This window comes from Paracoccus haeundaensis (genome assembly GCF_006239215.1).
GTDB lineage: Bacteria > Pseudomonadota > Alphaproteobacteria > Rhodobacterales > Rhodobacteraceae > Paracoccus > Paracoccus marcusii.
Window position 1 is genome coordinate 54,629 of the sequence record NZ_VDDC01000001.1, and the last position, 110,582, is coordinate 165,210.

The 110,582-nt window shown below is 67.2% G+C and carries 120 protein-coding genes, 1 tRNA gene and 1 other RNA gene (1 of these 122 cut by a window edge); 67 read left to right on the forward strand and 55 right to left on the reverse strand.

Going from position 1 to position 110,582, the window contains the following annotated elements:
- The 7 genes from odhB to mdh form a co-directional block, all read right to left on the reverse strand.
- Positions 1-731, reverse strand: the beginning of a protein-coding gene (gene odhB, locus FHD67_RS00275) for a 2-oxoglutarate dehydrogenase complex dihydrolipoyllysine-residue succinyltransferase (protein ID WP_045999440.1). Its footprint begins 787 nt before the window's first position; 731 of the gene's 1,518 nt are visible here — the first part of the coding sequence; the start codon lies at positions 729-731; the stop codon falls past the left edge of the window.
- Between the two features lie 4 nt (positions 732-735).
- Positions 736-3,702 (reverse strand): 2-oxoglutarate dehydrogenase E1 component, encoded by a 2,967-nt coding sequence (locus tag FHD67_RS00280; RefSeq protein WP_045999439.1) that lies wholly within the window; start codon positions 3,700-3,702, stop codon positions 736-738.
- 34 nt (positions 3,703-3,736) lie between these two features.
- The gene (locus FHD67_RS00285) at positions 3,737-4,117 is read right to left on the reverse strand and encodes a hypothetical protein (protein WP_045999438.1); all 381 of its coding nucleotides are present in this window, start codon (positions 4,115-4,117) and stop codon (positions 3,737-3,739) included.
- A 65-nt stretch (positions 4,118-4,182) separates the two neighbouring features.
- The gene (sucD, locus tag FHD67_RS00290) at positions 4,183-5,067 is read right to left on the reverse strand and encodes a succinate--CoA ligase subunit alpha (protein WP_045999684.1); all 885 of its coding nucleotides are present in this window, start codon (positions 5,065-5,067) and stop codon (positions 4,183-4,185) included.
- An 81-nt stretch (positions 5,068-5,148) separates the two neighbouring features.
- Positions 5,149-6,342 (reverse strand): ADP-forming succinate--CoA ligase subunit beta, encoded by a 1,194-nt coding sequence (sucC, locus tag FHD67_RS00295; RefSeq protein ID WP_127898268.1) that lies wholly within the window; start codon positions 6,340-6,342, stop codon positions 5,149-5,151.
- Between the two features lie 185 nt (positions 6,343-6,527).
- Positions 6,528-7,697, reverse strand: a complete 1,170-nt coding sequence (locus FHD67_RS00300) for a hypothetical protein (RefSeq protein WP_139597443.1) — start codon at positions 7,695-7,697, stop codon at positions 6,528-6,530.
- 67 nt (positions 7,698-7,764) lie between these two features.
- Complete coding sequence (gene mdh / locus FHD67_RS00305; RefSeq protein ID WP_045999436.1) at positions 7,765-8,727, reverse strand: malate dehydrogenase; 963 nt, start codon at positions 8,725-8,727, stop codon at positions 7,765-7,767.
- Positions 8,728-8,893: 166 nt separating this feature from the next.
- Between mdh and FHD67_RS00310 the strand changes: the two genes are divergently transcribed.
- From FHD67_RS00310 to FHD67_RS00365, 12 genes are all read left to right on the forward strand, one after another.
- The gene (locus tag FHD67_RS00310; protein WP_139597546.1) at positions 8,894-9,634 is read left to right on the forward strand and encodes a sulfite exporter TauE/SafE family protein; all 741 of its coding nucleotides are present in this window, start codon (positions 8,894-8,896) and stop codon (positions 9,632-9,634) included.
- 82 nt (positions 9,635-9,716) lie between these two features.
- Positions 9,717-10,559, forward strand: a complete 843-nt coding sequence (locus tag FHD67_RS00315) for an HpcH/HpaI aldolase/citrate lyase family protein (protein ID WP_139597444.1) — start codon at positions 9,717-9,719, stop codon at positions 10,557-10,559.
- A 42-nt stretch (positions 10,560-10,601) separates the two neighbouring features.
- Positions 10,602-11,153, forward strand: coding sequence for an NnrU family protein (locus tag FHD67_RS00320; RefSeq protein WP_045999433.1), 552 nt, complete (start codon positions 10,602-10,604; stop codon positions 11,151-11,153).
- A 1-nt stretch (position 11,154) separates the two neighbouring features.
- Positions 11,155-11,361, forward strand: a complete 207-nt coding sequence (locus tag FHD67_RS00325) for a DUF1737 domain-containing protein (RefSeq protein ID WP_045999432.1) — start codon at positions 11,155-11,157, stop codon at positions 11,359-11,361.
- The gene (locus FHD67_RS00330) at positions 11,358-12,392 is read left to right on the forward strand and encodes a MaoC family dehydratase (RefSeq protein ID WP_139597445.1); all 1,035 of its coding nucleotides are present in this window, start codon (positions 11,358-11,360) and stop codon (positions 12,390-12,392) included. Before FHD67_RS00325 ends, FHD67_RS00330 begins: the two co-directional genes overlap by 4 nt.
- A gap of 245 nt (positions 12,393-12,637) precedes the next feature.
- Positions 12,638-13,030: a succinate dehydrogenase, cytochrome b556 subunit gene (gene sdhC, locus FHD67_RS00335; protein ID WP_045999430.1), complete on the forward strand. Its 393-nt coding sequence runs from the start codon at positions 12,638-12,640 to the stop codon at positions 13,028-13,030.
- Positions 13,031-13,037: 7 nt separating this feature from the next.
- A complete protein-coding gene (locus FHD67_RS00340; protein WP_045999429.1) occupies positions 13,038-13,427 on the forward strand; it encodes a succinate dehydrogenase, hydrophobic membrane anchor protein in 390 nt (129 codons plus the stop codon).
- Between the two features lie 7 nt (positions 13,428-13,434).
- On the forward strand, positions 13,435-15,237 hold the full coding sequence (gene sdhA / locus FHD67_RS00345) for a succinate dehydrogenase flavoprotein subunit (RefSeq protein ID WP_139597446.1): 1,803 nt from the start codon (positions 13,435-13,437) through the stop codon (positions 15,235-15,237).
- A complete protein-coding gene (locus FHD67_RS00350; protein ID WP_052715122.1) occupies positions 15,237-15,605 on the forward strand; it encodes a hypothetical protein in 369 nt (122 codons plus the stop codon). Before sdhA ends, FHD67_RS00350 begins: the two co-directional genes overlap by 1 nt.
- A 4-nt stretch (positions 15,606-15,609) precedes the next feature.
- Complete coding sequence (locus tag FHD67_RS00355; protein WP_139597447.1) at positions 15,610-15,924, forward strand: hypothetical protein; 315 nt, start codon at positions 15,610-15,612, stop codon at positions 15,922-15,924.
- Entirely contained in the window at positions 15,921-16,745 is an 825-nt protein-coding gene (locus FHD67_RS00360; protein ID WP_139597448.1) for a hypothetical protein, read from the forward strand. The genes FHD67_RS00355 and FHD67_RS00360 overlap by 4 nt, the downstream gene beginning before the upstream one ends.
- A 12-nt stretch (positions 16,746-16,757) precedes the next feature.
- A complete protein-coding gene (locus tag FHD67_RS00365; RefSeq protein WP_045999425.1) occupies positions 16,758-17,537 on the forward strand; it encodes a succinate dehydrogenase iron-sulfur subunit in 780 nt (259 codons plus the stop codon).
- Positions 17,538-17,685: 148 nt separating this feature from the next.
- On the opposite strand, the gene glyS is transcribed toward FHD67_RS00365, so the two are convergent.
- The 3 genes from glyS to FHD67_RS00380 are packed head-to-tail and all read right to left on the reverse strand — an operon-like array spanning position 17,686 to position 21,394.
- Positions 17,686-19,998: a glycine--tRNA ligase subunit beta gene (gene glyS / locus FHD67_RS00370; protein WP_139597449.1), complete on the reverse strand. Its 2,313-nt coding sequence runs from the start codon at positions 19,996-19,998 to the stop codon at positions 17,686-17,688.
- The gene (locus tag FHD67_RS00375) at positions 19,998-20,474 is read right to left on the reverse strand and encodes a DUF6446 family protein (RefSeq protein ID WP_139597450.1); all 477 of its coding nucleotides are present in this window, start codon (positions 20,472-20,474) and stop codon (positions 19,998-20,000) included. The genes glyS and FHD67_RS00375 overlap by 1 nt, the downstream gene beginning before the upstream one ends.
- Complete coding sequence (locus FHD67_RS00380) at positions 20,471-21,394, reverse strand: glycine--tRNA ligase subunit alpha (protein WP_045999422.1); 924 nt, start codon at positions 21,392-21,394, stop codon at positions 20,471-20,473. The genes FHD67_RS00375 and FHD67_RS00380 overlap by 4 nt, the downstream gene beginning before the upstream one ends.
- Positions 21,395-21,501: 107 nt before the next feature.
- Between FHD67_RS00380 and FHD67_RS00385 the strand changes: the two genes are divergently transcribed.
- Complete coding sequence (locus FHD67_RS00385; protein ID WP_246071165.1) at positions 21,502-22,785, forward strand: peptidoglycan-binding domain-containing protein; 1,284 nt, start codon at positions 21,502-21,504, stop codon at positions 22,783-22,785.
- On the opposite strand, the gene FHD67_RS00390 is transcribed toward FHD67_RS00385, so the two are convergent.
- On the reverse strand, positions 22,782-24,233 hold the full coding sequence (locus tag FHD67_RS00390; RefSeq protein WP_139597451.1) for a TrkH family potassium uptake protein: 1,452 nt from the start codon (positions 24,231-24,233) through the stop codon (positions 22,782-22,784). The genes FHD67_RS00385 and FHD67_RS00390 overlap by 4 nt on opposite strands.
- 118 nt (positions 24,234-24,351) lie before the next feature.
- Here FHD67_RS00390 and FHD67_RS00395 point away from each other — a divergent pair, with 118 nt between their 5' ends.
- Entirely contained in the window at positions 24,352-25,473 is a 1,122-nt protein-coding gene (locus FHD67_RS00395; RefSeq protein ID WP_042245371.1) for a Ppx/GppA phosphatase family protein, read from the forward strand.
- A gap of 1 nt (position 25,474) precedes the next feature.
- Positions 25,475-26,218: an RlmE family RNA methyltransferase gene (locus tag FHD67_RS00400; protein ID WP_139597452.1), complete on the forward strand. Its 744-nt coding sequence runs from the start codon at positions 25,475-25,477 to the stop codon at positions 26,216-26,218.
- A 66-nt stretch (positions 26,219-26,284) separates the two neighbouring features.
- Here FHD67_RS00400 and FHD67_RS00405 read toward each other — a convergent pair whose 3' ends face one another.
- Positions 26,285-27,331, reverse strand: coding sequence for a helix-turn-helix transcriptional regulator (locus FHD67_RS00405; protein WP_176695004.1), 1,047 nt, complete (start codon positions 27,329-27,331; stop codon positions 26,285-26,287).
- An 86-nt stretch (positions 27,332-27,417) separates the two neighbouring features.
- Positions 27,418-28,311 (reverse strand): tRNA (adenosine(37)-N6)-dimethylallyltransferase MiaA, encoded by an 894-nt coding sequence (gene miaA, locus FHD67_RS00410; RefSeq protein WP_045999419.1) that lies wholly within the window; start codon positions 28,309-28,311, stop codon positions 27,418-27,420.
- Positions 28,312-28,392: 81 nt separating this feature from the next.
- Between miaA and pyrH the strand changes: the two genes are divergently transcribed.
- From pyrH to FHD67_RS00455, 9 genes are all read left to right on the forward strand, one after another.
- Complete coding sequence (gene pyrH, locus FHD67_RS00415) at positions 28,393-29,118, forward strand: UMP kinase (protein ID WP_045999418.1); 726 nt, start codon at positions 28,393-28,395, stop codon at positions 29,116-29,118.
- A 1-nt stretch (position 29,119) separates the two neighbouring features.
- The gene (locus FHD67_RS00420) at positions 29,120-29,917 is read left to right on the forward strand and encodes an ion transporter (RefSeq protein WP_045999417.1); all 798 of its coding nucleotides are present in this window, start codon (positions 29,120-29,122) and stop codon (positions 29,915-29,917) included.
- Between the two features lie 86 nt (positions 29,918-30,003).
- The gene (gene frr, locus FHD67_RS00425) at positions 30,004-30,567 is read left to right on the forward strand and encodes a ribosome recycling factor (RefSeq protein ID WP_045999416.1); all 564 of its coding nucleotides are present in this window, start codon (positions 30,004-30,006) and stop codon (positions 30,565-30,567) included.
- 7 nt (positions 30,568-30,574) lie between these two features.
- Complete coding sequence (gene uppS, locus FHD67_RS00430; protein WP_045999415.1) at positions 30,575-31,306, forward strand: polyprenyl diphosphate synthase; 732 nt, start codon at positions 30,575-30,577, stop codon at positions 31,304-31,306.
- Entirely contained in the window at positions 31,303-32,169 is an 867-nt protein-coding gene (locus FHD67_RS00435; RefSeq protein ID WP_045999414.1) for a phosphatidate cytidylyltransferase, read from the forward strand. Before uppS ends, FHD67_RS00435 begins: the two co-directional genes overlap by 4 nt.
- A 3-nt stretch (positions 32,170-32,172) precedes the next feature.
- On the forward strand, positions 32,173-33,324 hold the full coding sequence (gene dxr / locus FHD67_RS00440; RefSeq protein WP_139597454.1) for a 1-deoxy-D-xylulose-5-phosphate reductoisomerase: 1,152 nt from the start codon (positions 32,173-32,175) through the stop codon (positions 33,322-33,324).
- The gene (rseP, locus tag FHD67_RS00445; protein ID WP_139597455.1) at positions 33,321-34,643 is read left to right on the forward strand and encodes an RIP metalloprotease RseP; all 1,323 of its coding nucleotides are present in this window, start codon (positions 33,321-33,323) and stop codon (positions 34,641-34,643) included. Before dxr ends, rseP begins: the two co-directional genes overlap by 4 nt.
- Before the next feature lie 102 nt (positions 34,644-34,745).
- On the forward strand, positions 34,746-37,046 hold the full coding sequence (gene bamA, locus FHD67_RS00450; RefSeq protein ID WP_052715117.1) for an outer membrane protein assembly factor BamA: 2,301 nt from the start codon (positions 34,746-34,748) through the stop codon (positions 37,044-37,046).
- Positions 37,046-37,714, forward strand: a complete 669-nt coding sequence (locus FHD67_RS00455; protein ID WP_139597456.1) for an OmpH/Skp family outer membrane protein — start codon at positions 37,046-37,048, stop codon at positions 37,712-37,714. Before bamA ends, FHD67_RS00455 begins: the two co-directional genes overlap by 1 nt.
- On the opposite strand, the gene FHD67_RS00460 is transcribed toward FHD67_RS00455, so the two are convergent.
- The gene (locus FHD67_RS00460; RefSeq protein ID WP_139597457.1) at positions 37,711-38,649 is read right to left on the reverse strand and encodes a nucleoside hydrolase; all 939 of its coding nucleotides are present in this window, start codon (positions 38,647-38,649) and stop codon (positions 37,711-37,713) included. The genes FHD67_RS00455 and FHD67_RS00460 overlap by 4 nt on opposite strands.
- A 133-nt stretch (positions 38,650-38,782) precedes the next feature.
- Positions 38,783-39,781 (reverse strand): Fe(3+) ABC transporter substrate-binding protein, encoded by a 999-nt coding sequence (locus FHD67_RS00465; RefSeq protein ID WP_045999409.1) that lies wholly within the window; start codon positions 39,779-39,781, stop codon positions 38,783-38,785.
- A gap of 106 nt (positions 39,782-39,887) precedes the next feature.
- Between FHD67_RS00465 and FHD67_RS00470 the strand changes: the two genes are divergently transcribed.
- Entirely contained in the window at positions 39,888-41,693 is a 1,806-nt protein-coding gene (locus tag FHD67_RS00470) for an ABC-F family ATP-binding cassette domain-containing protein (RefSeq protein ID WP_139597458.1), read from the forward strand.
- On the opposite strand, the gene FHD67_RS00475 is transcribed toward FHD67_RS00470, so the two are convergent.
- Positions 41,690-42,673 (reverse strand): zinc-binding metallopeptidase family protein, encoded by a 984-nt coding sequence (locus tag FHD67_RS00475; RefSeq protein ID WP_139597459.1) that lies wholly within the window; start codon positions 42,671-42,673, stop codon positions 41,690-41,692. The genes FHD67_RS00470 and FHD67_RS00475 overlap by 4 nt on opposite strands.
- Before the next feature lie 249 nt (positions 42,674-42,922).
- On the opposite strand from FHD67_RS00475, the gene rplU reads away from it, so the two are divergent.
- The 4 genes from rplU to FHD67_RS00495 all read left to right on the forward strand — a co-directional run bounded on the left by rplU (position 42,923) and on the right by FHD67_RS00495 (position 45,389).
- Positions 42,923-43,336 carry a 50S ribosomal protein L21 gene (rplU, locus tag FHD67_RS00480; RefSeq protein ID WP_139597460.1) on the forward strand — a complete coding sequence of 138 codons (414 nt, stop codon included), beginning with the start codon at positions 42,923-42,925 and terminating at the stop codon, positions 43,334-43,336.
- A gap of 12 nt (positions 43,337-43,348) precedes the next feature.
- A complete protein-coding gene (rpmA, locus tag FHD67_RS00485) occupies positions 43,349-43,621 on the forward strand; it encodes a 50S ribosomal protein L27 (protein ID WP_045999405.1) in 273 nt (90 codons plus the stop codon).
- 106 nt (positions 43,622-43,727) lie between these two features.
- On the forward strand, positions 43,728-44,312 hold the full coding sequence (locus FHD67_RS00490; RefSeq protein ID WP_246071167.1) for a GNAT family N-acetyltransferase: 585 nt from the start codon (positions 43,728-43,730) through the stop codon (positions 44,310-44,312).
- Between the two features lie 63 nt (positions 44,313-44,375).
- Complete coding sequence (locus FHD67_RS00495) at positions 44,376-45,389, forward strand: LLM class flavin-dependent oxidoreductase (protein WP_139597461.1); 1,014 nt, start codon at positions 44,376-44,378, stop codon at positions 45,387-45,389.
- Between the two features lie 67 nt (positions 45,390-45,456).
- Here the strand turns inward: FHD67_RS00495 and FHD67_RS00500 are convergent, their stop codons facing one another.
- Both FHD67_RS00500 and FHD67_RS00505 read right to left on the reverse strand, forming a co-directional pair.
- On the reverse strand, positions 45,457-46,191 hold the full coding sequence (locus FHD67_RS00500; protein ID WP_045999403.1) for a Bax inhibitor-1/YccA family protein: 735 nt from the start codon (positions 46,189-46,191) through the stop codon (positions 45,457-45,459).
- A gap of 104 nt (positions 46,192-46,295) precedes the next feature.
- On the reverse strand, positions 46,296-47,264 hold the full coding sequence (locus tag FHD67_RS00505; RefSeq protein WP_084693673.1) for an NADPH:quinone oxidoreductase family protein: 969 nt from the start codon (positions 47,262-47,264) through the stop codon (positions 46,296-46,298).
- Positions 47,265-47,454: 190 nt separating this feature from the next.
- Between FHD67_RS00505 and FHD67_RS00510 the strand changes: the two genes are divergently transcribed.
- The 6 genes from FHD67_RS00510 to FHD67_RS00535 all read left to right on the forward strand — a co-directional run bounded on the left by FHD67_RS00510 (position 47,455) and on the right by FHD67_RS00535 (position 56,331).
- Positions 47,455-47,814, forward strand: coding sequence for a helix-turn-helix domain-containing protein (locus FHD67_RS00510; RefSeq protein ID WP_042244532.1), 360 nt, complete (start codon positions 47,455-47,457; stop codon positions 47,812-47,814).
- A gap of 136 nt (positions 47,815-47,950) precedes the next feature.
- Positions 47,951-48,736 carry an inositol monophosphatase family protein gene (locus tag FHD67_RS00515; protein WP_127898293.1) on the forward strand — a complete coding sequence of 262 codons (786 nt, stop codon included), beginning with the start codon at positions 47,951-47,953 and terminating at the stop codon, positions 48,734-48,736.
- A 24-nt stretch (positions 48,737-48,760) separates the two neighbouring features.
- Positions 48,761-50,119 (forward strand): magnesium transporter, encoded by a 1,359-nt coding sequence (gene mgtE / locus FHD67_RS00520; RefSeq protein ID WP_045999401.1) that lies wholly within the window; start codon positions 48,761-48,763, stop codon positions 50,117-50,119.
- Positions 50,116-50,658: a 5-formyltetrahydrofolate cyclo-ligase gene (locus tag FHD67_RS00525; protein ID WP_139597462.1), complete on the forward strand. Its 543-nt coding sequence runs from the start codon at positions 50,116-50,118 to the stop codon at positions 50,656-50,658. Before mgtE ends, FHD67_RS00525 begins: the two co-directional genes overlap by 4 nt.
- A gap of 419 nt (positions 50,659-51,077) precedes the next feature.
- Positions 51,078-54,650 (forward strand): vitamin B12-dependent ribonucleotide reductase, encoded by a 3,573-nt coding sequence (locus tag FHD67_RS00530; protein ID WP_139597463.1) that lies wholly within the window; start codon positions 51,078-51,080, stop codon positions 54,648-54,650.
- A 247-nt stretch (positions 54,651-54,897) separates the two neighbouring features.
- Positions 54,898-56,331: a mannose-1-phosphate guanylyltransferase/mannose-6-phosphate isomerase gene (locus FHD67_RS00535; RefSeq protein WP_139597464.1), complete on the forward strand. Its 1,434-nt coding sequence runs from the start codon at positions 54,898-54,900 to the stop codon at positions 56,329-56,331.
- Here FHD67_RS00535 and FHD67_RS00540 read toward each other — a convergent pair whose 3' ends face one another.
- Positions 56,332-57,084 carry a DsbA family protein gene (locus FHD67_RS00540; RefSeq protein WP_045999398.1) on the reverse strand — a complete coding sequence of 251 codons (753 nt, stop codon included), beginning with the start codon at positions 57,082-57,084 and terminating at the stop codon, positions 56,332-56,334.
- A 157-nt stretch (positions 57,085-57,241) separates the two neighbouring features.
- Here FHD67_RS00540 and FHD67_RS00545 point away from each other — a divergent pair, with 157 nt between their 5' ends.
- The 6 genes from FHD67_RS00545 (at position 57,242) to FHD67_RS00570 (ending at position 65,677) form a co-directional block, all read left to right on the forward strand.
- On the forward strand, positions 57,242-58,378 hold the full coding sequence (locus FHD67_RS00545) for a pyridoxal phosphate-dependent aminotransferase (protein ID WP_045999397.1): 1,137 nt from the start codon (positions 57,242-57,244) through the stop codon (positions 58,376-58,378).
- Complete coding sequence (locus FHD67_RS00550) at positions 58,375-59,583, forward strand: N-acetylmuramoyl-L-alanine amidase (RefSeq protein WP_139597465.1); 1,209 nt, start codon at positions 58,375-58,377, stop codon at positions 59,581-59,583. The genes FHD67_RS00545 and FHD67_RS00550 overlap by 4 nt, the downstream gene beginning before the upstream one ends.
- Before the next feature lie 75 nt (positions 59,584-59,658).
- On the forward strand, positions 59,659-62,202 hold the full coding sequence (locus FHD67_RS00555) for a penicillin-binding protein 1A (protein WP_139597466.1): 2,544 nt from the start codon (positions 59,659-59,661) through the stop codon (positions 62,200-62,202).
- A gap of 215 nt (positions 62,203-62,417) precedes the next feature.
- Complete coding sequence (gene prfB / locus FHD67_RS00560; protein WP_045999394.1) at positions 62,418-63,542, forward strand: peptide chain release factor 2; 1,125 nt, start codon at positions 62,418-62,420, stop codon at positions 63,540-63,542.
- On the forward strand, positions 63,539-64,525 hold the full coding sequence (locus FHD67_RS00565) for an aldo/keto reductase (protein WP_246071168.1): 987 nt from the start codon (positions 63,539-63,541) through the stop codon (positions 64,523-64,525). Before prfB ends, FHD67_RS00565 begins: the two co-directional genes overlap by 4 nt.
- 87 nt (positions 64,526-64,612) lie before the next feature.
- On the forward strand, positions 64,613-65,677 hold the full coding sequence (locus FHD67_RS00570; protein ID WP_139597467.1) for a patatin-like phospholipase family protein: 1,065 nt from the start codon (positions 64,613-64,615) through the stop codon (positions 65,675-65,677).
- On the opposite strand, the gene FHD67_RS00575 is transcribed toward FHD67_RS00570, so the two are convergent.
- From FHD67_RS00575 to FHD67_RS00585, 3 genes are read right to left on the reverse strand one after another with little or no spacing between them, the layout of a single operon-like run.
- A complete protein-coding gene (locus FHD67_RS00575) occupies positions 65,674-66,591 on the reverse strand; it encodes a pseudouridine-5'-phosphate glycosidase (RefSeq protein ID WP_139597468.1) in 918 nt (305 codons plus the stop codon). The genes FHD67_RS00570 and FHD67_RS00575 overlap by 4 nt on opposite strands.
- Entirely contained in the window at positions 66,588-67,466 is an 879-nt protein-coding gene (locus tag FHD67_RS00580) for a PfkB family carbohydrate kinase (RefSeq protein WP_139597469.1), read from the reverse strand. Before FHD67_RS00580 ends, FHD67_RS00575 begins: the two co-directional genes overlap by 4 nt.
- Entirely contained in the window at positions 67,450-67,806 is a 357-nt protein-coding gene (locus FHD67_RS00585; protein ID WP_045999391.1) for an ArsR/SmtB family transcription factor, read from the reverse strand. Before FHD67_RS00585 ends, FHD67_RS00580 begins: the two co-directional genes overlap by 17 nt.
- Before the next feature lie 189 nt (positions 67,807-67,995).
- Between FHD67_RS00585 and FHD67_RS00590 the strand changes: the two genes are divergently transcribed.
- The 5 genes from FHD67_RS00590 to FHD67_RS00610 all read left to right on the forward strand — a co-directional run bounded on the left by FHD67_RS00590 (position 67,996) and on the right by FHD67_RS00610 (position 70,718).
- Positions 67,996-68,370 carry an AtpZ/AtpI family protein gene (locus FHD67_RS00590; protein ID WP_045999390.1) on the forward strand — a complete coding sequence of 125 codons (375 nt, stop codon included), beginning with the start codon at positions 67,996-67,998 and terminating at the stop codon, positions 68,368-68,370.
- Positions 68,371-68,372: 2 nt separating this feature from the next.
- Positions 68,373-69,122, forward strand: a complete 750-nt coding sequence (locus tag FHD67_RS00595; RefSeq protein WP_045999389.1) for a F0F1 ATP synthase subunit A — start codon at positions 68,373-68,375, stop codon at positions 69,120-69,122.
- Between the two features lie 88 nt (positions 69,123-69,210).
- On the forward strand, positions 69,211-69,447 hold the full coding sequence (locus tag FHD67_RS00600) for a F0F1 ATP synthase subunit C (RefSeq protein WP_022707390.1): 237 nt from the start codon (positions 69,211-69,213) through the stop codon (positions 69,445-69,447).
- A 75-nt stretch (positions 69,448-69,522) separates the two neighbouring features.
- On the forward strand, positions 69,523-70,158 hold the full coding sequence (locus tag FHD67_RS00605; RefSeq protein WP_084693672.1) for a F0F1 ATP synthase subunit B': 636 nt from the start codon (positions 69,523-69,525) through the stop codon (positions 70,156-70,158).
- The gene (locus FHD67_RS00610) at positions 70,155-70,718 is read left to right on the forward strand and encodes a F0F1 ATP synthase subunit B (protein WP_045999388.1); all 564 of its coding nucleotides are present in this window, start codon (positions 70,155-70,157) and stop codon (positions 70,716-70,718) included. The genes FHD67_RS00605 and FHD67_RS00610 overlap by 4 nt, the downstream gene beginning before the upstream one ends.
- A 61-nt stretch (positions 70,719-70,779) precedes the next feature.
- Here the strand turns inward: FHD67_RS00610 and FHD67_RS00615 are convergent, their stop codons facing one another.
- Together FHD67_RS00615 and FHD67_RS00620 are read right to left on the reverse strand one after the other, a co-directional pair.
- Positions 70,780-71,562 carry a FadR/GntR family transcriptional regulator gene (locus FHD67_RS00615; RefSeq protein ID WP_045999387.1) on the reverse strand — a complete coding sequence of 261 codons (783 nt, stop codon included), beginning with the start codon at positions 71,560-71,562 and terminating at the stop codon, positions 70,780-70,782.
- Between the two features lie 100 nt (positions 71,563-71,662).
- A complete protein-coding gene (locus tag FHD67_RS00620) occupies positions 71,663-72,334 on the reverse strand; it encodes a YiaD family glycine zipper/OmpA-like lipoprotein (protein WP_045999386.1) in 672 nt (223 codons plus the stop codon).
- Between the two features lie 245 nt (positions 72,335-72,579).
- Between FHD67_RS00620 and nth the strand changes: the two genes are divergently transcribed.
- The 5 genes from nth (at position 72,580) to FHD67_RS00645 (ending at position 77,398) form a co-directional block, all read left to right on the forward strand.
- Complete coding sequence (nth, locus tag FHD67_RS00625; RefSeq protein WP_139597470.1) at positions 72,580-73,242, forward strand: endonuclease III; 663 nt, start codon at positions 72,580-72,582, stop codon at positions 73,240-73,242.
- The gene (locus FHD67_RS00630; RefSeq protein WP_139597471.1) at positions 73,239-74,267 is read left to right on the forward strand and encodes an adenosine kinase; all 1,029 of its coding nucleotides are present in this window, start codon (positions 73,239-73,241) and stop codon (positions 74,265-74,267) included. The genes nth and FHD67_RS00630 overlap by 4 nt, the downstream gene beginning before the upstream one ends.
- Positions 74,268-74,416: 149 nt before the next feature.
- Positions 74,417-75,679: a beta-ketoacyl-ACP synthase II gene (gene fabF / locus FHD67_RS00635; RefSeq protein ID WP_045999383.1), complete on the forward strand. Its 1,263-nt coding sequence runs from the start codon at positions 74,417-74,419 to the stop codon at positions 75,677-75,679.
- Entirely contained in the window at positions 75,679-76,860 is a 1,182-nt protein-coding gene (gene mltG / locus FHD67_RS00640) for an endolytic transglycosylase MltG (RefSeq protein WP_176695014.1), read from the forward strand. The genes fabF and mltG overlap by 1 nt, the downstream gene beginning before the upstream one ends.
- 88 nt (positions 76,861-76,948) lie before the next feature.
- Positions 76,949-77,398, forward strand: a complete 450-nt coding sequence (locus FHD67_RS00645) for a hypothetical protein (protein ID WP_127898308.1) — start codon at positions 76,949-76,951, stop codon at positions 77,396-77,398.
- Position 77,399: 1 nt separating this feature from the next.
- Here the strand turns inward: FHD67_RS00645 and rnpB are convergent.
- The 5 genes from rnpB to gatC form a co-directional block, all read right to left on the reverse strand.
- An RNA gene (rnpB, locus tag FHD67_RS00650) (RNase P RNA component class A) lies at positions 77,400-77,774 on the reverse strand.
- 33 nt (positions 77,775-77,807) lie between these two features.
- A complete protein-coding gene (locus FHD67_RS00655; RefSeq protein ID WP_246071169.1) occupies positions 77,808-78,509 on the reverse strand; it encodes an N-acetylmuramoyl-L-alanine amidase in 702 nt (233 codons plus the stop codon).
- Between the two features lie 7 nt (positions 78,510-78,516).
- Positions 78,517-78,783, reverse strand: a complete 267-nt coding sequence (locus tag FHD67_RS20810; protein ID WP_246071170.1) for a hypothetical protein — start codon at positions 78,781-78,783, stop codon at positions 78,517-78,519.
- 29 nt (positions 78,784-78,812) lie between these two features.
- Positions 78,813-80,297, reverse strand: a complete 1,485-nt coding sequence (gene gatA / locus FHD67_RS00660; protein WP_139597473.1) for an Asp-tRNA(Asn)/Glu-tRNA(Gln) amidotransferase subunit GatA — start codon at positions 80,295-80,297, stop codon at positions 78,813-78,815.
- Entirely contained in the window at positions 80,294-80,581 is a 288-nt protein-coding gene (gatC, locus tag FHD67_RS00665; RefSeq protein WP_139597474.1) for an Asp-tRNA(Asn)/Glu-tRNA(Gln) amidotransferase subunit GatC, read from the reverse strand. Before gatC ends, gatA begins: the two co-directional genes overlap by 4 nt.
- Before the next feature lie 74 nt (positions 80,582-80,655).
- On the opposite strand from gatC, the gene FHD67_RS00670 reads away from it, so the two are divergent.
- Both FHD67_RS00670 and FHD67_RS00675 read left to right on the forward strand, forming a co-directional pair.
- Positions 80,656-81,585 (forward strand): AEC family transporter, encoded by a 930-nt coding sequence (locus FHD67_RS00670; RefSeq protein WP_139597475.1) that lies wholly within the window; start codon positions 80,656-80,658, stop codon positions 81,583-81,585.
- A gap of 113 nt (positions 81,586-81,698) precedes the next feature.
- A tRNA-Glu gene (locus tag FHD67_RS00675) sits at positions 81,699-81,773 on the forward strand.
- A 23-nt stretch (positions 81,774-81,796) separates the two neighbouring features.
- Here FHD67_RS00675 and FHD67_RS00680 read toward each other — a convergent pair.
- The 4 genes from FHD67_RS00680 to FHD67_RS00695 form a co-directional block, all read right to left on the reverse strand.
- Positions 81,797-82,867, reverse strand: coding sequence for a tyrosine-type recombinase/integrase (locus FHD67_RS00680; protein ID WP_139597476.1), 1,071 nt, complete (start codon positions 82,865-82,867; stop codon positions 81,797-81,799).
- Between the two features lie 212 nt (positions 82,868-83,079).
- Complete coding sequence (locus tag FHD67_RS00685) at positions 83,080-83,316, reverse strand: hypothetical protein (protein ID WP_139597477.1); 237 nt, start codon at positions 83,314-83,316, stop codon at positions 83,080-83,082.
- Positions 83,313-83,618 (reverse strand): hypothetical protein, encoded by a 306-nt coding sequence (locus FHD67_RS00690; RefSeq protein ID WP_139597478.1) that lies wholly within the window; start codon positions 83,616-83,618, stop codon positions 83,313-83,315. Before FHD67_RS00690 ends, FHD67_RS00685 begins: the two co-directional genes overlap by 4 nt.
- Before the next feature lie 34 nt (positions 83,619-83,652).
- Complete coding sequence (locus FHD67_RS00695; RefSeq protein WP_139597479.1) at positions 83,653-83,808, reverse strand: DNA-binding protein; 156 nt, start codon at positions 83,806-83,808, stop codon at positions 83,653-83,655.
- A 111-nt stretch (positions 83,809-83,919) separates the two neighbouring features.
- Here FHD67_RS00695 and FHD67_RS00700 point away from each other — a divergent pair, with 111 nt between their 5' ends.
- The 5 genes from FHD67_RS00700 to FHD67_RS00720 all read left to right on the forward strand — a co-directional run bounded on the left by FHD67_RS00700 (position 83,920) and on the right by FHD67_RS00720 (position 85,415).
- The gene (locus FHD67_RS00700) at positions 83,920-84,267 is read left to right on the forward strand and encodes an Arc family DNA-binding protein (protein ID WP_139597480.1); all 348 of its coding nucleotides are present in this window, start codon (positions 83,920-83,922) and stop codon (positions 84,265-84,267) included.
- Positions 84,248-84,430, forward strand: coding sequence for a hypothetical protein (locus FHD67_RS00705; protein WP_139597481.1), 183 nt, complete (start codon positions 84,248-84,250; stop codon positions 84,428-84,430). Before FHD67_RS00700 ends, FHD67_RS00705 begins: the two co-directional genes overlap by 20 nt.
- Positions 84,431-84,480: 50 nt before the next feature.
- Complete coding sequence (locus FHD67_RS00710) at positions 84,481-84,828, forward strand: hypothetical protein (RefSeq protein ID WP_139597482.1); 348 nt, start codon at positions 84,481-84,483, stop codon at positions 84,826-84,828.
- Between the two features lie 123 nt (positions 84,829-84,951).
- Entirely contained in the window at positions 84,952-85,188 is a 237-nt protein-coding gene (locus FHD67_RS00715; RefSeq protein WP_176695005.1) for a hypothetical protein, read from the forward strand.
- Entirely contained in the window at positions 85,188-85,415 is a 228-nt protein-coding gene (locus FHD67_RS00720; protein WP_139597484.1) for a hypothetical protein, read from the forward strand. The genes FHD67_RS00715 and FHD67_RS00720 overlap by 1 nt, the downstream gene beginning before the upstream one ends.
- 965 nt (positions 85,416-86,380) lie before the next feature.
- On the opposite strand, the gene FHD67_RS00730 is transcribed toward FHD67_RS00720, so the two are convergent.
- The 17 genes from FHD67_RS00730 to FHD67_RS20820 all read right to left on the reverse strand — a co-directional run bounded on the left by FHD67_RS00730 (position 86,381) and on the right by FHD67_RS20820 (position 97,904).
- Positions 86,381-86,737: a phage tail assembly chaperone gene (locus FHD67_RS00730; RefSeq protein WP_139597486.1), complete on the reverse strand. Its 357-nt coding sequence runs from the start codon at positions 86,735-86,737 to the stop codon at positions 86,381-86,383.
- The gene (locus FHD67_RS00735; protein ID WP_139597487.1) at positions 86,734-89,265 is read right to left on the reverse strand and encodes a phage tail tape measure protein; all 2,532 of its coding nucleotides are present in this window, start codon (positions 89,263-89,265) and stop codon (positions 86,734-86,736) included. Before FHD67_RS00735 ends, FHD67_RS00730 begins: the two co-directional genes overlap by 4 nt.
- Before the next feature lie 10 nt (positions 89,266-89,275).
- Positions 89,276-90,937 carry a terminase large subunit gene (locus FHD67_RS00740; protein ID WP_139597488.1) on the reverse strand — a complete coding sequence of 554 codons (1,662 nt, stop codon included), beginning with the start codon at positions 90,935-90,937 and terminating at the stop codon, positions 89,276-89,278.
- A gap of 4 nt (positions 90,938-90,941) precedes the next feature.
- On the reverse strand, positions 90,942-91,328 hold the full coding sequence (locus FHD67_RS00745; protein WP_139597489.1) for a phage terminase small subunit P27 family: 387 nt from the start codon (positions 91,326-91,328) through the stop codon (positions 90,942-90,944).
- Positions 91,315-91,641 (reverse strand): phage head closure protein, encoded by a 327-nt coding sequence (locus FHD67_RS00750; protein ID WP_139597490.1) that lies wholly within the window; start codon positions 91,639-91,641, stop codon positions 91,315-91,317. Before FHD67_RS00750 ends, FHD67_RS00745 begins: the two co-directional genes overlap by 14 nt.
- A complete protein-coding gene (locus FHD67_RS00755) occupies positions 91,638-92,048 on the reverse strand; it encodes a DUF3168 domain-containing protein (RefSeq protein WP_139597491.1) in 411 nt (136 codons plus the stop codon). Before FHD67_RS00755 ends, FHD67_RS00750 begins: the two co-directional genes overlap by 4 nt.
- Complete coding sequence (locus FHD67_RS00760; protein ID WP_139597492.1) at positions 92,048-92,458, reverse strand: HK97-gp10 family putative phage morphogenesis protein; 411 nt, start codon at positions 92,456-92,458, stop codon at positions 92,048-92,050. The genes FHD67_RS00755 and FHD67_RS00760 overlap by 1 nt, the downstream gene beginning before the upstream one ends.
- Entirely contained in the window at positions 92,458-92,751 is a 294-nt protein-coding gene (locus FHD67_RS00765) for a head-tail connector protein (RefSeq protein ID WP_246071171.1), read from the reverse strand. Before FHD67_RS00765 ends, FHD67_RS00760 begins: the two co-directional genes overlap by 1 nt.
- Positions 92,752-92,772: 21 nt before the next feature.
- On the reverse strand, positions 92,773-93,219 hold the full coding sequence (locus FHD67_RS00770) for a hypothetical protein (protein ID WP_139597494.1): 447 nt from the start codon (positions 93,217-93,219) through the stop codon (positions 92,773-92,775).
- Positions 93,219-93,695, reverse strand: a complete 477-nt coding sequence (locus FHD67_RS00775; protein WP_139597495.1) for a hypothetical protein — start codon at positions 93,693-93,695, stop codon at positions 93,219-93,221. The genes FHD67_RS00770 and FHD67_RS00775 overlap by 1 nt, the downstream gene beginning before the upstream one ends.
- Positions 93,692-94,057 (reverse strand): HNH endonuclease signature motif containing protein, encoded by a 366-nt coding sequence (locus FHD67_RS21115; RefSeq protein ID WP_139597496.1) that lies wholly within the window; start codon positions 94,055-94,057, stop codon positions 93,692-93,694. Before FHD67_RS21115 ends, FHD67_RS00775 begins: the two co-directional genes overlap by 4 nt.
- The gene (locus FHD67_RS00785; RefSeq protein WP_139597497.1) at positions 94,057-94,437 is read right to left on the reverse strand and encodes a hypothetical protein; all 381 of its coding nucleotides are present in this window, start codon (positions 94,435-94,437) and stop codon (positions 94,057-94,059) included. The genes FHD67_RS21115 and FHD67_RS00785 overlap by 1 nt, the downstream gene beginning before the upstream one ends.
- A gap of 12 nt (positions 94,438-94,449) precedes the next feature.
- Positions 94,450-95,604, reverse strand: coding sequence for a phage major capsid protein (locus FHD67_RS00790; protein WP_139597498.1), 1,155 nt, complete (start codon positions 95,602-95,604; stop codon positions 94,450-94,452).
- Positions 95,601-96,110: an HK97 family phage prohead protease gene (locus FHD67_RS00795; RefSeq protein ID WP_139597499.1), complete on the reverse strand. Its 510-nt coding sequence runs from the start codon at positions 96,108-96,110 to the stop codon at positions 95,601-95,603. Before FHD67_RS00795 ends, FHD67_RS00790 begins: the two co-directional genes overlap by 4 nt.
- A complete protein-coding gene (locus tag FHD67_RS00800) occupies positions 96,110-96,499 on the reverse strand; it encodes a hypothetical protein (RefSeq protein WP_139597500.1) in 390 nt (129 codons plus the stop codon). Before FHD67_RS00800 ends, FHD67_RS00795 begins: the two co-directional genes overlap by 1 nt.
- Positions 96,486-97,562 carry a phage portal protein gene (locus FHD67_RS00805; RefSeq protein ID WP_342775248.1) on the reverse strand — a complete coding sequence of 359 codons (1,077 nt, stop codon included), beginning with the start codon at positions 97,560-97,562 and terminating at the stop codon, positions 96,486-96,488. The genes FHD67_RS00800 and FHD67_RS00805 overlap by 14 nt, the downstream gene beginning before the upstream one ends.
- A 180-nt stretch (positions 97,563-97,742) precedes the next feature.
- A complete protein-coding gene (locus tag FHD67_RS20820; RefSeq protein WP_246071174.1) occupies positions 97,743-97,904 on the reverse strand; it encodes a hypothetical protein in 162 nt (53 codons plus the stop codon).
- A 251-nt stretch (positions 97,905-98,155) separates the two neighbouring features.
- Here FHD67_RS20820 and FHD67_RS00815 point away from each other — a divergent pair, with 251 nt between their 5' ends.
- A complete protein-coding gene (locus tag FHD67_RS00815) occupies positions 98,156-98,359 on the forward strand; it encodes a hypothetical protein (RefSeq protein ID WP_139597503.1) in 204 nt (67 codons plus the stop codon).
- An 8-nt stretch (positions 98,360-98,367) separates the two neighbouring features.
- Here the strand turns inward: FHD67_RS00815 and FHD67_RS00820 are convergent, their stop codons facing one another.
- The 3 genes from FHD67_RS00820 to FHD67_RS00830 all read right to left on the reverse strand — a co-directional run bounded on the left by FHD67_RS00820 (position 98,368) and on the right by FHD67_RS00830 (position 100,618).
- Entirely contained in the window at positions 98,368-98,580 is a 213-nt protein-coding gene (locus FHD67_RS00820) for a hypothetical protein (protein ID WP_139597504.1), read from the reverse strand.
- A 176-nt stretch (positions 98,581-98,756) separates the two neighbouring features.
- A complete protein-coding gene (locus tag FHD67_RS00825; protein WP_139597505.1) occupies positions 98,757-100,142 on the reverse strand; it encodes an AAA family ATPase in 1,386 nt (461 codons plus the stop codon).
- The gene (locus FHD67_RS00830; protein WP_218062258.1) at positions 100,139-100,618 is read right to left on the reverse strand and encodes a hypothetical protein; all 480 of its coding nucleotides are present in this window, start codon (positions 100,616-100,618) and stop codon (positions 100,139-100,141) included. The genes FHD67_RS00825 and FHD67_RS00830 overlap by 4 nt, the downstream gene beginning before the upstream one ends.
- Before the next feature lie 232 nt (positions 100,619-100,850).
- Between FHD67_RS00830 and rpmG the strand changes: the two genes are divergently transcribed.
- From rpmG to FHD67_RS00860, 6 genes are all read left to right on the forward strand, one after another.
- Complete coding sequence (gene rpmG, locus FHD67_RS00835; RefSeq protein ID WP_042244479.1) at positions 100,851-101,018, forward strand: 50S ribosomal protein L33; 168 nt, start codon at positions 100,851-100,853, stop codon at positions 101,016-101,018.
- A 107-nt stretch (positions 101,019-101,125) separates the two neighbouring features.
- Positions 101,126-101,584 carry a (2Fe-2S)-binding protein gene (locus FHD67_RS00840; protein ID WP_139597507.1) on the forward strand — a complete coding sequence of 153 codons (459 nt, stop codon included), beginning with the start codon at positions 101,126-101,128 and terminating at the stop codon, positions 101,582-101,584.
- Positions 101,512-103,809, forward strand: a complete 2,298-nt coding sequence (locus FHD67_RS00845; RefSeq protein ID WP_342775249.1) for a xanthine dehydrogenase family protein molybdopterin-binding subunit — start codon at positions 101,512-101,514, stop codon at positions 103,807-103,809. The genes FHD67_RS00840 and FHD67_RS00845 overlap by 73 nt, the downstream gene beginning before the upstream one ends.
- Positions 103,806-104,420 carry a hypothetical protein gene (locus tag FHD67_RS00850; protein WP_139597508.1) on the forward strand — a complete coding sequence of 205 codons (615 nt, stop codon included), beginning with the start codon at positions 103,806-103,808 and terminating at the stop codon, positions 104,418-104,420. Before FHD67_RS00845 ends, FHD67_RS00850 begins: the two co-directional genes overlap by 4 nt.
- Before the next feature lie 79 nt (positions 104,421-104,499).
- A complete protein-coding gene (locus tag FHD67_RS00855) occupies positions 104,500-105,333 on the forward strand; it encodes an XdhC family protein (protein ID WP_045999376.1) in 834 nt (277 codons plus the stop codon).
- Positions 105,330-105,917, forward strand: coding sequence for a nucleotidyltransferase family protein (locus tag FHD67_RS00860; RefSeq protein ID WP_139597509.1), 588 nt, complete (start codon positions 105,330-105,332; stop codon positions 105,915-105,917). Before FHD67_RS00855 ends, FHD67_RS00860 begins: the two co-directional genes overlap by 4 nt.
- Before the next feature lie 27 nt (positions 105,918-105,944).
- On the opposite strand, the gene FHD67_RS00865 is transcribed toward FHD67_RS00860, so the two are convergent.
- Positions 105,945-107,315, reverse strand: coding sequence for an aspartate aminotransferase family protein (locus FHD67_RS00865; RefSeq protein ID WP_139597551.1), 1,371 nt, complete (start codon positions 107,313-107,315; stop codon positions 105,945-105,947).
- A gap of 93 nt (positions 107,316-107,408) precedes the next feature.
- Positions 107,409-107,912, reverse strand: a complete 504-nt coding sequence (locus tag FHD67_RS00870; protein ID WP_139597510.1) for an Lrp/AsnC family transcriptional regulator — start codon at positions 107,910-107,912, stop codon at positions 107,409-107,411.
- Between FHD67_RS00870 and ehuR the strand changes: the two genes are divergently transcribed.
- Complete coding sequence (gene ehuR / locus FHD67_RS00875) at positions 107,911-109,338, forward strand: MocR-like ectoine utilization transcription factor EhuR (protein WP_176695007.1); 1,428 nt, start codon at positions 107,911-107,913, stop codon at positions 109,336-109,338. The two genes, FHD67_RS00870 and ehuR, sit on opposite strands and share 2 nt — an antisense overlap.
- Positions 109,339-109,525: 187 nt before the next feature.
- Positions 109,526-110,551 (forward strand): TRAP transporter substrate-binding protein, encoded by a 1,026-nt coding sequence (locus FHD67_RS00880; protein WP_139597512.1) that lies wholly within the window; start codon positions 109,526-109,528, stop codon positions 110,549-110,551.
- Positions 110,552-110,582: the final 31 nt, after the last annotated feature.

A 110,582-nucleotide genomic window follows, 5' to 3' on the forward strand; every position in this document is an offset into this window, starting at 1 on the left:
CGGCCGTCACGGCCCGAACCCTGGACCTGGTCGCGGCTGACGCCCTTCTCGGCCATGGCTTTCTTGGCCGAGGGTGCATCCTCGACGTCGCGCGGCTTGGTCTCCTCGGGGCCGGCATTCGGCAGGACGGTCTCCTGCGCATCCGACGCCTTGGGCGCCGCGGTGCCGGCGGCACCCTCGGTGATGATCGCCAGGCGCGCCTTGGCGTCGACGGTCGCGCCTTCCTCGGCCAGGATCTCGGCCAGGACACCCGCGGCAGGGGCCGGGACCTCGACCGAGACCTTGTCGGTCTCCAGCTCGCACAGCATCTCGTCGGCCTCGACGCGGTCGCCCGGCTTCTTGAACCAGGTGGCGACGGTCGCCTCGGTCACGCTTTCGCCCAGGGACGGGACCATCACGTCCACGGAATTGCCGCTCATTGTCTTCTGTTCCTCGGTCTTTTCGGCCGGTGCTTCGGCCTTGGCAGGTTTCGGGGCGGGGGCGGCGGCTTCGCCACCCTCGCTGATCTGGGCCAGCAGCGCGTCGGGCCCGACCGTCTCGCCCTCGGCGGCGACGATCTCGGCCAGGGTGCCGGCGGCGGGGCTGGGCACCTCGACGGTGACCTTGTCGGTCTCCAGCTCGCACAGCATCTCGTCGACCTCGACGCGGTCTCCGGGCTTCTTGAACCAGGTGGCGATGGTGGCCTCGGTGACGGATTCGCCCAGGGCGGGCACGCGGACTTCGGTGGTCATCGGATCATCCTTCAAGGTTCAGGGCGTTGGCGACCAGCGCCTCTTGTTCGGCCTTGTGGCGCGATGCCAGGCCCGTAGCGACCGAGGCCGCGGCGTTGCGGCCCGCATAGCGCGCGCGGGTGTGCTTGGCGCCAAGCCGCTCCAGCACCCATTCCAGATAGGGCTCGACAAAGCTCCAGCCGCCCTGGTTCTTGGGCTCTTCCTGGCACCACACGACCTCGGCCTGCTTGAAGCGACCCAGTTCCTTGACCATCGACTGTGCCGGGAACGGATAGAACTGCTCCAGGCGCAGCAGATAGGTGTCGGTGATGCCGGCCTCGTCGCGCGCCTTCAGCAGGTCGTAATAGACCTTGCCCGAACACACGACGACGCGCTTGATCTGGTCGTCGGCCACCAGCTTGGTGTCCGAACGGCCGCGCTGCGCGTCGTCCCACAGCACGCGGTGGAAGGTCGAACCCGACTGGAACTCCTCGGCGCGGCTGATGGCCAGCGGGTGGCGCAGCAGCGATTTCGGCGTCATCAGCACCAGCGGCTTGCGGAAGCCGCGGTGGATCTGCCGGCGCAGGATGTGGAAGTAGTTCGCGGGCGTGGTACAGTTCGCGACGATCCAGTTGTCCTCGGCGCATTGCTGCAGGAACCGCTCCAGACGGGCCGAGCTGTGCTCGGGGCCCTGGCCCTCGAAGCCGTGCGGCAGCAGCATCACCAGGCCGGACATGCGCAGCCACTTCTTCTCGCCCGAGGAGATGAACTGATCGAACATGATCTGCGCACCGTTGGCAAAATCGCCGAACTGCGCCTCCCACAGGGTCAGCGTGTTGGGTTCGGCCAGCGAATAGCCGTATTCGAAACCCAGCACCGCGTATTCCGACAGCATGCTGTCGATGACCTCATAGCGGGCCTGACCCTCGGCGATGTTGTTCAGCGGATAGTAACGGTCCTCGGACTTCTGGTCGATGAAGGCCGAATGCCGCTGGCTGAACGTGCCGCGGGTGCTGTCCTGACCGGACAGGCGCACGCCATGCCCCTCGGTCACCAGCGAACCGAAGGCCAGCGCCTCGGCCGTGGCCCAGTCAAAGCCTTCGCCCGTCTCGAACATCTGCTTCTTGGCTTCCAGCAGGCGGCCCACGGTCTTGTGCAGGGTCAGCCCGTCCGGCGCGTTGGTCAGCGCACGGCCGACCTGGGTCATCACCTCGGGGGTGATGCCGGTTTCGCCTGCGATATAGTCCGTGCCCTCGCGGTTCAGGCCCGACCACTTGCCATCCAGCCAGTCGGCCTTGTTCGGCTTGTAGTTCTTGCCGATCTCGAACTCTTCGTTCAGGTGCGCCTGGAAGGCGGCCTTCATGTCCTCGATCTCGCCCTCGGGGATCAGCCCGTCGGCGACCAGGCGTTCGGTGTACAGCTGCAGCGTGGTCTTCTGCGCCTTGATCTTGGTGTACATCGCCGGGTTCGTGAACATCGGCTCGTCGCCTTCGTTGTGACCGAAGCGGCGATAGCAGATGATGTCCAGAACCACGTCCTTGCGGAACTTCTGGCGGAACTCGATGGCCACGCGGGCGGCATGGACCACGGCCTCGGGGTCGTCACCGTTCACGTGGAAGATCGGCGCCTCGACCATCAGCGCGATGTCGGTCGGATAGGGCGAGGTGCGGCTGAACGCCGGCGCGGTGGTAAAGCCGATCTGGTTGTTCACCACGATGTGGATGCAGCCGCCCGTGCGGTGACCGCGGATGCCCGACAGCTGCAGGCATTCGGCCACGACGCCCTGGCCCGCAAAGGCCGCGTCGCCGTGCAGCAGGATCGGCAGGACCGAGCTGCGGTCGGTCAGGTCGCCCAGCTGGTCGCCCTTGGCGCGCGCCTTGCCCAGCACGACCGGGTTCACGGCCTCCAGGTGGCTGGGGTTGGCGGTCAGCGACAGGTGGACATTGTTGCCGTCGAATTCACGGTCGGCGCTGGCGCCCAGGTGGTATTTCACGTCGCCCGAACCGTCCACGTCCTCGGGCTTGAAGCTGCCGCCCTGGAACTCGTGGAAGATCGCGCGGTAGGGTTTCGACAGCACATTGGCCAGGACCGACAGGCGGCCGCGGTGCGGCATGCCGAACACGATCTCCTTCACGCCAAGCGCACCGCCGCGCTTGATGATCTGCTCCATCGCGGGGATCAGCGCCTCGCCGCCGTCCAGGCCAAAGCGCTTGGTGCCCATGTACTTGACGTGCAGGAACTTCTCAAAGCCCTCGGCTTCGACCAGCTTGTTCAGGATGGCGCGGCGGCCTTCGCGGGTGAAGGCGATCTCCTTGCCGTAACCCTCGATCCGCTCCTTCAGCCAGGCGGCTTCCTCGGGGTTCGAAATGTGCATGTACTGCAGCGCGAACGTGCCGCAATAGGTGCGGGTCATCAGGTCGGTGATCTGGCGGATCGACGCGATCTCCAGGCCCAGGACGTTGTCGATGAAGATCGGACGGTCCATGTCGCCGGGACCGAAGCCATAGGTCGAGGGCTTCAGCTCGCCATGATCGGGCACTTCGCGCAGGCCCAGGGGGTCCAGCTGCGCGTGCAGGTGTCCGCGGATGCGGAAGGCGCGGATCAGCATCAGCGCGCGGATGCTGTCCAGCACGGCCTGACGCATCTGGTCGGTCGACAGCTTCAGGCCCTTTTCCTCGGCCTTGGCGGCGATCTTCTTGATCGCGGCGTCGGCGTCGCCCTTGGACGCGGAGGGCCATTCGCCGGTCAGGGCGCTGGTGGTGTCATCCTGTGGGACCGGCGGCCAGTCGGCGCGCTTCCAGCTTGCACCCTCGGATTCGCGGACGGCCACGTCCTGATCGTCGCCAAGCGAGCGGAAGAAGCTGTCCCAGGCTTCGTCCACCGCGCCTGCGTCCTTGGCCCACTGGCCGTACAACTGCTCCACATAGGCCGCGTTATGGCCCTGCAGGAACGAGGAATCGTGGAAATCGGTGTTCTTTGGCTGGTCGGTCATGGCTGGTCCCCGTTCAGGGCAAATATGGGTTGGATCAGGCGCAGTAGATGTCGAAGATGCGGGCGCCGGGATCGGCGGTCGGGTCAAGCCGGGGCTGCTGCTGGATCCGCAGCGGGGCCCGACGTTCAAGGCCGCACAGCGCGACGGCGGTGCGGCTTTCGGCATTCGGCGGGGCATAGGCGGGGCGATAGATCACCCGCCACCCGAAATCCCGCCGTGATACGGTGCGCACCGATTCTGGCGGCAGGCCGCTGGCCTGGTGCAGGTTGGTGCGCGCCGGGATGCCGCCGGGCAGGATGTCGTTGGTCATCCTGTCCCCGCAGCCCGCAAGGCCCAGCAGCGCCACAAGCGACAGCCACCGGCCCGCGCGGGGTGCGGATGCTGTCATGTCGTGATGGCCTGCCTGCTGGTCCACGGTCTTTCCCTTTGCGTCAATCCGCCCCCCAACAGGTGGGTACCGGGGGGCGGACTGTCAAATCATCAACCCTTGATCGCCTTCAGCACGGCCTCGCCCAGGCCCGCGGGGCTGTCGGCGACGATGATGCCGGCCTTCTTCATGGCCTCGATCTTGGATTCCGCGTCGCCCTTGCCGCCCGACACGATCGCGCCGGCATGGCCCATGCGACGGCCCGGAGGCGCGGTGCGGCCCGCGATGAAGCCCGCGGTGGGCTTCCACTTGCCCTTGCGCTTCTGCTCGGCCAGGAACTCGGCGGCCTCTTCCTCGGCCGATCCGCCGATCTCGCCGATCATGATGATCGACTCGGTCTCGGGATCGTCCAGGAACATCTGCAGCACGTCGATATGCTCCATGCCCTTGATCGGGTCGCCGCCGATGCCGACCGCCGAGGACTGGCCCAGGCCCACGTCCGAGGTCTGCTTGACCGCCTCATAGGTCAGCGTGCCCGAACGCGACACGACGCCCACCGACCCGCGGCGGAAGATGCTGCCCGGCATGATGCCGATCTTGCATTCGTCGGGGGTCATGATGCCGGGGCAATTCGGCCCGATCAGGCGCGATTGCGATCCGGCCAGCGCGCGCTTGACGCGCATCATGTCCAGCACCGGGATGCCTTCGGTGATGCAGACGATCAGCGGGATCTGCGCGTCGATGGCTTCCAGGATCGAATCCGCCGCGAACGGGGGCGGGACATAGATCACGGACGCATTGGCGCCGGTCTTGGCCACGGCCTCGTGGACCGAGTTGAAGACGGGCATGCCCAGGTGATCCGTGCCGCCCTTGCCCGGCGTCACGCCACCGACCATCTGCGTGCCATAGGCGATCGCCTGTTCGGTGTGGAAGGTGCCCTGGGATCCGGTGATCCCCTGGCAGATGACTTTGGTATTCTTGTCGACGAGAACGGCCATCATGGCCTCCTTGCGTAAGCGGCGCCAGACGCACCGCGATGTTCCAGAGGAGGACGCGCGTGACCCGCGCGCCCGGATGGATCAGCCCTTGACCGCTTTCACGATCTTCTCGGCGCCGTCCTTGAGGTCGTCGGCGGCGATCACGTTCAGGCCGCTGTTGGCAATGATCTCCTTGCCCAGCTCGACGTTCGTGCCTTCCAGGCGGACAACCAGCGGGACCTGCAGACCGACTTCCTTCACGGCGGCGATGATGCCCTCCGCGATGATGTCGCAGCGCATGATGCCGCCGAAGATGTTGACCAGGATGCCTTTGACGTTCGGGTCGCTGGTGATGATCTTGAACGCCTCGGTGACCTTCTCGGTCGTGGCGCCGCCGCCGACGTCCAGGAAGTTGGCGGGCTCGGCGCCGAACAGCTTGATGATGTCCATCGTGGCCATCGCCAGGCCTGCGCCGTTCACCATGCAGCCGATCTCGCCGTCCAGCGCGATGTAGTTCAGGTCGAACTTGGAGGCGGCCAGCTCCTTGCTGTCCTCCTCGGTCTCGTCGCGCAGCGCCATGATGTCGGGCTGGCGATAGAGCGCGTTGTTGTCAAAGCCCATCTTGGCGTCCAGGCACTTGATCTGGCCTTCGGGCGTGACGATCAGCGGGTTGATCTCCAGCATCTCCATGTCCTTCTCGATGAACATGCGATACAGGTTCTTGACCAGGGCCACGCACTGCTTGACCTGCTGGCCTTCCAAGCCCAGGGCAAAGGCCACGCGGCGGCCGTGGAAGTCCGACAGGCCCGACGCCGGATCGACGCTGAAGCTGACGATCTTCTCGGGGGTGTGCTCGGCCACTTCCTCGATGTCCATGCCGCCCTCGGTCGAGGCGACGAAGCTGACGCGCGAGGTCTGGCGGTCCACCAGCAGGGCCAGGTACAGCTCGCGCGCGATGTCGCTGCCATCCTCGATATAGATGCGGTTGACCTGCTTGCCGGCCGGTCCGGTCTGGTGCGTGACCAGGGTGCGGCCCAGCATCTGGCGGGTCAGTTCCTCGGCTTCCTCGACCGACTTGGCCAGGCGGACGCCGCCCTTCTCACCGGCCGCAGCCTCGGTGAAATGGCCCTTGCCACGGCCACCGGCGTGGATTTGCGCCTTGACGACCCACAGCGGACCGTCCATCTCGCTGGCGCAGGTCTTGGCCTCGTCGGCCTTCATCACGATGCGGCCTTCGCTGACGGGCGCGCCGTATTGACGCAGCAGCGCCTTGGCCTGGTATTCGTGGATGTTCATCTCGACCCCCTCATTCGGTTCGACAGATTTGGGGCCTTGTGCCACGCATGAAGGGCACACAGAAACGAATTCCCCGTAAAATGCCGAAAACCGGCGGGAAGCCGCCGAATGTGATCACAGCCAGATTTGCCGTGATCACAAACATCCGCGCCGATAGCGCAAGCAGGTTGATTCGCGCGCCGCGGTCAGTTCAGCAGCAGCATGTAAAGCCCCGCCCGGCCCTGAAAGCCGTTCAGGAACCTGTCCCAGTTGTCGCGCCCGACGGTCAGGCCGGGGCGGGCATAGGGCAGGGCGGCGGTGCCCTGGACCCAGTCCGTCACATCGACCGGGCGCGGATCGTCCAGCCACATCGCCAGGTCGACCCCATGTCCGGGGGCAAAGCGCCAGAAGGGGATCAGCAGCCGTCCGGCCAATGCCTGGTCGACCTCGTCCAGGATCGCCAGCCACATCGACCCCGTCTCCGGCGGCAGGGCAAAGCCAAGCGCGGCCTGCTGGGCGTCGTTGGGAATCCATTCGCGGTCGTTGTCGGTCTCTTGCGCGACCTCGGTCCAGAAGACGCGGTTGGCGGCCACCATCGCCCGCAGATGATCCCCCGCGGCGCGGGTCAGCGCAGGGTCGGGCTGGCGGCGCAGCGTCTGGATCACCACCGCCACCCGGTCCACGATCGGACCGAAGGCACGGGCCTGCATGTCGAAATTGGGCGCGCGGGCCATCTGGCCGGGCGGTTCGGCAAACTGTTCGGCCAGCGCCGCATCCAGCGCGATCCGATGCGCCAGCGCGGGTTCGGGATCGAAGGCCAGGATCAGCGTCGCCACCCCGTCGATCAGATGCGTATAGGCACGCAGCCAATGGATGTCGGCGGCGTCGAACCGCACCACAGCCGGGCCTTCGGGCAAAGGCAGGCCCGACAGCGCCGCCAGATCCTCGGCCGGGCCGCGGGTGCCGTCGCCGTCGACGTCCAGCCACAGGTCGCGCAGGTCCAGGGTCAGCGTCGCGGGGCCGTCGGGCAGGGCGTCGCGGGTGTCCTGCATGGCCTGCGACAGGTCGCGCATCATCGCGGTGACGAAATCGGCCGTCATCGGTTGCGGATCGGGGTTCGGTGGCAGCGTCGCACCCAGCAGCGGCAGGGGCACCAGCGGGTCCGTCGCGCCGATCCGGTGGCGGGCCTGGAAAGCGGCCTCGACCCCGCCCAGGAACCGTGTCGCGGCGATGGCCAGGTCGCGGTCGGCCGAGGGCGCCTGCGCCAGCAGCTGCGTCCGTGCCCCCGCCAGGCCCCGCTCCGCGATCAGGGCTGACGTCTCCTGCGCCAGGGCGGGTGCGGCAAGCAGCGACAGGACGGCAAGAAGACAGCGCATGGCACACCTGAAACGGGAAACGGCGCGCCGATCATGGCGCGCCGTTCCGGGATTTCGCAAGCGAAGATCAGGCCAGCGAGGAATCGATGCCCTTGCAGGCCTCGACCAGACCCTTCACGGCCTCGATCGACTTGTCCATCATCGCCTGTTCGTCGCGGTCCAGCTTGATGTCGATGATCTTTTCCACGCCGCCGGCGCCGATCACGGTCGGCACGCCGACATACATGCCCTTCAGGCCATAGGCACCGTCCACATGCGCCGCGCAGGGCAGGACGCGCTTCTGGTCTTTCAGATAGGCCTCGGCCATCTCGATGGCACTGGTCGCGGGGGCATAGAACGCGCTGCCGGTCTTCAGCAGGCCCACGATCTCGGCGCCGCCGTCGCGGGTGCGCTGGACGATGCCGTCCAGTTTCTCCTGCGTGGTCCAGCCCATCTTGACCAGGTCGGGCAGCGGGATGCCGGCCACGGTGGAATAGCGGGTCAGTGGCACCATTGTGTCGCCATGGCCGCCCAGCACGAAGGCCGTCACGTCACGCATCGACACGTTGAACTCCAGCGACAGGAAGTGCCGGAAGCGCGCCGAATCCAGCACGCCGGCCATGCCGCAGACCTTGTTGTGGGGCAGGCCGCTAAACTCGCGCAGCGCCCAGACCATCGCGTCAAGCGGGTTGGTGATGCAGATCACGAAGGCGTCGGGGGCGTGCTTGGCGATGCCCTCGCCCACGGATTTCATGACCTTGAGGTTGATGCCCAAGAGGTCGTCGCGGCTCATGCCCGGCTTGCGCGGAACGCCCGCGGTCACGATGCAGACGTCGGCGCCGGCGATGTCGGCGTAATCGTTGGCGCCCTTCATGCGGGCGTCGAATCCCTCGGACGGGCCCGATTGCGCGATGTCCAGCGCCTTGCCCTGCGGCGTGCCTTCCGAGATGTCGAACAGGACGACGTCGCCCAGTTCCTTCATCGCGGCCAGATGCGCCAGCGTGCCGCCGATCTGCCCCGCACCGATCAGTGCGATTTTGGGTCGGGCCATGGATAACCTCCGATTGGGTGGTGAAAAGTTGCGGCAGGGGTAAGCGGTCGCGCAAGGAATCGCAAGACGGTCCCACGGCCGGGTGGCATGGTTGTGCTAACACTTGTCTTCATCCCCGCCACGGGCCACAGATTGCACGTCGTGCAGGGAGAGGCCCATGCTGGAATTGTCGGGCGCGGGCTGGGCGCTGGCCGTGATCGCGGCGATCGCGGTGGGCCTGTCCAAGGGCGGGCTGGCCATGGTCGGCATCATCAGCGTGCCCCTGATGTCGCTGGTCATGTCGCCGGTGCAGGCGGCGGGGCTGCTGCTGCCGATCTACGTGGTGTCCGACGTGGGCGGGCTGATCGCGTTCCGCCGCAACCTGGACCGTCGCGTGCTGCTGCTGGCGCTGCCCGGGGCGATGGCGGGAATCGCGGTGGGCTGGGCGACGGCCAGCGTCGTGCCTGTGCGGGGCGTCACGCTGATCGTGGGGGTCATCGGACTGGGATTCGCGCTGAACGCGCTGATCCGACCGGCACTGGACGCCGTGCCCCGGCCCGCGCGGGGCAGGGCGGCCACCATCTGGGGCGGGCTTGCGGGTTACACCAGCTTCGTCAGCCATGCGGGCGCGCCGCTGTGGCAGGTCTATGCCCAGCCCCTGCGTCTGTCGCCGCTGATCTATGCGGGCACGACGACCTGGTTCTTTGCCATCGGCAACTGGGTCAAGCTGATCCCCTATACCGCCTTGGGCCAACTGTCGCCGGCGAACCTGGCCACGGCGGCAGTGCTGATGCCGGTGTCGCTGGCGGCGGTCTGGGTGGGGCTGCGGCTGGTGCGGATCATTCCGCCTGCGCTGTTCTATCGGCTGATCACCTGGGGTCTACTGGCGGTGTCGCTGCGGCTGATCTGGCAGGGGCTGGCGGGCTGATCGCCGCAGTGCGGCATTTTTCGCTTGCCATATATGGCGCAAAGCGGCACCAAGGCGCAACATTGTTGCTCGGAGGTTTCTCATGGCTCGTCCCTACCGCTCGGTTCTGTACATCCCCGCCGCCAATGCCCGTGCGATGGAAAAGGCCCGTGGCCTTGCCGCCGACGCGATCATCTTTGACCTTGAGGATGCCGTGGCCCCCGATGCCAAGGCCGCCGCGCGCGACGCGCTGGCCCAGGCCCTGACCCAGGACTACGGCCCCCGTGCGCGGATCGTGCGCATCAATGCGCTGTCCACGGCATGGGGCGCGGACGATGCCAGCGCCTGCGCCGGGCTGGACATCGATGCGGTGCTGATCCCCAAGGTGGACGGCCCGGACGATCTGGACCGCTTGGCCGCGCTGATCCCCGACACGCCGCTCTGGGCGATGATGGAGACGCCCCTGGGCATGCTGAACGCCGCCGCCATCGCGACGCATCCGCGGCTGGCGGGGATGGTGATGGGCACGAACGACCTGGCCAAGGATCTGGGCAGCCGCTTTCGCGCCGACCGCCTGCCGATGATGGCCGGGCTGGGACTTTGTCTGCTGGCGGCCAAGGCGCATGGGGTGGTGATCGTCGACGGCGTCTTCAACGCCTTCAAGGACGACGACGGCCTGCGCGCGGAATGCGAACAGGGCCGCGACATGGGGTTCGACGGCAAGACCCTGATCCACCCCGCCCAGCTGGACATCGCCAACGCCGCCTTCGCGCCCACCGAGGAGGAGGTCGCCCTGGCCCGCCGCCAGATCGAGGCCTTTGATGCAGCCACCGCGCAGGGGCGGGGTGTCGCCGTCGTCGATGGCCGCATCGTCGAGAACCTGCACGTCGCCACCGCGCGCCAGACGCTGGACCGTGCGCAGGCGATTGCGGCCATGGCGCAATAAGGGCAGTCTGCGCGCCACAAGCTCCAGCAAGAGGAAAGCCAGATGCTGATCCTGATCCTAGGCGTGGCCCTGTGGTGGGCGGCGCATCTCTACAAGCGGGTGGCCCCCGCCAGCCGCGCCTCGATGGGCGAGCGGGGCAAGGGCATGGTCACGGGCCTGTTGGTCCTGTCGATCATCCTGATGGTCATCGGCTATCGCGGGGCCGAGGGCGCGTTCTTCTGGGGGCCGAACCCGGCACTGGTGGGAATCAACAACCTGCTGGTCCTGGTGGCCCTCTATCTGTTCGCGGCCAGCGGCATGAAGACCCGCGTGACCGCGATGACCCGCCACCCGATGCTGTGGGGCTTTGCCCTGTGGGCGGGCGCGCATCTGCTGGTGAACGGCGACACGCCGTCCTTCATCCTGTTCGGCGGCCTCTTGGCCTGGTCCTTCGTCGAGATGGTGGCGATCAACCGCGCCAGCCCCTGGGTCCGCCCGACCGGACCCTTCCCCGCCCGCAAGGAGGCGATGGCCGCCGTCGGCGCCGTCATCGTCATGATCGTGATCGGCTTGATCCACGGCTGGATCGGCCCCTGGCCCTTCGGAGGAGCCTGACATGCCCCTGATCTATCGCTGCATCACCGACGACGACACGTCCAAGTTCTGCCACCGCGTCAGCGAGGCCCTGTCCAAGGGCTGGTCGCTGCATGGCAGCCCGTCCATGGCCCATGACCCGATCAAGGGCGTGATGCGCATGGGGCAGGCCGTCACCAAGGAGATCGAGGCCGAATACCACCCCGACATGAAGCTGGGACAGCAATGACCAAGACCAATCCCGGCCGGTTCTTCGAGGATTACACCGTCGGCCAGACCATCCGCCACGCCGTGCCTCGCACCGTGGCGGAAGGCGAACGGGCGCTGTACCACGCGCTCTATCCGGCGCGGCATGCGCTGTATTCGTCGGACGAATTCGCGATCACCTGCGGTCTGGACGGCAGCCCGCTGGACGATCTGCTGGCCTTCCACACGGTCTTCGGCAAGACGGTGCCCGATGTCAGCCTGAACGCGGTGGCCAATCTGGGATACGCCCAGGGGCGCTGGCTGCGGCCGGTCTGGCCGGGCGACACGCTGCGCGCCGAAAGCCAGGTGATCGGCCTGCGGCAGAACTCCAACGGTCAGTCGGGCGTGGTCTGGGTGCGGACCCAGGGCCTGAACCAGGTGGACGAGGTCGTGCTGGACTATGTCCGGTGGGTCATGGTCCGCAAGCGCGACCCCCAGTCCCCCGCGCCCGAGGCGGTGGTTCCCGATCTGGCCGACAGCGTCGACGCGGCCGACCTGATCGTGCCGGAAGGGTTGAGCTTTGCCGAATACGACTTTGATCTGGCAGGGGAACCGCACCGGTGGGGCGATTATGCCGTAGGCGAGGTCATCGATCATGTCGACGCCGTCACCATCGAGGAGGCCGAGCACATGCTGGCCACCCGCCTGTGGCAGAACACGGCCAAGGTGCATTTCGACGCCACGCATCGTCCCGACGGGCGGCGGCTGATCTATGGCGGCCATGTCATCAGTCTGGCGCGCGCGCTGTCCTTCAACGGGTTGGCCAACGCGCAGATGATCGTGGCGCTGAATGCCGGCGCGCATGCCAATCCATGCTTTGCCGGCGATACGGTGCGCGCCTGGTCCCAGGTGCTAGACCGTGCGCCGACGGATGCGCCGGGCGTCGGCGCGATCCGCCTGCGGCTGGTCGCGACGCGGAACGGCGCACCGGCGGGCACGCTGCGCGACGATCAGGGCAAGTACCTGCCGGACGTGCTGCTGGATCTGGACTATTGGGCGCTGATGCCGGTGTGACGGCGCGTCGAGTCGCGACGTTTCGATGTCCGCCGCTAACGGTGGGAAACCTGTGATCACAGCCGCCGTGCCTGTGATCACAAAGCCCCATTTCCGCGTCATTTGCGCGCGCGGGGTGGTATCTGCGGATGACAGATGGCATCTGTAGCGTCAAGAACGGCACCAATCGCCAGCCCGCGCGGCCAGCCCGGTCCCTTCCGGGCCCCTGCGACGGGACAAGCTGAACCGACAAAGGAGGGCCGCCGATGGCCGACGTGAACCGGGGCAACCGGCCCCTTTCCCCCCATCTTCAGGTCTATCGCCTGCCGATCCCCGCGGTCACCTCGATCCTGACGCGCATCACCGGCCACGCACTGTCGGCGGGCATCCTGCTGCTGGTCTGGTGGCTGGTCGCCGCGGTCAGCAGCCCCGGCGCCTTCGCCACGGCCGATTGGGTCCTGCGGTCCTGGCTGGGCTTCCTGATCATGACCGGCTCGACCTGGGCGCTGTGGTTCCACGCGCTGTCGGGTGTGCGTCACCTGTTCTACGACAATGGCCTGGGCCTCGAGATCGACGAGGCCAAGCGCGGCTCCTGGGCCATCATCATCGGTTCGGTCGCGCTGACCGTGCTGAGCCTGATCATCTTCTTCATCGGCTGAGGGCATCATGCGTTACATCACCCCCCGCAAGGCCGCCCAGGGTCTGGGCTCTGCCCGCGCCGGCACCGCGCATCACTGGAACATCACGATGAGCAGCTACGCGCTGATCGTGCTGACGCCCTTGTTCCTGATCGCCGTGGGCGGCGCCATCGGCCTGCCCCAGGATCAGGTCGTGGCCCATTTCGGCCGACCCTTTCCCGGCATCATCACCGCGTTGTTCGTCATCGTGGGCATGATCCATTTCATCAAGGGCTCTCAGGGCGGGGCGATCGCGGACTATGTCCACGGCACTGCCCAGCAACTGACGATGGTCGCCATCGCGATCTTTGGCTGGGGCGTGATCGCCGCCGCCATCTTTGCGCTGGCCAAGATGGCCTTCACCCTTCCCGCGATCTGAGGACGACATGGCAGCTTACGAAACAATCGTTCATGACTATGACGTGGTCGTCGTCGGGGCCGGTGGCGCGGGTCTGCGCGCGACGCTCGGCATGGCCGAACAGGGGCTGCGCACGGCCTGCGTGACCAAGGTCTTTCCGACGCGCTCGCACACCGTCGCGGCCCAGGGCGGCATCGCCGCGTCGCTGTCCAACATGGGCCCCGACAGCTGGCAGTGGCACATGTACGACACCGTCAAGGGGTCGGACTGGCTGGGCGACACCGACGCCATGGAATACCTGGCGCGCGAGGCCCCCAAGGCCGTCTACGAGCTGGAGCATTACGGCGTCCCGTTCAGCCGGACCGAGGACGGTCGCATATATCAGCGCCCCTTCGGCGGTCACACCACCGAATACGGCGAAGGCCCCCCGGTCCAGCGCACCTGCGCCGCGGCCGACCGCACCGGCCATGCCATCCTGCACACCCTGTACGGCCAGTCGCTGAAGAACAACGCGGAATTCTTCATCGAATATTTCGCGCTGGACCTGATCATCACCGATGGCCGCTGCACCGGCGTCGTCTGCTGGAAGCTGGACGACGGCACGATGCACGTCTTCAACGCCAAGATGGTGGTGCTGGCGACCGGCGGCTATGGCCGCGCCTATTTCAGCGCGACCAGCGCCCATACCTGCACCGGCGACGGTGGCGGCATGGTCGCTCGCGCGGGCCTGCCGCTGCAGGACATGGAATTCGTGCAATTCCACCCGACCGGCATCTATGGCTCTGGCTGCCTGATCACGGAAGGCGCGCGGGGCGAAGGCGGTTACCTGACGAACTCGGAAGGCGAGCGGTTCATGGAGCGCTATGCGCCCACCTACAAGGACCTGGCCAGCCGCGACGTCGTCAGCCGCTGCATGACAATGGAGATCCGCGAAGGTCGCGGCGTCGGTCCCGACAAGGACCACATCTTCCTGAACCTGATGCACCTGCCGCCGGAGACGCTGGACTTGCGCCTGCCCGGCATCAGTGAAAGCGCCAAGATCTTTGCCGGTGTCGACCTGACCCGGGCGCCGATCCCGGTCCTGCCGACGGTTCACTATAACATGGGTGGAATTCCCACGAACTATTGGGGCGAAGTCCTTGCGCCGACGGAAGAAAATCCCGACGCGATCTTCCCCGGCCTGATGGCCGTGGGCGAGGCTGGCTGTGCGTCGGTGCATGGTGCGAACCGTCTTGGGTCGAACAGCCTGATCGACTTGGTGGTGTTCGGCCGCGCCGCCGCGATCCGCGCCGGCGAGGTCGTGGACCGTGCCGGTGCCGTTCCCGCGACCAACAAGGCCGAGGTCGACCGCGCGCTGGACCGCTTCGACGGGTTGCGCCATGCCAACGGCACGATGGCCACCGCGGAGCTGCGCGACCAGATGCAGCGCACGATGCAGCTGGATGCCGCCGTGTTCCGCACCGACAAGACCTTGGCCGAGGGCGTGGTCAAGATGGAGGGCATTGCGGGCAAGATGGATGACATCAAGGTCACCGATCGCGGATTGATCTGGAACACGGACCTGATGGAAACGTTGGAGCTGACCAACCTGATGCCCAACGCCCTGACAACGATCGTCGCGGCCGAGGCCCGCAAGGAGAGCCGCGGCGCCCATGCGCACGAGGATTACCCTGAGCGGGATGACGCCAACTGGCGCAAGCATTCGCTTGCCTGGGTCGATGGGAACAAGGTTAAACTGGCCTACCGCCCCGTCCACCTGGAGCCGTTGACCACGGCCGAGGAAGGCGGGATCGACCTGCAAAAGATCGCTCCGAAGAAAAGGGTTTACTGATGCGCTTCAATCTCATCGCCGCTTTCGGCATTGCCGCCGCCACCTTGGCGGGCTGCGTCGCCCCGGTCCCTATGACCGGCCCCGCCGTGCCGACCGCCCCCGGCGTCGCGCCCGCGCCGACCGTGCTGGACGCGGCATCGCGCCAGATCGCCCGCAACGTCGTCGACAGCGAGATGCAGCGCCGCCTGCCGGGCGTCAACGTCACGCCCTATACCGACTGCGTGGTCAACAACGCCTCGACCGCCGAGCTGATCGACATCGCGCAGATGTCGCGCTCGGGCGTGACCGGCACCGCCGACAGCGTGGCCGCGATCGTGTCGCGTCCGGCGACGACGCAGTGCATCGCCGCCGCGGCGCGCACGGCGTGATCTGATGATCGCGCGGGCAATCTTCGTGGGTCTGCTGCCTGTGGTGGCGGCCTGCGGTCCGGTCCCGGTGGACCAGGCCGAACGAAGCTGCCTGCGCGATGCCGAAATGGCCGAACGCCCCCGTGGCAGCATCGCGATGGGCGTCGGCTCGGGGTCGGGGGGCACGCGTGGCTTTGGCAGCGTCGAGCTGGAGATCAGCAGCGACTACATCCGCGGCCGTGATCCGTCCGACGTCTTCAGCCGCTGCGTCCAGCGTCGGTCGGGCCAGATGCCCGAGCGCGCGCTGGCCGACCAGCCCGGCTGGCGGGGGACGCGGTGAGCCGGCCGCTGTTCCTGCATGTCGGCGTCCAGAAGACCGGCACCACCAGCCTGCAGCGGTTCCTGCGCCGTTCGGCCCCGGCGCTGGCGGACGCGGTCGTGATCCGCACGCCCGAAGAAGGGACGCCGATGCGTCCGCTTGGACGTGCGGCCATCGCATGCAGCCTTGCACCTGACGATGATCACCGCGCCACGCTGGTCGCGGCGTTCGAGACGGTGCTGGACGGTCTGCCGGACGACGACCGCCCGGTGATCCTGTCCCATGAGAATCTGGCCGGCGCGATGCCCGGCAACGGCGGAGAGACCCGTCTGTTCCCGGCACTGCCCGCGATGCTGGCGACGCTGGTGCAGGTCGCGGCCGATCGCGGCTTTGCTCCGCATGTCGTGATCTATACCCGTCGGATGACGGCGTGGCTTCCATCGGTCTGGGCGCAGGCCGTGCGCACCGACGGCTATGCCCTGACGCTGCCCGAATTCCGCGCGCAGACGTCCGAACTGTCCGGATGGGGCGATCTGCTGCGGCGGTTGGACGGCGCGCTGTCGTCTGTTCCCGTTACCCGGCTGCGGCTTGAGGACGAGGCGGACGCCGATCGTCCCGGCCGCCAGCTGCTGTCGCTGGCGGGCGTCCCTGATGCGCGTTTGGACGCATTGCCGCCGCTGGAATCCCGCGCGATGGAGCGTCTGACGCCCGGCGCCACCGAATTCCTGCGCCGCCTGAACGGGCTGGCGCTGAACCCTCATGCCCGCGACCGGGTGGCCGATCTGGTGGCCCGGTCGCAACCCCTGTTTGCGGCCCATGTGCCGTCCGAAGGCACTCTCTGAAAGGAGCTACCCATGGTCCAGTTCACCCTGCCCAAGAACAGTCAGATCCGCGTCGGCAAGACCTGGCCCAAGCCCGAGGGCGCAACCAACGTCAAGAAATTCAAGATCTATCGGTGGGACCCCGAGACCGGGGAAAATCCGCGTCTGGACACGTATTTCGTCGATCTGGACAAGTGCGGGCCGATGATGCTGGACGCCCTGATCAAGATCAAGGCCGAGATTGACCCGACCCTGTCCTTCCGCCGGTCCTGCCGCGAGGGGATCTGCGGGTCCTGCGCGATGGTGATCGACGGCGGCAACAAGCTGGCCTGCATCTTCGGCATCGACGAGGTCAAGGGCGACGTGGCGATCTATCCGTTGCCGCACATGCCGGTGGTCAAGGACCTGGTGCCGGACCTGACACATTTCTATGCGCAGCACGCGTCGGTGAACCCCTACCTGCAGACCAAGACGCCGACCCCCGGCAAGGAGTGGAAGCAGTCGATCGAGGACCGCAAGAAGCTGGACGGTCTGTACGAATGCATCCTGTGCGCCTCCTGTTCGACGGCCTGCCCGTCCTACTGGTGGAACGGCGATCGGTACCTGGGGCCGGCCGCGCTGCTGCACGCCTATCGCTGGATCATCGACAGCCGCGACGAGGCCACGGGCGAGCGTCTGGACGAGCTGGAGGATCCCTTCAAGCTGTACCGCTGCCACACGATCATGAACTGCACCAACACCTGCCCCAAGGGGTTGAACCCCGCCAAGGCCATCGCGTCGATCAAGCACATGATGGTGGAACGCGCGGTCTGATCTGCGTCCCGCGACGGAGGGCGGGGGGCCAGCCCCCCGCACCCCCCGCCGAGGGGACGTACCGTCCCCTCGCGCTCCCCTGCGGCAGGGCGGACATGCAAAGACGGCCCGGAGAGCAATCTCCGGGCCGTTTTCGTTTGGTGGGGCTTTAGCCTTCGATGTGGGTGAAGTCGGCGATCTGGCGACCGGCTTCGCGGATGCGGCTGAGCAGGTTCAGGCGGTTGCGCCGGACGATCTGGCTGTCGGTGTTGACCTGCACGGCCTCGAAGAACGCGTCGATCGGCGTGCGCAGGGCTGCGATTGCGGTCATGGCTGCGGGGAAGTCCTGCCTGGCCGTCGCGTGGCGGATCGCCGGTTCGGCGGTGTCCAACGCAGTGAAGAGGGCGCGTTCCTGGTCCGTCTCGGCGAACTTGACGTCGGCGCCGAAGCTGTATTCGACGCCGTCCTTCTCCTCGGCCTGCGCCAGGATATTGCCCGCGCGCTTGAGGCCCTGGGTCAGGTTCCTGCCGTCGTCGGTTGCCAGCATGGCATTCAGCGCGGTGGCGCGTGCAGTCACGCGGACGAGGTCGTCATTGCCCTCCTGCGCCAGCACGGCTTCGATGATGTCGTGACGGATGCCTTGGTCGCGCAGGTATACCTTCAGTCGATCATGGAGGAAGGAGAGAAGATCTTTGGCAGTTTCACGATAGGGAAGCACCTTCACCTGATCTTGGAACGGCTGAATCTCATTGCTGCCGGTGAAGTAGAAGTCGCCTGCGTCTACAGCGGCATCAACGTCATGCTCTGCCGCTTTGCTGGCCAGAACCATGTCTCCCGTTCGAATTGCCGCAGGAAAGATGAAATGCTGCTCCGCTGCAATAGACTGCCCGTCCGGTGCCGTGGTTTTTGCGAGCCCTTTTGTCCCTACCGCACTGTTAAGCAGAGCCGACTTGACCGAACGTTTCACGGCCTGTTCAGCGATTTGCATTAGCGGCGCCGCTATCGACCCTGCCTGCAAAAGGCGGATCACCCCCAAGGCAGCCCGCCGAAGTGCAAACGGATCCTTCGATCCCGTCGGCTTTTCGTCGATCGCCCAGAACCCCGTCAGCGTGTCGATCTTGTCGGCCAGCGCCACGGCGACCGAGACGGGCGCGGTCGGAACCGCGTCGGAGGGACCGAGGGGCGAATAGTGGTCGCGGGCAGCGTCGGCGACGGCCTCGGGTTCGCCGGCCTCCAGCGCGTAGTAGCGGCCCATCGTGCCCTGCAGTTCGGGGAACTCTCCGACCATGGCCGAGCGCAGGTCCAGCTTGGCCAGGCGCGCGGCGCGTTCGGCCTGATCGGGATCGGCGCCGACCAAGGGCGCGATCTCGCGGGCCAGGGCCGCGATGCGTTCGATCCGGTCGGCCTGCGAGCCCAGCTTGTTGTGGAAGGTGACCGACGCCAGGCCCGCGGCCCAGGTTGCCATGCCCGATGTCGCCTCGCGCAGGTCGTTTTCCCAGAAGAACGCCGCGTCCGACAGGCGGGCGGCCAGGACGCGCTGGTTGCCGGCCAGGATCGTCGCGCCGTCGTCGGGCGTCTGGATGTTGGCGACGGTCACGAACCCTTCGATCCGGCCCGTTGACGGATTGCGGGCGGAGAAGAACTTCTGGTGCTCCTTCATCGAGGTCTGCAGGACCTCGGGGGGCAGGGCCAGGAAGCGGTCCTCGATCACGCCCATCAGGGGCACGGGCCATTCGACCAGGCCCGCGACCTCGGCCAGCAGGGCGTCGTCGGGGACGATCTGCCAGCCGCGGGCAAAGGCCAGGTTGTCGGCCTGCGACCGGATCTCGGCGGCGCGTTCCTGGGTGTCCAGCATCACGCGGGCGCGGCGCAGCTTGGCGGCATAGTCGTCAAAGCCGCTGACCGTGAACACGTCGGGCGCCATGAAGCGATGGCCGCGGGTGGTGTTGCCCGCCGCGATGCCGTCGACGGTCAGCGGCACGACGGTCGCGCCGGCCTCGTCCGACAGGATGCACAGGATCGAATGCAGCGGGCGCACCCACCGCAGGCCGCCCGTCCCCCACCGCATCGATTTGGGCCAGGGGAAATTGCGGATCGTCGTCTCCAGCACCTCGGCCACGATGTCGGCGGCGGGGCGGCCGGGCTTGGTGACGGTGGCGTACCAGACCTGGCCCTTCTTGTCGTCGCGGGCCTGCAGCTGGTCGCGGGTCAGCCCGGTGGAGCGCAAAAAGCCCTCCAACGCGGCATCGGGGGCGTCGGTGCGGGGGCCCTTGCGGTCCTCATGCGTGGTAGGGCTGGCGGCGGTCAGGCCCTCGACCGCCAGGGCCAGGCGGCGCGGCGTGCTGAAGGCACCGGCGCTGGCATAGGTCAGGCCGGCCTGAACCAGGCCATCGGTCACCAGGCGCTTGAGGTCCTCGCGCGCGCGGGCCTGCATGCGGGCGGGAATTTCCTCCGAGAAAAGCTCGATCAGCAGGTCGGGCATCAGTCCATCACTCCGCGTTCCGGGGTCTTGTCGTTGTATTGGTGCCAGCCGTAGACGCGGCCGTCGGGATAGACGGCCAGCACGCGGTCCACGTCGGGGCGGATCTCGCTGACCGACAGCACGGCGCGGGCGGCGCCGCTTTCCAGGTCGCCGCCGATCCGCGCTGCGTCGAAGCAGGCGAACCATCCGGGCGCGTTCAGGGGCGTGGCGTCGTCAAAGGGCAGGGCATCGGCGGGAACCGCGTCCACCGTGGCGCAGGCGCGCCAGCGCAGCGGGCTGCTGTCGGCATCGATCCCCTCGAACCCGGTCAGGGTCAGGGGCCGTTCGCCGGCGGGGGTGGTCACCGCGATGGCGGCATCGGGGCCGTTCGGGTCGATCGGGTCATAGTACAGGTATTCCTGCGCGTACCACATGCCCGCGCCCGCGGCGATGGTGCTGCCCAGCAGGGCCAGCGCCGCGACCTTGCCCCAGTTCACGCGGGCGACCCCGCCGCATCGGTGGTCAGGAACAGGTCGGCGCAGCCCTTGGCCAGCGCCCGAACCCGGCCGATATAGGCCTGGCGTTCCGTGACCGAGATCACGCCGCGCGCGTCCAGCAGGTTGAACAGGTGGCTGGCCTTGATCGCCTGGTCATAGGCGGGATGCGCCATCGGGATGGTGCGGCCAGCGCCGTCGGTGCGGTCGGCGGCCAGGATGCGGGCGCATTCGGCCTCGGCGTCCTTGAAATGCTGGAACAGCATGTCCGTGTCGGCCTGGTCGAAGTTCCAGCGCGAATATTCCTGTTCGGTCTGGCGGAAGATGTCGCCATAGGTCAGCGCGATCGGGCTGTCCGGGTCGTTGAAGGGCATGTCCATCACGTGTTCCGCGCCCAGCACGTACATGGCCAGGCGTTCCAGGCCATAGGTCAGCTCTCCGGAGACGGGGCGGCAGTCATGACCGCCGACCTGCTGGAAGTAGGTGAACTGGCTGACCTCCATGCCGTCGCACCAGACCTCCCAGCCCAGGCCCCATGCGCCGAGCGTAGGCGATTCCCAGTCGTCCTCGACGAAGCGGACGTCATGGACCATCGGGTCAAGGCCGATGGCGCGCAGGCTGCCCAGATACAGCTCCTGCAGGTCGGGGGGCGACGGTTTGATGATGACCTGGAACTGATAGTAGTGCTGCAGGCGGTTGGGGTTCTCTCCGTACCGGCCATCGGTGGGGCGGCGCGACGGCTGGACATAGGCCGCGGCCCAGGCCCGCGATCCAAGAGAGCGCAGCGTGGTCCCGGGGTGGAACGTCCCGGCGCCCACCTCCATGTCATAGGGCTGCAGGACGGCGCAGCCCTGGCCTGCCCAATAGGTCTGCAGCGCCAAGATGATCTCCTGGAAACTGCGGGGTCGGTTGGGGCTGGTCATCGGGCCATCCTTTTGCGTAGATCGGGCAAGGCGTCTTCTAGGCGCGCGATGCAACAGGGTCAATGAAGGCCCGACGGCGGGGGGACACCCGCGACAGGATGGACAGGATGACGACGCCTTTGCGCTTGGTGATGGGACTGGTCCTGGCGGGGGCGCTGCCCGGTGCGGCGCTGGCCCAGGGCGCGGTGATCCGTCTGGAGGCCAAGCGCGATCCCCAGGCGGCGGCGCAGGCGGCGCAGGGATGGGCCGACCGGTTCGACGGGGTCGTGACGCTGGCCCTGCCGGGTGGCTGGACGGGGATCGCCATCGGACCGCTGCCCGAGGATCGCGCCGGGCCCCTGCTGGAGCGGCTGAAGCAGGCCGGCAAGGTGCCCCAGGACGCGTTCGTCAGCACGCCCGCGCCGGGGACCGCGCTGGTGCCGGTGGGCGATACCGCGGCGGCGGCCCCGGCTGTGGTGGCCCCGCCGCCGGCCAACGCCTATCTGCGGCTGGAATCGGTTCAGGCCGAACCCGAGGCCCGCGCCGCGCTGGCGCGGATCCGGGCCGATTTCCCCGAGGCCGGGCTGTGGCGTCTGCCCGACGGGTGGTTCGCGGTGGCGCTTGGCCCGGTGGCGGACGATGCGGCCGCCGCCTGGCTGCCGGTGCTGGCCAAGGCCGACATGATCCCGGACGACGCCATGCTGGCCCGCGCCGCCGATCTGGGCGAGGTGCTGGACGCGGGCCAGGCCCCGGACCTGCCCGCGCCCGGCGCGCCCGAACCGCTGCCGCCGCTGGACCAGGTCCAGCGCGCGTTGCGGTGGGCGGGGCATTACGACGGCCAGATCGACGGCAAGGACGGTCCCCGCACCCGCGCCGCGATCCAGGCCGAGATCACCCAGACCCGCGCCTCGACCGATCCGGGCACGGCGCTGCGGCTGCTGGCGGAACGCCGTGCGGCCTGGGCCGAGGCGCAGGGGCTGGCACCGCTGGTCGACGCGGCGACCGGGCTGACGGTCACCGCCCCCCTGCGCGCGCTGACCTTCGACCGGGCCGAACGGGCGCTGTCGATCTATGGTCCGAAGGACGGATCGGGCGCGGCGCTGATCCTGTTCAGCCAGCCGGGGGGCCAGCAAGAGCTGCTGGATCTGGCCGGTCTGGTCACGGCGCTTGGCTGGGTGCCCCGGCCCGACCGCGTGGTCAAGCCGGGCCACGTGACCCTGCATGGCGCGACTGACGCCCATATCGGTGCCGCCGAAGGCTGGGTCCGCGATGGCCGGGCCGAAGGCTTCGTGCTGATCTGGCCGGCGTCGGACGCGGAAACCCAGACCCGCCTGCAGGCGGAACTGAGCGACAGCCTGACGCGCCACGGGCCCGGCGCGAATGCCGGCGCCGCGCCCACCGCGCTGCCCTAGTCGCGCCAGAACCGCGGCAGCAGCAGGACCAGGACCGACACCAGCTCCAGCCGGCCGAGGAACATTCCTACGGTCATCAGCCACTTGGCCGAGGTCGGAAATTCCGCGATCGAGCCGTTGCGCGTCACCTCGGGGCCCCAGACCGGGCCGATATTCGCGATGGCGGTCCAGGCGGCGGTCAGCGCGGTGCGCGGGTGCAGGCCGGTCAGTGACAGTCCCACGATCAGCAGGCCGAAGGTCAGGAAGAACAGCGTGAAGAACGCCATGACCGAATCGACCACGTCCTGTTCCAGCGGCTGGCCGTCATAGCGCAGCGGATAGACGCGGTGGGGCGAATGCATCCGGCGGATCTGGGCGCGCACGGCCTCGAACAGGACCAGATAGCGGAAGACCTTGACCGAACAGCCGGTCGATCCGGTGCAGCCGCCGATCAGCCCGCAGATCACCAGGATCATCAGCGGCAGATGGCCCCACTGCGTCACGTCGGTGGAGGCGAAGCCGGTCCCCGAGAAGGTCGAGATGACGTTGAACACGGTCTCCCGCAGCATCTCCTCGGGGTGGCCGGTCTGGCCCAGCCACAGGACGCGGTACAGCAGGATGATCACGCAGGCATAGCCGATCCAGCGCAGATAGGCGCGCACCTGGATGTCACGCCACAGCGGTTTCGCCTGGCCGCGCATCAGCTGGACCATGCGGATGAACGGGATCGAGGCCAGCACCATGAAGACCGACGACGCCCATTCCGCAGGCCCCAGGAACGCCCCGAAGCTGGCGTCGTAATTCGAGAAGCCCCCGGTCGAGATCGTGCTGAACGCCTGCACGACGGCGTCGAACCCGGTCAGGCCCAAAATCAGATAGGTGATGATGCAGGCCCCGGTCAGGATCAGGTACAGCTGCGTCATCTCGGTCGCGATCTGGCCGGCGCGGGGCAGGACCTTGCCAAGCGTGTCAAAGCCTTCCGACCGGAAGAACTGCATGCCGCCGACCTTCATCACCGGCAGGAAGACCATCGCCACGACGACGATCCCCAGGCCTCCGGCCCAGTGCAGGATCGCGCGCCACAGGTGGATGCCGCGCGCCAGCGAATCCAGCTGCGGCAGGACCGTGGTGCCGGTGGTCGTGAAGCCTGACATCGATTCGAACATCGCGTCGGTGAAGGTCGCGTTCGGCGCGCCCAGCATGAAGGGCAGGGCACCGAACAGGGGCAGGACCAGCCAGATCCCCGACGTCAGCAGGAACGCCTGATGCAGCGACAGGTGGTCATAGCGCCCGGCCGTCGCCACCGCGACGAAGACGCCCGCCGCCATGGTGATCACCGCCGATTGCAGGAACACCATCCAGTGCGGGTCGCCATGCCACCAGTCGACGACCATCGGCGCCAGCATCATGCCACCGATCGCGGTCAGGATCTTGCCGATCGGATGGGCAACGGGACGGATGTCGATCATCGCTTCTGGTTGCCGCGCCCCCGCGCGCCCGTCAAGTGGCCGCGGCGGTCGCGGCCCCTTGAATGGTCGCCGATGGCAGGTTACGTTTTGTTCAACTTGTCATCGGAGGGCGTGTGTTATGACGCCCAAGCGTCCTGCGGGTGCGGACGCGTTCCCGAGAAATACGGTCGAGCCGTCGGGCACCCGACAACCTGATGAAGGGGCGCTGTATGCTGCCCTGGATTTGGGAACGAATTCTTGCCGGATGCTGATTGCCCGACCGACGGGCAGTCAGTTCCAGGTCGTCGACAGCTTCTCCAAGCCGGTTCAGCTTGGTCAGGGGCTGGAAGCTTCGGGACGCCTGTCCCGCAGCTCGATGGCGCGTACCGTGCACGCGCTGCAGGTCTGCAAGCGCAAGCTTGATCAGCACAAGGTGCGCAACATGCGCCTTGTGGCGACCGAGGCATGCCGCCGCGCGCGCAACAGCCGCGATTTCCTGCGCACGATCCGGCGCGAGACCGGCCTGCCCATCGAGATCATCGGCGCAGAGGAGGAAGCGCGGCTGGCCGTCATCAGCTGCGCGCCGCTGGTCAGCCACAAGACCGAGACGCTGATGGTCGTCGATATCGGCGGCGGATCGACCGAGCTGGTCTGGATCGACCTGGAGGATGTCGAGCCCAAGGAGCGGCCACGCGCGATCATGCGCCTGTCGGACGGTTTCGGGAACCCGCAGCCGGGGGGCGCGCGGGTGGTCGACTGGATCAGCGTGCCGTTGGGCGTGGCGACGCTGCGCGACCAGTTCGCGGATGTCGAGGACGACCAGGGCCGCTTCGCGCTGATGTCGTGGTTCTTCGAGGAGGCGCTGGCGAATTTCACCCCCTATGCGGACGGATCGCCCGACGAGGGGTTCCAGATCATCGGCACATCAGGGACGGTCACCACGGTCGCGGCCAGTTTTCTGGGCCTGCGCCGCTATGACCGGACCAAGGTGGACGGGCTGGAGATGACCAGCGACCAGATCGACCGGGTGATCCATTCCTATCTGCAGCTGGGCCCCGAGGGGCGGCGCACGGATCCGCGCATCGGGCGCGAACGCCATGCGCTGATCATGTCGGGGGCTGCGATCCTGCAGACGCTGATGCGGGTCTGGCCCACGAACAAGCTGTCGGTCGCGGATCGCGGCCTGCGCGAGGGGTTGCTTTATGCCCAGATGGTGCGCGATGGGGTGCTGGCGCCGGAAGGTTTGAACGGAGTGGCATGAGATGACGAAGACACCGACCAGCCGGGACGGCAAGACCAGCGGCCGCGGCGCGCGCGATCTGCGCGTGCGGGTGAAATCGGCCAAGGGGCGCAAGCTGTCCTCCACCCTGTGGCTGGAGCGGCAGCTGAACGACCCCTATGTGGCCCGCGCCAAGCGCGAGGGCTACCGCGGGCGCGCGGCCTACAAGATCCTGGAGCTGGACGACAAGTACCGCTTTCTGGTGCCCGGCGCGCGGGTGCTTGACCTGGGCTGCGCGCCCGGCGGCTGGTGCCAGGTGGCGGTGGCCCGCGTGAACGCCCTGGGCACGAAATCGGGCAAGAAGGTCGGGCGCGTGCTGGGTCTGGACCTGCAGGAGGTCGATCCGATCGCGGGGGCCGAGATCCACGTGCTGGACTTTCTGGAGGAGGGGGCCGACGACAAGGTCAAGGCCTGGCTGGGTGGACCTGCGGATGTGGTGATGTCCGACATGGCGGCGGCGTCGTCGGGGCACAAGAACACCGACCACAACCGGATCGTGGCGCTGGTCGAGGCGGCGGCGCAACTGGCCTTCGACGTGCTGGAGCCGGGCGGCACTTTCGTCGCCAAGGTCCTGGCGGGCGGTGCCGAGACCGACATGCAGACCATGCTGAAGAAGAACTTCACCAAGGTCGCGAACGTGAAGCCCCCCGCCAGCCGCAGCGATTCGTCCGAGAAATTCGTGGTGGCCACCGGGTTCAGGGGCCGCGAGACCCCCGCCGAGGACTGATCACCCCTTGCGTCCCGCGACGCCGGGGGACTGGCCGTCCCCCGGACCCCCTGCTGGGCGCCCGGCCTAGTCCTGGGGTGGGGCGTTTCGCATCTGGCTGCGGTAAGCCTCGGGCGTGCGGCCGGTCGCGGCGGCAAAGGCGCGGGTGAAATGGGCGTGGCTGGCATAGCCAAGGTCCTGAGCCAGGCGCGGAACGGGTCGGTCGGTATGGCGCAGCAGTTCGGCCGCGCGGTCCACCCGCAGTTCATGCAGCAGGTCGATGGCGCGATGGCCCCGCGCCTCGATGCAGGCGTGGTCCAGATGGGTCAGCGTGGTGCCCAAGTCCTGCGCCAGATCGGCAAGGGTCCGGCACGACCCCATCTCGACCGCGGCCAGCGCCAGGAAGCGGTCGACCAGCGGGCGGTCCGTGTGGACCGCGCCGGGATCGGTCCGGTGATCCCGCGGCGGGTCCAGACGCGACAGGCGCAGCGACAGCATGTTCAGATAGCAGCCTAGGGTGCGGTGATCGGGGCTGCGGGCGGCCTCGGCCATCAGTTCGGCCAAGGTGGCCGACAGCAGCGCGGCACCGCTGCCTGCGCATCCCGCGACCACCGAACGGGGCAGGGGCGGATCGACCTGCGCGGTCAGTTCGGGCGCGATCAGCAGCACCTGACCTTCTGCCCCGTCCAGCGGGCGGGCGGCGAAGGCGGTTCCGGCGGGGACGAAGCGGACGTCGCCTGCGGCCAGAATGCCGCCGCTGCGCGGAAAGTCGATGCGCATGCGGCCGTCGGATACCCAGATGAGCACATGGTCGGGGCGCGTGCGCGGCTGGACGGGCACAGCACGCCCGCCCCAGGTGAAGGCGCCTGCAGGCAGCAGGCGAAGGCTGGCCTGCCGCGGCCCGAACCGGTGCGAGGCGGGCGCCACGCGGACGGACAGCGCCTGCGGAACGGCCACGCGGTCCGCGGCCCTTGCCCGCTGCATGGGCATGGGGGCGGTGCCTTCGGTCTGCAGGTGGGGACCATTGACGTCGATCTGGCCGCCTTGCCCGCGGATGCCCCGACCAAGCGGCGCCAGCCGGGTCGGCGTGAACGGAAATCCCTTGGTCCAGTCAGAGCGATCCCATACCGACATGACACCCTCCCACATCACGGATCCTATCGGCGGATTATCGCCGATCTGTGGGAAAACTCAATGAACGCCGTATGGGTTTCCGGGAATTAAACCGTGATCAGCCCGGCGTTGCCCGCCTGCCACATCTGCCAGTCGCCCATCCGGCCGCGGAACCAGACCCGCTGCGCCTTGGCATATTGCCGTGAGGCGATGATGGCGCGTTCGGTGGCCTCCGCCAGGGTCGCATGACCCTGCAGGTGGGCGACCAAGTCGGGCGCGCCGATGGCCTTGGCCCATTGCACGGCCGGGTCCCACAGGGGCAGCATCGCGCGCACCTCCTCCAGAGCGCCCTGGTCCAGCATCGCGTGAAAGCGCGCGGCGATCCGGTCCGCCAGCCAGTCGCGGTCACTGGTGATCAGCACGCGCTGACAGTCGTCGGGCGCCAGCAGGGGTGGGGGCGTGTCGTCCTGCCAATCGGCGATGCCGCGGCCGGTGGCGGTCAGAACCTCCCACGCGCGCTGGACGCGGACCGGGTTCGCAAGATCGATCTGCGCGCGGGTGCGGGGGTCCAGTTCGGCCACCATCGCGGCCAGACCGCCGCTTGCGATGCGCGCATCGGCCGTGGCGCGGATTTCGGGGGGCGTCGGCGGGATCTGCGCCAGCCCGCGGGTCAGCGCGGTCAGGTACAGCCCCGTGCCGCCCACCACGATCAGCCGCCCCCGCAGCGCCGCGACCTGGCGCAGCCAGTCGCCGACCGACCAGGCGGTGCCCGGCGCGACATGGCCGTAAAGGGCGTGCGGCGCCTGTGCCAGGTCGGCGGCGGACGGGCGGGCGGTCAGCACCTGCCAGCAGGACCAGACCTGCAGGGCATCCGCATTGACCACCGTGCCGCCCTGTGCCCGCGCGACCGCCAGTGCCAGCGCAGATTTGCCGCTGGCGGTGGGTCCGGCGATCAGCAGGTGGCGGGCGGCGTCGATCTGTGTCAGGTCAGGGTCACGCATGGCCGATCCGGGCAGTTGATCCGGCAGCCCTTTTGCGACATTTAACGGCGCGATGAAAGCAGCCGGCGACAGGAGCCCCCGATGACCACCGAAGTCCCCAAGCAATATGGCCGCGTGATGCTGAAAATCTCGGGCGAGGCGCTGATGGGCGATCAGGGATACGGCCTGCATCCCCCCACCGTCGCCCGCATCGCAAGCGAGGTCGAGGCCGTCCAGGCGATGGGCGTCGAGGTCTGCATGGTCATCGGCGGCGGCAACATCTTCCGCGGTCTGCAGGGCAGCGCCCAAGGGATGGAGCGGACCACCGCCGACTATATGGGCATGCTGGCCACGGTCATGAACGCGCTGGCCATGCAGTCGTCGCTGGAAAGCCGCGGCCTGCATTGCCGCGTCATCAGCGCGATCCGCATGGACGAGGTCTGCGAACCCTACATCCGTCGCCGCGCCATCCGCCACCTGGAAAAGAAGCGGATCGTGATCTTTGCCGCCGGCACCGGCAACCCGTATTTCACCACCGACACCGCAGCCACCCTGCGCGCGTCGGAGATGAACTGCGAGGCGATCTTCAAGGGCACCAAGGTCGACGGCGTCTATGACAAGGACCCGGTCAAGCATGCCGACGCCAAGCGTTATGGCAATGTCAGCTATGACGAGGTGCTGCAGAAGCATCTGGGCGTGATGGACGCATCGGCCATCGCGCTGGCCCGCGACAACAAGCTGCCGATCATCGTCTTCTCGCTGGACGCGCCGGGCGGGTTCCGGTCGATCCTGGAAGGCCGCGGCACCTATACGCGGGTCCACAACTGACATGACCACCAGCCTGCGGGGCCGCGTCGACGGCTTCATCCACGGACCCCGGGCCCAAGGCGTGATCACGGCCGTGATCCTGTTCAACGCGCTGATCCTGGGGCTGGAGACCTGGCCGCGGGTGATGGCGGCGGCCGGCCCGCTGCTGATCGCGCTGGACCGGGTGTGCCTGGCGATCTTCGTGATCGAGATCGGGCTGAAGCTCTATGCCCGCGGGCTGCGGTTCTTCCGTGACGGCTGGAACGTGTTCGACTTTATCGTCGTGGGAATCGCCGTGCTGCCGGCGACCGAGGGTCTGTCGGTCCTGCGCGCCATGCGCATCCTGCGGCTGCTGCGCATCGTGTCGGTCACGCCCCGCCTGCGCCGCGTGGTCGAGGGATTCCTGTCCGCGCTGCCCGGCATGGCGTCGGTCTTCCTGCTGATGGGTATCATTTTCTACATTTTCTCGGTCATGGCGACCAAGCTGTTCGGGCCGACCTTTCCGGACTGGTTCGGGGACATGGGCAATTCGGCCTACTCGCTGTTCCAGATCATGACGCTGGAAAGCTGGTCGATGGGCATCGTGCGCCCGGTGATGGAGGTTCACCCGAATGCCTGGCTGTTTTTCCTGCCTTTTATCCTGGTCACCACCTTTGCGGTGATGAACCTGGTGGTGGGTCTGATCGTGAATTCGATGCAGGAGGCCCACCAGGAGGAAGGCACCGCCGCGACCGAGGCCTATCGCGACGAGGTCCTGGCCCGGCTGGCCCAGATCGAGGCGCGGCTGTCCGCGGGCGAACCCCCGCGGAACGATCCCTGACGGGGCCGAAAAGCGGGCAAAAGCTTTGCCAAGCTGCGGCATTCCCGTTACAAGCGAAAAAAATTCAAAGCAGAGGCAGTCCGACAATGGCTGAGGACATCGAGATCGATATTGACGACCTGGAGCGCCGCATGAAGGGCGCGATGGAAAGCCTGCGGGGCGAATTCGCCAGCCTGCGGACCGGCCGGGCCTCGGCCTCGATGATCGAGCCGGTGCAGGTCGAGGCCTATGGCCAGATGACCCCGATCAACCAGCTGGGCACCGTCAACGTGCCCGAACCGCGCATGGTCACGATCAACATCTGGGACAAGGGCATGGTCAACAAGGTCGAGAAGGCCCTGCGCGAAAGCGGCCTGGGCATCAATCCGCAGACCAATGGCACGATCATCATGCTGCCGATCCCGGAACTGAACGAGGAGCGTCGCCGCGAGCTGACCAAGGTCGCCGCGCAATACGCCGAGAGCGCCCGCGTCTCGATCCGCAACGTCCGCCGCGACGGCATGGACCAGGTCAAGAAGGGCAAGGCCAACGGCATGCCCGAAGACGACCAGAAGCTGTACGAGACCGAAATCCAGTCCCTGACCGACCGCATGATCGCATCGGTCGACGAGGCGCTGACGGCCAAGCAGGCCGAAATCATGCAGGTCTGATCCGACGATGGCGTGGGGCTTGTCGAGAGCTGCCGAAACTGGGGGGACGACCCGTCCCCGCCATGTCGCGGTCATCATGGATGGCAATGGCCGGTGGGCCACCGAACGCGGCTGGCCACGTCTGGTCGGTCACCGTCGCGGGGCCGAGCGGGTCAAGCAGATCGTCCGTGCCTGCCCCGACCTGGGGGTGGACTGGCTGACCATCTATGCCTTCTCGACCGAGAACTGGAAGCGCTCGACCGAAGAGGTCCTGGGCCTGATGAAGATCTTTCGCCGCTATATCCAGCGCGAGGCCGAGGACATGTCGGCCGAGGGCGTGCGGATGCGCTTCATCGGCGAACGCGGCCGCCTGGACCGCAAGCTGCAGGATCTGATGGCCTCGATCGAGGCGCGGACGGCGGGCAACACGCGGCTGAACCTGACGGTCGCCATCAACTATGGCGGCCGGGACGAGCTGGTCCGTGCCACCGGGCGTCTGGCCGAACGCATCGCCCGCGGCGACGTGATCAACCCGACCGAGGCCGATCTGGCCGATTGCATGGACACCGCCGGGCATCCGGATCCCGACCTGGTGATCCGCACCTCCGGTGAGACGCGGACCTCGAACTTCCTGCCTTGGCAGGCGGCCTATTCGGAATACGAATTCACGCCGACCCTGTGGCCCGACTTCACCCCCGATCACCTGGCGACGATCCTGGACCGCTTCGGCCTGCGCGACCGGCGCTTTGGGGGCGCATGACCTCAGCACGGCATTCCGCCGGGTCCGTGCCCGGCGCTGGCGGTCCCGGCAAGTCGGGCGGCAAATGGGGCGACCTGTCGCGTCGTGTGGCGTCTACCCTGGTCCTTTTGGGCATCGGCGTGATGCTGGCGGTGGCGCAGGGACCGTGGCTGCGCCTGGGCATGGCGGTCATCTCCGCGATCACCTTCTGGGAGCTCGCGGCCATGACCGGCTGGCGCAACCCGGCGCGGCACGTGACACTGTTCGGACGGTCGCGCCCCATCGCGCTGGCCGCGATCGCGGGCGTGTCGCAGGCCTTCGCGCTGACCGGCATGCCCTGGGCGTGGGTGGCGCTGGCCGTCCCCATCCTGCTGGGCCTGCCGGGCGCGGCACGGCGCGACCGCGCGACCTATACCCTCTTCGGCATCGCGATCCTGATCGTGGCCTTCGGCCTTGTTGGGTTTCGTGAGAATTACGGCCTGAACTTTGTCCTGTGGTTGATGGGGGTCATCATCATCTCGGACACGGCGGGGTATTTCTTCGGCCGCATCCTGGGTGGGCCCAAGTTCTGGCCAGCGCTCAGCCCCAAGAAGACCTGGTCGGGCACCATCGCGGGCTGGATCGGCACCTGCCTGTTCGGCGCGATCCTGTGGATGGCGGGGCAGGGTGACGCAACGCTGATCTGGGTGTCGCCCATCGTCTGCCTTGCCGGGCAAATGGGCGATCTGGCCGAAAGCTGGCTGAAACGGCGCGCGGGGGTCAAGGACAGCTCGAACCTGATACCGGGGCATGGCGGGTTCATGGATCGTTTTGACGCAGTGACCGGGGCGGTCCTGGCGACCATGCTGATCGGGTTTCTGACGAAACTGCCCGTGGTGAACTGACCGATGCGACGCATTTCCATCTTCGGCGCGACCGGGTCGGTCGGCGCGAACGGCGTCGATCTGATCCGCCGCGATCCGCAATCCTATCAGGTCGTGGCCCTGACCGGCGGGCGCAACATCGCGCGGCTGGCGCAGATGGCGCGCGATCTGCGCGCCCAGATCGCGGTCACCGCGCATCCCGAACTGCTGGACGACTTGCGGACCGCGCTTGCCGGCACCGACGTCCAGGCCGCCGCCGGCGAGGCCGCGCTGATCGAGGCCGCGCATCGGCCCGCCGACTGGATCCTGTCGGCCATCGTCGGCGCCGCGGGCCTGGCGCCGGGTCTGGCGGCGCTGTCGCAGGGCGGTGTGCTGGCCTTGGCCAACAAGGAATCGCTGGTCTGCGCGGGCGCGCTGCTGCGGGATACCGGCGCGCGGTCGGGCGCCACGATCCTGCCCGTCGACAGTGAACATTCCGCTTTGTTTCAGGCGCTTGGGGCTGATAAGCTGGAATCCGTCAAGGATGTGACCATCACCGCATCGGGTGGCGCGTTCCGCGATTGGCCGCTGGAGCGGCTGGCGGCCGCGACGGTGGCCGAGGCATCGACCCATCCGAACTGGGCAATGGGTCAGCGGATCACCATCGACAGCGCCTCGATGTTCAACAAGGCGATGGAGGTGATCGAGGCCAAGGAGTTCTTCGGCCTGACCGCCGATCGCATCAAGGTTCTGGTCCATCCGGAATCGATCATTCACGCAATGGTCACCCATCATGACGGCGGCACCATAGCCCATCTGGGCTCCCCCGACATGCGCCACGCGATCGGCTATGCGCTGCACTGGCCAGAACGGCGGCCGCTGCCCGTGGCCGCGCTGGATCTGGCCGCGCTTGGCAGCCTGACCTTCCGCGCCCCCGACGAGACGCGCTGGCCCGCCCTGCGCCTGGCGCGCGAGGTGATGGCCGCGGGCGGGGCCGCTGGCGCGGTCTTCAACGCCGCCAAGGAACAGGCCCTGGACGATTTCATCGCCGGTCGCATCCGCTTTACCGACATGGCCCCCCGGGTCGAGGCCACGCTGGAGGCGCTGTCCGCCCAGCCCGGCTTTGCCCGCGACCCCGAAGACCTGCCCGCCGTCCTGCATTGGGACGGCCTGGCCCGACGAAAGGCCGCCCAGTGATCGACGCCTTTGCCCAGACCGCCGGCACGCTGCTGGCCTTCGTCACCGCCCTGGCGGTCATCGTGACCGTCCACGAATACGGCCATTACATCGTCGGCCGCTGGTCGGGCATCCGGGCCGAGGTGTTCAGCGTGGGCTTTGGCCCGCGCCTTTTCTCTCGCCGTGATCGTCGCGGGACGCTGTGGCAGGTCGCGGCGCTGCCGCTTGGCGGCTATGTGCGGTTCCTGGGCGACGACAACGCGGCCAGTGCCGGTCCGGGGCGCGCCGTCGATCCCGCCCTGCGCCGCCAGACCTTGCAGGGCGCGCCGCTGTGGGCGCGGTTCGCGACGCTGCTGGCCGGGCCGGTGTTCAATTTCGTGCTGTCGATCCTGGTGTTTGCGGGCTTCGCGATCGTTCAGGGCCTGCCCGTGGACGAGGTGCGCGTGGGCGCCGTCAGCGAGGCGCCGCCCGCCATCGTCAACGACCTGCAGCCCGGCGACCGCATCCTGGCCCTTGGCGGCCAGCCGGTCGCCACCTGGCGCGACATCGGCGCGCTGACCGAAACGCTGCCGGTGGCCGGGCAACAGGACTGGCAGGTCGAACGTGACGGCCGGACACTGACCGTGACCGGCCCCGACCCGATGCCGGCGCGCATCGGCGGCGTGGCGCCGCGCAGTGCCGCGGCCGATGCCGGCATGCGCGCGGGCGACGTGGTGCTTGCCATCGACGGCCAGCCGGTCACCCGCTTTACCCAGATGCGCGAGGCGGTCGAGGCTGCCGAGGGCCGGCCCCTGGCCCTGCGCCTGTGGCGCCCCGGCACCGGAGAGCTGGACGTGACCCTGTCGCCCAAGCTGTCGGACCTGCCCGCCGATGGCGGCGGGTTCGAGCAGCGCTGGCTGATCGGGGTGACGGGCGGCGAAAGCTTCTTCTCGCCCCAGACGCGCAGTGCCGGGCCGCTGGAGGCGCTTGGCCTGGGCGTCGGGCAGACCTGGGGGATCATAACGTCGTCGCTGACGGGGATGTGGGCGATGATCTCGGGGCAGATCGGTACCTGCAACCTGGGCGGCGCGATCAGCATCGCGGAAAGCACCGGCCAGGCGGCCAGCGCGGGCGGCGCGAACTTCCTGTGGTGGATTGCGGTCCTGTCGGCGGCGATCGGGTTCCTGAACCTGCTGCCGATCCCCGTGCTGGATGGCGGCCACCTGATGTTCTACGCCTACGAGGCCGTCCGCGGACGCCCGCCCTCGGACAAGGCGCTGAACCTGCTGACCGCGATCGGCATGGCGGCGGTCCTGTCACTGATGATTTTCGGGCTCACGAACGATCTTTTCTGCCCTTGATGCGCTTGCGGTTTTGACAGCCCCGCCCCGATGGGGCTACAGACCATAGGCAAAACGACAGCCCGAACCGGGCGCGTGCAGGCGGATACAAGAGGGGCCATCATGGAACGGAAACTGGGCAAGGGCGCATTGGCGCTGGTGACGTCCCTGGCGATCGCGGCGCCAATCGGAATGATCCCGCAGCAGGCCGCCGCCGTGGTCTTCGGCAGCATCCAGGTTCAGGGCAACCAGCAGATCGAGACGGGCGCCGTGCTGTCCACGCTGGCCCTGCCGCAGGGCCAGGACCTGAGCCCCGGCCAGATCAACGACGGCCTGCAGCGCCTGCAGAATTCCGGCCTGTTCGAGACGGTCGAACTGATCCCGCAGGGGTCCACCCTGGTCGTGCGCGTCAGCGAGTATCCGATCGTCAACCAGATCACCTTCGAGGGCAACCGCCGCCTGAACGACGAGCGTCTGGCCGAGATCGTCCGCAGCCAGTCCCGCCGCGTCTATCAGCCCAGTCAGGCCATCCAGGATGCCCAGGCCATCGCCCAGACCTATGCCGCCGAGGGGCGCCTGGCCGCCCGCGTCGATCCGCGCATCATCCGCCGCAGCGGCAACCGCGTCGATCTGGTCTTCGAGATCCGCGAAGGCAACGTCACCGAGATCGAGCGCGTCAGCTTTGTCGGCAACCGCGCCTATTCGGACCGCCGCCTGCGCAACGTGCTGGAGACCAAGCAGGCGGGCCTGCTGCGGACCTTCATCCGCCGCGACACCTTCGCGCCCGAGCGCATCCCGCTGGACGAACAGCTGCTGACCGATTTCTATCGCTCGCAGGGTTACGCCGATTTTCGCGTGCAGGGCGTGGCGCCCGAAATCGCGCGTGAACGCGACGCGTTCTTCATCACCTTCAACATCTCGGAAGGGCCGCGCTATCGCTTTGGCCGGGTCGAGACCATCTCGGAGATCCCGGGCGTCGATGCGTCGCTGTTCGCCGAGCAGAGCCGTGTCCGGCGCGGGTCGTTCTACAACCCGTCGGTCATCGACACGTCGATCCGCCGGATGGAGACGATCGCCATCCAGCAGGGGCTTAACTTCGTCAACATCGAGCCTCGCGTCACCCGCAATCCGGAAAACCAGACGCTGGACCTGACCTTCGCGCTGACCCGCGGCCAGCGCGTCTTCGTCGAGCGCATCGACATCGAGGGCAACACCACGACGCTGGACCAGGTGATCCGCCGTCAGTTCACCACCGTCGAGGGCGACCCCTTCAACCCGCGCGAGATCCGCAATTCGGCCGAACGCGTGCGGGCGCTTGGCTATTTCGCGGATGCGCAGGTCCAGACCCGCGAGGGCAGCAGCCCCGACCAGGTCATCGTCGGCGTCAATGTCGAGGAACAGCCGACCGGGTCGCTGTCCCTGGGCGCCAGCTATGGCGTCAATTCGGGAGTGGGCTTCAACATCGGCCTGACCGAGCAGAACTTCCTGGGGCGCGGCCAGACCCTGGGCCTGCAGCTGCAGACCGCCACCGACGACCGCGCCGCCGGGGTCACCTTCATCGAGCCGTTCTTCCTGGGCCGCGACCTGCGCTTTGGCTTCTCGGCCAACTATACCGAGACCGAGGGCCTGAATTCGGATTTCGACACCCGTCAGATCCGCATCCAGCCGTCGCTGGAATTCCCGATCTCGGCCAATGCGCGGATCGAGCTGCGCTACCGCATCTCGGAGGACAAGCTGTCCAACGTGACCGAGGACAGCTCGGCCCTGCTGATCGCCGAGGAGGGCACGCGCCTGACCTCGTCGCTTGGCTATACCTACAACTGGGATTCGCGCCGCACCGGGCTGGACCCGCTGACCGCGTACCGGTTCCGCTTCTCGCAGGATTTCGCGGGTGCGGGGGGCGACACCAAGACAATCACCACGACCGCGCTGGCCGGCGTCGAAAGCACCGCCTGGCGCGAGAGCGTGACCCTGCGCGGCGAGGTCGAGGCCGGGGCGATCTATACCTACGGCGATTATTCGACCTGGATCCTGGACCGCTTCCGCACCGGCAACCGCGTCCGCGGGTTCGAGCCGAACGGCATCGGGCCGCGCGACTTGGCCGCGGTGAACGAGGACGGCCTGGGCGGCAACTTCTACTGGGCGGCGCGCGGCGAGGCGCAGTTCCCCATCGGCCTGCCCGAGGAATACGGCATCCAGGGCGGTCTTTTCGTCGATGTCGGCTCGCTGTGGGGTCTGGACCGGACCATCGGCACCGGCGGCGTCCCGGTCGATGACGACATGTACACGCGCGCCGCGGTCGGCGCGTCGATCTTCTGGACCACGCCCATCGGTCCGCTGCGCTTCAACTTCTCGCAGGCGCTGCAGAAGGAAGACTATGACCTGGAACAGAATTTCGACCTGACGATCCAGACGAACTTCTGATGCCGGTCCTTCGGACGGGACTGGGGCTGGTGGCGGCGGCGCTGATGGCGCTGCCCGCCGCCGCGCAGGATGCGACGGTGCCCGACATCCCGGCGCCCGAGATCCCGCCGATCGCTAAGCCGCCCGTCCTGCCCAACAGCACGATCCCCAGCCCCGAGGAGGCGGCCGAAAGCGCGCCGATCCTGACGCTGGACCAGGAGGTTCTGTACCTGTCCTCGGCATGGGGTCTGCGCGCGCAGGCCCGGCTGGAGGCCAAGGGCGAGGAGGTCACCGCCGAGAACGACCGCCTGACGCAGCTGCTGTCGTCGGAGGAGGCGCGCCTGACCGAGCAGCGCAGCACGCTGCCCGCGGCCGAATTCCGCGAGCTGGCCGAAAGCTTCGACATCCGCGCGACGCGCATCCGCCGGGAGCGCGCGCAGGCGGTCCAGGACCTGAATGCCTGGGCCGAGGCCGACCGTGCGGCCTTCTTTCGGGCCGCGCTGCCGGTGATGGGTCAGGTGATGCAGGACCGGGGCGCCGTGGCGGTTCTGGACCGGCGCACGATCTTCGTGTCGCTGGACGCGATCGACGTCACCGAACAGCTGGTCGCGGCGCTTGACGATCGCATCGGCGACGGAGAGGGGGTCGTGCCGCTGCCCGAACCGCCCCCGTCCGAGGATGCGCCCTAGGGCAGCCGCGCGATGCGGTCGTGTATCATGTCGAACAGCGCGTCGCGGTCCACGTCCTTGAGGAACAGCGCGTTGGGCGTCCGCCCGCTGACGCGCCACCAGTCAGCTATGGTCATGCCGGTGGTCCAGCGGCCCTCGATCTCGATCTCGACGTTGATGTGGCGGCCCTGGAACAGGTCGGGGTCCAGCAGCCAGGCGATGGTGCAGGGATCATGCAGCGGCGCGCCGAGGCTGCCGTATTTCGCGGTATCGAAGCGTTCGAAGAAGTCGGTCCAGCCCGCGACGGCCGGGCCGCAGCGGCCGGGCAGGGCGCGCATCGCCTCGACCCAGGCCCGGTCAGTCAGCGCCTTGTGCGTCACGTCCAGCGGCATGACGACCAGCGGCACGCCCGCGGCGAACACCTCGGCCGCGGCCTCGGGATCGACATAGATGTTGAATTCGGCCGCGGGGGTGATGTTGCCCACCTCGAAATAGGCGCCGCCCATCAGCACGATCTGCTGCACGCGTTCGATGATGTCGGGGGCGCGGCGGAATGCCTCGGCGATGTTGGTCAGCGGGCCGATGGGCACCAGCGTCACGGTGCCCGCATCATGGGTGCGCAGGGTTTCGACGATGAAATCGACGCCGTCCTGCGCCTGCAGGGGCAGGGTGGGCGCGGGCAGCTCGATCCCGTCCAGCCCGGTCTTGCCATGCACGTGTTCGGCCGTCACCAGTTCGCGCGACAGGGGCCGGTCGCGGCCCGCAAAGACCGGCACGTCGGTCCGGCCCGACAGTTCGACCACCTTGCGGGCGTTCACCTCCGTCAGGGCCAGCGGCACGTTGCCGGCCACCGCGACGATGCCCAGGACCTGCAGTTCCGGAGAGGCCAGCGCCAGCAGGATGGCCACCGCGTCGTCCTGACCGGGGTCCGTGTCGATGATGATCTTCTGTGCCAAACCGCGTCTCCAAGGCTCACAAGCGGCGATGATTGCGTCAGCAACGAAAAAGGCGCAAGCCCGCGCCTGCGCCTTTTGAGGACATCTGTAAGTTTCCTTGCGTCGGGGGTTGGGGCCCCGACGCAAGAAGCCGTCACCCGTCGAAGTTGACGCGCTCGATCAGGTCCAGCGCCTGCGGGCGCAGGTCCGAGATCTCGGTCAGCGTCAGGTCGTCGGCGGTGAAGTCGCCCCAGCTGGCCACCAGCTCGGACCGCTCGACACCCTCGGTCACGGGGAACTCGTTGTTGGTTTCTGCATAGATGCGCTGTGCCTCTTCGCCGGCCAGGAACTGCATCAGCTGCAGGGCCGCGTCGCGGTTCGGCGCGGACTTGGTCATCGCCACGCCGGACACGTTCACATGCGTGCCGCCATCCTCGAAGGTCGGGAAGACGATACGGACCGATTCGGCCCATTCCTTCTGCTCGTCATCCTTCAGCATCGCACCCATGTAGTATGTGTTGCCCAGGCTGATGTCGCATTCGCCGGCCCAGATCGCCTTGACCTGGTCGCGGTCGCCGCCCTCGGGACGCTTGGCCAGGTTCGACTTGACGCCCTCCAGCCAGGCGACGGTCTCCTCCTCGCCGTGATGGGCCAGATAGGCCGCGGTCAGCGCAACGTTATAGTCGTTGGTGAAGCTGCGGGTGCAGATGCGGCCTTCCCATTTCGGATCGGCCAGGTCCTCGTAGGTGGTGACCTCTCCGTCGGCCACGCGCTCCTTGCTGGCATAGACGATGCGGGCGCGGGTGGTCAGGGCGAACCACTGGTTCTCGTCGTCGCGCAGGCCGGCGGGGATCGCCTCCAGCGCCGGGTCCTCGACCGGCTGCAGGACGCCTGCGTCCTTGACCTCGCCCAGGCGGGCCACATCGACGGTCAGTACCAGGTCGGCGGGCGAACGGTCGCCCTCGGCCTGCAGGCGCTCGACCATGCCCTTGTCGACGAAGGCCACGTTGACCGGAATGCCTGTCTCGGCGGTGAAGGCGTCGATCAGCGGCTGGATCAGCTCGGGCTGGCGGTGCGAATAGACGTTCACTTCCTGCGCCAAGGCCGGCATGGCGGTGGCACCCAGCAGCGTGGCGATGATCAGGGGACGCATGTTGACTCCTTTGGTCAGAATTCCCGCGTCTTTTGGCAATTCCGACCGAACCTGTCAAGCAATGCGGTGGATTGACCCCGGCGCGGCGCCGGGCTAGGGCGCGGTCATGGCACGCGCACCCCTTTTGCAACTCTCCGAGATCTCGCTGACCTATGGCGGCGATCCCATTTTCGAGGGCCTGTCCCTGAACGTCCAGCCGGGCGACCGCGTCGCGCTGGTCGGTCGGAACGGGTCGGGCAAGTCCACCCTGATGAAGGTGATGGCCGGTTTCGTCGAACCCGACCGGGGCGACGTCGTCCTGGCCGCCGGTGTCTCGACCGGCTACATGGAGCAGGACCCCGACCTGTCCGGCTTCGAGACGCTTGGCGAGTTTGCCCGCGATGGGTTGGAGCCGGGCGAGGATTACCGCGTCGACATGGCCGCCGAGGGGCTGAAGTTCGACCCCGACCGCCCCGTGGCCACCGCATCGGGCGGCGAGCGTCGCCGTGCCGCGCTGGCCCGCCTGCTGGCGCAGGCGCCCGAACTGATGCTGCTGGACGAGCCGACCAACCACCTGGACATCGAGGCCATCGGCTGGCTGGAGGATCATCTGTCCCAGACCCGTGCGGGTTTCGTGCTGATCAGCCACGACCGCGCCTTTCTGCGCCGCTTGACCAAGGCGACGCTGTGGATCGACCGCGGCCAGGTCCGTCGGCAGGAACGGGGCTTCGAAGGCTTCGAGGATTGGCGCGAGGCGACCTGGGCCGCCGAGGATGACGCCCGCCACAAGCTGGACCGCAAGATCAAGGCCGAGGCCCGGTGGGCCGTCGAGGGCATCAGCGCGCGCAGGAAGCGCAATCAGGGCCGGGTCCGCGCCCTGGCCGCCCTGCGGGCCGAGCGCAGCAGCCAGATCCGCCGTCAGGGCACCGCCGCAATGGCGTTCGACAGCGGCACCACCAGCGGCAAGAAGGTGGTCGAGGCCACCGGCATCGCCAAGGCCTTCGGCGACAAGACCATCCTGCGGCCCTTCGACTTGCGCATCCAGCGCGGCGATCGCATCGCCTTTGTCGGGCCGAACGGCGCGGGCAAGACCACGCTGATCAAGATGCTGACCGGAGAGATCGCCCCCGACCAGGGCACGGTCACGATGGGCACCAACCTGGAGATCGCGGTCTTCGACCAGGCCCGCGCCGCGTTGAGCCCCGACCAGACGCTGTGGGAATCGCTGACCGGCGACCCCGAGATGCGCGTGTCGGGCCGCGCCGATCAGGTGATGGTGCGGGGCCAGCCCAAGCATGTCGTGGCCTATCTGAAGGATTTCCTGTTCGACGACGCCCAGGCCCGCGCGCCCGTTCGCAGCCTGTCTGGCGGCGAGAAGGCCCGTCTGCTGTTGGCGCGGCTGATGGCGCGGCCGTCGAACCTGCTGGTCATGGACGAACCGACCAACGATCTGGACGTCGAGACGCTGGACCTGCTGCAGGACCTGCTGGGCGAATATGACGGCACCGTGCTGCTGGTCAGCCACGATCGCGATTTCATCGACCGGGTGGCCGACACCACCGTGGCGATGGAGGGTGACGGCCGCGCCACCGTCTATGCCGGCGGGTGGAGCGATTATCAGGCGCAGCGCGGAGAGACCGTGGTCGAGGAGCCCGTCGCGGTCTCCAAGGCTGCGCCGGTGACGGAAAAGCCCAAGGCCGCGCGCGATGGCCTCAGCTTCACCGAACGGCACCGGCTGGACGCGCTGCCCGGCATCATCGCCAAGCTGGAGGCGGAGATCGCCAAGCTGTCGGAATTCATGTCCGACCCGACGCTGTTCCAGACCGCCCCGGCCAAGTTCGAAAAGGCCAGCCTGGCCCTGTCCGAACGCCAGGCCGCCCTGGCCGATGCCGAGGAGGAATGGATGTCGCTGGAGGAAAAGGCCGCCGTCTAGGCGGCCTTCCCCTCGCCGCGGGCAAGGTGGTTCTGCAGCCAGCCGTGGGCGAAGGCGATCTTGTGCCGGACCGGCACGGTCAGCACGAACGGGTAGAGGTCGCTGTTGTCCAGCGCGCGGTTGATGTCGTTGACCGCGATGGTGATCTCGGCCGCGATGTTCAGCAGGCGATACGGATCGGTCTCGGAATAGGGGTGATAGTCCGGCGGCACCCCCGGCATGTCCAGATGCGTGCTGCAGAAGCTGTCGGCCACGTCCGTCAGGTGCAGCAGGTGGGCGACCGTCTCGGCCCAGTCCTCGTGCGGGTGCGAGGTGGCATAGCTGGTGATGAAATCGCCTGCCGGGTCGCGCGGATCGGCATAGTGGTTCTTGAGGGCCTGGGCGTAATCGGCCCGCTCGTCGCCGAAGACGGCGCGGAAGGCGGGCAGGAAATCGGGCAGGACCTTCAGGCGGTCGAACAGGAAATGCGCGATCTCATGGCGGAAATGGCCGACCATCGAGCGGTACTGCTCTCCCAGCTTCAGCTGGCGTTTCAGGCGGATCAGCTCGTCCGCCTCGGTCACGTTGATGGTGATCTCTCCGTTGGCATGGCCCATGATGATCTGCTGATCGCGCCCGCCGGTATGTTCCGACAGCATCAGGAACCGCGGACGCCGCCCGGGATCGGCCGGGGTGAACCAGTCCCATTCCGCAAGGTTGGCCAGAACCCACCGCTTGGCGCGTTCGGCGCTGGCCAGCAGGCGCTGGTTGTCGCCGATGTTCATCACCGGCACGACATGCGACATGGCGCAGGACGCGCAGAAGCCGCCCGGAACCTCGGCCGCCCAGTTGCAGGCGATGCGCGGGCGGTTGGCGCAATGGGCGGCGTCCGCCACCATCCGCCGCAAGACCGGCGCATAGACCAGTGGCTCTCCGCACAGACAGATCAGGTTGTGGAAATAGGCGCGCGTGCCGCAATGCGGGCAGGAGAAGCGTTGCATCAGCTGGGGTCCGGTCCTGTCAGTGGCAGGGTACAAGCCCCGCGGTGCCGCAGGGTTCCGCACCATCGCACCGGCCTTGACAGGCAGGCCCGGATCGGGCAAATGCAGCGCACCGGCAGGGCATCCGCCCTTGGCCGGTCGATTGTTTTTAACGACACCCGCACAAGGGTGCGCCGTCCGAAGGCGGGGTTCGCCCCCCAACGCCGACATTGTCGGGGCCGCAGGACGCGGTGATGAAGGAAGAAAGCGATGTTCGCGGTTCTGAAAACTGGCGGCAAGCAGTACAAGGTGCAGGCGGGCGACGTCCTGCGCGTTGAAAAGCTGAATGCCGCGGCTGGCGATACGGTCCAGTTCAACGATGTGCTGATGGTCGGCTCGACCCTGGGTGCGCCCCTGGTCGCCGGTGCCTGCGTGCAGGCCACCGTGATCGAGCAGATCAAGGCCGACAAGGTCATCACCTATGTCAAGCGCCGCCGCAAGCACAGCTCGCAGCGGACCCGCGGTCACCGCCAGCAGCTGACGCTGCTGCGCGTCACCGACGTGCTGGACAAGGGTGCGGACAAGACCGGCGTCAAGACCGCCGTCGGCGCCCGCACGAAGGTCGAGGCCGCCGATGCGCCCGCCAAGACCAAGAAACCGGCCAAAGACGCCGCTGAAGCCTAAGGAGAACGACCCATGGCACATAAGAAAGCAGGCGGTTCTTCCCGCAACGGCCGCGACAGCGCGGGACGCCGTCTTGGCGTCAAGCTGTTCGGTGGCCAGGCCGCCATCGCGGGCAACATCATCGCACGTCAGCGCGGCACCACCTGGTGGCCGGGCGTGAACGTCGGCATGGGCAAGGATCACACCCTGTTCGCGCTGACCGACGGCCATGTGAGCTTCAAGAAGGGCCTGAAGGGCCGGACGTTCATTTCGATCGTCCCCGCCGAGCTGGAAGCAGCCGAGTAACCTTAGCGTAATATTCTGATGCTAAGGGGGGATCGGCGAGAGCCGGTCCCCCGAACCGTTTTATCGTCACATTTATTGATCGGTTTCTTGGGGAGGAAACATGGTGATGTCTGCACCCATGCGCGAGGGGAGTCGTCTGGACGACCTTGCGCCCGTCTTGGCCGACGGCCCGGCCCAGCCCGTGATCGCGACAGAGCGGTTCACGCTGCGACCGCTGCGGGCCTCTGATGCCGGCCTGATCGAACATTACACCGCCGACCGACGCGTGGCCGAAGGCACGCGCGCAATCCCCCATCCCTTGCCCCGCGGCGCCGCCGAAAGTTTCGTCGCCCGCTCCCTGGCCGCGGATCGGTCCGAGGATGTCTGGGCCATCGACGGGTCGGACCACAAGCTGGCCGAGCTGCTGGGCGTCGTGTCGCTGACCCGCATGGAGGGGTCGCAGTCTGAACTGGGCTTCTGGATCGGCGCGGGCTTCTGGAACACCGGCTTCGCGACCGAGACCGTGGCGGCCCTTGTCGCGGCGAACCCGCACGGGGCACGGACCCTGTTCGCCGAGGCGTTTCAGGACAATCCGGGATCGGCCCGGGTGCTGACCAATTGCGGCTTCGTCTATCTGGGCGATGCCGAAAGCTGGTCCGTCGCGCGGGGCGGCCGGGTGCCGACCTGGACCTATCTGCGCAAGATGGCCTGAACGACTGCCTGATATGTCCTGTCCCGTCATTGCAAAGCGGGGCAGGCGGCCTAGATCAGGGGAATGACACAGCATCTTCCCTATTCCGTTCTCGACCTGTCGCCGGTTCCCGAAGGGTCCACGGCGCAGGACGCCATCCGCAACACGATCGACCTTGCCCAACATGCCGAGGGCTGGGGCTATCACCGCTTCTGGTTGGCCGAGCATCACAACATGCCCGGCATCGCCAGCGCCGCGACCGCGGTCCTGATCGGGCTGGTCGCACAGGCGACCAGGACGATCCGCGTGGGGGCGGGCGGCATCATGCTGCCCAACCATGCGCCGCTGACCGTGGCCGAGGCCTTCGGGACCCTGGCCACGGCCTTTCCCGACCGCATCGACCTGGGCCTGGGCCGCGCGCCCGGGGGTGACGGCGCGGTGATCCGCGCCCTGCGCCGGGATCCGATGGCCGACAGCTTTCCGCAGGACGTGGTCGAGCTGCTGGACTATCTGGGCCCTGAACGCGCGGGCGCGGCCGTCCGCGCGCTGCCCGGAGAGGGGACGAACATTCCCGTCTGGATCCTGGGCAGCAGCCTGTTCGGCGCGCAGCTGGCGGCGCATCTGGGCCTGCCCTATGCCTTTGCCAGCCACTTCGCGCCCGAACAGCTGGAACAGGCGCTGAGCATCTATCGCGAACGGTTCCGACCCTCGCCCTGGGGGCAGAAGCCCTATGCGGTGCTGGCGGCGAACGTCTTTGCCGCCGACGACGCCGGAGAGGCCGCCTATCTGCGCACGACGATGCAGCTGGCATTCGCGCGCCTGCGGACCGGCCAGCCCGGCAAGCTGCCGCGCCCGGTCCGCGACATCGACGCCGAGATCGGCGCGCAGATGCGCCAGGCCGTCGACGGTGCGCTGCGCATCAGTGCCGTGGGCGACCGCGAGCGCGTCCGCGACCAGCTGTCGCGTCTGGTCGAGACCTATCGCCCCGACGAGGTGATCCTGACCGGCCAGATCCACGATCACACGGCCCGGCTGCGCAGCTTCGAGATCGCGGCCGAGGCGGCATCGTCCCTGCCGCCGGTCCGGAAGGCCGCCTGAGACCCCGCCATTCAAAAGCAAAAGGCCCCCGAAAGGGGGCCTTTTTTCATGTCGCAGGTGCGTTGGATTATTCGCGGTTGCCCATGAAGGACAGCAGGAACATAAACAGGTTCAGGAAGTCCAGGTACAGCTTCAGCGCGCCCATGATGGCGGACTTGCCCAGGAAATCCGCACCCGACCCCTGCATCTGCAGGTAGGTGTTCTTGATGTTCTGCGTGTCATAAGCGGTCAGGCCCGCAAAGATCAGCACGCCGATGACCGAGATCGCGAACTGCATGGCCGAGGAGGCGATGAAGATGTTCACGATCGACGCGACGATCAGGCCGATCAGGCCCATCAGCAGGAACGTGCCCCAGCCCGACAGGTCCTTCTTGGTAGTATAGCCCCACAGGGACAGGCCCGCGAAGGCGATGGCCGTGACCAGGAAGGTCTGGACGATCGACACCCCGGTATACACCAGGAAGATCGAGCTGATCGAGACGCCCATCAGCGCCGCGAAGGCGTAGAAGACCCCGGTCGCCGCCGAGACGGACAGCCGGTTCAGGGCCGCGCCGAAGGCGAACACCATCAGCAGCGGCGCGAACATGATCACCCACCGCAGAGGCGAGTTGTACAGCGTGTTGGCCACGGCCGGGTTGGTCATGGCGGCGGTCGCTGTGCCATAGGCGGTCGCGGCGGTTACACCCATGCCGACCGCCATCAGCCCATAAACCTTGTTCATGTAGGCCCGCAGGCCCTGGTCGACCGCCGCCGTGCGGTGGCCTACGCCCTGCGCGGTACGGTACGTGTTGTAATCTGCCATCGATGTCTCCCTTGGAAGGCATGCCGACGCAGTGCCGGCTTGGGTCCAATATCGGTGGAAAGGCGGGATTTTTCAATGCCGCGCTTGGCTCAAATGCGTCGGGATCACAGCGTGATGACCACTTTGCCGATGCTGCGCCGCTCTCTCAGCATGACGTAGCCCTGGGCCAGATCGTCCAGGGGCAGGGTGGCGCCCGCGACAGGGTCCAGCCGGCCCGCGCGGAACAGGTCGAACAGCGCGTCGATGCTGTCCCGCAGCGCCTGCGGGTCCAGCCCGCGATAGCCGCCCCAGTAGAAGCCGTGGATGGCGATGTTCTTGACCAGCGCGTGGTTCAGCGGCAGCACCGGGGGGCGGCCGCCGGCAAAACCGATGACCAGGAACCGCCCGCCGGGACGCAGGGCGCGGAACGCCGCCTCGCCCGGTTCGGCGCCCACGGGGTCATAGACCACGTCCGCGCTGCCAAGATCGCGCAGCGCCGCGCGCAGATCGGGGCAGGTGGCGCTGTCGATCACGTCGGATGCGCCCGCCTGGCGGACCACATTGACCTTGTCGGCGCCGCGCGCGATGCCGATCACCCGCGCGCCCATCGCCGCGCCGATCTGCACCGCGGTCAGCCCGACCCCGCCCGCGGCCCCCAGAACGACCAGCGTCTGTCCCGCCTGCAGCGCGCCGCGCCCGGCCAAGGCCAGGTGACTTGTCCCATAAGCCACCTGAAAGCCCGCCGCCTGCTCCAGCGTCATGGCGTCCGGAATGGCCTGGACGGCCCCCGGATCGACCGCCATCACCTGCGACATCGTGCCCGGTGCCGAAACGACCACGCGTGTGCCGGCAACCAGGCCCGATCCGGCAGGCGCTGAGAGGACGGTGCCCGCCCCCTCCAGCCCCGGCACGAAGGGCGGATCGGCCGGTTCCTGGTACTGTCCCTTGGCCTTGAGCAGGTCGGCAAAATTCAATGCCGCCGCGCCCATGCGCAAAAGCACCTGATCGGGACGGGCCACGGGGGGCGGAACATCCCGGATCACCGGGTCCTGACCCAAGGCCGAGATGAAGGCTGCGCGAATCATTTGTGACATGTATTGTGGCCCTCGGATGTTGTCTGCACGTTCGCATCCCCGCTGGCCAAGTCAACGCGATGCCGATATGGCCGCAAGGACACCCCTGGACCTGTCTTTATGGTCAGGAAAGCCCCGATTAACCAAGTTGACACTCGAAAATTGTGCCTTTCCGGGCTAGAGCATCCTGAGATTGCAAAAGGTTGGGGCAATGAAGCATAGTGTAGATGTTCACGTTGGTAAGCGTATCCGCCATCGTCGCTGGATGATTGGCATGACTCAACAGCAACTCGCCGACAAGGTCGGCATCAAGTTCCAGCAGATCCAGAAGTACGAGACCGGCATGAACCGCGTCTCGGCCTCGCGTCTGTGGGACATTGCGCGGGCGGTCGACGTTCCGGTCAGCTTCTTTTTCGAGGGCCTGTCCGAGGGCGAGGTTCCCGGCGTGGTCGAAGGCGACATCTTCGCCGACAAGGAAGCGCTGCAGCTGGTGCGCGCCTATTACGCCATGCCCGAGGCGCAGCGTCGCCAGATCTTCGAGCTGGCCCGCGTCCTGTCCGACGCGGCCTGAAAGGCCTGACCGCCAGAAGGCGGATGACCCTGCCGCCGTCCCGCGCCGCTTGACCGCCGGACGACGGCCCCCTTTGACCGCTGGTCCCCCGGCGCATGACAGGCTACACCCGGCGTGACGACACGCAGGGGGCCGCATGCAGGACGCAGACCAGATCACCCGCACCGCGCATCTGATGGCAGACGCTGCCCGTCGGGCGATCCTGCCGTGGTTCCGCCACGCGGATCTGGCGGCCGACAACAAGCGGCCGGCCGATTTCGACCCGGTGACCCAGGCCGACCGCGATGCCGAACGCGCGATGCGCGACGTGCTGGCGCGCGAGCGGCCCGATGACGCCATCCTGGGCGAGGAATATGGCGCGACCCCCGGCACCAGCGGGCTGACCTGGATCCTGGATCCGATCGACGGCACGCGCGCGTTCCTGTGCGGGGCGGCCAGCTGGGGGGTGCTGATCGGCCTGTCCGACGGGCGGGACGTCATCTATGGCCTGATCGACCAGCCCTATGTCGGCGAGCGGTTCGAGGGCGGGCTTGGCCATGCCCGGCTGACCTCGGCCGCGGGCGAACGGGCGCTGCGCGTGCGCGGCGGCACGCCGCTGGAGCGCGCGACCCTGCTGACGACCTTTCCCGAAATCGGCACGGCGGCCGAGGCCACGGCCTTTCGCCGCGTGGCCGACCGGGCGCGGCTGACGCGATACGGGCTGGACTGCTATGCCTATGGCCTGCTGGCCTTGGGCCAGGTTGATCTGGTGATCGAGGCAGGGCTGCAATCCTATGACATCGCGGGTCCGCTGGCGGTGGTGCAGGCCGCGGGCGGCATCGTGACCGACTGGCAGGGCGGGTCCGCCGCCCAGGGCGGTCAGGTGATCGCCGCCGCGTCCGAGGCGCTGCACCGCGCGGCGCTGGATCTGCTGAACGGCTGACACGACAAGAACGCAGGGGGCAGCATGGCCGACGAAAACCGCGCGACCGAAACCGACGATCTGCTGGACCGCGTCGACGCGGCGGTCGAGGCCGGCGACCGCGCCGCACTGGACGCGGCCCTGGAGCCGATGCACCCGGCCGACATCGCCGACCTGATCGAGCGGCTGACCCCGGGCGACCGCCGCGCCTTCCTGACGCTTTATGCCGACGGCATCGACGGCGATGTCCTGTCCGAGATCGACGAATCCATCCGCGAGGAGGTGCTGGAGCAGCTGCCCCGCGCGGTCCTGGACGATGCCGTCCGCGAGATGGACAGCGACGACGTCGTCGACCTGGTCGAGGACCTGGACGATGCCGAGCGGGCGCTGATCCTGGCTGCGCTGGATGCGGGCGACCGCGCGGCGGTCCAGCAGTCGCTGGCCTATCCAGAATATTCCGCCGGCCGCCTGATGCAGTCCGAGGTCGTCACCGCGCCCGAGCATTGGACCGTGGCCCGTGCCATCCAGTTCCTGCGCGCCGAGGAATGGCTGCCCGAACAGTTCTATCACATCGTCCTGGTCGATCCCCGCCGCCATCCGGTGGGCTATGTCACGCTGGGTCGCCTGCTGGCATCGCGCAGCGACGCCACGCTGCGCGAACTGGCCGAGGACAGCTTTCGCACCATCAGCGCCTTTGCCGAAGAGGCCGAGGTCGCCTATGTCTTCAACCAGTATCACCTGATCTCTGCCCCCGTCGTGGACCGCGATGACCGCCTGGTGGGCGTCATCACCATCGACGACGCGATGCAGGTCCTGGACGAGGAGCACGAGGAGGACATCCTGCGCCTGGCCGGGGTGGGCGACGAATCCAGCATCTCGGACAGCGTGATGCAGACGGTGCGCCAGCGCGTGCCGTGGCTGGCCACCAACATCGTCACCGCCCTGGCCGCCGCCAGCGTCATCGCCTTCTTCGAGGACGCCATCGCCCAGCTGGTGGCTTTGGCCGTGCTGATGCCGATCGTGGCGTCGATGGGGGGCAACGCGGGGACGCAGACGCTGACCGTCGCGGTGCGCGGCCTTGCGACGCGCGACCTGAGCCGGGCCAACGCCCTGCGCGTCGTCCGGCGCGAGGTCATCGTGGGGCTGACCAACGGGGTGTTCTTCGGGGTCATCATGGCCGCGATCACCTGGGTCTGGTTCCGCGATCCGGGTCTGGCGGCGGTGATCGGGTCGGCGATGATCATCAATCTGCTGGTGGCGGCGCTGGCGGGCATCCTGATCCCGCTTGGCCTGAACAAGCTGGGCGCGGACCCCGCGCTGGCGTCGGGAACCTTCGTGACCATGATGACCGACGTCATCGGTTTCCTGGCCTTCCTGGGGCTGGCCACGGCGGTGCTGCTGTGACCGCGGACAAGGCCCGGCTGCGCGCGCAGGCGCTGGCGGCCCGTGCGGCGGGCGGCGACGGGCAGGCACTGTCGCGCAACCTGATCGCGACGCTGGCACCACACGAGGGCACGGTTCTGGCCGGATACTGGCCCATGCGCGACGAGGCCGATCCCCGCGCCGCGATGGCCGCGCATGACGGGCCGCTGGTGCTGCCGGTGGTGACCGGCAAGGCGCGCCCGCTGGTCTTTCGCCGCTGGCGCGACGAGGCGCTGGTGCCCGGACCCTTCGGCACGGCGCACCCGGCCGATTCGGCCGAGGTGCTGACGCCCCGCGTGCTGATCGTTCCGCTGGCGGGGTTCGACCGGCAGGGAAACCGCCTTGGCTATGGCGGCGGTTTCTATGACAGAACGTTGGAATCATTGCGTAAATCTGGACCGGTGACGGCGATCGGGCTGGCCTATGCCTGCCAGCAGCTGGACCTGATCCCGGCCGAGCCGACGGACCAGCCGCTGGACCTGGTCGTGACGGATGATGGTGTCCTGACGCCCATGCGCTGATTTCTGCCAAGCGTGGCAGATCTGCATCGGCTGTGCGCAACCGGGGGATGAATTGCGGATAAGCCTGTGGACAAGTCGTGGAATGCGGGCGGCAAGGGACTGTTCGGACGTGATTTTTGACGCCGTATGCCGCGTGCACCGCCTGTTCCTGCATGTCTCTGTGCGCGAATCTTGCACGCAGCCATGGGGCGGTCTGTCAACGGCCTTCGCGAGGCCGATCGCTAAAAAATTCGGTTGAAACAGCGTCTCAGCGGCGGCAGTTTGTGGGCAATCGCCAGTGTGGCACAAGATGTGGTGGTCCTATCGGGGGCGACCACAGGAACGTCGCAGCAGTCCTGATCTGACGGCCGTCCCTTGGGCGGACGCGCCCTGCACGGGCGGATCGCGGCTGCGCGCAGGGGACCGGAAGGACAAGCAGGATGAAGATCGAGCGGCGCTTTACCACGGAAACCGGCGGGGCCTATGGCGGCATCGCGTTCACAACTACCCTCAGCGAGATCCGCAATCCGGACGGCACAGTGGTCTTTCGCAACGACGCGGTCGAGATCCCCGAGGGCTGGAGCCAGGTCGCAAGCGACGTCATCGCCCAGAAATACTTTCGCCGCGCCGGCGTTCCCGCGCGGCTGAAGCCCGTCCGCGAAAAGGGCGTGCCCGAATTCCTGTGGCGCCACGTTCCCGACCATGCCGCAATGGCCGATCTGCCCGAGGATGCCCGGTTCGGCGGAGAGACCAGCGCCGCGCAGGTCTTTGACCGCCTGGCGGGGGCCTGGACCTATTGGGGCTGGAAGGGCGGCTATTTCACCACCGAGGCCGATGCCCGCGCCTATCTGGACGAGATGCGCCACATGCTGGCCCGCCAGATGGGTGCGCCCAACAGCCCGCAATGGTTCAACACCGGCCTGCATTGGGCCTATGGCATCGACGGGCCGGGGCAGGGGCATTTCTATGTCGATCACAAGACGGCCACGCTGACCGCATCGACCAGCGCCTATGAGCATCCCCAGCCGCATGCCTGCTTCATCCAGTCGGTCAGTGACGATCTGGTGAACGAGGGCGGCATCATGGACCTGTGGGTCCGCGAGGCGCGCCTGTTCAAGTACGGGTCGGGCACCGGCACCAACTTCTCGTCGCTGCGCGGCGAGGGTGAAAAGCTGTCCGGCGGCGGCAAGTCGTCGGGCCTGATGGGGTTCCTGAAGATCGGCGACAGGGCCGCGGGTGCAATCAAGTCGGGCGGCACGACGCGCCGCGCGGCCAAGATGGTCATCTGCGACATGGACCATCCCGACATCGAGGCCTTCGTGAACTGGAAGGTGATCGAGGAGCAGAAGGTCGCGTCCCTGGTTGCCGGCTCCAAGCTGCACGAGCGTGAGCTGAACGGCATCTTCGCGGCGATCCGCACCGGCGGCGGAGAGGTCGATCCGGCCCGCAACGACGCCTTGAAGGCCGCGATCCGCAGCGCCAAGCGCGCGATGATCCCCGAGACCTATGTGAACCGTGTGCTGCAATACGCGCGCCAAGGCTTCGACAGCATCGAGTTCCCGACCTATGACACGGACTGGGATTCCGAGGCTTATGTGTCGGTGTCGGGCCAGAACTCGAACAACTCGGTCCGGGTGACGGATGCCTTCCTGCGCGCGGTGCGCGAGGATGCGCCGTGGGAGCTGATCCGCCGCACCGACGGCACGGTCGCCAAGACCGTGTCTGCGCGCGACCTGTGGGACCAGATCGGCCACGCGGCCTGGGCCTGCGCCGATCCGGGCATCCAGTTCCACGACACGGTCAACGCCTGGCACACCTGCCCCGAGGACGGGCCGATCCGCGGGTCGAACCCGTGCAGCGAATACATGTTCCTGGACGACACCGCCTGCAACCTGGCGTCCATGAACCTGCTGACCTTCTGGACCGACGGCCGGTTCGACGCCGACGCCTATGTCCATGCCAGCCGGCTGTGGACCGTCACGCTGGAGATCAGCGTGCTGATGGCGCAGTTCCCCTCGCGCGAGATCGCGCAGCGCAGCTATGACTTCCGCACGTTGGGGCTGGGCTATGCCAATATCGGCGGTCTGCTGATGAACATGGGCCTGGGCTATGACAGCGACCAGGGCCGCGCGATCTGCGGGGCGCTGTCGGCGATCATGACCGGCACGGCCTATGCGACCAGCGCGCGGATGGCGGCGGAACTGGGCGCGTTCCCGGGTCATGCCCGCAACGCCGACCACATGCTGCGCGTGATCCGCAACCACCGCGCCGCGGCGCATGGCACGGCGTGCGATGGCGTGAACGTCGCGCCCGTGGCGCTGGACGCCGCGAACTGCCCGGATGCCGGCCTGGTCGAGCTGGCCCGCGCGGCCTGGGACGAGGCGCTGGCCCTGGGCCAGGCGCACGGCTTCCGCAACGCCCAGACCACCGTCATCGCGCCCACCGGCACGATCGGCCTGGTGATGGATTGCGACACGACCGGGATCGAGCCGGACTTTGCCCTGGTCAAGTTCAAGAAGCTGGCGGGCGGCGGCTATTTCAAGATCATCAACCAGTCGGTCCCGGCGGCGCTGGAGAAGCTGGGCTATGCGCCCGCGCAGATCGAGGAGATCGTGGGCCACGCGGTGGGCCACGCCACCTTGGGCAACTGCCCCGCCATCAACCATGCATCGCTGGCCGGTCACGGCTTCGGCGCGGCCGAGATCGCCAAGGTCGAGGCGGCCCTGCCGTCGGCCTTCGACATCCGCTTCGTCTTCAACCAGTGGACGCTGGGAGAGGATTTTTGCCGCGGCACCCTGGGCATCCCTGCGGACAAGCTGTCGGACCCCAGCTTCGACCTGCTGCGCCATCTGGGCTTCAGCCGGGCGCAGATCGACGCGGCCAACGACCATGTCTGCGGGACGATGACGTTGGAAGGCGCGCCGCATCTGCGGGCCGAGCATCTGCCGGTGTTCGACTGTGCCAATCCCTGCGGCAAGACCGGCACGCGCTATCTGTCGGTGGAAAGCCACATCAACATGATGGCCGCGGCGCAAAGCTTCATTTCCGGGGCGATCAGCAAGACGATCAACATGCCCTCCAGCGCGACCATCGCGGACACTCTAGCGGCGTACGAGCTGTCGCACAGCCTGGGGATCAAGGCCAACGCCCTCTATCGCGACGGCTCCAAGCTGAGCCAGCCGCTGGCCAGCGCCCTGATCGAGGATGACGACGAGGCCGAGGAGATCCTGGCCCACGGGTCCACCCACGACAAGGCCCGCGTCCTGGCCGAGAAGATCGTCGAGCGCGTCATCGTCAAGGAGATCGTTCGGTCGAACCGCGAGAAGCTGCCGCAGCGCCGCAAGGGGTACACCCAAAAGGCCATCGTCGGCGGTCACAAGGTCTATCTGCGCACCGGCGAATATGACGACGGCAAGCTGGGCGAGATCTTCATTGACATGCACAAGGAAGGCGCGGGCTTCCGGGCGATGATGAACAACTTTGCGATCGCCGTGTCGGTGGGCCTGCAATACGGCGTGCCGCTGGAGGAGTTCGTGGACGCCTTCACCTTCACCCGGTTCGAGCCGGCGGGCATGGTGCAGGGCAACGACAGCATCAAGAACGCGACCTCGATCCTGGACTATGTGTTCCGCGAGCTGGCCGTCAGCTATCTGGACCGCACCGACCTGGCCCATGTCGCCCCCGAGGGCGCGCGTTTCGACGAGATGGGCGGCGGCGAGGACGAGGGGCGCCCCAGCCAGCCGTCCGAGCTGAAGTCGCTGACGATGCTGAAGCAGATCAGCAGCGCAGGCTATCTGCGCAAGCGGATGCCGCAGGACCTGATGGCGCTGCAGGCCGGCGTATCGGTGACAGCGGTCACGACGGGCATGGCCACGGGGCTGGACCTGCGCGCCAAGGCCCGGATGCAGGGATACGAAGGCGATCCCTGCGGCGAATGCGGCAACTACACACTGGTGCGCAACGGCACCTGCATGAAATGCAACACCTGCGGCGGCACCAGCGGCTGCAGCTGAGCATGGGTGGGGAATAAGGCGGCCCCCCGCGTCGTTTCCCCACCGACAGGCCCGGCCCGTCGCAGCAGCAAGCGCGCACAGACGCGCGACGACTGACCCCCGTGCGCGGCCCCGTGCACGGGGGTCTTTTTCACGGCGATTTCAGGGCGTGACTTGACGCTGACGGCGCTTGGCCCTTGACTGCGGGAACGACCGGCTGCAACCGGCAGGAATGATGACAGGGCGGGGTTCGCCCAAGGGGTTTGCGATGACGATGATTACACCGGTGCTGATGGCGGGCGGTTCGGGCACGCGGCTGTGGCCCGTGTCGCGCAAGAGCTTTCCCAAGCAGTTCGCCGCCCTGACCGGGGACGAGACGCTGTTCCAGGCCTCGGCCCGGCGGCTGTCGGGCGCAGGATTCGCGGCGCCGGTGGTGATGACCAATTCCGACTTCCGCTTCATCGTTGCCGAACAGCTGGAGCAGGCGGGCATCGCGCCGGGCCGCATCGTGATCGAACCCGCGGGCCGCAACACGGCGCCGGCGATCCTGGCGGCGGCGCTGATGGTGGCGGCGGATGATCTCGACGGGCTGGTGCTGGTCGCGCCGTCCGATCACGTGATCCCCGATGCCGCGGCCTTTGCCGCGACCGTGGCCCAGGGCGCCCAGGCCGCGGCGCAGGGGCGCATCGTGACCTTCGGCATCACCCCCGACCGCCCGGAGACGGGTTACGGTTATCTGGAACTGGCCGGTGCCGGAGAGGGGCCGCAGCCCCTGGCGCGGTTTGTCGAGAAGCCTGACGCCGATCGGGCGGGCCAGATGCTGGCGGCGGGCAACTATCTGTGGAACGCGGGCATCTTCCTGTTCAGCGCCCGCGCCATGATCGAGGCGTTCCGCGCCCACGCCCCCGCCTATCTGGAGCCGGTCCAGCAGGCGCTGGACCAGGCGCATCTGGACCTGGGTTTCTTGCGGCTGGCCAAGGCGCCCTGGGCCGGGGTCGAGGATCAGTCGATCGACTATGCCGTGATGGAAAAGGCCGACAACCTGACCGTGGTGCGGTTTTCGGGTCGCTGGTCGGACCTGGGCGGCTGGGACGCGGTCTGGCGCGAGGCGCTGGACCATGCGCCGTCGGATCACGGCGTGGTCACCGACGGCAATTCCACCGCGATCGACTGTCAGGACGTGCTGCTGCGGTCGGACAGCGACGATCTCAAGGTCGTGGGCATCGGGCTGCGCGACGTCATGGTGGTGGCGACCTCGGACGCGGTGCTGGTCGCCGACCGGGGCCGGGCGCAGGACGTGCGGCTGGCCGTGTCCGCGCTGAAGGCCAAGCGCGCCAAGCAGGCCGAGGCGTTCCCCCGCGACCACCGCCCCTGGGGCTGGTTCGAGACGCTGGCCCTGGCCGACCGCTTTCAGGTCAAGCGCATCGTGGTGAAACCCGGTGCGGCCCTATCGTTGCAAAGCCATGTCCACCGGTCGGAACACTGGATCGTGGTGTCGGGCACCGCGCGGGTCACCGTCGACGACAGCGTGACCCTGGTGACCGAGAACCAGTCGATCTATGTGCCCCTTGGCGCCGTCCACCGGATGGAGAACCCCGGCAAGGTGCCGATGGTCCTGATCGAGGTGCAGACCGGCAGCTATCTGGCCGAGGACGACATCATCCGCTACGAGGATGTCTATTCGCGCAGCAGCGCCGACTGATCACATGCTTTCGCGGATCTGGGCGATGGTCTGGGCCACGCCCGCCCGCGGAACGCCGCGCAGCATCTGGTCGCCGATCACGAAGGTCGGCGTCCCCTGGATCGCCATCGTCTGGCCCAGCTCGTGGTTCTTCTGCAGGACCGTGTTCACCGCATCCGTGTCCATATGCGCCATGATCGCGTCGGCATCGACGCCGATCTCTTCGGCTATGCCGCGCAGCGATTCATCCGTCGCAGGCGCGCGCAGGGCCATCAGCGCGTCATGGGCCTTTTCATAGGCCTCGTCCCCGGCGATCTGATGGACCGAGATGGCAAAGCGGCTGGACAGCACACTTTCCTCTCCAAGAATCGGAAATTCTTTCAGGATCAAACGGATGTTGCCATCTTCCTCGACCGCGTCATGGACCTCGGCGTTGAACTGGCGGCAGACGCCACAGCGATAGTCGATGAACTCGACCATGGTCAGGTCGCCGTCCGGGTTGCCGCCCACCCAGCTGTGCCCATCGTCGAACAGCGCGTCGCTGTTGGCTTCGACCAGCTGCAGGTCGGTCTGCGCCGCATCCTGGGCCTGGCGGTTCTCCAGCACGTTGATCGATTCGATCAGCACCTGCGGGTTCTCCATCAGATAGTCGCGCACCGCCTCGCCGAAGGCGGCCTTTTCATCGTCGGTCATGGCCGAGATGTCGAAGGCCATCGCGGGCGCGGACAGGGCCAGGCTGGTCCCCAGGAAAAAGGCGGCGGTCAGGCGTGTCATGGGGCATCCCTTGGTCTGATGTGGGCGACAGCTTGGACCGCCGCGTCCGCGATGGCAAGAACGCCGCCGACACGGCTGCGTGACGGCACGCTCCTGCCTAAAGGCTGGAGCGTGCCGCCGTCCCGCGCTATCACAGGGCAAAAATGAGGCCGAGCGAATGCGACACTCCCTGCGCGGACAGGTTGACCCGTTCATCGTGATGGACGTGATGGAGGCGGCCGCCCGGGCCGAGGCGGCAGGTCGCCATGTCATCCACATGGAGGTCGGCCAGCCCGGCACCCCCGCACCTCTGGGCGCGCGACAGGCGCTGGCGCAGGCGCTGGAACAGCCTTTGGGCTATACCGTGGCCCTGGGCCTGCCGGCGCTGCGGCAGGGGATCGCGGACCTGTACGGCCGCTGGTACGGGGTCGATCTGGACCCCGCGCGGGTGGTGGTCACGCCCGGCAGCAGCGGGGCCTTCATCCTGGCCTTTTCGGCGCTGTTCGATGCGGGCGACAGGGTGGCGATGGGCTATCCGGGCTATCCCAGCTATCGTCAGATCCTGCGCGCGATGTCGCTGACCCCGGTCGGCATCCCGACCCGCCCCGAGGACCGCTATCAGCCCCGACCACAGGATCTGCCCGACGACGTGCAGGGGCTTATCCTGGCCTCTCCGGGCAATCCGTCGGGGACGGTGCTGACCGTGCCGGAGCTGGCGGGCCTGACCCAGGCCGCTGCCGCGCGGGGCATGGCAGTGATATCGGACGAGATCTATCACGGGCTGTCCTATGCCGACCGTTGCCATTCCGCGCTTGAGGTGACGGATGAGGTTCTGGTCGTAAACTCCTTCAGCAAATACTTTTCCATGACGGGGTGGCGGGTCGGATGGATGGTCGTGCCGCCCGATATGGTGCGCACGGTCGAGCGTCTGGCCCAGAACCTGTTCATCTGTCCGCCCCATGCCAGCCAGGTCGCGGCCCTGGCCGCGCTGGACTGCATCCCCGAGGCCGAGGCCAACCGCGCCGTCTATGCCGAGAACCGCCGCCTGATGCTGGAGGGGCTGCCGCGCGCGGGCTTTGACCGCATCGCCCCGCCCGAGGGCGCGTTCTACATCTATGCCGACGTGTCGCACCTGACCGACGATTCCGTGGCTTTCGCGGCCGAGATCCTGGACAAGGCGGGCGTCGCGGTCACGCCGGGGCTGGATTTCGACCCCGACCGCGGCGCGCGCACGCTGCGCTTTTCCTATGCCCGCGCGACGGCGGACATCGCCGAGGGCCTGGCCCGCCTGACGGCCTTCATGGCGGCCAGATGAGGCTTCTGCTGCTGATCCTGCTGCTGCTGGCGGGGCCGGTCCAGGCCCAGGAACCGGCACGGCTGATCCTGGGCGGGTCGTCCCTGACGCAGGCGCCGCAAGGCTGGTGGCACCGCGCCTTTGGCCCTCAGCCGCTGGAGCTGTCGCTGGCGCTGGACCGCCCGGTGCCGTGGCGGACATTCCTGGTCGGCGATCCCGCGCGCCTGGTCGTCGATCTGCAGGGCGTCGACCTGAGCGGCCGCAGCCCTGCCGACCTGTTCGGACAGGACCTGGCGCCTGCGATCCGGTGGGGCAGCTTTCGGCGCGGCTGGTCGCGGATGGTGATCGAACTGCCGGGGCCGTTCCGCGTGGCCGAGGCCGGGATGCGCACCCAGGGGGCCGAGGCGCAGCTGCGCATCGCCCTGAACCCCGTCGCGCCCGAGGATTTCGCGCCGCGCCCGTCGGCCGCGGCGGCGCTGCGCAACCTGCCCGATCCGGCGGACCTGCCGCCGCCCGCCACCGCGACGGGTCTGGCGGTGACGCTGGACCCCGGTCACGGCGGCTTTGACCCCGGCGCGCAGGCGGGCCCCGATACCGAGGCCGCGCTGGTCCTGACATTCGCGCAGGAGCTGCGCACCGCCCTGCAGGCGCGGGGCGTGACGGTCACGATGACCCGCGACAGCGACGTCTATGTCAAGCTGGAGGACCGGATGACAGCGGCGCGGCAGTCGGGGTCCCACCTGCTGCTGTCGCTGCATGCCGATGCGCTGCCGCAGGGGCAGGCGGCGGGGGCCACGGTCTATGTCTGGAACAGTTCGTCCGACACGCGGGCGGGCCAGCAGCTGACGATGCGCCATCAGCGCGACGACCTGCTGGCGGGGATGGACCTGCGCGGCCAGGACGACGCGCTGGCCACGGTGCTGATGGATTTCGCGCGCACCGACACCCAGCCCCGGTCCGAAGCCTTCGCGCGGCTGCTGACCTCGCGCATGGCGCTGCGGGGGATCGGGCTGCACGGGCGGCCGGTGCAGGGGGCGGCGTTCTCGGTGCTGAAATCGCCCGACATCGCGTCGGTCCTGCTGGAGCTGGGGTTCATCTCGGACCAGACGGACCTCGCGAACCTGACCGACCCCGAATGGCGCGCCCGCATGGTCGAGGCCGTGGCCGAGGCCACGACCGGGTGGTGGCGCGACGAACAGGCGCGCGCGGGGCTGCTTCGTCACTGACACACCCAGTGTTGCTTTGACCGGGGGACCCGTGGCCGCTATAGACGCGGCGAAACCCCGACAAAGGCTGACCCCGTGCTGCGACCCATCCTGTCTTTCTTCGGTGCGATCTTTTCCTGGGTGGTCACCGGGGTGTTCTTTGCGGCCCTGACCGTCGGCGGCATCTTCTGGATCTATTCGCGCGACCTGCCCAGCCACGAGACGCTGGCCCAGTATTCGCCCAAGACCATCAGCCGCATCTATTCCGCCGAAGGCCAGCTGATCGACGAGTTCGCCGAGGAGCGCCGCATCTTCGTGCCCATCGACGAGGTGCCCGACCTGATCAAGCAGGCCTTCGTCAGCGCCGAGGACAAGAACTTCTACAGCCATCCGGGCTATGACCTGCGCGGCATCCTGTCCGCCGCCTTCGAGGCCGCGGTCTCGGGTGGGTCCAGCGTGCGCGGCGCGTCCACGATCACCCAGCAGGTGATGAAGAACTTCCTTCTGTCCAGCGACCGCAGCGTGGAACGCAAGGTCAAGGAGCTGATCCTGGCCGCGCGGCTGGAACGCAGCCTGTCCAAGGACCAGATCCTGGAGCTGTACCTGAACGAGATCTTCCTGGGTCAGAACAGCTTCGGCGTGGCCGCCGCGGCCCAGACCTATTTCAACAAGTCGCTGTCCGAACTGGCCCCGCACGAGGCCGCGATGCTGGCCGCCATGCCGCAGGCGCCCGGCCGCTATCACCCCGTGACCGCCAAGGAGCGCGTGACCGAACGGCGCAACTATGTCCTGCGCGAGATGTGGCAGAACGGCTTCATCGACGAGGGCACCTATGAGGCCGAGGCCAAGCTGCCGCTGCGGTCGGTGCAGAACGGGGACTATCCGTCGTTCCGCCGGGCGCTGCCGCCGCGCGACTATTTCACCGACGAGATCCGCCGTCAGCTGAGCCTGGAGTTCGGCCAGGAGGAGTTCTTTGGCGGGGGGCTGACCATCCGGGCGACCGTCGATCCCGACCTGCAGTCGGAGGCGGCAAGCGCGTTGCAGACCGCGCTGGAGGATTACGACCGCAACCGCGGCGTCTGGCGCGGCACCGGAGAGGTGATCGAGGCCGGACTGCTGACCGACGAGGCCAGCTGGCGCGGCGCGCTGTGGGACCTGCGCCTGCCGCGCGACATTCCGGGCTGGCACCCGGCCGTGGTGCTGGAGGTCGGTGCCTCCGACGCCCGCATCGGCATCGAGGGGATCGAGGAGGACGCCGACGGTCACTGGATCCCCGCATCCGACGTGCAATGGGCCCGGCCCCTGGACCGCGAGACGCGCACGCTGGGTTCGCGCGCGCAGGTGGCGGGCGATCTGGTGCGGGTGGGCGACGTGGTCCTGGTCCGCGCCATGATGGATGGTGCCGATTTCAACCGCTGGAGCCTGCGCCAGGTGCCCGAGGTGCAGGGCGGTTTCATGGCGATGGACGTCAATACCGGCCGCGTCCTGGCGATGCAGGGCGGGTTCTCGTACGAAAGCAGCGTCTTCAACCGCGCCACGCAGGCGCAGCGCCAGCCGGGGTCGTCCTTCAAGCCCTTCGTCTATGCCGCTGCGCTGGACAACAACTATACCCCCGCGACCATCGTCGTGGACGAGCCGATCCGCATCAACACGCCCCAGGGGCTGTGGGAACCGCAGAACTCGTCGGGGCGCCATTACGGGCCGACGCCGCTGCGGACGGGGATCGAGCAGTCGCGCAACCTGATGACCATCCGCATCGCGGACGACATCGGCATGGATCGGGTCGCCAAGTATGCCGAGGATTTCGGCGTCTATGACACGCTGGCGCCGTTCCTGGCCAACGCCCTGGGCGCGCAGGAGACGACGCTGTTCAAGATGGTCGCCGCCTATGCGATGTTCGCCAATGGCGGCGAGCGGGTCGAGCCCACGCTGGTCGACCGCGTGCAGGACCGCCGCGGGCGCACCGTCTATCGCCACGACCAGCGCGTCTGCGAGACCTGCGCAATGCAGGCCATGCCCGCCGGGCAGGCGCCGGTGATCGACACCAACCGCGAACGCGTGATGGACGCGGTCACGGCCTATCAGCTGACCTCGATGCTGGAGGGCGCGGTCGAGCGCGGTTCGGGGTCGGGCGTCGATCTGCCCGTGCCGATCGCGGGCAAGACCGGCACGACCAACGATGCCAAGGACGTATGGTTCATCGGCTATTCCAGCAACATCGTGGCGGGCTGCTATCTGGGCTATGACCAGCCGCGTTCGTTGGGTGAACGGGCTTATGGGGGGACGCTGTGCGTTCCGGTTTTCAACGCGTTCATGCGCGAGGCCGTGGCCGAGTATGGCGGGACGGAGTTCACCGTCCCGCCGGGCGGCTATTGGGTCAAGATCGACCGCATCACCGGCCAGCGCCTGCCGGACGACGCCACCGGTCCGAACGTCATCGCCGAGTATTTCCGTGACGGCACCGATCCCGACTGGCTGACGCCCTATGTCGTGTCGGGCTTTGGCGACGAGGTGGTGATCCTGCCCTGGGAGGCCGGGGCCAGCGGTGGGGGGCAGGCGATCACGACCTCGACCGGCGAGAGGCGGGTCATTCCGGGACGGACCGATTTCGGCACCATGTCGTCGGGCGGGCTGTACTGAGGCCGCGCGCCCGTTTGCGTCCCGCGACGGGCGGGGGGCCTGCCGCCCCCCGCACCCCCCGCCCACCGCGGTGACGATGGGGCGTCCGGGGGCGTCCGGAGCGGGACCGGCGGGCGCATGGCGCAGCGCGCGTGGCGTAAGGCGTGCCGGTCTTGCCCAAGGGCGGCCTTCGCGGTATCACCCCGGACCTGACGCCTGACCGAAGGAATCCGCCCATGCGCGCCGAGACGCAGTCCACCATCGAGGCCATCCGCCGTTCCCTGACCCTGCTGGGCCAGCGCCTGGACTGGACCACCGCGCCGCATCGCCTGGAAGAGATGAACGCCATGATCGAGGATGGCGACCTGTGGTCGGACCCGGCCCGCGCGCAGAAGCTGATGCGCGAGCGGCAGTCGCTGTCGGACGCCATCGAGACCTATCGCCGGATCGAGGGCGACCTGTCGGCCAATGCCGAGATGATCGAGCTGGCCGAGGAGGAGGGCGACGCCGAACTGGTGTCCGAGGCCGAGGGCAACCTCAAGGCGCTGGCCAAGATGGCCGCCCAGAAGGAACTGGAGGCGCTTCTGAACGGCGAGGCCGACGGCAACGACACCTTCCTGGAGATCAACGCGGGCGCGGGCGGCACGGAAAGCTGCGACTGGGCGTCGATGCTGGCGCGCATGTACGTGCGTTGGGCCGAGAAGAAGGGATACGAGGTCGAGCTGCTGTCCGAGACGCAGGGCGAGGAGACCGGCATCCGCAGCGCCGCCTACAAGGTCAGCGGGCACAACGCCTATGGCTGGCTGAAATCGGAATCAGGCGTGCACCGGCTGGTGCGCATCAGCCCCTATGACAGCGCGGCGCGGCGGCACACCTCGTTCAGCAGCGTCTGGGTCTATCCGGTGGTCGACGACAATATCGAGATCGACATTCCCGACCGCGACATCCGCATCGACACCTATCGGTCGTCGGGTGCCGGCGGTCAGCACGTGAACACCACGGATTCCGCCGTGCGGATCACCCACCTGCCCACCAACATCGTCGTCACGTCGTCGGAAAAATCCCAGCACCAGAACCGCGCCAACGCCATGGCCGCGCTGAAGGCGCGCCTGTACCAGATGGAGCTGGACCGCCGCAACGCGGAGGTGAACGCCCAGCATGCCGCCAAGGGCGATGCGGGCTGGGGCAACCAGATCCGCAGCTATGTCCTGCACCCCTATCAGATGGTCAAGGACCTGCGCACCAGCGAGGAAACCAGCGACACCCAGGGCGTGCTGGACGGCGACCTGGACCGCTTCATGGCCGCGACCTTGGCCCTGGACGTGGCCGGGAAAAGTCGCGCCGAGGCCAACGCCGAGTGATCCCGCGGCGCCAGCTTGGGCAGGGCGGTCCCCGGGTCGGGGCCGTGGCCTTGGGGACGATGAACTTTCAGGGCACCTATGGCGCGGCGGATGCGGCGGAGAGCCAGCGGGTGATCGACGCCTGCATCGACATGGGGATCGACCATATCGACACGTCCGACGTCTATGGCGCGGGCGGGGCCGAGGAGATGCTGGCCCCGGTCCTGGCGCGCCACCGGGGCCGCGTGACGATCGCCAGCAAGGCGGGCATCACCCGCAATCCGGATCATCCCTTCGACAATTCGCCCGCCTATCTGCGCGCCGCACTGGAGCGGTCGCTGCACCGCATGGGGGTCGAGCGGATCGACCTCTACTATCTGCACCGCCGCGAGGCCGCCCGCCCGGTCGAGGAGGCGATGGAAGCCCTGCTGCGCCTGCGCGACGAGGGCAAGATCGGCGCTATCGGCCTGTCCGAGGTGGCGCCGTCCACGCTGGAACGCGCCTGCGCCGTCGGTCCGGTGGCCGCCGTGCAGTCGGAATATTCGCTGTGGTCGCGCCAGGTCGAACTGGGCATGGTCGATGCCTGCGCGCGTCACGGGGCGGCACTGGTCGCGTTCTCTCCGGTCGGGCGGGGGGTCTTTGCCGATGTGCCGCCGGACCCGGCGGGCTTTGCGCCGGGCGATCTGCGCGCCGGCATGCCGCGGTTTCAGACCGATACCTGGGCGCGCAACCTGCCGCGGTTGCGGGCCTTTGCGGACTGGTCGCGCGATCAGGGCGAAAGCCCGGCGGCCGTGGCGATCGCATGGGTGCTGTCGCGCGCGCCGCATGTCATCGCGCTGCCCGGATCGCGCAGCCTGGAGCATTGGCGTCAGATCGCCCGCGGCGCGGGCCTGTCGCTGAGCGCCGATCAGCTGGCCCGGATCGACGCGATCCTGCCCGCCGGGTGGGCGCATGGCGCGCGCTATGGGACCGCGATGGCGCAGGGGCCCGAAGGCTGGGCGTGATGCCGCAGCGCGGCATCGGCGCGGAACTTGCCATGATATCGGACCTTTGTATGATGCTGCGACTGCATCATGAACAAGGGGCGGGCCATGGAGATCAAACGCATCAATCTGGCCCTGCAGGGCGGCGGCGCGCATGGGGCCTTTACCTGGGGCGTCCTTGACCGCCTGCTGGAGGAGGAGTGGCTGGAATTCGCGGCGATCAGCGGCACTTCGGCCGGGGCGCTGAATGGCGCTGCGCTCAAGGCGGGGCTGGCGGCGGGCAAGGGCCTGGCCGGGCGGCGTGCCGCGCGCGAGAACCTGGATGCGCTGTGGATGCAGGTCGGATCGAAAAGCGACAACCGCGTGGTGCGCTGGACGCAGTCGGTGATGCCCATGTCCCGCGGCATGCAGCGCTGGACCGAGATGGTGTCCCCGGCCGCCTGGATGGACAACCTGACGCGGCTGTTCAGCCCCTATGATTACGGCCCGTTCTACGTCAACCCGCTGGAATCGCTGCTGCGCGACCTGCCTTGGGCGGATTTCACCTGTGATCGGGGGCCGGACCTGTATGTCGCCGCCACGAACGTCCGCACGGGTCGCATCAAGGTCTTCACCGGTGGCCAGGCGACGGTCGATGCGGTGATGGCCTCGGCCTGCCTGCCGACGCTGTTCCGCGCGGTCGAGATCCACGACAGCGACACCGGGCGGATCGAGGCCTATTGGGATGGCGGCTATGCGGGCAACCCGGCGCTGTTCCCGCTGTATCGCGCCAGCCTGCCGCGCGACATCCTGATCGTGGCGATCAACCCGCTTATGCGCGAGGTGCTGCCCCGCACGCCGGTGGAAATATCGGACCGCGTGAACGAGGTCAGCTTCAAGAGCAGCCTGATGAACCAGCTGCGCGCCATCAATTTCGTCAAGCGCCTATTCGCCCAGGGCAAGATGGACGGCGACGCGATGAAGAACGTGCTGATCCACCTGATCGACGACGACAAGCTGATGACCGACCTGTCGGCGCGGTCCAAGCTGATGCCGCGCCCGGGCCTTATGGCGGCGATGAAGGCAGCGGGCCAGCAGGCCGCCGACACCTTCCTGTCCGACCATGCGGACAAGCTGAACAGGGCCGACAGCTTCGATCTGGCGGCCCTGTTCCCGGCACAGCGCGTGGTTTAGGCCATCGCGGCGGCGATGCGCGCGGCCAGCCGCGCGTTGTTCAGCACCAGTTCGATGTTGCTCTCCAGCGAGCGACCTTGGGTCAGTTCGAAGACGCGCGACAACAGGAAGGGCGTCACGGCCTTGGCGGCGATGCCCTGGGCCGCGGCCTCGGACAGGGCCTGTTCGATCACGGGCATGATCTGGTCCTGCGGGATCTCGGCCTCGACCGGGATCGGGTTCGCGACCAGCTGGCCGCCCTTGAGGCCCAGGGCCGCGCGCATTGCGGCGGCGGCGGCGATCTCCTCGGGGCTGTCCATGCGCAGCGGCGCGCGGATGCCCGAGGCGCGCGACCAGAAGGCCGGCAGCTCGTCCTGGCCATAGGCGATGACCGGCACGCCCAGGGTCTCCAGCACCTCCCAGGTCTTGGGCAGGTCCAGGATCGCCTTGGCGCCCGCGGCCACGACCGTCACGGCGGTCTGCGCCAGCTCCTGCAGGTCGGCCGAGATGTCGAAGCTGTCCTCGGCCCCGCGATGGACGCCGCCGATGCCGCCGGTGGCAAAGACCTTGATGCCCGCCAGCTGCGCGCAGATCATGGTGGCCGCCACCGTGGTGGCCCCCGTGCGGCCGTTCGCGATGCAGACGGCCAGGTCGGCGCGGCTCAGCTTCATCGCCTCCGCCGGCGGGGTCTGGGCCAAGGCGCGCAGGGCCGCAGGCGTCAGGCCGATGTGGATCTGGCCGCCCATGACGGCGATGGTCGCGGGGACGGCGCCGCCCTCGCGGATGGTGGCCTCGACCTTCTCGGCCATCTCCAGGTTCTGGGGCCAGGGCATGCCATGGGTGATGATCGTCGATTCCAGCGCCACCACGGGCAGGCCGCGATCCAGCGCGTCGCGAACCTCGGGGGCGAAGGTGAGGGGGGCAGTATGGGTCACGGGACATCCTTTCCGGAGACATGCGCGGCCGAGGCCCTGACGGCCTGCCGCAGCGCCGCGTCGCGCGGCATTTCCTTGAGTTCGGCGGCCAGATGGGCCGCCAGAAAGCAGTCGCCCGCACCGGTCACGCGTTCCACGGTGACGGTGGGGGGCTGATGGGTCAGCGTGGGGCCTCCGGCGATCGCCTCGGCCGCGGGATTCGGGCCGTCGGTGACCAGCACGCGGGCGGCGCCGCGCGCCACGACCGCCTCGGCGGCCAGTGCCGCGTTGGCGCAGGCGCGCCCGGCCAGGATCTCGGCCTCCAGCCGGTTCAGATAGAAGCAGCCGCGCCGCGCGGCGATCAGCGGCTCCAGGCGTTCGGCCTTGCCGGGGCTGGCGGGCACCACGCGCAGGTCGGCGCGTATCAGGCGCGGATCGCGGGCAATCGCGGACAGCAGCTCCTCGGTCAGATTGCCGTCCAGGACCACGGGGCCGATCCAGGCGGGGAGGGTGTCCAGCGGCGCCAGGATCGCGGCGCCGGCCAGCTCCAGGCTCAACGCGTCGGCCACGGCGGCGATAAGCCCCTCGCTGTCCTCGATCGCCATGTAGCAGTCGGTGGGCAGGCCCGCGTCGCGGGTCAGGTGTTCGGTCATCACGCCAAGGCGCTGCGCCTCGGCGATCAGGCCCTCGCCCTCGGAATCGCGGCCCACGGCGGACAGGACCGACGGTGTCATGCCCCACCGCGCCAATGCGACAGCCACGTTCAGCGCCACGCCGCCCGGCAGGTGCCGGATGCGGCCCGGCACGTCGGCCCCCGGCGCCATGCGGCGCGGCGCGCGGCCGATCACGTCCCACAGCATCGCGCCGATGCACAGCACGTCAGGCGTCTTGGTCATCGTCATCCCCCAGCTGGGCGTTCAGAAAACGTTCGAAATCGTCCAGGTCCACCGGGTCGAACTGCCCGAACCCCTGCATCCAGACCGAGGCCTGGCGCATCCCGTCCGGGTCCAGCTTGCACCAGGTGATCCGGCCGCGCCTCTCCTGCCGGATCAGGCCGGCGGCCGCAAGCACCGCCAGATGCTTGGAGATCGCCGCAAGGCTGACCTGGAACGGATCGGCCACGTCGCTGACCGCCATGTCATCCTCCAGCAGCATCGACAACACCCGACGCCGCGTCGGGTCCGACAGGGCCGCAAAGATCAGATCCAGCCGGTCCGGCGGGGTGGGCGGGGTCATGGCGGGGCTTTCTGCGGAGGGCGATGGTCAACCGGGCGGTTGAATGATGGCGCGGCGCGATCGGGATTGCAAGATTGCCGCCACCGAAGAAAGGCAATGTGGATCAATGCGTTGCAGGCAGGTCTCAGTTGCTTGACTTGGGGGGCGTCTGCCCCTAGACAGCGCCCAACGACGTCAGGGGCGTGACAGATGGCCGAAAGACCCCAGGGCGATGCGGACAGGGCGGCGGATGCTGACCGGCTGCGCGCGCTGGAGGCCAAGCTGGCCGCCCTGACGCCAAAACCCGAAGGCCCCGGCCCGATGGGAAAGTACGAACAGGCAAACCTTGCCTGGCGGATGGTGATCGAACTGGTGACCGGCCTGGGGCTGGGCTTCGTGTTCGGTTACGGGCTGGACTATCTGATGGGCACGACGCCCTTCCTGATGGTCCTGTTCATCTTCCTCGGCCTTGCGGCTGGCGTCAAATCCATGATGCGCACCGCGTCCGAGCTTGACAGGAAATCCGGCCCCGCGCCGGAAGGCGAAAAATCCGGCGAACGGCCGGACCGTGACGAAAGGGACTGATCGTGGCGACGGAAGCGACTGGCGGCGGCCTTGAATTCCACCCGATGGACCAGTTCGTGGTCTCGCCGCTGTTCGGTGACGGGCCCGTGGCGTGGTACACGCCTACCAACGTGACGCTGTGGCTGGCGCTGACGGCGCTGGCGTCCATCGCGCTGCTGGTGCTGGGCACCCGCGGCCGCGCCATCGTGCCGAACCGCGCCCAGTCCATTGCCGAGATGGCATACGGCCTGGTCCACAAGATGATCGAGGACATCGCCGGCAAGGATGGCCTGCGGTATTTCCCCTACATCCTGACGCTGTTCATGTTCGTGGTCTTTGCGAACCTGCTGGGTCTTCTGCCGCTGGCCTTCACCACGACCTCGCACATCGCCGTCACCGGCGTTCTGGCGCTGGCGGTGTTCTTCGGCGTCACCATCATCGGCTTCGTCAAGAACGGCGCGCATTTCCTGGACCTGTTCTGGGTGCGCTCGGCGCCGCTGGCCGTGCGCCCGGTCCTGGCCGTGATCGAGGTCATCAGCTACTTCGTGCGTCCGCTGTCGCTGTCCATTCGTCTTGCGGGCAACATGATCGCCGGCCACGCCGTCATCAAGGTTTTCGCGGGCTTCGCGGCCATCGCCGCCGTCGCCCCTGTCGCCATCATCGCGGTCATCGGGATGTACGCCTTCGAGGTGCTGGTCGCCATCGTTCAGGCCTATGTGTTCACCATCCTGACCTGCGTTTACCTCAAGGACGCGCTGCACCCGTCGCACTGACGCGACGGTCCTCGCAGCCCCTGCGCGGTCCCGCATCGGGTCCGCATCCACCAAGATCGACCAACTTCCAACCGCAAGGAGAAATACCATGGAAGGCAATATCGCAGAACTGGGCCAGTACATCGGCGTCGGCCTGACCGCGTTCGGCATGGGCTTTGCCGCCCTGGGCGTAGGCAACGTCGCCGGCAACTTCCTGGCCGGTGCCCTGCGCAACCCGTCGGCCGCTGCCGGCCAGACCGCCACGCTGTTCATCGGCATGGCATTCGCCGAAGCACTGGGGATCTTCTCGTTCCTCGTCGCGCTTCTGCTGATGTTCGCGGTCTGATCCACGGCCATCCTTGCGGCGGGGTGGGGGCCTGTCCCCCGCCCCTTCGTTCGTTCCAAGGCCATGGGGTAGGATATGTTCAGCCTGTTGCAAGAGGCCGCCACCACCGCGGTCGAAACCACTGAGGGCGCGATCGTCATCGACGATGCCGCGACCCACGGCGCCGATGCCGCGACCCACGGGGTCGATGCAGCCGGACACGCCGCCGAAGCCGCGGGCCTGCCGCAGCTGGATATCGCCACGTTCGGCAACCAGATCTTCTGGCTGGTCGTCACGCTGGTGGTCCTTTATCTGGTCCTGTCGCGCGTGGCCCTGCCGCGGATCGCGGCCGTTCTGTCCGACCGTCAGGGTGCCGTCACCGGCGATCTGATGGCCGCCGAAGAATTCAAGCTGAAGGCCCGCGAGGCCGAGGCTGCCTATGACAAGGCGCTGGCCGATGCCCGCACCGAGGCACAGGCCATCGTCGCCCGCAACCGTGCCGAGATCCAGGCGCAGCTGGACCAGGCGATCGCCAAGGCCGATGCCGAAATCGCCGCCCGCACCGCCGAATCCGAGGCGCGCATCCGCGAGGTCCGCGCATCCGCCGATGTCAGCGCGCGCGAGGTGGCACAGGATGTCACCGCCGAACTGGTCCGCACCTTCGGCGGCCAGGCCGACGACGCCACCGTGGGCGCAGCCCTGGACGGGCGCATGAAAGGGGCCGTGCAATGAACCGCATGATCGCAACGCTGATCCTGTTCAGCGCCGGACCTGCCATGGCCGCATCGGGCGACTACGGCTTCTTCTCGCTGCGCAACACCGACTTCATCGTGCTGCTGTCCTTCCTGGGCTTCATCGGGGTGCTGGTCTACTTCAAGGTCCCCGGCCTGATCGGCGGCCTGCTGGACAAGCGCGCCGAGGGCATCCGCAACGACCTGGACGAGGCCCGTCGCCTGCGCGAGGAAGCGCAGGAGATCTATGCCAGCTACGAGCGTCGCTCGCGCGAGGTCAAGACGCAGGCCGACCAGATCGTGGCCAACGCCAAGCGCGAGGCCGAGGCTCAGGCCGCCACGGCACGCGAGGATCTGTCCCGGTCGATCGACCGTCGCCTGCAGGCGGCCCAGGACCAGATCGCCAGCGCCGAGAACGACGCCGTGCGTGCGGTCCGCGACCGTGCGGTAGCCGCGTCCATCGCCGCCGCCGCCGAGATCCTGGCAGGCCAGGTGCGCGCCGGACAGCGTTCGGCCGGCATCGACGATGCCATCGAGGACGTGGCGCGTCGCCTGAACTGAGATCGCCCGGCCCGACATCCGGCCAAGACTGATCGAAAGGGCCCCTTCGGGGGCCCTTTTGCTATGGCGCGCGGCGGTTCTGCAGGCGCAGCCGTGCGACGGCCGCGTGATCGTCGGCGCGCCGCTGCGCGGTCAGGGTGCGGGCGACCAGGTCCAGATGATCCTCCAGCACGGCACGGGCGCGGGGGCCGTCGCGGGCCTGCAGCGCATCGTTGATCGCGATATGCTGGTCCAGCAGGCGGTCGCGCAGTTCCGGGCTGGCAAAGATGCGCGGGCGGTTGAACAGCATGCCCTGGCGCAGCAGGTCCTGCATCGCGCGCATCAGGTGCAGCGCGATCAGGTTGTGGCTGGATTCTACGATGGCCATGTGGAAATCGGCGTCCAGCGCGGCCTCGATCTGCGGATCGGGGCTGGCATGGGCATGGCGCATGGCCTGGACGATGCGGTCCAGCACGGCCAGGTCGGTCTCTCCGGCGGCCATGGCGGCGCGTTCCGCGGCCAGCCCCTCCAGATCTTTGCGGAAGGTCAGATAGTCGTCGGCCGCCTGCGGATGGCGCGCGATCAGGCGAACCAAGGCAGGAGAGAAAGCGCTGCCCAGCACGTCGGCCACGAAGACGCCCGCGCCCGGTCGGGTGACCAGCAGCCCGTCGGCCTGCATTGCGGCCAGCGCCTCGCGCAGGGAAGGGCGGCTGACGCCCATGCGTTCGGCCAGTTCGCGTTCGCCCGGCAGGCGTTCGCCGGGGCGCAGCACGCCTTGCAGGATCAGGGCCTCGATCTGGGCCACGACGGCGTCGGACAGTCGGGCGGCGTCGATGGGCTGGAAGGGGCTGTCGGCGTCGGACATGGCGGTATCCCGGGGGTTCTGGAAGGCCATCCTAGAACCGGACCCCGCCAATGCAAAGAGGCCGGGCAATGGCCCGGCCTCTGGTCGCGATGAGGCAGGATTACTGCGTCGGACGGATCAGGATCTCGACGCGACGGTTCTGCGCGCGGCCCGCGGCGGTGTCGTTCGATGCGATCGGCTGGTTGTAGCTGGCGCCAAGCGCCGACAGGCGACCCGATGCCACGCCGGCGGCGGCCAGGATGCCCGCGACCGACTGCGCGCGGCGCTGCGACAGGTCCTGGTTCAGGGCGGCGCTGCCGGTGTTGTCGGTGTGGCCCACGACCTCGACCCGGCTGTTCGGATACTGGTTCAGGTTGCGCGCGACGGCATAGAGGTCGGTCTGCGCCGGGCCGGAGACGGCGGCCGATCCGGTGGCGAACAGGATGCCCTCGGGCAGGATGACCTGCAGGTAGCTGCCGCGGTTGATGATCTGCACGTTGGGGTTGCTGATCGACTGTTCCAGCGCCGCCGCCTGGCGGTCCAGGATGTTGCCGGCCACGGCACCTGCGGCGGCACCGATGATTGCGGCGCGTGCGGCGTCGCGGCCCTGGTTGTTGCTGTCGCTGTCACGCGTGCCGCCATACAGTGCGCCCACGGCGGCGCCTGCCAGCGCGCCCTGCTGGGTGCGGCTGAGGCCGGTGGCGCCGGTGCCGGTATCGGTCATCGCGGGCGCGCAGGCGCCCAGCAGGGTCAGGCCACAAACGGCCAGGATCGAAGTCTTGCGGAGGTTCATCGGGCTCCCTTTCCTTGGGTCGCGGGCGGGCCTTGGTGCCGCACCCGGTGCGTTCGTGGCTGCCCCGGCGGTTCGGTGGAACCGATTCCGGGATCTGCCGTCAACGCGTGGCAAGCTGTCGCAGTTCCGCGCCAAAGGAAAGTCACTGTTTCGTGGAGGCCACTGGAAACGCGGCAGAAACCCGCCCGTGGCCCGCCGGGACGGGGCGCGCTTGCAAACGGGCGCGGCGGCGGTCAAAAGCAGGCATGGCCATCCAGCGTCGCATTCCGCCCCCGTTGCCCTTTGCTGATCAGGTCGCGATCTTTTCGCGCCTGGCCGAGGCGAACCCGGCCCCCGAGACCGAACTGCTGTTCGTGAACCCCTTCACCCTGGTCGTGGCGGTCGCGCTGTCGGCGCAGGCGACGGATGTGGGCGTGAACCGCGCGACGCGGGGCCTGTTCGCGGTGGCCGACACGCCCGAGAAGATGCTGGAACTGGGCCTGGAAGGCGTGACCGAGCATATCAGGACCATCGGGCTCTATCGTCAGAAGGCCAAGAACGTCATCGCCCTGTCGCGCATCCTGGTCGACGATTACGCCGGGCAGGTGCCCGACAGCCGCGCCGCCCTGACTAGCCTGCCGGGTGTCGGGCGCAAGACGGCCAATGTCGTGCTGTCCTGTGCCTTCGGCCATCCGGCGCAGGCGGTCGACACGCATATCTTTCGGGTGGGCAACCGCACCCGCATCGCCCCGGGTCGCGACGTCGACGAGGTCGAGCGCGCGATCGAGGACAACGTCCCCGCCCGGTTCCAGACGCACGCGCATCACTGGCTGATCCTGCACGGGCGCTATGTCTGCCAGGCGCGCAAACCCCGCTGCGGCATCTGCCCGATCCGCGACCTGTGCCCCTATGAGGAGAAGACCGCATGACCACCCCGGACCGGACTGGGCCCTATATCATCGGCATCGGCAACGCCGTGATGGACATCATCGCGCCGACTGAGGAAACGCGGCTGGAGGCCCTGGGCATCACCAAGGGCATCATGCAGCTGGTCGACCGAGAGCGGTCGGAATACCTGATGGCCGCCCAGGCCGACGACCATTCGGCGCGCCGCGATCAGGCGCGCATGGTCGCGGGCGGCAGCGTGGCGAACACGCTGGCGGGCATCGGCGGGCTGGGCCTGCGCACGGCCTTCATCGGCAGTGTCGCCGATGACGAGATCGGGCGGCTCTATGCACGCCAGACCGAGGCCGCGGGCACGCGCTTTGTGAACGCGCCGGTGGCGGGGGCGGGGCTTCCCAGTTCGCGCACGATCATCTTCGTCACGCCCGACGGAGAGCGGTCGATGAACACCTATCTGGGCATCTCGGCCGAGCTGGGGCCGGAGGATGTCGCGCCCGAGGTGTTCGACGGCGCGGGCTGGCTGTTCCTGGAGGGCTATCTGTTCGACAAGGACAAGGGAAAGGCCGCGTTCCTGAAGGCCGCCGACTGCTGTCACGCGGCGGGGGGACAGGCGGGCATCGCGCTGTCGGACCCGTTCTGCGTGGACCGTCACCGCGACGATTTCCGCCGCCTGGTCGCGGGTCCGATGGATTACGTGATCGGCAACGTCCACGAATGGCAGTCGCTGTACCAGGTCGAGGACCTGGAGGAGGCGCTGCGCCTGGCGCAGGCCGATTGCGGCACGGTGATCTGCACGCGGTCGGGCGACGACGCGATCCTGATCCGGGGTGGCGAGCGCGTGACGGTGCCGGTCCGGCGCGTCGTGCCGGTGGATGCGACCGGGGCGGGCGATCAGTTCGCGGCGGGGCTGATCTATGGCCTTGCCTCGGGGCATCCGCTGGAGGTCGCGGGACGCATGGGCATCATCGCGGCCTCCGAGGTGATCGGCCATGTGGGCGCGCGCCCGCAATCCGACATCCGGGCCCGGTTCCGGGCCGCGGGCCTGGGCTGATCTGCGTCCCGCGACGTGCCGGGGGGCCAGCCCCCCGGACCCCCCGGCGGCGCGCCGCCATGGCCTGCCCATCGCAATTTCGTGGCGTTGCGCGGCAGGGGGGGCGCGTGTATCAGGGCTGAAATTGCGAGCAGCTGAAGGAATTGCCGATGCGCAGGGTTGTTGTCACCGGGCTTGGGATGGTCACGCCACTGGCGTCCGGCGTCGAGGCGACGTGGGAACGTCTGCTGGCCGGGAAATCCGGCGCGGGGCCGATCACGCGCTTTGACGCGTCCGACGTGGTGACGAAATACGCCTGCGAGATCCCCCTGGGCGACGGCAGCGACGGCACCTTCAACGCGAACGACTGGATGGAGCCCAAGGACCGCCGCAAGGTGGACGACTTCATCCTGTACGGCATCGCCGCCGCGCATCAGGCGGTGACCGACGCGGGCTGGATGCCCGAGGACGAGGAAAGCCGCCTGCGCACGGGCGTGATGATCGGCTCGGGGATCGGCGGGCTGTCGTCCATCGCGGACACGGCGGTCCTGATCAAGGAGCGCGGGCCCAAGCGGGTGTCGCCCTTCTTCATTCCCGGCGCGCTGATCAACCTGATCTCGGGTCAGGTGTCGATCCGCTATGGCTTCAAGGGGCCGAACCACGCGGTGGTCACGGCCTGTTCGACCGGCGCCCATGCCATCGGCGATGCGTCGCGGATGATCCGCTATGGCGATGCCGACGTGATGATCGCGGGCGGCGCGGAAAGCCCGATCAGCGAAATCGGCATCGCGGGCTTCAACGCCTGCAAGGCGCTGTCGACCAAGCGCGAGGACGACCCGCAGGCGGCCAGCCGCCCTTATGATGCGGATCGCGACGGGTTCGTGATGGGCGAGGGCGCGGGCGTCGTCGTGCTGGAGGAATACGAGCACGCCAAGGCACGGGGCGCCAAGATCTATGCCGAGGTGCTGGGCTATGGCATGTCGGGCGATGCCTATCACATCACCGCGCCTTCCGAGGACGGCGATGGCGGATACCGCGCGATGGAGGCGGCGCTGCGCAGCGCGAACCTGACGCCGGACCGCATCGACTACATCAACGCGCATGGCACCTCGACCATGGCCGACACGATCGAACTGGGCGCGGTCGAACGCCTGATGGGCGATGCCGCGTCGGGTGCGGTCATGTCGTCGACGAAATCCAGCATCGGTCACCTGCTGGGCGCGGCCGGCGCGGTCGAGGCGATCTTCTGCGTGCTGGCGATCCGCGACCAGATCTGCCCGCCGACGATCAACCTGGACAACCCCGCCGTGACGCCGAAGCTGGATCTGGCGGCCAATGCCGCGGTGCGCCGCAAGGTCGACGTGGCGCTGTCCAACAGCTTCGGCTTTGGCGGGACCAATGCCAGCCTGGTGCTGGGGAAGGTCGCCGGATGATCTGGCGCAACATCGCCTCGAACTTCCTGACGCTGGCCATCGTGCTGCTGATCGCGGCGGCGGCGGCAGTTGCCTGGGCCAAGCGCGAATTCAGCGGGCCGGGCCCGAGCGCCATCGCGCAATGCGTCCAGATCTCTCCGGGCGCCAGCCTGAACGCGGTCAGCAACCAGCTGGCGGCGCAGGGGGCGATCTCGAACGCCTACATCTTTCGCGCCGGGGCCGACTACATGGACAAGGCGCGCGACCTGAAGTTCGGCAGCTTCCTGATGCCGCCGCAAGCCAGCATGGAGCAGATCGTTGAGACGGTGACCGCGGGCGGCCCCTCTACCTGCGGGACCGAGGTCGTGGTGCGCGTCGGCGTGCGCGAGAACACCGTCCTGCTGCGCGACACCAACCCCGAGACCGGCGCCTATGAGGAAATGGCGCGCTGGACCCCCGGCAGCGGCGACCGCCCCGCGCCCCTGGTCCAGGCCCAGGATCGCGCCGACGTGCGCCTGTCGCTGGTCATGGCCGAGGGCGTCACCAGCTGGCAGGTGGTCGAGGCGCTGCGCGCCGCCGATTTCCTGACCGGAGAGGTGGCCGAGATCCCGGCCGAGGGAAGCCTGGCGCCCGACACCTATCTGCTGGAGAAGGGCGGCGACCGGAACGCGATCCTGGCCCAGATGGCCAGCCGCCAGGCCGCCATCCTGGCGCAGGAATGGGAGGCGCGTCCCTTCGGCATGCCCTATGAGACGCCCGAGGAGGCGCTGATCATGGCCTCGATCGTCGAGAAGGAGACGGGGCAGGCGGACGAACGCCCGCAGGTCGCCAGTGTCTTCGTGAACCGCCTGCGCCAGGGGATGCGCCTGCAGACCGACCCCACGGTGATCTATGGCGTGACGAACGGGCAGGCGGTGCTGGACCGCGGCCTGCGCCGGTCGGAGCTGGACACGCCCACGCCCTTCAACACCTACCGGATCGACGGGCTGCCGCCCACGCCCATCGCCAATCCGGGCCGGGCTGCGATCCGCGCGGCGCTGAACCCCGACGAGACGGACTATCTGTACTTTGTCGCGGACGGCACCGGAGGACACGCGTTCAGCCGCACGCTGGAGGAGCACAACGCCGCCGTCGCCCGATGGCGCGAGATCGAACGGCAGCAGGGCCTGCCCGCGGACAGCCCGGTCCAGACGGCGGATTGATCGCGCAGGTTTGACAAACACGGCCCCCGGACGCAGGCTTGCATCCGGGGGCCTTTCTCATGGCCCCATAGCCTTGGGAGGAGCCGTGATGATACTGCCCGACATGCTGAAGACGCTGACCGACAATGCCCGCCAGTTCCAGGAACGCCTGACCGAATGGCAGGCCGCGATGGCCAAGGGCCAGGAGGAGGCGATGGAGCAGGCCCGCCAGTGGCAGGCTCAGGCCATGCAGCAGCAGCAGGAGGTCAACGCCCGCGTCATGGCCCAGATGGAAGGCGCCAGCGAGGCCATGCAGAGCCAGTGGCAGCAGATGCAGAAGGCTTGGGAGGACCAGTTCGCCACCATGCAGAAGCAGGGCGAGGAGATGCGCGCCAAGGCCATGTCCGCCGCAGGCGGCACCGGCGGCAGCGCATTCGCCGATTGGGCCGAGACCTATGCCGCGCAGATGGTCGCCTTCACCCAGAAGATGCAGGGCGAATCCGCCAAGGCGATCGCCACCGCGACCGAGGCGCGGGGCAAGGGCGGCAAGAAGGCTTGAGTTGCGCGGAGGGCCTGTAAGCCGGATTTTGTCCACCGCTTGCGCGGCTGGATGACCATTCCTCTGGTCCGTCCGTTACCGGACGGATCTAGCTGCCTACCCGGATCGGCTGGGGCAAGGCGGCCCTGCGGATTGCTCCGCGCGCGATCCCTATTCGGCATTGCTCCTGGTGGGGCTTGCCATGCGGGCGCTGTTGCCAGCCCCCCGGTGGGCTCTTACCCCACCGTTTCACCCTTACCCATCCGGGGATGGGCGGTCTGTTCTCTGTGGCGCTATCCCTGGGGTTGCCCCCGCCGGGCGTTACCCGGCACCATCGCCTCATGGAGTCCGGACTTTCCTCGACAGGTCGCCCTGCCGCGGTCATCCAGCCCTCCGCGCGTGGTCCGTATGCGGCGCGGCGCCGGGGGCGTCAAGGGGGGGGCGTCAAGGGGGGGGCGCTGCCCCCGTCGCGCAAGCGCGACTCCCCCGGGATATTTGCGTGAAGAAGAAGACGGGCGGCGGTGCGGCGGTCCGCGGGCGTCGCGCGGCCGCTGGCCCAGGGGCGGTGGCGCAGGCGGAAGGCGTCGAGCCGTGCGGGGTGGTCCGGGTAGCCGAGCGCGGTCAGGCTGTGGTCGAGGGCAGGGGTGGGATCGGCCGGGTCGGGGCGCGCGAAGAGGGCCAGGCCGTCGCGGGCCAGCCCCTCCCAATCGAAGCGGGGGCCGGGGTCGATCTTGCGGCCCGGCGCGAGGTCGGAATGGGCAATGACGGCGGCGGGCGGGATGGACCAGCGCGCCATGATCGTGCGCAGGAGGCGGCGCAGCGCGGTCATCTGGGGCGCGGGGAAGGGGCGGTCGCCGGGATTGTCCAGCTCGATCCCGATGGAGCGGCTGTTCACGTCATCGAGGCCCTGCCAAGCGCCTGCGCCCGCATGCCAGGCGCGGCGCGTCTCGCAGACCAGCTGTTCGGTGGTGCCATCGGCGGCGATCAGCCAATGGGCGCTGACCTCGGCCGACGGGTCGCAGAGGCGGGCGCGGGCCTGGGGCCCGTCCGCCATGCCGGTATAGTGGATCACGATCAGCGACGGCTGTTGCCCCCGGCGGTCGCCGTGATTCGGGCTGGGCCAGTCGGTCACGGTCGTCTCAGGGGGCCGGGCGGCGGACGCGTAGGCCCATCGTCGCCGGGATCGGCACTGGGTCAGACCCCGCGATCCGCGCGGCGGTGGGGGCGTGGACCGGCAGGGCGATGGGGATGGTGGGCGCGGGCGTCGCGCCGGTGACCAGCGCCGCCTCGCGCGCGGTGAGGTATTGGCCATAGCGGTCGGACCCGAACTGATAGTTCGGGTTCCACCCCTGATGTTCCCCGCATCCGGCCAGCGCCAGCACCCCGATCATCCACCAGCCGCGCATGACGCCTCCCTTGGTCCGTTTCGCGGACGTTACCACCAGCGATCCGGCTTGGCCACAAATCCCGCGGAGCGTTCCAGCACCTGCGCCTGGTTCAAGAGATCGCCCTCCTCGAAGGGGCGGCCGATCAGCTGCAGGCCCAAAGGCAGGCCCTGCGCGTCCTGGCCCACGGGAACGGCGATGCCGGGCAGGCCCGCCAGGTTCAGCGTCACCGTGAAGACGTCGTTCAGATACATCTGCACCGGATCGCCCTTGTCACCCGAGCCGAGCGGGAAGGCCGCCGAGGGCGTCGCGGGCGCCAGGATCGAATCGATGCCCTGCGCGAATGCCTGGTCGAAGTCGCGCTTGATCAGCGCGCGGACGCGGCGGGCGCGGTTGTAATAGGCGTCGTAGAAGCCGGCCGACAGCACATAGGTGCCGATCATCACGCGGCGCTGGACCTCCGGGCCGAAGCCCTCGGCGCGGGTCTTCTCGTAGAGCTGGGTGATGCCGTCGCCCGCGCCCAGTTTCGCGCGGTGGCCATAGCGGACGCCGTCATAGCGGGCGAGGTTCGACGAGGCCTCGGCAGGGGCGATCACGTAATAGGCGGGCAGGGCGTATTTCGTGTGCGGCAGGCTGATGTCCACGATCTCGGCGCCCGCATCGCGCAGCATCTGGGCCCCCTCGCGCCACAGGGCGTCGATGGCGTCGGGCATGCCGTCCACGCGGTATTCGCGCGGGATGCCGATGCGCTTGCCGCGGATGTCGCCGGTCAGGGCGGCCTCGAAATCGGGAACGGGCAGGTCGGCGCAGGTGCTGTCCATCGGATCGGCGGAGGCCATCGCGCCCAGCATGATCGCGGCGTCGCGCACGGTGCGCGTCATCGGCCCGGCCTGATCCAGGCTGGAGGCATAGGCGATGACCCCCCACCGGCTGACCCGGCCATAGGTCGGCTTCAGCCCCACCGTGCCGGTGAAGGCCGCGGGCTGGCGGATCGAGCCGCCCGTATCGGTGCCGGTCGCGCCCAGGCAAAGGTCGGCCGCGACGGCCGCGGCCGACCCGCCGGAACTGCCGCCCGGGGTCAGCTGCGCGCCGTCAGGCCCGCGCCACGGGTTCACCGCAGGACCATAGCAGCTGGATTCGTTGGTCGAACCCATCGCGAATTCGTCCTGGTTCAGCTTGCCCAGCATCACCGCGCCCGCGTTCCACAGGTTCTGCGTCACGGTCGATTCGTATTCCGGGGTGAACCCCTGCAGAATGCGGCTGCCGGCCTGCGACGGCACGCCCTTGACACAGAAGACGTCCTTGACGCCCACCGGGATGCCGGTCATCGGCGCGGCGTCGCCTGCCTTGATGCGCTGATCGGCGGCACGGGCCATGTCGCGCGCCATGTCGGGGGTGTGATGCACGAAGGCGTTCAGCGCACCCGAGGCGTCGATGGCCGCAAGGCAGGCATCGGTCAGTTCGACCGCGGTCAGATCGCCTGCGCGCAGCGCGTCGCGGGCATCGGCGATGGTCAGGCTGTTCGGGGTCGTCATTCCACCACCTTCGGCACGGCAAAGAAGCCCTCGCGCGCGTCGGGGGCGTTGGAGAGGATGCGGTCGGCCATGTCGCCCGAGGTCACGACATCCTCGCGCCGCTTCAGGCGCATGGGGGTGACGCCGGTCATGGGTTCCACGCCCTCGACATCGACCTCGTTCAGCTGGTCCATGAAATGCAGGATGCCGGACAGATCGCGCGCCAGGGCGGGCAGGGCGGCATCATCGACCGCGATGCGCGCCAGATGCGCGACCTTTCGGGCCTGATCCTCGGTGATCGACATGACGTTTCCTTTCGTTGGCCGCGGGTCTACAACCCCGCGCGAAAGGCCGCAAGACGCACGGCCGAAAGGTCCCCATGCAAGCAGCCCTGGCCGTCATCCCCGTCATAGCCCTTGTCCTGCTGGGCCATCTGGCGCGGCGGGGCGGGCTGATTCCCGCCGCCAGCTGGCCGGGAATAGAGCAGTTGGGATACCGCGTGCTGTTCCCGGCGATCCTGCTGACGTCGATCTATCGGTCAGAGCTGTCCCTGGGGCGGCTTGGCCCCTATCTGGGCGCGATGGCGCTGGCCTTTGCGGTGACCGGGGCGCTGGCGCTGATCTGGGCCGCGCGCCGGGATCAGACCGGGCCGCGCAGCAGCTCGCTGTTCCAGGGCGCGTTGCGGTTCAATTCGCTGCTGATCCTGGCGGTCGCGGCCCAGGGCCTGGGCGGGCAGGCCCTGGGCGACCTGGCAGTGGCCTTTGCGTTCCTGATCCCGGCGTTCAACATCTCGGCCATCGTGGCGCTGACGCTGCTGTCGGACGGGCCGCGCCCCGCGGGGGCCACGGCCCGCATCGGCGCCGAGATCGGCCGCAACCCGATGGTGCTGTCCTGCGCGGCGGGGCTGGCGCTGAACCTGTCGGGCGTCGCGCTGCCCGAGGTCGTGCTGTCGCCGCTGGACTGGCTGGGGCAGGGGGCGCTGGCCGTGGGCCTTCTGGCGGTGGGGGCGGGGATCGATCCCGCGCGCCTGTGGCAGCGCGACCCGGCGCTGTGGCTGGGGGTGTGGTTGCGGCTGGCGTTGTGCCCGGTGATCTTTTTGGCCGCCGCGCTGGTCATCGGCCTGCCTGCGGGGCAGGTCGCGTCGGGCGTGCTGGCCACGGCCGCACCGGGGGCGCCCGTCGGCTATATCCTGGCGCGCCAGATGGGCGGGGACGCCGATTTCTATGCCGCGATCTTCACCTGGCAGACTGTCCTTGCGGCACTGACCTTGCCCTTGTGGCTTATTTTCGCAGGATTTCTTGGGGCCTGAGGGCCGCGTGCGATTTTTTTCGGGCAGGTCCGTTTTTTTGGCTTGCAGCCTCTCGCGGCTTTGCCTAAACACCGCCTCACGCCGCCAGGGAAGACTGGCAGCGGACAGAAAGTGGCCCGTTCGTCTATCGGTTAGGACGTCAGGTTTTCAACCTGAAAAGAGGGGTTCGACTCCCCTACGGGCTGCCACTTCTTCCTCTATGTTGGTGAATTTACTCACTCTTCTTGCCCTTTCCGTCCAACGCTTCGGATAAGTTGGACACGGTTTGCATCTTGGCGAACCCACTATCGGCTAGGGTCGAGCGGTTCGCCTTCTTCGTGTAGACCTTTGCTTGTGTCGTGTCGGCATGGGCCAGATACGACGCAATTTCCCAATCGCTGGCGCCGGCATTCGCAAGCCGCGTTGCTCCGGCCTTCCGCAGTCCATGCAGCGATCCGGGCACCTTGGCCTCGGCGCAGCGGTCTCGGAACCAGTTTCCCAATGTCTCAGGCTTGTAGCCAATGGGTCGAGCGTCTTGGGTAATGAACAGCAGGCGGTCGGTCGGGACCTTGGCTAGTTCCTCCGCTAGATCAGGAAGGATAGGCAGGTCGGCCGCAACCGAGGTCTTAGCTCGTTTGTAGGCGATGCGCCCGATGCCGGCCTTCTGCGAAACGTGTTGCCATCCTACCCGGCACAGGTCCTGGCGTGACATGCCGGTGTTCAGAGCGAGCAGGAGGACAAGGCGGGCTTTCGAGCCTGCTCCGTGTCGGTCGAGGAAGCGATCCACCTCAGCATCGGTCCAGGTGTGATAGCCGTCCGGGTTGACCTTCATGCGCTCTGCAAACTTTGCCGGGTTGGGACCTGTGTAGTTGAGCTTCTTGGCTGCGAAATTGAACAGCATCGACATGTTCTTCTTGACCGTGTTCGCAGCTGTCGGGCCAGTCTTTTTAGCCATCAACTTTTCAATATGCCGGACCTCGAGGCGAATGAAATGGATCGTGCCTGCTGTCTCTCGCAGCCAGTCCAGCTCGTTTCGGATCGTCCGCTTTCGCGAGTCCGAGAGATTGAGAAAGCGGAGGCTGCCAAGATACTGCTCGACCAGCCACGATACTGTGCCAGCCTCAGCAGTTGGGGCAGAGGCCTTTGCTCCGTTCAACGCAGCCTCATAGGCGGCTAGGAACGCCGCGCTGCCATAGGGTCCAGGAATGTTGCAGCGATATCCAGCGGCTTCAAACTTCCAGTAGATCTTGCCCTTGACGATGTTTTTCCGAACGCCGGGGAAGGGGTTCTTAGGCCGCGGCATTACAGCACCTCGTCGGGATCGGGGCCAGCCTGGTGTGCATCCAGCTTACCGGCGACGATCTCATGCGATCCGTCAGGCTTCACCACCACACGCCAGTCGGAGAACCCAGCTGCCCGCATGGCCCTGGCATAGCGTGTAAGGTCCGATTGTCTTAGCGCAGCTCGCGGGTGGGCCATCGTTGTCTTCCTATCACGGAGTATCTTGCAGTTAGCTCAGCATTGCTGGTGGGCCTGCACGTTCTCGGCGTGCGTCCACTTTCCGTCCGCCAGCTTGTAGACACCGGCCTCCACATCCTCGGCCATCTTCGCGGCGAGATAGATCATGGTGGTGACCAGGCCGTGCAGTCGCGTGTCGTCGCTTCCCGCCGCCTCATTGTCGATGAAGTCGGCCGCGTCGATCACCGCGCGCAGATAGGACATGTCGAGAGCCAGATCGGGTGCGGTTTTCATGCCCGTGCCTCCAGCTTGCGGACAGCCGTGCCTAGGTCGCGGTGCATCTGTTCGGTCCCGTCTACGATGATATCTTGCAGTGCTTCGGCTATCTCCAACACATCGCCAACAGCGCCGCGGGTTTGCTCTTCGGTGGTCCATCCCGAATTGTCATTCTCCAGAGCCAAGCGGGCAACTCGCAGTAGCGACGATACCCGATAGGCCAGTGTATTGCTGACTTCCCCTGGGCGGTCGCTGCTGATCACGCGCGTGACATCAGGCACAAATGTTCTGGATGCGCGGGCGCATTGTTCGTTCGTCATCGGGATTCTCCACGATTGAATGAGGGGCGGGGGGTCAGGCCGTTTTGGCCTCTTGGCGTTCCATCCGTTCTCGGACGGCCCGGATCACTTCGCTATTCTGGCTGGATGCGTTGAGTTCTGCTTGACGGCTGAGCCATGCCTTCATGCTGGGCGGAAAGCGTATTCCGACCTGTACGGGCTTCTCGGTCATCTCGTCCATTGCTCCAATAGTCACACTATGTGACATGTAGTCACATGTTGTGCGCATTGCGTCAACATCTTTTTAGCCACAATGTGTGACTACGGATGATGAGGGAAGCTTATGGCTGCGAGTAAGCGCGAAGAGTTGGGCCAGATTGTGATCCGCCCGCCGGCCGGTATGCGGGAGCGGATCAAAGCTGCCGCAGATGCAAACAATCGCTCCATGAACGCTGAGATCGTGGCGACGCTAGAGGAAAAGTACCCTGCGCCAGCATTTGATTGGGTAGACGCGGCAACTCGTGTCTCAATAATTGCTAATGCTATGAAAGATCTGGTGTCATCCTTTGAGGGCGCAAAGACCGCTGCAGAGATCGAGGCATTTAATCGGGACTTTGAGGCGTTAAGGCGGGAGCACGAAAAACTCGTGGATAAAATATTTGGGGATAGAGATGGCCGTATTCAAAGCTGACAAAGCCACCATAAAGCACATGCGTGATATTGAGGCTTCGCTCGATCACGCTATGGGCCTGCTCGATAACGAGGCCGATCGGCAGGATGTTTTGGTCGAGCTTCAGGACACCATGCGTCTCATTGATGAGTGGCAGCAACGGGTTAAGAAAGTTGATCTGTAAACTATACAACCAATCTACGGTGGTAGTAACAGGATTTATAGAGGTGTGATATGGATGGGTTTTCGGGCGCCTTATGGGCTATTGGCGTTGCCGTTTTATCCGCTCCTTTCGCGATAATTTTACGAGTTCCCCAGAAGGCTATCGTTGTAATTAGGACTTGGGGACTAGGGGCTTTTATTATAGCTGCGACTTACGCGTTGTTAGCGTTAGGTTATGATGGAGGAGTTTCTACACAATATGAGGACGCTTTAAGGCAACTTAAAGATTCTGCCATTGATATTGAACTGGTCCGAATTGAAACGCCTGAAAAAGATTGGGGTCTGTTTGCAATGTATGCTGCTCTCGCGTACGGGATCATTCTGACGTTTTGGAACTGGCTTATGAACTCAGATCATTAATCCTAGATGTGCAATTCATTAAACGTCATGACGTTGGTAATCAAGTAGTTGCCTTTCTGCGTGGCTTCTTGACGTTTGTGTGACCTACGTCCACAGTTTCTGCTTCACAACGTGGAGATTGAAATGTCAGATGCACGTACAATCGGCGGCACTGTTAGTGTGTCACAGATCGAGCCGACAGCATCCACGGCCAAGGATTTGGCTTGGGATCTTTGGTTCAATGAATTTGGTACCGAGCCCAAGGCTACGGACGGCAAATTTGTTGAACTGCTCTATGTATGTAGTGGGGCACTCAGGGCACAAACCTCTAGTTTGTCCTACCGTGAGCGTGTCGCGAAGATATTTCGGGAAGAAGCCTGATGCAGCTTCTTCATACTTCCAGCCTCACCGATGATGCTCTTTCGTCATATGATCGCCTTATGGTCCATTCAGGTCTTTCATTGGAGGTTACTTCGTCCTTGGCTGATCAGATTTGGGCTGAAGTTCTCGGCGAACTGGAAAGGCGTGAGATGATTGAGTTGGTTAGCGGCAAGCTTTCGCACCCAGCAGGCGCAAGGATCGTTCGTAAATACTCCATCGAAAATTGATAATGGCGTGACAAAAGGCCATTAATATAAAACGGGGTATGCTCAAAATCGAGCGCACCCCACCATCTTCATCCAAAAAGCCGGTCGAACCTGGTCGCGGTCACCACCCGCCGTGAGCGTGTGGAGCACAGGTTTGTGCAGAATTCCTTATGCGGATATTTCGTTCGGAAGGCCGCCCCGCACCCAGGACAGCGCCTTGAGTGGAGAAGCTTTGCATCTTCACGGCGACGACTGGCCGTCGTTTGACATCGATCACAGCAATATCTAGCGTTCGCAGTTCTATCGACGGGGATGACACCGTTGCAGTGAGCGCAGGTCCGGCCTGATCTCGCCTCTCGTCGCGCTTCCTTCTCAAGATCATGAGTGGATTGGTAAGCGCACTTGTTGGAGCAGTAGATCTTGTCAGGACGGGCGTCGTCAGGGATGCGCGCGTGGCACTGCGGGCATCTGCGATCCGGGTTTAGATGCGCATAACTGCCAGCTGAACCGCACGGTCCTCGCCAGCTGACTTCATGAGAGCAACCTGATTGTGGTGCGCACACTTGCATAGAAAGCTGCAGAACCGTCTTGCGCCATCCGGTAGCGGCTTGTGACATCCGGCGCGCGCGCAGTGCAATCGCTCGATTATCGTCCCCGCTTCTACGGTCCATTCCGATTGTCCTTCATTCCAAGTCGGTCGCACTCGAGCCCCGGCCATTGCCAAGGCGTCATCCAGAAGGTCGCGGGTCAAAAGATCGGCGGCGGTCCAACCCCAACCGCTGCGACATAGGTCCGCCCGCAGCCCTGCACGCAGCGGGCCCTCCAACCCCCACAGGCTACCGATCGAGCCTGCCTGAAATGCCAAGCGGATCACGCCGGCGATATCTTTGACTACCGCCGCATGATGCGCGGGACCGAGCTTTCCCTTGCGCGCGTCCTTGGCGTGCTGCCTTAGCTTCCGATCGAACATCATGCCTGAAGCTCCATCACCACCCCATCATCGCATCGAGCAGCCCTGCCGACAGCGGCGTCGCGGACACCATTGGCGCGGCAGGGGCAGCGGCCGCGCCCGCCACGCGACGCCCGGCGTGCTGCATCCAGACATCATCAAGGGCCATGACGATCTTGGCGTGGTGCGGGGGCAGGGTTTGCCGCATCACCTGCGACCAGGCTGCCATGGCCTCCCATGTGATCGGGTTCGGCCCGTGGGAATGATAGGTGCGGGCGCGAGACAGCGCCATGAACGCATCAAGGATGTCTTCGCCTGCATCAGGCATTCGCGGCCGCTTCCCCTCCAACACAGCCTCTAGGGTTCGACAGAGGGCGTTCTCGAGGTTGCTCATGTACGCCGCCTCGGTTTTGCCTGGACGCGCTGAACCTGACCGGGGAGTGCCTGGGCCTGTGCTGCTGCCATGCTGGAGGCTTCCTGCTTGGCGATGCTGCGGACATTGAGGTTCCCGCTCTCGTCGATGCCCACGGTGACATGGACGTTGGTCGCGACGCCCTGAACGCCCTGGCTTTGCGCAGAAGGCGCAGGAGCGGGCATGCCGACCGCGCCGCCGTTGGCATAGCCTCGCAGGGCGCTCTTGTGCATGGCCTCGAGGTTGCCAACCCCGAGGCGCTGGACGGCCTGTGCGCTAATGACGTACTCGCCGCGGTGAACGATGCCAGCGGGGGCGTGCCTGCCGCCGGTGCCGGTAAAGCCGCCCTCCGCGAACCCCAGAAGGCCCCCGAGCAGATTGCCTGCGGCTCCCATGCCCGGCATGCCCATCAGGCCCTTCATCATCTGGGTCTTGGCAATCTCGGCCAGCAGTTGGATGACGGCATCCTTGGCGGACATGCTGCCGTCGATGATCGATCCGAACATGCCTTCGAGGGCGCTCCGGCCCCGCTCGGATTGCTCCTGGATCTGCTGCATCTTCTCGGCCGCCGCCTCTGCTTCCAGCCCCGCCGTGACGTAGCCCTGTGCCAGCTGGTCGATCTCGGCTGTCAGCTCCGGGGTGATGGCTTTCCCGGCCTCCTGGGCCGCGTGGAGAAGCTCTGCGCGGGTGCGGGCGTACTCCAGGGCATCGCCGTAATCCGTGCCGCTCTCAGCGACGACGATCAGGGATGCCGCTTCTGCCTCAAGGGCCAGCGTTCGGTCGCGGATCGCTTCGACCTCGCGCTGGTACTCGTCCAGCTTCTCACGGCCGCCAGCCTTGGCCCCGCCGCCTTTCGCACCACCGCCGCCGCGGCCCGCGCGTCCGGCTTCCCGGCGCGCGTCCTCGGCTGCAAGTGAGGCGGTGGCGAAGGCGGTTGCCTGCTGTTCGGTCAGACTGGCGCCGCTTTCTCCTGCCCGGTTGCGAACCGCTTCGATCTCGCGCTGCAGCCGCAGCTGTTCGGCGCTGGCGCTGTTGCGAGCCGTTTCTGCCTGCGTGAACCCTTCCGTGGCCGCGCGCTGTGCCTCTAGGCTGTCCAGGCTTGCCGCCTCGGCCGCATGTCGATCGCGCAGGGCCTGCCCCGCCTTCTGGTCTAGAGATACCCCTGCAGCGCGCGCCAGAGCCGCGCCCATGCTCCCGGCAAGGCTGATGATGCCGCCGATCACCCCGCCAAGCCGTTCCAGCTGGCTGATCACCCCGGAGAACTCGGTTCGATCACCCTCAGCCAGCTGGGCGAAGGCATCGGTGGCCGCGTCTTCGATCTCGCCCAGCTGCGCCGTGAAGTTCTCGCCGGTGACTTGACCATTGCGGAACTCCTCTACCAGCGTCTGCATCTCGCTGTAGGCGGCGCGCAGGCCGTCTGCGGCATCCTCATAGCCCAGGCTGTCGAGCTTGCTGATCGCGTCGATCAGGGCGATTCCAGAACGATCCGCCTCCTCTGCCAGCGTCATGTACTGCTGGTTCAGGACGCCCAAGGCTTCGGCGTTCTCGTCTACCATGTCACGGTTCTGGGCAAGGCTGTCGTAAAGCTCATCGCCCAGGATCGCGCGACCCTGATCCTCGCTGGTGAACAACCCATCAAGGCGGTCGCGGAGGTCGGACAGCTCCAAGCCGGCGGCGACGACCTCGACCACGACGCGCTTGGCGAAGTTGCCCACTGTGCCGGTCAGCTGCGAGAACCTCCGATCGATTTCCTCGGCCTTGCGGATCAGCTCGTCATCGAGAACGGCGCCAGTCTCATGCGCGCGATCGATGGTGGCCTGCAGCGCGCCCTCGCCCTGTCCCAGCAGCTGGACGAACTGTTCGCCCCCTGTACCGCCAAATACCTCGTCCGCAATTCGGATCTGCGCCGCCTTGTCGAGGCCTTCCAGCCTGCCCATGATCTCCAGCATCAGCGCAGAGGGATCTTTGAGTTTCTTCGCCAGTGTCTCGGCACTGAAGCCGAGGCGGGTGAACGCTTCCGCCGACGACCCTTTGCCGGTGGTGATGAACTCGTCAGCGCGCAGGGACAGCTCCTTGAAGCCATCTACCAGCGCATCGACCCCGACGCGGTTCTGGTCGGCCACGTATTTCCATTCCTGGAACGATTGCGCGGAAAGACCAGCCCGCTTGGCCTCGTCGCCCAGCTCCGCCATGCTGCGGATGGTCGTAGCGATGCTGCCCGTCACCCCCGCGAACATGCCCACCGCGGCACCCGCGACCAGCCCGCCGGCGAAGGATGCTGCGAGAGTGCCGATCTTGCCCGTGGTCGTGGCGATAGCCCGGTTGATGGATCCGGTCGACCGGATCATGTCCGCTTCCATCTGGCGGGTTGCAGACCGCGAGTTGCGGGATAATCCCTGATAGCTGCGGGTGCCTGTGCGCTCTGCCTGCCGCATGCGTTTCTCGAAGTCGGTCACGCGAGCTTCCAGCATCACCACCAGGCGCTCATCTGCCCCCACTGCTGCGTTCATGTCAGGCTCCTCATGCGGTCCACATGTCTTCGGTGAACCATGTCTGATTGGTGGTCAGGCCGCCCTCTTTCGCGGCCGCGCGGGACACGGCCATTGCCGCCGCCACCGCACCATCGATCGAAAGCCATTTCTTGGGCTTGGTGAACTTGACGACATGCCCGTGGTCGTTGCGCTTCACGACGACGTTGGCGAAGCAGTGCCGCAGGACCGGGTTGCCGCCGTGGTGGAACTCGCCCCCTAGCAGGGCCCGCTCCAGCTCCATCGCCGCGGGCATCATCAGGGACGGCACCTGGCGGAAGTCCACGGCCGGCAAGCCGGCATCGAGGATCTTCGGTTGCACCTGGCGGGCCATGTGGGGGTCGAACGCGATCTCCTGCACGTTCAGCTCCTCGCAAAGCTCGATGATCTTGCTTTCGATCTCGGCATAATCGATCACCGATCCGGCCGTTGCCGTGATCAGGTCATCCTCCATCCATTGCTGATAGGGGGCCCCGGACTGCTCCGCGCGCTTGGACACGCCGTCTTCGGCCTCCAGCGGTCCATCATCGCCCTTGCTGTCGATGGTGTCCTGCGGGCAGAAGAACCATGCTTTGACGGCATAGCCCTCCGCCACGCGCCAGCAGGCCACGATCACCGACAGGTCGACCGTCGAGGACAGGTCGACCGCCAGCCAGCACGGCTGGTCGCGCAGATCCTCGATGTCGTATTCCTTCGCGCCCTGGTCGTAGATCTCCATGTCCACCAGCGGTTCGGTCGAGGCGTCCAGCCAGATGTTCAGCTTGAGCTGTTTGAGGCTCTGCCGATCACCCACGCTGCGCTGCGCCCGCTTCGCATGGCGCCGAAACCCCGCAAGGCTCGGGTAGCCGTGCTGCAGCCCGGGGTTCACACGGTGCCACATCTCCTCGTCCCGCCAGTCTTCGCGCCGGTCCGCCTCGAACAGGATGGGCAGGATCGAGTCGTCATCGACGATGCCGCGGGCCACGTTGCGGGCATCCTCGAAGAAGTCGAAGGCCAGCGTGTCCTGCCCGCGCCCGGCCGTCGAGGCCACGACCAGCAAGCTGTCATCGATCTTCTCAAGGCCGGTGGTCAGCGCCTCCCACAGATCGCGGCCCTTCCAGATGTGGATTTCATCGGCCAGCACGAAGGCTGGGGTTGCCCCGTGTTGGCGGCCGCCATCAGATGAGATGACATCGAGGACGCAGTTTGCCTTCCGATAGATCAGCCGCTTCGGTGCGTTGAATGCATCGTGAATACCCACCTCAGCCACGAGCCGCTTATCCTCGCGAATGATGCCGGCGGCCTCTCTGAAGCCGATGCTCGCCTGCTTGCGATCAGCTGCGGCGAAGAGTGCCTCGCCGCCCGGCTTGCGCTCAGGCCCGATGGTGTGCAGCAGCGCCAGTGCGGCGGCCAGGGAGGTCTTGCGGTTCCCGCGGGGCAGCATCAGCGCGACCGTGTTGATGATCCGGGTGCCGTCCTCGTGGCGCGGACCGTAGATGCGGCGCACGATCCGTTCCTGCCATGGATCAAGCTGGAAGGCGCGGTTCGGCAGGATCGACTTGGGGTGCCGGAGGGCGCGCAGAAACGTCACCGCCCGATCGCCGTAGCCAAACGGGTCGGGGATCTCTGAGCCGTCATAGATCCATTCCGGGAAGGTCGAGGATGCCTTGGACATGTTGTCAGCTCACATCGAGGGGGTTTGCCGTTCCGTCCTTGTCGCCATCCTCGCGGATCGACGGGCGGGACCGGCTCACCGGCGTCAGACCCATCTCGGCGGCCAGCTGGCGGGCGGAGGCCATGGCCTTGTCCTGTACCCGGATCAGCTTCAGCATGAGATCGGGCTCCGGGCCTTCCTGGATTGCCGCCTCCATCTGCCGCACACGACCGATGCAGATGCAGTAGCTTTCAAGGTTGCCAAGATCGGCATCGGTCAGGATCTTGCGCTCGACAAGAACCGGCATCACGCGGTCCCATTCGGCGGCGGCGTCCTCTGCCAGCCAGTCGGGCGCCGGTATACCCGTGACCGGAGCAGCGGCCTCTACCAACTGCGGCTTAGTCCCCTTCATGCGATAGCCTCGTGCAGCGTAGGTCCTGGCCCTGGCGGCGGCCGATGGGCGTCACCTGCTGGATGTTGAACGCCTCACCTTTCCACAGCACCCGGTCCGCGTTGCCCACGCCCTCCACATGCCGGATCCGGAAGACCACGGTTTCCTCATCGCTCGCGCCGCCGGCGCGCATGAATTCTTCGGTGGTCTGGTCGATCCTCTCGGCGCGCACGGTGGCATAGCGCTGCCACACGGTGGTGGGCGTCCCGTAATCGTTGATGCCGGCGTCGCCGCGCTCCATCTGGATCGTTTCAGTCAGCCTGCCTGCCTTCATGGCCGATCCTCCGAAACCAGGATTTCGACGGTGATCACGCCATGGGAATGCTCGCCGTCCGGGTCACGCATGAACCGCTGGCTAGCAAAGAGCAGGTCGGCGCAGTGCAGGCCCTGGGGCAGCGTCAGGCGGCCCATTCTGATCGCGGAGCGGATGGATGCGCCAATGGCCTTCGCTCCCTCCAGCGATGGCTCGCGCGTCCAGACGTGCAGGGTATGATAGATCCGAGTATGCGACCTGCGCAGGCTGGTGCCCTCGTCCACAGCCTGGCTTTCACCAAGGATGATCGAGGGGCGTGGCGCGGGCCGCTGATTGGTGTCGAGAATGTTGGACGCGGGCACGAGGCTGGTGACGGCCAGGTGACTGACCAAACGGGCGCGCAAGGCGGTCTGAACTTCGAGCTCCATCACTTCGCCTCCCGGATCGCCTTGCCCACGGCACGCTTGATCCGGTTGAGGGCGCGCTTGCGACCAAGCCGGAAGCCCGGCCAGAAGAACGGCTGCGCTGGATGGTTGGTGGTCCCGAACTCCTGCAGGTGCGGATAACGGACATTGGTGTTGCCCACGGTGATCGCGGCCATGTTCTCCGGCACGACCATCGCGCCCCCTGGTTGCGAATAGGGCGGAGTGTTCTGGCCAGGACCGGTGACCTCGATGCTGTCGATCAGGTCGCCCTCGTCGCGGGGCGCGAGGCCACGCTGGAGTGTGGCGATCTCCTCGGCACCCTTGACCAGGGCAGGCTGAACCGCCGCACGAGCTGCGACCGGGATTGCCGCCATCCGCCGTTGGAATTTGGACAGACCGCCGTCATCCGCCATCAGAAGCTCCAGTCCCGGTTGGCATCGATGATCTCGGACACACCGAACGGCAACGGCTTGCCGCGCTCGGTCACTGCCTCTCGGTTCTCAAACCACCAGGCGGCCAGCTGCATGACAGCCTCGCGCAGGTCAGTCGGTATTTCGGTGCCTTCGGGGAAACGCTCGCGCAGGCGAAAGCCGAGCATGTTCTCGATCAAGCTCTGCGCCGAATCCAGCTTCTGCTCGATAAGCGCATCATCTTCGGTCTGATCGTCGGTGAAGCCGAGATGCCCCTTCATCTCGGTCACGGTCACAGCTGGGTCTGTTGGCATGGGTTACCTCTGCGGGATCGTGGCGGGATGCAGTTCGACTTGCAGCCGCATGACATTGTTGGCCGCGTCGAAGACTTCTCCGAGGCCCAGGACCATCGCGAACCACCGACGTTCGGTGATGCGATCCGAGAAGAGGAGCCTGAACGGGAAGGCATCGCGGGACCGGTATGCCTTGAACAGCAACAGCTGGCCGGGGTCGGTTGGATCGAGGCCGAGAACGACCTGCATCGTATCTGGTCGGTGTGCTCCCTTCAGCGCGGTATAACCCTCACCGGGGCCATCACTCATGCCGTGCACCTCTTCGAGATCGTATCTCCCGCCCAGGCTGCCAAGCGCTTCAGTTTCGTTGATCTCCACCCACGACGCGTCAGGCACATCAGGCATGCCAGACGGGTCTTCGGTTGGAAGATCAGCGATGAAGAACGTGGCGCCTGCGACGGGAAAGAGCATCAGGCACCGGCTGCGATCTTGACGATGTTGCTGTTGATCCACAGCGAGGCATTCAGTTTCAACACGTTGTTGGCGGCGTCGTACTGCTCGGCAGCACTCCCAACCTGAGCCACGAACATGCGTTCGGAGGGCCTGCCACCCTCTGGTGCATCAGTCAGAACAACGCGGAAAGCGAAGTCGCTCTTGGTCCGCTCCGCTGCGATCAGGGCGATCTGACCCGGATCGGTTGGGAAGAGGCCGCAAACCACGTCCATGCTGCCTGCATTCTTGGTACCTTTGAGGCGGCGCGTGCGGCCGGAATTGATGCCGTCAAACGTGACCTCGGCAGACGTGTCGCCGGCCGAGCCCAGACCCTCGGTTTCATCGATCTCGACCCAGTTCTGGTTGGCAAAGTCGGCTTCCGTGAAATCACTGGATTTTGCTGCAAGGGCACCGCCGATGTAGAGGCGGGTTCCTTGAGTGCTATAGATGGTCATGACGTCGTCCTCGTAGATGCGCGCCGCCGGTCCTGCCGCTGCTTGGCGCTGTTGTGATGATGGGCGCACAGGCCCTGCCAATTTTTGGGGTCATCCCGCAGCTTGGGATCGCCCTTGTGCGGGATGATATGGTCGACCACCTCGGCGCCCATCTTGCAGCCTGGCCATGCACAAGGCTTTCCCCTGCGCCAGCGCGCCGCCATGCGCTCCCAGCTTCCGCTATAGCCACGCTGGCTGCTGTTGGGTCGGGTCTTGTCGAAACGCGCCTTGCGGGCAGCGGCGCCCCGGATCTGGCAAGGACACTGGGCACCCGAAGGCACCAGCTGTCCGCAAGAGCAAATCCGGGGCGCACGCGCGGGCATCAGACAGCCGGGCGGGTCAGCGGCACGAAGATGGCCGTTGCTCCTGCGGCGATGCTGGTGCCGCCTGCACGGGTCAGGGACAGGCGCACGTACCGCTTCCAGCCGCGATAGCCTAAGCGATAGGCGCTGTCTGCCGCCAGGGTGGCGGGGGCGTTGCTGTCGATTTGGGTGGCTGCCACGGCGGTCCAGCCGCTGGTGCCGGTGTCGCTTTCCTGCAGGGTCAGGCCGAAGTCACCCGCACCGGCAATCGCGCCCGTGTTGACGACGAAGGCCACACCGCCCTTGGCGTTCAGATCGATCGCGGCACCTTGGGCGGCCGCGGTTTGGACTGCAGGCGCCAGCGCCGGAACAGCCGCGAGGTTGGCATAAAGGTCACGCATAGGTCAGGCTCCTCAGCTGGTCGACATGCGAAGTTTGCGGAAGCGGGCGGGCTGCAGCACGGCACCGCCGACGCGCCGGGTGGCGTGAATGCGGGTGATGCGCTCGCGGGCGCGGCTATAGGGATCGACCAGGATCGACATGCTCAGGCGGTCCACGATGCGGTATGCCGAGAAGTCGCCGTAGACGATCGGGTGCTGGTTGGCCGCGATGTCCTCCAGGTCCACCATTTCGATGACGGGGCGACCCAGGATCGTCTCGGGCTGGCCGGCCTGCAGCGAGGTCTGCCAGATGTACTGGCCCTGCGTGTCCTTCAGCGTGCGCAGGATGCCCAGGGTGGTGCCGTTCATGGCCCATGCACCGCGCGACCGGTAAGCCTGCGGCAGCGAGTACATCAGCCGGATCAGGGCGTCGGTGGACAGGTTGGCGGCGTGGCCGTTGGCAACCTCGGGGATGGCAGTGTTGACCATCACGCCCTCGGGCATCTTGACGCCCGTGCCCCACAGGAAGGCCTCTGCCTCCTTCTTGCCGAAGTCCTCGGCCAGCGCAGTACGGACCTCGGTTTCCGCAATAGGTGCGTCCTGCAGCAGGCGGTTGGAGATATCCACAAAGGTCTCATGCACCTCGACCTCACGCTGGCCGAAGGTGATGGTGCTTTCGCCATGCGGCTCCATCTCGCCGACCCACTGGGCGTTGGTGATGTCGCCGCGGGTCGGGAAGATCACGCTGTCGGCGCTGGTGTTACGCACGCTCGCGAAGCTGCGGATCGGGCTGTACTCGATTAGGTCGCGGATGACCTCGCTCGACATCTCCGGGGGCGCCAGAAAGCCACCCTGCGTGTCGCTGGCGACATTAAGGGCTTTCTTGTCCTCCTCGGCCAGCTTGTCGCCGTGACGCAGGTAGGCTGCGAACGCCTTGCGCTCTGCAGTGGGCTCGTCTTTCTTCTCGCCGGTGCCCTGAGGGCGGTTGCCCTTGGCCTCGAGCTTGTCCAGGCGCGCAACCAGCGTGGCCGGGTCGGACTTCTTCTCGATGTCAGCCAGGCGTTCATCAACGGTCTTTGTTAGATCGGCCAGCGCCTTGGTCACGATGGCATCGGGCTCGTCGTCGTCACCCTTGCGGATCAGGACGGCCGAGGAGCCGAGCAGTTCGGTCTTGGTCAGGTGTTTCATGCTTTCCCTATGGAGAGGTGCGCCGCGGCGCGTTGAATTGCAGCGGCAAGGCGCAGGGCGCTCACCGCATCTTTGGCAGCGGTAACCCTCGCGCCGGGGTGGCAAGGAAGCGTCACGAGGGATGCCTCCAGCAGATCAAGGGACGAGATGCTGCGACCCCGTGGGGGACGGGGCAGTGCTTTGAGCGTGACGAAGCCGATCGAGATGCCGCGCACCGCGCCAGCGCGAACGAGCGCCTGGACCTCGCGGGCCCGGGCCAGTTCACCGACGAGCAGCCGGCCCTTGAGGTGCAGGCCGTCATCCCGTTCCTCAGCGCCGTCCCAGACCCCGATGGGATCGTTGGCGTCATGGCCAAAGAGCATGGGGATAGGCAGCTTGGCCGAAGCAAACGCGCCCTTGGTGATCATGTCGCCAACGCGATCCGGAGATCCGAACGGCCACGCAAGCGCGGTGATCGCGCCGTCATTATCGGCAAGGATCTTGGTTTCGATGAAGCTGCGATCCATCAGTGATCACCCCGGAATGCAACGCGGCCACCGGCGAAGCCGTCCACCTGCGCCTGAACCCAGACCGCCGCTTTCAGCAGGCGAAGGACATTGGCGTGGCTGAACGGTACCGGGGCGCCGCCCTCGCTGATCGTCCAGCCCAGCACGCAGCGCGCGAGGCTGTTGAGCCGCGCCTTCTCCTTGGCCTCGCTGGATACCCGGCCCTCGGCATCCATCGCCTCGGCCAGATCATCCGCGAACTGCAGACGAGCTCGGGCCTGCGTCGCACTGTCCGGACCCGCGACACGAAGGATGATGCCGGTCGGTTTGCCGGTCACTGGATCGGCCAGCTCGAACTCTCGGCCGCGATCCTGATCCTGGGCGTCGGCAAGGATGTCATTCAGTTGCATTGGCGTCCTCAGGGGTGGGTGCAGATTTGGGGGCGCCGGGCGCAGCGCTGATATTCGGATTCAGGAACTTGTCGCCGCCGTCGCGCGGGGGCAGGCCCAGCCAGCCGCGACCCTCGTTCGGGTTCAGGGTCTGGCTGGAGATCAGGGAGTTGATGACGGTGGCGCGGGTCGATAGGTCGGCACGGGTCAAGTCGTCGCGGTCGAAGCGGACCACGTACCGGCCGCGCTCTTCCTCGCTGAACAGGGCGCGGTTCATGGCGCCTTCCAGCGCTCTCAACCACGGCTCCAGAGTGTAAGATAGGAACTCGCGCCCCTTCTGTTCGCTGTTCGACCAGGTGGCACGGCTCAAATCACCGATCATCGGGGCCGGAATATTGAAGGCTCGCGCGATCTCCTCGATCTGGAACCGGCGGTTTTCCAGGAACTGGCTGTCGGTGCTATTGAAAGACAGCGGTACGAACGTTGCGCCGTCGTACAGGATGGCGGTCTGGCCGCCGGTGTCCTCGCCTTCATGGGTCTGGCGCCAGGCCGCGCGGGCCTTCTTCACAGCCTCCTCAGCCATGCCCTTTGCAAACTGCAGCACACCCGAGGGACGGCCGCCGCGCGAGAACAGCCGGGCCGCATGACGATCCAGACAGACGGAAATGGCGATCGCATCACGCGCAAGGTTCAGCGGAGAGCGTGTCTGCGGCGGCATCAGGTGGATCACGTCACGCGCCGGAATGGGATCATTTCCAAGGCGGTACTTGCGCTCCAGCGTGTCGGTGTCGGTGTCGAAGGTCAGCACCCCTTGGCGGAAGCTGATGATTTCGACGGCCTTATCCTCGACCCGGTTCACCCACCCCATGCCACCGGCGTCGGACACCAGGGCGTCGATCATGATTTGGCGGATCAGTTCGAAGCCGGATGTCCATTCGTTCGCGTCGCCGCGCAGCAGGGTCAGCACCGGGTGATCGGTCACCTCAGTCTCAACCCCTCCCTCGATCCGCTTCACGTGCACATCCAGAGAGGCCACGGCTTCGGAGATGATCTGGATGGCGTTCGCAACGGCCGGGACCTTCAAGGCCTCCAGAACGCTGATCGAGATGCCGCTGGCGGTCGGGGTGATGCCAAGGATGGCCTCAAGCGCCGGTTCGGGCGCCGCCAGTGACTTGCGGGTGAAGGGCCATAGTTGCATGGACCATGCTATGCCTCACGCCCGGCCGATGCCGGAAGCTGGCAGATCATAGGAAATCGTAGGAAATCATAGCTTATCGTTGCCGGGTTTGCCGCGCAGCCATGCCATGAGCTCCGAGCGGAAGGCGAAGTAGCTGCCTGATCCTTCAGGCCGGAAGATGGGAACCTCAGGGCGGCTCGCCAGATCGCGGGCCTTGCTCACGCTCACGCCCAGGGTTTCCGCGATCATGGGCAGGCCCCACAGCTTGCGTTCCGGCTCTAGGATGGCATCGAGACGCCAGCTATCAAGGGGCGGTTGGCGGTCAAATCTGTTGCTGTGAGCATTCACCCGAAAATCTCCAATTCGCTCATATCTTGCACGCGCCTCCCCGCGCCGGTCCCCGCCTTAGGGGCAAACTTGGCGACCACCCCCCGGGGTACCCTTGATTTGCTGCTGGACTGCTGACTAAGCTCAAATCTCATTATGAAAGGCAGATAGATATGTTCATTGAGGTCAACCGGTTCGGTTACAAAGACGACAGGGTCAAGATTAGCGTTGCACACATTGCCTGCGCAGTTCCGACGGTGACAGCTGCAGGGGCAGGAACGTTGATAACTCTGGCAGTAGGCCCCGGCAAAGAAATCACCGTGAGGGAGCCATACGAGGTAGTGAGCAGGTTTATCGCAACCGCGCTCGCCAACTGAGTCTCGCATCACACCACCCGATCCACGACTGCCACCCCAGCTGCCCGTGCGGCTTTTTCAGCACGCATGATCGCCTCTTCATACGATCGGCCGGTACAAACCATCTGTCGGTACATCTCGCCGTCGACGCCGAGGTCAGCGACGAGGGACACGAAGAAGAAGGCTTTGCCCGGGCAAGTGGAGATCTCGATAAAGTTGCGATCGGCTGTGGTCGTGGTCATTGGTCTGCTCCTGAGTGTGGAAAGGTGGAGGGTTTGATTTGCAGCCACAGCTGCCCAAAACCCTCCACCACCACACCCCACACCCCTATAGGGGGTTGTGGTGGTGGTGGCTGAGTGAGGGTTCCACAGTGCCGTGGTTTGACTGTGGATTATCGTGGATGACTGTGGAAAGCGGATCATTCGGTAGGGTCCCAAAGTGGGTTGTTTGGCCCGACAACCACGACCTTCGCATCCCGACCCGCGCGGCTATCTCGGATGGTCTCGAGGGCAAGGACACCTGAGGTGATCCACCCCTTTAGGAGGCTAGCAAGGCGCGCTTTCTCGCCTTTGTCGTCACATCCAAGCCCCAATGCTTCGGCAATGACAAAACCTGCCCACTCCTTTGATTTCGGGCTTTCTCGCGGCGGTGGATTGCAGGCTCCGATAGCTGATCGAACCTCTGCCGCATCCTCGCGCCTGAGGCCCATGAATGCATCAGGCCACTTCCACGGTACGACAGCACCGACATGAGCGCCGTTTGGCGTCTCGACTGACACCTTTTGAAACCACCGGTTGGCATCAGCAGTCGGTGGCGCAAGATTGCCTTCTGATTCTGCGATCCGGAAATAATGGCGGTGGTTCTCGACGCCTGCCTTTGCGCCTTCATCTTCGGACATGGGGACGAGCAGACGATTAGCACGCGCTGTGCCACGCAAGGCCCCACCGCCGCGCGCGTCATCGATTGACGCAGATGCCCCTGGTGCGAGCTTCCTCGTGTGGTGGACCAACCCAAGCGCCACCTGATGTACGCTCGCCAAGCGGCGCAGCCGTTGCCCGAGGATCCGGAAGACCTCGTTTGTCTCAGGGCTTCGGGAAAGGTCCTGCAGTGGGTCAAAGATCAGAACGTCTATTTTTTGCTCTACAATGAACTTCTCCAGACCGACGAACAACTGCTCATTGATGGTCCCCTCTTGGCCGGACACCATGAAGAAGCTCTCTGCGTCGACGCCTGAGACAGGGAACAAGGTTTCCGCGATCTCTGATTGATCGATCTTGTATCGGCACAGAAGAGCGGCAATTCGGCTTTCCAGCACTGAAAGATCGTCCTCCGCGTTGTAGTACAGCACCCGCAGAGGGGCGCGTCGTATGCCCGTTAGGAAGCCCCGTCCGGTCGCCATATCGACGGCCTCGGCCTTAGCCAGCATCGACTTGCCGACTTTCGGCTGAGCAACCGTCAGCGAGGTGTAGCCTCGGGCGTAGAAGTCAGCATAGACGAACTCGACCATCTCGATCTTATCGAGCTGGCGCTGGCCCCAAGGCTTGAAATCGAACGCGGGCACTGCAGCCTTTTCCGCGTCCGTCAGCTCGCGGTACTGGTTTGCTTCTTGCCGCTGCCCAGAGCCCGACGGAGGGCTTTGGATTTCTCCCCCACCGGGGTAAAAGTCGCGGTCCCCCTCATAGGCCTCGATCGGCGGCAGCGGCGGCCCTTCATCCTCACTCAGCCCAAGTTTGGGTCCAGCACCCCAGTCACCCCCGGCCACTTGGCCAGGGTCCATCTTATCCATGTTGGAGAAGTCGTTCATGCGTCCCCCACTGGGGGTTGGACGTGCTGCAGGAAGGCAGCTTTGTCACTGGCGGACAGCCGGTTGAAGCACGCTAGGCAATATGCTTTCCGCTCTGTCCGGCTGGCACGGTCTGCCCAGAACACCGCGGCCTCCATCACCGAGCCCAAGAGCACGGTCGGAAAGCCTGCGGAGAAAAATTCATGGACGAGCTCGATGAACTCCAGTCTGTCGTCTGGATCGCATTCCACGATCGCATGGGCCAAAGCCCTTGCCTTAGATTCGCGCTGCAGGTTATTATCGACCCAAGACAGCCAGTCTTCAAATTCCAGCCCGGTCGCGCCCGCCAGCGCGCCGGGTTTTTCGCTGTCTACGGCACCGATTTCGTTGGACGCAGCGGACTTTCTGCCAACGTTATCAATGGGGGGGCTGAAGGTTGTTGGACGGGCAGGGCCGTTGAAATCATTGTCTAAGGTGACAACCCTACGGGCTGCCACTTCTTTCCCCACATCGACGGACTGACCAACGCCTCGGCCCGTGCCAGGGGCGTTTCGCATGGTGCAGGGCGTTTATCGTCGGCGCGCCGTTTTCTGCGACCAATGCCCATGTTTTCGTGCCAATCCGCGGCTTTGGCGGTTGACTCCGTCACCTGCGGGGCTAAAAGGCGGCTTCGATAAGAATTCCACGGGGTTTGCGGCGCGCGATTGCCCCGAAGCAGGAGCAACAACCATGGCGAAGCCGACCACCATCAAGATCCGGCTGAACTCGACCGCCGGCACCGGCCACTTCTATGTGACCAAGAAGAATGCCCGCACGATGACCGAAAAGATGTCCGTCCGGAAATACGACCCGGTCGTGCGTCAGCACGTTGAATACAAGGAAGGCAAGATCAAGTAAGATCTTCCCATCCGACTGTGCAAGGGCCGCCATCCGCAAGGATTGGCGGCCTTTTGCCATGGATGCGCCCGCTTGCGCGACGCGGCGGGCTGCGGCAGATTGCGTCCATGCGACTGATCGTCAACGGAAACACCCATGACCTGGACGCCGACCCGCAGATGCCGCTGCTGTGGGCGCTGCGCGATCTGCTGGGCCTGACCGGCACGAAATACGGCTGCGGCATCGCGCAATGCGGGACCTGCACGGTGCACATGGACGGCATGGCGGTGCGCGCCTGCCAGATCCGCCTGGCCGACGTGGCCGGAGAGATCACCACGATCGAGGGGCTGGGTACGCCCGACGACCCGCACCCGGTCCAGGCCGCCTGGATCGAACAGCAGGTCGCCCAATGCGGCTATTGCCAGTCCGGCCAGATCATGCAGGCCGCGTCCCTGCTGGCGCTGAACACCGACCCGTCCGACGCGGACATCGACCGCGCGATGTCGGGCAACCTGTGCCGCTGCGCGACCTATCCCCGCATCCGCGCGGCGATCCGGTCGGCGGCGATCCGCATCGGGTCTGCCTGATGTCGCGTGCGGGGCGCATCGCGCGGCGGGGTTTCCTGATCGGGTCGGTCGCCGTGGCCGGGGGCGTGGCCTTTGGCGCCTGGCGCTATGCGCGCCCGCTGCCGGATCCCTTTGCGGGGACGGATGCAGGCGCGCTGAACCCCTATGTCTTGATCGACGCGGATGGCGTCACGCTGGTCGCGCCGCGCGCCGACAAGGGGCAGGGCGCCCGCTGGCTGCAGGCCGCCCTGATCGCCGAGGAATTGGACATCGACCCCGCCACCGCCCGTATCGTGCCGGGCCCGGTCAGCGCCACGTACTATAACCGCGCGTTGATCGCGGATTTCATGCCCTTTGCGCCGACCGATACCGGTTGGCTGGCCGAAACCGCGCGGGGCGCCGCCGACATTCCCGCGCGCCTGCTGGGCTGGCAGATGACCGGCGGGTCCAGTTCGACCACCGACGGCTTCGACAAGCTGCGCCAGGCGGGCGCCGTCGCGCGCGAGACGCTGAAGCAGGCCGCCGCCTTGCGCCACGGGCTGGACCGCGCCGATCTGGACACCGCAGAGGGCGCGGTGATCCTGCCCGATGGGACGCGCATCCCCTATCCCGACCTGGCCCGCGACGCCGCCGCGATGCCCCCCGTGACCCAGGTCGTGCTGCGCGACCGGTCGCAGTGGCGCTGGCTGGGCAAGCCGATGGCGCGCGCCGACGTGGTCGCGAAATCGACCGGCACGCAGGTCTATGGGATCGATCTGGTCCTGCCCGACATGCTGCACGCGACGGTGCGGATGGCGCCCTCGGGCGGGACGGTCGCACGGCTGGACCCCGTCGCGGCCGAAGGCCTGCCCGGCGTCCTGCGCGTGCTGCCGATCACCGGGGGCGTCGCGGTTCTGGCGCGCGACACCTGGTCCGCGATGCGGGCCGCGCAGGCGCTGGACGTCGAATTTGCGGCCCCCGATACGGTGGGCGATCAGCAGGCGATCTGGGCCGCGCTGCAGGCCACCCATGACGCGGGCGACATCGACAGCCGCAAGCGGGACGATGGCGACGTCGATGCGGCTGTCGGACCCGGCGATTTCACCGCCGAATACCGCGTGCCCTTCCTGGCCCATGCGCCGTTGGAGCCGATGAACGCCACCGTGCTGGTGACGGACGATGCCTGCACCATCTGGGCCGGCACGCAGGTCCCCGATTTCGCGGTCGCCCGCGCCGCCGCCCTGACCGGCCTGCCCGAAACCGCGATCCGGCTGGAGAACCAGATGATCGGCGGCAGCTTCGGCCGCCGGCTGGAGATCGACTTCATCGCCCAGGCTGTCCAGATCGCGATGGCCGTCCCCGGTCGTCCGGTCAAGCTGACCTGGTCGCGCGAGGAGGATTTCGCCCATGACCAGCCCCGCCCCGCGCAGATCGCCCGCGTCCGGGGCCGCGTGACCGCCGACGGCGTGCAGGCGCTGGACCTGGCGGTGGCCAGCCCGTCGGTCATCGCCTCCTGGTTCGGGCGCGTGGCCAGCGCGCCGCCCGGTCCCGATCTCAGCATCACCACCGGCGCATGGGACCAGCCCTTTGCGATCCCGCATTTCCGCGTGACGGGCCTGCGCGCGCCCGAATCGGTGCCGGTCAGCAGCTGGCGGTCGGTGGGCGCATCGTCGAACGGCTTCTTCCTGGGCACCGCCCTGGACGAGATGTTCGCGCAGGCCGGCATCGACCCGCTGGAGGGGCTGTTGCGCCTGTGCGACCACGCCCCCTCGCGCGCGGTGCTGGAGGGGGTCCGCGACCTGTCGGGTTGGACCGGCCGCGACGCGGGGCAGGGGCGCGGGCGGGGGGTGGCGTTCTGCCTGTCGTTCGGCGTGCCCTGCGCCCAGGTGGTCGAGGTTCAGGACACACCGCAGGGCATCCGCCTGACCCAGGCCTTTGCCGTGGCCGATGTGGGCATCGTGCTGGACCCGGTGAAAGCCGATGCGCAGCTGTCGGGCGGCATGCTGTTCGGGCTGGGCCATGCGATGAACTGCGAACTGACCTATCGCGATCACCGCCCCGATCAGACCAATTTCCATGACTACGAGGGGTTGCGCATGCACCAGGCCCCCGCCGTTCAGGTCCGCCTGCTGGAGAACGGCCCCCTGCGGGGCCTGGGCGAACCCGGCGTTCCGCCCGCCGCCGCGGCCTTGGGCAATGCGATCTTCGCCGCGACGGGCCTGCGCCTGCGCGACCTGCCCTTTGCCCGGGGGGTGCGGTTCGCATGATGCGTCTGCTGACCCTGCTGCTGATGACCGGCCCGGCCTGGGCCGAGGGTGTCATGCCCTCGATCGTCGCGCCGCCTGCGGCGGGATCGGTCAGCACCGCCGACGGTCTGGCGGCATGGGACCGTGTGCGGCAGGTCGTGTCGCATCCGCGCTGCGCCAACTGCCATGTCGGGCCCGATCACCTGCCCATGTGGTCCGGTCCCGAATATCCCGAACCCCGCCCGCACGGCATGCATGTCAGCGGCGGCGACAGCCGCATGGGGGTCGAGACGCTGCCCTGCGCCACCTGCCACGTCACCGCTTCGACGCTGGAATCGGATCCGCATCAGGCACCGAACGCGATGATCCCCTGGCAGCTGCCCCCGGTCGAGATGGCATGGTTCGGCCTGGACGGTCCCGCCCTGTGCCGCCAGCTGCGCGACCCGCAGCGGAACGGCGGGCGCGACTGGGTCGCACTGGCCGAACACCTACGCGACGATGCCAGCCACGGTGGCTTTGTCGCCTGGGGTTTCGCACCCGGCGGTGGTCGCGAACCCGCGCCCTTCGGCCTGCAGGCGCATATTGACGACGTGCTGAAATGGGGGGCAGCTGGACAACCCTGTCCGGAATGACCATCCAGGTCGCTTTTTCGGCATCCAAATCGGGCCGACTGCGTTAGGCTGCCAGCACCGATTGCCGAAAGCCTGCGCCATGTCGATTTCCGCCCCCATCACCGCCACCGCCGACTGTCCCGTCAAGGCGCTGCTGCGCCGTCCCGGCGGGTCGCTGGCCATGCTGACCGATGCCAAGGGCGGCTTTCCCCGCCGCCCTGGTGCGATGATGGCGCTGTGGCCCGATGGCGGTCGCGTGGGCCGTCTTGGCGCGGGCTGCATCGATGCGGACATCGCGGCGCATCTGAACGCGCCCGGCCCGGTGACGCGGCTGACCTATGGCGTGGGTGGCCCGGTCGATCTGCCGCTGCCCTGCGGCGGCACGGTGCAGATCGCGCTGATCCATAAGCCCGACCCCGACTGGCTGGGCGCCATCTGGGACGACCGCATCCGCCGGCGGACCGGCAGATGGTGCCTGAACCTGCGCACCGGTGCGCCCTGCCGCGCGGGCGATCCCGACCCCGACGACTTTTCCCTGGTCCTGCCGCCGCCTCCCGCGTTCCAGATCCACGGAGAGGGGGACGAGGCGCAGGCCCTGACCACCCTCGTCGCGGCGATGGACATGCCCGTGATGGGACAGGACGCGACGCCTGATGCCCATACCGCCGTGGTGACGCTGTTTCACGACCACGACCGTGAACTGCCCGCGCTGGCCCGCGCACTGCGGTCAGAGGCGTTCTACATCGGCGCGCTGGGGTCGCGGCGGGCGCAGGCGGCACGGCTGGCGGCACTGACCGAACAGGGGTTCGACCTGGCGGCGCTGGACCGGATCACCGGCCCCATCGGCGTCGTCAGCCCGGCCCGCGATCCGCGCCTGATCGCGGCCTCGGCCCTGACCCAGATCCTGGCCGCCTACGAGGTGCTGACAGCGTGACCTGCACCGGTCTGCTGCTGGCGGCTGGCGCCTCGCGCCGTTTCGGTCCGTCGGACAAGCTGCTGGCGACGGTTTCGGGGATGCCGCTTGTGGCGCATGCCGCGCAGGCGATGCGGGCCACTCCCTTCGACGACTGCATCGCCGTCATCGCCAATCCCGCACTGACACCGTTGCTGGATGGCTTCCGCATCGTCCAGATCGCGCAGGGTCAGCAGTCCGACAGCCTGCGCGCGGGCCTGTTCGCTGCCGGCAATCCTGACCGCCTGCTGATCGCGCTGGGCGACATGCCCGATGTCACTGCGGCGCATCTGACGCAGATCGTCAGCCTGGCTGCGGATGGTCTGCCGTCCTGCAGCTATGACGGCATCGCGCCCCTGCCCCCCGCCTGCTTTCCGCGCGACTGGCTGCCCCGGCTGGCGCAGCTCACCGGGGATCAGGGCGCGGGTCGGCTGCTGCGCGATCTGGCGCCGTCCAGACAGGTTCCCGCGCCGGGCCTTTTGCGCGACATCGACCTGCCCGAACAGATCAGCCCTCCGCCACCGACGCGGCCGCACGACGCCACAGGGGGGTGCGGGGGGATGTGAAATCCCCCCGCCGTCGCGGGACGCAATTCAGCCCAACACTTCGCCGACCGCCTCGGTCGTGACGGCGACGATCCGGTCGGCCTCCTCGCGCGTCAGGCACAGGGGCGGGGCAAAGCCCAGGATGTCGCCCTGCGGCATCGCCCGCGCGATTACGCCGCGCTTCAGCATCGCTGCCACGACCTTGGCGCCCTTGCCCTCGGACGCGTCGAAAAAGCGCCGGGCATCGCGGTCCGCGACCAGTTCCACGGCGCACAGCATCCCCTCGCCGCGCACCTCTCCGACATAGGGGTGATCGCCCAGGGCCGCCTGCATCTGGTCGTTCAGATAGGCGCCGACGGTGCCCGCATTCCCGACCAACCCCAGGCTGTCGATCAGCTTCAGGTTCGCCACCCCGGCCGCCGCGCCGATGGGATGGGCGGAATAGGTCCAGCCATGCCCCATCACGCCGTTCTCGTCCGTGCCGCGCGCCAGCACGTCCCAGACGCGCTGGCCCACGATGCTGGCCGACAGGGGCGCATAGGCGCTGGTCAGGCCCTTGGCGCTGGTGATCAGGTCGGGGCGCATGCCGTAATGGTCCGACCCGAACATCGTTCCCAATCGGCCAAAGCCCGTCACCACCTCATCCGCGATCAGCAGGATGTCGTGGCGGTCCAGAACCTCCTGGATGGCGGGCCAGTAACCCGCGGGCGGCGGCACGATGCCCCCCGTGCCCAGCACTGGCTCTCCGATGAAGGCCGCGATGGTGTCGGCGCCGTGTTCCACGATCAGCGCCTCCAGTTGCGCCACGCAATGGCCGACGAAGTCCGATTCCGACATGGCCGCATCGGGGCGGCGGAAATAGTACGGCGCCTCGGTATGGATCACCTGGTCCAGCGGCAGGTCGAACTTGGCGTGAAACAGCTGCAATCCCGTCAGCGATCCGGTCATCAGGCCCGACCCGTGATAGCCGCGCCACCGGCTGATGATCTTCTTCTTCTTCGGACGGCCCAGGATGTTGTTGTAATACCAGACCAGCTTGATGTTCGTCTCGTTCGCATCCGACCCCGACAGGCCGAAATAGACTCGCGCCATGCCCTGGGGCGCGCGGTCCATTACCATCTGCGCCAGCGTGATCGCGGCCTCGGACCCGTGGCCAGCATAGGCGTGGTAATAGGCCAGCTGATGCGCCTGGTCGGCGATGGCCTGTGCGATCTCGGGGCGGCCATAGCCCACGTTCACGCAATAGAGGCCCGCAAAGGCGTCCAGCAGGCGGTTGCCGTCGCGGTCGGTGATGTGACAGCCCTCGCCCCCGGTGACGATGCGCTGCGGCGCCTCGCCCCGCGCGAATTGCCCCAGATGGGTCGAGGGGTGGAAAAAGCTCTCGCGGTCCCAACGGGCCAGTTCGTCATTCGTCAGCATCATCGCTCCTGTTCCTGCTGGGGGCAGGATAGGGCGGTGGGGCCCGAAGATTTCTCTGATCCGATGGGTCCTGCCCGAGGAAATCCCTGAACTTCAGCCCTCAAGCCGATGATGTTCCAGCATGGCGCCCAAGGCGGGCTGATCCTTGACCGGCTTGGTCACGATATAGCTGAAATAGCGCCGCACACCCGCGCCGCTGTCCAGCAGCCCGTCCATGACCCCCTGGAACGCCGCCACGTCGGGGGCGATCACCGACATCAGGTAATCGAACCCCCCGCCGATCGCCCAGCAGCCGGTGACGGCGTCCATGCGCGCGATCACCGCCTCGAACCGCTGAAAGCTTTCGCTGCGGTGCTGGTCCAGTTCGACCGTGACGAAGACCTGCACATGCGGCCCCAGGGCGGCAAGGTCGATCTGGGCGCGGTATCCCCGGATCAGGCCCGCATGTTCCAGCCGCCGCATCCGGTCCCAGCAGGGGGTGGGCGACAGGTTCACGCGGGCGGCCAGGTCGGTCTTGGTGATGCGCCCCTCGCGCGACAGCACCGCCAGGATGGCGATGTCGCGGTCGTCCAGGCGCAGGCTGCGGGGCGGGATCATGGCGCGCATGTTCCCGCGCGCGGCCCGCTTGTCAATCCGCGCGCGGCGGGCGATCCTGCATCCCATGTCCCACTGGCCTCTGAGACGCACCGACATCACCCGCCCCGCCTATCGCAGCCTGGCCCAGGGTATCGCCGCGGCGATCGACGCGGGCAGCCTGCCTCCCGGCACGCGCCTGCCGCCGCATCGCGACCTGGCCTGGCAGCTGGGCGTCAGCGTCCAGACCGTCAGCCGCGCGTACGAGGAACTGATCCGCGCCGACCTGATCTCGGGAGAGGTCGGGCGCGGCAGCTTCGTGCGATCCGGCCCGCGCGAGACGATCGAGGTGCCGTGGTTCCGTGCGCCCACCGACCGCCCGCCGATCGACCTGTCGATGATGACCCCCGTGGCGCTGCCCCAGATCCGCACGGCGTGGAGCGAGACGTTGCTGCGCCTGTCGGACCGTCTGCCCGATCCGGCGATGCTGTCCTTTCGCCCGCGCCAGACGATGTCGCTGTATGGCGGCATGGCCGCGGCGTGGCTGGCGCGCTGCGGGATGGTGGTCCCGGCGCAGCGGATCCTGATCACCAACGGGACCACGCCTGCGATGTTCGTGGCGCTGCAATGCGTGGCGTTGCCCGGGGACATCATCGCGACCGAATCCGCCACCTGCCACACGCTGCGGCCCGCGGCCCAGCATCTGCACCTGCGCCTGCAGGGCATCCCCGATGACGAACACGGCATGGACCCCGACGCGCTGATCCGGGCCGCGCGGGCGGCGGGCGGGCGGATGAAGGCGGTGTTCCTGCTGCCCTCGGGCGGGGGGCCGCGGGCGCGGGTGATGGACCGCGACCGGCGCGAGGCCCTGGCCCGCGCCGCGACCCAAGCCGGCCTGATGATCCTGGAAAGCGACCCCACGGGGCCGATGCCGCCGCGCCGCCCGCCCGCCCTGTCGGGATTCGCGCCGGAACGCAGCTTCTATTTCACGGGCCTGTCGAAATGCCTGTCGCCGGGCCTGCGCCTGGGTTTTCTGGCGATGCCCGAAAAAATGGCAGAGGCCGCGCTGAACCGGCACCTGTCGATGGCCTGGATGGCCACGCCCCTGATGGCCGAGATCGCGCATGACTGGATCACCGGCGGCACGGCCGACGCGCTGCTGGCGGCGCAGCGCAGCGAACTGGCCGCAAGGAACCGGCTGGCGGTGCGCGTCCTGGGCCAGCGTGCGCAGGGGTTCCTGCACGGTTTGCACCGCTGGATGCCGCTGGACCCCGGCACCGACGAAGGCGCAGCCCTGGCCACCGCGCTGTCCCACCAGGTCGCGCTGGCGCCCGGCGCGGGCTTTGCGATCCTGCCCCAGGGGCCGGCGCTGCGCGTGTCGCTGGGCGGGGCCACGACGCGCGATCTTGAACAGGCGCTGCGCATCGTCTCGGCAGTTCTTCCGGGCTGAGGGCAGGACAATCGGGCGACCTGTTTGACTCTCGCGGTCAGAATTGTCATGATTTAATACATCAATTGACTTGGATTCCGCTTGTCCCGAACCATCGGGTCCAATCGGAACGGTCCGAAAGGTCCGAATCCTGCCGCAGAAGGGCCCGTGCGATCCGCGCGCAGGGCCCGCCCCAACAGGAGGTATCATGACCATCACCACCCGCCCCGCATTCCGCCTTGCCACCGCCAGCCTGACCGCCCTGATCCTGGGATCGGGGGCCGCCATGGCCGACACCTGGCGCTATGCCTTCGAGGAGGCGCTGGACGAGGTCCAGGGCGTCTATGCCCAGAAGTTCAAGGAGGAGGTCGAGGCCAATTCCGACCATGAGGTCCAGTTGTTCCCCTTTGGCACGCTGGGTGAATCCGACAACATCATGGAGCAGACCCAGTCGGGCATCCTGCAGTTCGTGAACCAGTCGCCCGGCTTCACCGGATCGCTGATCCCCGAGGCGCAGGTGTTCTTCGTGCCCTATCTGCTGCCCGAGGATGACGACCAGCTGTTCGCCTTCTTCCGCAATTCCGAGGCGATCAACACGATCTTCCCCGAGCTGTACGCCCAGCAGGGGCTGGAGCTGCTGAGCATGTACCCCGAGGGCGAGGTGATGGTCACCTCGAACCGGCCCATCGCGGCGCCGGCCGATTTCGACGACGTCAAGGTGCGGGTGATGACCAACCCGCTGCTGGTCAGCAGCTATCAGGCCTTCGGCGCCACGCCCACGCCGCTGCCCTGGGGCGAGGTCTATGGCGGCCTGCAGACCGGCATCGTCGATGCGCAGGAGAACCCGGCCTTCTTCATCGAATCCACCCGCATGTACGAGGTCCAGGACCACATCACCCGGCTGGGCCACAACAACTTCACCACCGCGCTGATGGCCAACCAGGAGTTCTTCGAGGGCCTGTCCCCCGAGGACCAGCAGGTGGTCCGCGACGCGGCCAAGACGGCGTTCGACCACATCATCGAATATCAGCAGGGCCTGACCGAGGCGTCGCTGGAGAAGATCACCGCCGACCGCCCCGAGGTCACCGTGACCACCCTGACCGAGGAGCAGCGCGCGCCCTTCCGCGACACCGCCGCCCAGGTCGAGGAGACCTTCCTGGAGATCGGCGGTCCCCGCGCACAGGAGGTTCTGGACCAGATGAAGGCGGACCTGTCCGCCGCGGCCCAGGGCTGATCCCGGTGCCCCGTCCCGGCCTGCGGGGCGG

Coding starts and splice junctions, on each gene's coding strand:
- FHD67_RS00280 (WP_045999439.1), bottom strand. CDS start 3,702: ATGACCGACCAGCCAAAGAACACCGATTTCCACGATTCCTCGTTCCTG.
- sucD (WP_045999684.1), bottom strand. CDS start 5,067: ATGGCCGTTCTCGTCGACAAGAATACCAAAGTCATCTGCCAGGGGATC.
- sucC (WP_127898268.1), bottom strand. CDS start 6,342: ATGAACATCCACGAATACCAGGCCAAGGCGCTGCTGCGTCAATACGGC.
- FHD67_RS00300 (WP_139597443.1), bottom strand. CDS start 7,697: ATGCGCTGTCTTCTTGCCGTCCTGTCGCTGCTTGCCGCACCCGCCCTG.
- mdh (WP_045999436.1), bottom strand. CDS start 8,727: ATGGCCCGACCCAAAATCGCACTGATCGGTGCGGGGCAGATCGGCGGC.
- FHD67_RS00315 (WP_139597444.1), top strand. CDS start 9,717: ATGGCTCGTCCCTACCGCTCGGTTCTGTACATCCCCGCCGCCAATGCC.
- FHD67_RS00320 (WP_045999433.1), top strand. CDS start 10,602: ATGCTGATCCTGATCCTAGGCGTGGCCCTGTGGTGGGCGGCGCATCTC.
- FHD67_RS00325 (WP_045999432.1), top strand. CDS start 11,155: ATGCCCCTGATCTATCGCTGCATCACCGACGACGACACGTCCAAGTTC.
- FHD67_RS00330 (WP_139597445.1), top strand. CDS start 11,358: ATGACCAAGACCAATCCCGGCCGGTTCTTCGAGGATTACACCGTCGGC.
- sdhC (WP_045999430.1), top strand. CDS start 12,638: ATGGCCGACGTGAACCGGGGCAACCGGCCCCTTTCCCCCCATCTTCAG.
- FHD67_RS00340 (WP_045999429.1), top strand. CDS start 13,038: ATGCGTTACATCACCCCCCGCAAGGCCGCCCAGGGTCTGGGCTCTGCC.
- sdhA (WP_139597446.1), top strand. CDS start 13,435: ATGGCAGCTTACGAAACAATCGTTCATGACTATGACGTGGTCGTCGTC.
- FHD67_RS00350 (WP_052715122.1), top strand. CDS start 15,237: ATGCGCTTCAATCTCATCGCCGCTTTCGGCATTGCCGCCGCCACCTTG.
- FHD67_RS00355 (WP_139597447.1), top strand. CDS start 15,610: ATGATCGCGCGGGCAATCTTCGTGGGTCTGCTGCCTGTGGTGGCGGCC.
- FHD67_RS00365 (WP_045999425.1), top strand. CDS start 16,758: ATGGTCCAGTTCACCCTGCCCAAGAACAGTCAGATCCGCGTCGGCAAG.
- glyS (WP_139597449.1), bottom strand. CDS start 19,998: ATGCCCGACCTGCTGATCGAGCTTTTCTCGGAGGAAATTCCCGCCCGC.
- FHD67_RS00380 (WP_045999422.1), bottom strand. CDS start 21,394: ATGACCAGCCCCAACCGACCCCGCAGTTTCCAGGAGATCATCTTGGCG.
- FHD67_RS00385 (WP_246071165.1), top strand. CDS start 21,502: ATGACGACGCCTTTGCGCTTGGTGATGGGACTGGTCCTGGCGGGGGCG.
- FHD67_RS00390 (WP_139597451.1), bottom strand. CDS start 24,233: ATGATCGACATCCGTCCCGTTGCCCATCCGATCGGCAAGATCCTGACC.
- FHD67_RS00395 (WP_042245371.1), top strand. CDS start 24,352: ATGACGCCCAAGCGTCCTGCGGGTGCGGACGCGTTCCCGAGAAATACG.
- FHD67_RS00400 (WP_139597452.1), top strand. CDS start 25,475: ATGACGAAGACACCGACCAGCCGGGACGGCAAGACCAGCGGCCGCGGC.
- FHD67_RS00405 (WP_176695004.1), bottom strand. CDS start 27,331: ATGTCGGTATGGGATCGCTCTGACTGGACCAAGGGATTTCCGTTCACG.
- miaA (WP_045999419.1), bottom strand. CDS start 28,311: ATGCGTGACCCTGACCTGACACAGATCGACGCCGCCCGCCACCTGCTG.
- pyrH (WP_045999418.1), top strand. CDS start 28,393: ATGACCACCGAAGTCCCCAAGCAATATGGCCGCGTGATGCTGAAAATC.
- FHD67_RS00420 (WP_045999417.1), top strand. CDS start 29,120: ATGACCACCAGCCTGCGGGGCCGCGTCGACGGCTTCATCCACGGACCC.
- frr (WP_045999416.1), top strand. CDS start 30,004: ATGGCTGAGGACATCGAGATCGATATTGACGACCTGGAGCGCCGCATG.
- uppS (WP_045999415.1), top strand. CDS start 30,575: ATGGCGTGGGGCTTGTCGAGAGCTGCCGAAACTGGGGGGACGACCCGT.
- FHD67_RS00435 (WP_045999414.1), top strand. CDS start 31,303: ATGACCTCAGCACGGCATTCCGCCGGGTCCGTGCCCGGCGCTGGCGGT.
- dxr (WP_139597454.1), top strand. CDS start 32,173: ATGCGACGCATTTCCATCTTCGGCGCGACCGGGTCGGTCGGCGCGAAC.
- bamA (WP_052715117.1), top strand. CDS start 34,746: ATGGAACGGAAACTGGGCAAGGGCGCATTGGCGCTGGTGACGTCCCTG.
- FHD67_RS00455 (WP_139597456.1), top strand. CDS start 37,046: ATGCCGGTCCTTCGGACGGGACTGGGGCTGGTGGCGGCGGCGCTGATG.
- FHD67_RS00465 (WP_045999409.1), bottom strand. CDS start 39,781: ATGCGTCCCCTGATCATCGCCACGCTGCTGGGTGCCACCGCCATGCCG.
- FHD67_RS00470 (WP_139597458.1), top strand. CDS start 39,888: ATGGCACGCGCACCCCTTTTGCAACTCTCCGAGATCTCGCTGACCTAT.
- FHD67_RS00475 (WP_139597459.1), bottom strand. CDS start 42,673: ATGCAACGCTTCTCCTGCCCGCATTGCGGCACGCGCGCCTATTTCCAC.
- rplU (WP_139597460.1), top strand. CDS start 42,923: ATGTTCGCGGTTCTGAAAACTGGCGGCAAGCAGTACAAGGTGCAGGCG.
- rpmA (WP_045999405.1), top strand. CDS start 43,349: ATGGCACATAAGAAAGCAGGCGGTTCTTCCCGCAACGGCCGCGACAGC.
- FHD67_RS00490 (WP_246071167.1), top strand. CDS start 43,728: ATGTCTGCACCCATGCGCGAGGGGAGTCGTCTGGACGACCTTGCGCCC.
- FHD67_RS00495 (WP_139597461.1), top strand. CDS start 44,376: ATGACACAGCATCTTCCCTATTCCGTTCTCGACCTGTCGCCGGTTCCC.
- FHD67_RS00500 (WP_045999403.1), bottom strand. CDS start 46,191: ATGGCAGATTACAACACGTACCGTACCGCGCAGGGCGTAGGCCACCGC.
- FHD67_RS00505 (WP_084693673.1), bottom strand. CDS start 47,264: ATGTCACAAATGATTCGCGCAGCCTTCATCTCGGCCTTGGGTCAGGAC.
- FHD67_RS00510 (WP_042244532.1), top strand. CDS start 47,455: ATGAAGCATAGTGTAGATGTTCACGTTGGTAAGCGTATCCGCCATCGT.
- FHD67_RS00515 (WP_127898293.1), top strand. CDS start 47,951: ATGCAGGACGCAGACCAGATCACCCGCACCGCGCATCTGATGGCAGAC.
- mgtE (WP_045999401.1), top strand. CDS start 48,761: ATGGCCGACGAAAACCGCGCGACCGAAACCGACGATCTGCTGGACCGC.
- FHD67_RS00530 (WP_139597463.1), top strand. CDS start 51,078: ATGAAGATCGAGCGGCGCTTTACCACGGAAACCGGCGGGGCCTATGGC.
- FHD67_RS00535 (WP_139597464.1), top strand. CDS start 54,898: ATGACGATGATTACACCGGTGCTGATGGCGGGCGGTTCGGGCACGCGG.
- FHD67_RS00540 (WP_045999398.1), bottom strand. CDS start 57,084: ATGACACGCCTGACCGCCGCCTTTTTCCTGGGGACCAGCCTGGCCCTG.
- FHD67_RS00545 (WP_045999397.1), top strand. CDS start 57,242: ATGCGACACTCCCTGCGCGGACAGGTTGACCCGTTCATCGTGATGGAC.
- FHD67_RS00550 (WP_139597465.1), top strand. CDS start 58,375: ATGAGGCTTCTGCTGCTGATCCTGCTGCTGCTGGCGGGGCCGGTCCAG.
- prfB (WP_045999394.1), top strand. CDS start 62,418: ATGCGCGCCGAGACGCAGTCCACCATCGAGGCCATCCGCCGTTCCCTG.
- FHD67_RS00570 (WP_139597467.1), top strand. CDS start 64,613: ATGGAGATCAAACGCATCAATCTGGCCCTGCAGGGCGGCGGCGCGCAT.
- FHD67_RS00580 (WP_139597469.1), bottom strand. CDS start 67,466: ATGACCAAGACGCCTGACGTGCTGTGCATCGGCGCGATGCTGTGGGAC.
- FHD67_RS00585 (WP_045999391.1), bottom strand. CDS start 67,806: ATGACCCCGCCCACCCCGCCGGACCGGCTGGATCTGATCTTTGCGGCC.
- FHD67_RS00590 (WP_045999390.1), top strand. CDS start 67,996: ATGGCCGAAAGACCCCAGGGCGATGCGGACAGGGCGGCGGATGCTGAC.
- FHD67_RS00600 (WP_022707390.1), top strand. CDS start 69,211: ATGGAAGGCAATATCGCAGAACTGGGCCAGTACATCGGCGTCGGCCTG.
- FHD67_RS00605 (WP_084693672.1), top strand. CDS start 69,523: ATGTTCAGCCTGTTGCAAGAGGCCGCCACCACCGCGGTCGAAACCACT.
- FHD67_RS00610 (WP_045999388.1), top strand. CDS start 70,155: ATGAACCGCATGATCGCAACGCTGATCCTGTTCAGCGCCGGACCTGCC.
- FHD67_RS00615 (WP_045999387.1), bottom strand. CDS start 71,562: ATGTCCGACGCCGACAGCCCCTTCCAGCCCATCGACGCCGCCCGACTG.
- FHD67_RS00620 (WP_045999386.1), bottom strand. CDS start 72,334: ATGAACCTCCGCAAGACTTCGATCCTGGCCGTTTGTGGCCTGACCCTG.
- nth (WP_139597470.1), top strand. CDS start 72,580: ATGGCCATCCAGCGTCGCATTCCGCCCCCGTTGCCCTTTGCTGATCAG.
- FHD67_RS00630 (WP_139597471.1), top strand. CDS start 73,239: ATGACCACCCCGGACCGGACTGGGCCCTATATCATCGGCATCGGCAAC.
- fabF (WP_045999383.1), top strand. CDS start 74,417: ATGCGCAGGGTTGTTGTCACCGGGCTTGGGATGGTCACGCCACTGGCG.
- FHD67_RS00645 (WP_127898308.1), top strand. CDS start 76,949: ATGATACTGCCCGACATGCTGAAGACGCTGACCGACAATGCCCGCCAG.
- FHD67_RS20810 (WP_246071170.1), bottom strand. CDS start 78,783: ATGCGCGGCTGGTGGATGATCGGGGTGCTGGCGCTGGCCGGATGCGGG.
- gatA (WP_139597473.1), bottom strand. CDS start 80,297: ATGACGACCCCGAACAGCCTGACCATCGCCGATGCCCGCGACGCGCTG.
- gatC (WP_139597474.1), bottom strand. CDS start 80,581: ATGTCGATCACCGAGGATCAGGCCCGAAAGGTCGCGCATCTGGCGCGC.
- FHD67_RS00670 (WP_139597475.1), top strand. CDS start 80,656: ATGCAAGCAGCCCTGGCCGTCATCCCCGTCATAGCCCTTGTCCTGCTG.
- FHD67_RS00680 (WP_139597476.1), bottom strand. CDS start 82,867: ATGCCGCGGCCTAAGAACCCCTTCCCCGGCGTTCGGAAAAACATCGTC.
- FHD67_RS00685 (WP_139597477.1), bottom strand. CDS start 83,316: ATGAAAACCGCACCCGATCTGGCTCTCGACATGTCCTATCTGCGCGCG.
- FHD67_RS00690 (WP_139597478.1), bottom strand. CDS start 83,618: ATGACGAACGAACAATGCGCCCGCGCATCCAGAACATTTGTGCCTGAT.
- FHD67_RS00695 (WP_139597479.1), bottom strand. CDS start 83,808: ATGACCGAGAAGCCCGTACAGGTCGGAATACGCTTTCCGCCCAGCATG.
- FHD67_RS00700 (WP_139597480.1), top strand. CDS start 83,920: ATGGCTGCGAGTAAGCGCGAAGAGTTGGGCCAGATTGTGATCCGCCCG.
- FHD67_RS00705 (WP_139597481.1), top strand. CDS start 84,248: ATGGCCGTATTCAAAGCTGACAAAGCCACCATAAAGCACATGCGTGAT.
- FHD67_RS00710 (WP_139597482.1), top strand. CDS start 84,481: ATGGATGGGTTTTCGGGCGCCTTATGGGCTATTGGCGTTGCCGTTTTA.
- FHD67_RS00715 (WP_176695005.1), top strand. CDS start 84,952: ATGTCAGATGCACGTACAATCGGCGGCACTGTTAGTGTGTCACAGATC.
- FHD67_RS00720 (WP_139597484.1), top strand. CDS start 85,188: ATGCAGCTTCTTCATACTTCCAGCCTCACCGATGATGCTCTTTCGTCA.
- FHD67_RS00730 (WP_139597486.1), bottom strand. CDS start 86,737: ATGAGCAACCTCGAGAACGCCCTCTGTCGAACCCTAGAGGCTGTGTTG.
- FHD67_RS00735 (WP_139597487.1), bottom strand. CDS start 89,265: ATGAACGCAGCAGTGGGGGCAGATGAGCGCCTGGTGGTGATGCTGGAA.
- FHD67_RS00740 (WP_139597488.1), bottom strand. CDS start 90,937: ATGTCCAAGGCATCCTCGACCTTCCCGGAATGGATCTATGACGGCTCA.
- FHD67_RS00745 (WP_139597489.1), bottom strand. CDS start 91,328: ATGAAGGGGACTAAGCCGCAGTTGGTAGAGGCCGCTGCTCCGGTCACG.
- FHD67_RS00750 (WP_139597490.1), bottom strand. CDS start 91,641: ATGAAGGCAGGCAGGCTGACTGAAACGATCCAGATGGAGCGCGGCGAC.
- FHD67_RS00755 (WP_139597491.1), bottom strand. CDS start 92,048: ATGGAGCTCGAAGTTCAGACCGCCTTGCGCGCCCGTTTGGTCAGTCAC.
- FHD67_RS00760 (WP_139597492.1), bottom strand. CDS start 92,458: ATGGCGGATGACGGCGGTCTGTCCAAATTCCAACGGCGGATGGCGGCA.
- FHD67_RS00770 (WP_139597494.1), bottom strand. CDS start 93,219: ATGCTCTTTCCCGTCGCAGGCGCCACGTTCTTCATCGCTGATCTTCCA.
- FHD67_RS00775 (WP_139597495.1), bottom strand. CDS start 93,695: ATGACCATCTATAGCACTCAAGGAACCCGCCTCTACATCGGCGGTGCC.
- FHD67_RS21115 (WP_139597496.1), bottom strand. CDS start 94,057: ATGCCCGCGCGTGCGCCCCGGATTTGCTCTTGCGGACAGCTGGTGCCT.
- FHD67_RS00785 (WP_139597497.1), bottom strand. CDS start 94,437: ATGCGTGACCTTTATGCCAACCTCGCGGCTGTTCCGGCGCTGGCGCCT.
- FHD67_RS00790 (WP_139597498.1), bottom strand. CDS start 95,604: ATGAAACACCTGACCAAGACCGAACTGCTCGGCTCCTCGGCCGTCCTG.
- FHD67_RS00795 (WP_139597499.1), bottom strand. CDS start 96,110: ATGGATCGCAGCTTCATCGAAACCAAGATCCTTGCCGATAATGACGGC.
- FHD67_RS00800 (WP_139597500.1), bottom strand. CDS start 96,499: ATGCAACTGAATGACATCCTTGCCGACGCCCAGGATCAGGATCGCGGC.
- FHD67_RS20820 (WP_246071174.1), bottom strand. CDS start 97,904: ATGATCGCGGAAACCCTGGGCGTGAGCGTGAGCAAGGCCCGCGATCTG.
- FHD67_RS00815 (WP_139597503.1), top strand. CDS start 98,156: ATGTTCATTGAGGTCAACCGGTTCGGTTACAAAGACGACAGGGTCAAG.
- FHD67_RS00820 (WP_139597504.1), bottom strand. CDS start 98,580: ATGACCACGACCACAGCCGATCGCAACTTTATCGAGATCTCCACTTGC.
- FHD67_RS00825 (WP_139597505.1), bottom strand. CDS start 100,142: ATGAACGACTTCTCCAACATGGATAAGATGGACCCTGGCCAAGTGGCC.
- rpmG (WP_042244479.1), top strand. CDS start 100,851: ATGGCGAAGCCGACCACCATCAAGATCCGGCTGAACTCGACCGCCGGC.
- FHD67_RS00840 (WP_139597507.1), top strand. CDS start 101,126: ATGCGACTGATCGTCAACGGAAACACCCATGACCTGGACGCCGACCCG.
- FHD67_RS00850 (WP_139597508.1), top strand. CDS start 103,806: ATGATGCGTCTGCTGACCCTGCTGCTGATGACCGGCCCGGCCTGGGCC.
- FHD67_RS00855 (WP_045999376.1), top strand. CDS start 104,500: ATGTCGATTTCCGCCCCCATCACCGCCACCGCCGACTGTCCCGTCAAG.
- FHD67_RS00865 (WP_139597551.1), bottom strand. CDS start 107,315: ATGCTGACGAATGACGAACTGGCCCGTTGGGACCGCGAGAGCTTTTTC.
- ehuR (WP_176695007.1), top strand. CDS start 107,911: ATGGCGCGCATGTTCCCGCGCGCGGCCCGCTTGTCAATCCGCGCGCGG.
- FHD67_RS00870 (WP_139597510.1), bottom strand. CDS start 107,912: ATGATCCCGCCCCGCAGCCTGCGCCTGGACGACCGCGACATCGCCATC.
- FHD67_RS00880 (WP_139597512.1), top strand. CDS start 109,526: ATGACCATCACCACCCGCCCCGCATTCCGCCTTGCCACCGCCAGCCTG.